The sequence below is a fragment of the Youhaiella tibetensis genome, assembly GCF_008000755.1.
Lineage (GTDB): Bacteria > Pseudomonadota > Alphaproteobacteria > Rhizobiales > Devosiaceae > Paradevosia > Paradevosia tibetensis.
On sequence record NZ_CP041690.1, the window covers coordinates 3,029,206 to 3,142,577 of the forward strand.

At 64.9% G+C, this 113,372-nt stretch carries 103 protein-coding genes, 1 tRNA gene, 1 other RNA gene and 2 pseudogenes (2 of these 107 only partly in view); 40 read left to right on the top strand and 67 right to left on the bottom strand.

Translation table 11 applies throughout. The annotated features are described in order from the left end of the window. Window positions 1-435, top strand: partial view of an ATP-dependent helicase gene (locus FNA67_RS14845; RefSeq protein ID WP_049705896.1) — the 3' portion only. It extends 1,899 nt beyond the left edge of the window; the window shows 435 of its 2,334 coding nt (coding positions 1,900-2,334); the start codon falls outside the window, past its left edge; the stop codon is at window positions 433-435. Between the two features lie 196 nt (window positions 436-631). Further along, entirely contained in the window at window positions 632-1,501 is an 870-nt protein-coding gene (locus tag FNA67_RS14850) for a 50S ribosomal protein L11 methyltransferase (protein ID WP_147656610.1), read from the top strand. Between the two features lie 122 nt (window positions 1,502-1,623). Here FNA67_RS14850 and FNA67_RS22405 read toward each other — a convergent pair whose 3' ends face one another. Beyond that, window positions 1,624-1,755, bottom strand: a complete 132-nt coding sequence (locus tag FNA67_RS22405) for a hypothetical protein (RefSeq protein WP_280176963.1) — start codon at window positions 1,753-1,755, stop codon at window positions 1,624-1,626. Between the two features lie 136 nt (window positions 1,756-1,891). On the opposite strand from FNA67_RS22405, the gene FNA67_RS14855 reads away from it, so the two are divergent. Continuing rightward, window positions 1,892-3,736 (top strand): aminopeptidase P family protein, encoded by a 1,845-nt coding sequence (locus FNA67_RS14855; RefSeq protein ID WP_147656612.1) that lies wholly within the window; start codon window positions 1,892-1,894, stop codon window positions 3,734-3,736. Between the two features lie 4 nt (window positions 3,737-3,740). Here the strand turns inward: FNA67_RS14855 and FNA67_RS14860 are convergent, their stop codons facing one another. The 22 genes from FNA67_RS14860 to rsmH all read right to left on the bottom strand — a co-directional run bounded on the left by FNA67_RS14860 (window position 3,741) and on the right by rsmH (window position 29,595). After that, window positions 3,741-4,199, bottom strand: a complete 459-nt coding sequence (locus tag FNA67_RS14860) for a DUF3828 domain-containing protein (RefSeq protein WP_244616697.1) — start codon at window positions 4,197-4,199, stop codon at window positions 3,741-3,743. Next, a complete protein-coding gene (locus FNA67_RS14865) occupies window positions 4,199-4,669 on the bottom strand; it encodes a YqhG/Tai3 family protein (protein WP_147656617.1) in 471 nt (156 codons plus the stop codon). Before FNA67_RS14865 ends, FNA67_RS14860 begins: the two co-directional genes overlap by 1 nt. A 12-nt stretch (window positions 4,670-4,681) precedes the next feature. Next, on the bottom strand, window positions 4,682-5,149 hold the full coding sequence (locus FNA67_RS14870) for a DUF3828 domain-containing protein (protein ID WP_147656619.1): 468 nt from the start codon (window positions 5,147-5,149) through the stop codon (window positions 4,682-4,684). A gap of 14 nt (window positions 5,150-5,163) precedes the next feature. Then, window positions 5,164-6,438, bottom strand: coding sequence for a hypothetical protein (locus FNA67_RS14875; protein WP_147656621.1), 1,275 nt, complete (start codon window positions 6,436-6,438; stop codon window positions 5,164-5,166). Window positions 6,439-6,460: 22 nt separating this feature from the next. Next, complete coding sequence (gene ligA / locus FNA67_RS14880; protein ID WP_244616358.1) at window positions 6,461-8,671, bottom strand: NAD-dependent DNA ligase LigA; 2,211 nt, start codon at window positions 8,669-8,671, stop codon at window positions 6,461-6,463. Next, the gene (gene recN, locus FNA67_RS14885; protein ID WP_147656623.1) at window positions 8,668-10,338 is read right to left on the bottom strand and encodes a DNA repair protein RecN; all 1,671 of its coding nucleotides are present in this window, start codon (window positions 10,336-10,338) and stop codon (window positions 8,668-8,670) included. Before recN ends, ligA begins: the two co-directional genes overlap by 4 nt. Window positions 10,339-10,654: 316 nt before the next feature. Further along, a complete protein-coding gene (locus FNA67_RS14890; protein ID WP_170267325.1) occupies window positions 10,655-11,497 on the bottom strand; it encodes an outer membrane protein assembly factor BamD in 843 nt (280 codons plus the stop codon). Window positions 11,498-11,585: 88 nt separating this feature from the next. Beyond that, on the bottom strand, window positions 11,586-12,542 hold the full coding sequence (gene lpxC / locus FNA67_RS14895) for a UDP-3-O-acyl-N-acetylglucosamine deacetylase (protein ID WP_053167945.1): 957 nt from the start codon (window positions 12,540-12,542) through the stop codon (window positions 11,586-11,588). A gap of 116 nt (window positions 12,543-12,658) precedes the next feature. Next, a complete protein-coding gene (ftsZ, locus tag FNA67_RS14900; RefSeq protein ID WP_147656625.1) occupies window positions 12,659-14,326 on the bottom strand; it encodes a cell division protein FtsZ in 1,668 nt (555 codons plus the stop codon). 313 nt (window positions 14,327-14,639) lie between these two features. Then, window positions 14,640-15,200: an NADPH-dependent FMN reductase gene (locus FNA67_RS14905; protein WP_049705903.1), complete on the bottom strand. Its 561-nt coding sequence runs from the start codon at window positions 15,198-15,200 to the stop codon at window positions 14,640-14,642. Between the two features lie 114 nt (window positions 15,201-15,314). Next, a complete protein-coding gene (ftsA, locus tag FNA67_RS14910; RefSeq protein WP_049705904.1) occupies window positions 15,315-16,628 on the bottom strand; it encodes a cell division protein FtsA in 1,314 nt (437 codons plus the stop codon). Window positions 16,629-16,633: 5 nt separating this feature from the next. After that, the gene (locus tag FNA67_RS14915) at window positions 16,634-17,581 is read right to left on the bottom strand and encodes a cell division protein FtsQ/DivIB (protein ID WP_147656627.1); all 948 of its coding nucleotides are present in this window, start codon (window positions 17,579-17,581) and stop codon (window positions 16,634-16,636) included. An 11-nt stretch (window positions 17,582-17,592) separates the two neighbouring features. Next, complete coding sequence (locus FNA67_RS14920; RefSeq protein WP_147656629.1) at window positions 17,593-18,513, bottom strand: D-alanine--D-alanine ligase; 921 nt, start codon at window positions 18,511-18,513, stop codon at window positions 17,593-17,595. Between the two features lie 172 nt (window positions 18,514-18,685). Continuing rightward, window positions 18,686-20,107, bottom strand: coding sequence for a UDP-N-acetylmuramate--L-alanine ligase (murC, locus tag FNA67_RS14925; protein WP_049705907.1), 1,422 nt, complete (start codon window positions 20,105-20,107; stop codon window positions 18,686-18,688). Window positions 20,108-20,119: 12 nt separating this feature from the next. Further along, a complete protein-coding gene (gene murG / locus FNA67_RS14930) occupies window positions 20,120-21,214 on the bottom strand; it encodes an undecaprenyldiphospho-muramoylpentapeptide beta-N-acetylglucosaminyltransferase (protein ID WP_049705908.1) in 1,095 nt (364 codons plus the stop codon). After that, the gene (locus tag FNA67_RS14935) at window positions 21,211-22,371 is read right to left on the bottom strand and encodes an FtsW/RodA/SpoVE family cell cycle protein (protein ID WP_049708059.1); all 1,161 of its coding nucleotides are present in this window, start codon (window positions 22,369-22,371) and stop codon (window positions 21,211-21,213) included. Before FNA67_RS14935 ends, murG begins: the two co-directional genes overlap by 4 nt. 153 nt (window positions 22,372-22,524) lie before the next feature. After that, complete coding sequence (gene mraY / locus FNA67_RS14940; protein WP_049705909.1) at window positions 22,525-23,610, bottom strand: phospho-N-acetylmuramoyl-pentapeptide-transferase; 1,086 nt, start codon at window positions 23,608-23,610, stop codon at window positions 22,525-22,527. Window positions 23,611-23,635: 25 nt separating this feature from the next. Next, window positions 23,636-25,033 (bottom strand): UDP-N-acetylmuramoyl-tripeptide--D-alanyl-D-alanine ligase, encoded by a 1,398-nt coding sequence (locus FNA67_RS14945; RefSeq protein ID WP_147656631.1) that lies wholly within the window; start codon window positions 25,031-25,033, stop codon window positions 23,636-23,638. Further along, on the bottom strand, window positions 25,033-26,472 hold the full coding sequence (locus FNA67_RS14950) for a UDP-N-acetylmuramoyl-L-alanyl-D-glutamate--2,6-diaminopimelate ligase (RefSeq protein WP_147656633.1): 1,440 nt from the start codon (window positions 26,470-26,472) through the stop codon (window positions 25,033-25,035). The genes FNA67_RS14945 and FNA67_RS14950 overlap by 1 nt, the downstream gene beginning before the upstream one ends. A gap of 47 nt (window positions 26,473-26,519) precedes the next feature. After that, window positions 26,520-28,232 (bottom strand): peptidoglycan D,D-transpeptidase FtsI family protein, encoded by a 1,713-nt coding sequence (locus tag FNA67_RS14955; RefSeq protein WP_147656635.1) that lies wholly within the window; start codon window positions 28,230-28,232, stop codon window positions 26,520-26,522. Next, complete coding sequence (gene ftsL / locus FNA67_RS14960) at window positions 28,232-28,609, bottom strand: cell division protein FtsL (RefSeq protein WP_049705913.1); 378 nt, start codon at window positions 28,607-28,609, stop codon at window positions 28,232-28,234. Before ftsL ends, FNA67_RS14955 begins: the two co-directional genes overlap by 1 nt. After that, the gene (rsmH, locus tag FNA67_RS14965; protein WP_147656637.1) at window positions 28,606-29,595 is read right to left on the bottom strand and encodes a 16S rRNA (cytosine(1402)-N(4))-methyltransferase RsmH; all 990 of its coding nucleotides are present in this window, start codon (window positions 29,593-29,595) and stop codon (window positions 28,606-28,608) included. The genes ftsL and rsmH overlap by 4 nt, the downstream gene beginning before the upstream one ends. Window positions 29,596-29,755: 160 nt before the next feature. Here rsmH and FNA67_RS14970 point away from each other — a divergent pair, with 160 nt between their 5' ends. Both FNA67_RS14970 and FNA67_RS14975 read left to right on the top strand, forming a co-directional pair. Beyond that, window positions 29,756-30,136: a BrnT family toxin gene (locus FNA67_RS14970; protein WP_244616359.1), complete on the top strand. Its 381-nt coding sequence runs from the start codon at window positions 29,756-29,758 to the stop codon at window positions 30,134-30,136. Next, window positions 30,096-30,368 (top strand): CopG family antitoxin, encoded by a 273-nt coding sequence (locus tag FNA67_RS14975; RefSeq protein WP_147656639.1) that lies wholly within the window; start codon window positions 30,096-30,098, stop codon window positions 30,366-30,368. Before FNA67_RS14970 ends, FNA67_RS14975 begins: the two co-directional genes overlap by 41 nt. Here FNA67_RS14975 and rnpB read toward each other — a convergent pair. The 4 genes from rnpB to FNA67_RS14995 form a co-directional block, all read right to left on the bottom strand. Beyond that, window positions 30,357-30,733: RNase P RNA component class A (gene rnpB, locus FNA67_RS14980), an RNA gene on the bottom strand. The genes FNA67_RS14975 and rnpB overlap by 12 nt on opposite strands. 32 nt (window positions 30,734-30,765) lie before the next feature. After that, entirely contained in the window at window positions 30,766-31,473 is a 708-nt protein-coding gene (locus FNA67_RS14985) for a J domain-containing protein (RefSeq protein ID WP_082202173.1), read from the bottom strand. A 104-nt stretch (window positions 31,474-31,577) separates the two neighbouring features. Then, window positions 31,578-32,480, bottom strand: a complete 903-nt coding sequence (locus FNA67_RS14990) for a hypothetical protein (protein WP_147656641.1) — start codon at window positions 32,478-32,480, stop codon at window positions 31,578-31,580. A gap of 169 nt (window positions 32,481-32,649) precedes the next feature. Next, complete coding sequence (locus tag FNA67_RS14995) at window positions 32,650-33,921, bottom strand: O-acetylhomoserine aminocarboxypropyltransferase/cysteine synthase family protein (RefSeq protein WP_147656643.1); 1,272 nt, start codon at window positions 33,919-33,921, stop codon at window positions 32,650-32,652. A gap of 441 nt (window positions 33,922-34,362) precedes the next feature. On the opposite strand from FNA67_RS14995, the gene FNA67_RS15000 reads away from it, so the two are divergent. Together FNA67_RS15000 and FNA67_RS15005 are read left to right on the top strand one after the other, a co-directional pair. Further along, a complete protein-coding gene (locus FNA67_RS15000; protein ID WP_049705919.1) occupies window positions 34,363-34,569 on the top strand; it encodes a hypothetical protein in 207 nt (68 codons plus the stop codon). Next, the gene (locus FNA67_RS15005; RefSeq protein ID WP_147656645.1) at window positions 34,566-34,856 is read left to right on the top strand and encodes a hypothetical protein; all 291 of its coding nucleotides are present in this window, start codon (window positions 34,566-34,568) and stop codon (window positions 34,854-34,856) included. Before FNA67_RS15000 ends, FNA67_RS15005 begins: the two co-directional genes overlap by 4 nt. A gap of 231 nt (window positions 34,857-35,087) precedes the next feature. Here the strand turns inward: FNA67_RS15005 and metF are convergent, their stop codons facing one another. From metF to FNA67_RS15030, 5 genes are all read right to left on the bottom strand, one after another. After that, window positions 35,088-35,990, bottom strand: a complete 903-nt coding sequence (gene metF / locus FNA67_RS15010) for a methylenetetrahydrofolate reductase [NAD(P)H] (RefSeq protein WP_147656647.1) — start codon at window positions 35,988-35,990, stop codon at window positions 35,088-35,090. Next, complete coding sequence (locus FNA67_RS15015) at window positions 35,987-36,952, bottom strand: ArsR/SmtB family transcription factor (RefSeq protein ID WP_147656649.1); 966 nt, start codon at window positions 36,950-36,952, stop codon at window positions 35,987-35,989. The genes metF and FNA67_RS15015 overlap by 4 nt, the downstream gene beginning before the upstream one ends. 120 nt (window positions 36,953-37,072) lie before the next feature. Continuing rightward, the gene (gene phoA / locus FNA67_RS15020; RefSeq protein ID WP_210246388.1) at window positions 37,073-38,509 is read right to left on the bottom strand and encodes an alkaline phosphatase; all 1,437 of its coding nucleotides are present in this window, start codon (window positions 38,507-38,509) and stop codon (window positions 37,073-37,075) included. A 151-nt stretch (window positions 38,510-38,660) separates the two neighbouring features. Next, window positions 38,661-39,782 carry a DUF2336 domain-containing protein gene (locus FNA67_RS15025; protein ID WP_049705923.1) on the bottom strand — a complete coding sequence of 374 codons (1,122 nt, stop codon included), beginning with the start codon at window positions 39,780-39,782 and terminating at the stop codon, window positions 38,661-38,663. Window positions 39,783-40,077: 295 nt separating this feature from the next. Further along, the gene (locus FNA67_RS15030) at window positions 40,078-41,574 is read right to left on the bottom strand and encodes a catalase (RefSeq protein ID WP_049705924.1); all 1,497 of its coding nucleotides are present in this window, start codon (window positions 41,572-41,574) and stop codon (window positions 40,078-40,080) included. A 104-nt stretch (window positions 41,575-41,678) separates the two neighbouring features. Here FNA67_RS15030 and FNA67_RS15035 point away from each other — a divergent pair, with 104 nt between their 5' ends. Beyond that, window positions 41,679-42,704, top strand: a complete 1,026-nt coding sequence (locus FNA67_RS15035) for a hydrogen peroxide-inducible genes activator (protein ID WP_082202174.1) — start codon at window positions 41,679-41,681, stop codon at window positions 42,702-42,704. A 45-nt stretch (window positions 42,705-42,749) separates the two neighbouring features. On the opposite strand, the pseudogene rarD reads toward FNA67_RS15035, so the two are convergent. Continuing rightward, window positions 42,750-43,514, bottom strand: a pseudogene (gene rarD / locus FNA67_RS22330) (EamA family transporter RarD); the annotation flags it as partial. Window positions 43,515-43,668: 154 nt separating this feature from the next. Between rarD and FNA67_RS15045 the strand changes: the two are divergent. Beyond that, window positions 43,669-44,118: a host attachment protein gene (locus tag FNA67_RS15045; protein WP_049705927.1), complete on the top strand. Its 450-nt coding sequence runs from the start codon at window positions 43,669-43,671 to the stop codon at window positions 44,116-44,118. Window positions 44,119-44,142: 24 nt separating this feature from the next. Here FNA67_RS15045 and FNA67_RS15050 read toward each other — a convergent pair whose 3' ends face one another. The 3 genes from FNA67_RS15050 to ettA all read right to left on the bottom strand — a co-directional run bounded on the left by FNA67_RS15050 (window position 44,143) and on the right by ettA (window position 47,551). After that, window positions 44,143-45,003: an alpha/beta fold hydrolase gene (locus FNA67_RS15050; protein WP_049705928.1), complete on the bottom strand. Its 861-nt coding sequence runs from the start codon at window positions 45,001-45,003 to the stop codon at window positions 44,143-44,145. A 72-nt stretch (window positions 45,004-45,075) separates the two neighbouring features. Further along, on the bottom strand, window positions 45,076-45,840 hold the full coding sequence (gene tam / locus FNA67_RS15055) for a trans-aconitate 2-methyltransferase (protein WP_147656653.1): 765 nt from the start codon (window positions 45,838-45,840) through the stop codon (window positions 45,076-45,078). Window positions 45,841-45,895: 55 nt separating this feature from the next. Further along, window positions 45,896-47,551 carry an energy-dependent translational throttle protein EttA gene (gene ettA / locus FNA67_RS15060; RefSeq protein WP_049705930.1) on the bottom strand — a complete coding sequence of 552 codons (1,656 nt, stop codon included), beginning with the start codon at window positions 47,549-47,551 and terminating at the stop codon, window positions 45,896-45,898. A gap of 184 nt (window positions 47,552-47,735) precedes the next feature. Here ettA and FNA67_RS15065 point away from each other — a divergent pair, with 184 nt between their 5' ends. Continuing rightward, window positions 47,736-48,557, top strand: a complete 822-nt coding sequence (locus FNA67_RS15065) for a sugar phosphate isomerase/epimerase family protein (protein ID WP_147656655.1) — start codon at window positions 47,736-47,738, stop codon at window positions 48,555-48,557. Window positions 48,558-48,658: 101 nt separating this feature from the next. Here the strand turns inward: FNA67_RS15065 and FNA67_RS15070 are convergent, their stop codons facing one another. Next, a complete protein-coding gene (locus FNA67_RS15070) occupies window positions 48,659-49,342 on the bottom strand; it encodes a DUF2461 domain-containing protein (RefSeq protein ID WP_170267326.1) in 684 nt (227 codons plus the stop codon). Between the two features lie 33 nt (window positions 49,343-49,375). After that, window positions 49,376-50,140, bottom strand: a complete 765-nt coding sequence (locus FNA67_RS15075) for an SDR family NAD(P)-dependent oxidoreductase (protein WP_147656659.1) — start codon at window positions 50,138-50,140, stop codon at window positions 49,376-49,378. A gap of 94 nt (window positions 50,141-50,234) precedes the next feature. Between FNA67_RS15075 and FNA67_RS15080 the strand changes: the two genes are divergently transcribed. Together FNA67_RS15080 and FNA67_RS15085 are read left to right on the top strand one after the other, a co-directional pair. Further along, the gene (locus FNA67_RS15080; RefSeq protein WP_147656661.1) at window positions 50,235-50,576 is read left to right on the top strand and encodes a hypothetical protein; all 342 of its coding nucleotides are present in this window, start codon (window positions 50,235-50,237) and stop codon (window positions 50,574-50,576) included. Window positions 50,577-50,582: 6 nt separating this feature from the next. Next, window positions 50,583-51,230, top strand: coding sequence for an ankyrin repeat domain-containing protein (locus tag FNA67_RS15085; RefSeq protein WP_147656663.1), 648 nt, complete (start codon window positions 50,583-50,585; stop codon window positions 51,228-51,230). On the opposite strand, the gene FNA67_RS15090 is transcribed toward FNA67_RS15085, so the two are convergent. Beyond that, on the bottom strand, window positions 51,227-51,685 hold the full coding sequence (locus FNA67_RS15090; protein WP_049705935.1) for an Lrp/AsnC family transcriptional regulator: 459 nt from the start codon (window positions 51,683-51,685) through the stop codon (window positions 51,227-51,229). The genes FNA67_RS15085 and FNA67_RS15090 overlap by 4 nt on opposite strands. Before the next feature lie 137 nt (window positions 51,686-51,822). Here FNA67_RS15090 and ald point away from each other — a divergent pair, with 137 nt between their 5' ends. After that, on the top strand, window positions 51,823-52,941 hold the full coding sequence (ald, locus tag FNA67_RS15095; RefSeq protein WP_147656665.1) for an alanine dehydrogenase: 1,119 nt from the start codon (window positions 51,823-51,825) through the stop codon (window positions 52,939-52,941). A gap of 583 nt (window positions 52,942-53,524) precedes the next feature. On the opposite strand, the gene FNA67_RS21970 is transcribed toward ald, so the two are convergent. Next, window positions 53,525-54,325, bottom strand: coding sequence for a hypothetical protein (locus tag FNA67_RS21970; RefSeq protein WP_170267327.1), 801 nt, complete (start codon window positions 54,323-54,325; stop codon window positions 53,525-53,527). A gap of 327 nt (window positions 54,326-54,652) precedes the next feature. Beyond that, window positions 54,653-55,768, bottom strand: a complete 1,116-nt coding sequence (locus FNA67_RS15110) for a hypothetical protein (RefSeq protein ID WP_147656669.1) — start codon at window positions 55,766-55,768, stop codon at window positions 54,653-54,655. Between the two features lie 274 nt (window positions 55,769-56,042). Here FNA67_RS15110 and FNA67_RS15115 point away from each other — a divergent pair, with 274 nt between their 5' ends. Beyond that, window positions 56,043-56,666: a helix-turn-helix domain-containing protein gene (locus FNA67_RS15115; RefSeq protein WP_170267328.1), complete on the top strand. Its 624-nt coding sequence runs from the start codon at window positions 56,043-56,045 to the stop codon at window positions 56,664-56,666. Here FNA67_RS15115 and FNA67_RS15120 read toward each other — a convergent pair. Both FNA67_RS15120 and FNA67_RS15125 read right to left on the bottom strand, forming a co-directional pair. Continuing rightward, window positions 56,599-57,045 (bottom strand): hypothetical protein, encoded by a 447-nt coding sequence (locus FNA67_RS15120; RefSeq protein ID WP_145976766.1) that lies wholly within the window; start codon window positions 57,043-57,045, stop codon window positions 56,599-56,601. The genes FNA67_RS15115 and FNA67_RS15120 overlap by 68 nt on opposite strands. A 289-nt stretch (window positions 57,046-57,334) precedes the next feature. Beyond that, entirely contained in the window at window positions 57,335-57,634 is a 300-nt protein-coding gene (locus FNA67_RS15125) for a hypothetical protein (RefSeq protein WP_147656671.1), read from the bottom strand. A gap of 167 nt (window positions 57,635-57,801) precedes the next feature. On the opposite strand from FNA67_RS15125, the gene FNA67_RS15130 reads away from it, so the two are divergent. From FNA67_RS15130 to ureG, 10 genes and pseudogenes are all read left to right on the top strand, one after another. After that, a complete protein-coding gene (locus FNA67_RS15130; RefSeq protein WP_147656673.1) occupies window positions 57,802-58,221 on the top strand; it encodes an META domain-containing protein in 420 nt (139 codons plus the stop codon). A 354-nt stretch (window positions 58,222-58,575) separates the two neighbouring features. Continuing rightward, on the top strand, window positions 58,576-59,892 hold the full coding sequence (gene urtA / locus FNA67_RS15135; protein WP_147656675.1) for an urea ABC transporter substrate-binding protein: 1,317 nt from the start codon (window positions 58,576-58,578) through the stop codon (window positions 59,890-59,892). Between the two features lie 64 nt (window positions 59,893-59,956). Beyond that, window positions 59,957-61,558, top strand: a complete 1,602-nt coding sequence (gene urtB / locus FNA67_RS15140) for an urea ABC transporter permease subunit UrtB (RefSeq protein ID WP_412761876.1) — start codon at window positions 59,957-59,959, stop codon at window positions 61,556-61,558. 145 nt (window positions 61,559-61,703) lie between these two features. Further along, on the top strand, window positions 61,704-62,852 hold the full coding sequence (gene urtC / locus FNA67_RS15145) for an urea ABC transporter permease subunit UrtC (RefSeq protein WP_147656679.1): 1,149 nt from the start codon (window positions 61,704-61,706) through the stop codon (window positions 62,850-62,852). Between the two features lie 3 nt (window positions 62,853-62,855). Further along, on the top strand, window positions 62,856-63,605 hold the full coding sequence (gene urtD / locus FNA67_RS15150; protein WP_147656681.1) for an urea ABC transporter ATP-binding protein UrtD: 750 nt from the start codon (window positions 62,856-62,858) through the stop codon (window positions 63,603-63,605). A gap of 250 nt (window positions 63,606-63,855) precedes the next feature. Beyond that, the gene (urtE, locus tag FNA67_RS15155; RefSeq protein WP_147656684.1) at window positions 63,856-64,557 is read left to right on the top strand and encodes an urea ABC transporter ATP-binding subunit UrtE; all 702 of its coding nucleotides are present in this window, start codon (window positions 63,856-63,858) and stop codon (window positions 64,555-64,557) included. A gap of 35 nt (window positions 64,558-64,592) precedes the next feature. After that, on the top strand, window positions 64,593-65,390 hold the full coding sequence (locus tag FNA67_RS15160) for an urease accessory protein UreD (protein ID WP_147656686.1): 798 nt from the start codon (window positions 64,593-64,595) through the stop codon (window positions 65,388-65,390). A gap of 8 nt (window positions 65,391-65,398) precedes the next feature. Continuing rightward, a complete protein-coding gene (locus FNA67_RS15165) occupies window positions 65,399-65,701 on the top strand; it encodes an urease subunit gamma (RefSeq protein ID WP_049705949.1) in 303 nt (100 codons plus the stop codon). A gap of 11 nt (window positions 65,702-65,712) precedes the next feature. Further along, window positions 65,713-66,003 (top strand): annotated as a pseudogene (locus FNA67_RS22335) (urease subunit beta); the annotation flags it as partial. A 170-nt stretch (window positions 66,004-66,173) separates the two neighbouring features. Then, the gene (ureG, locus tag FNA67_RS15175) at window positions 66,174-66,806 is read left to right on the top strand and encodes an urease accessory protein UreG (RefSeq protein ID WP_147656690.1); all 633 of its coding nucleotides are present in this window, start codon (window positions 66,174-66,176) and stop codon (window positions 66,804-66,806) included. A gap of 59 nt (window positions 66,807-66,865) precedes the next feature. Here the strand turns inward: ureG and FNA67_RS15180 are convergent, their stop codons facing one another. The 11 genes from FNA67_RS15180 to FNA67_RS15230 all read right to left on the bottom strand — a co-directional run bounded on the left by FNA67_RS15180 (window position 66,866) and on the right by FNA67_RS15230 (window position 83,124). Continuing rightward, window positions 66,866-67,267 (bottom strand): hypothetical protein, encoded by a 402-nt coding sequence (locus FNA67_RS15180; RefSeq protein ID WP_147656692.1) that lies wholly within the window; start codon window positions 67,265-67,267, stop codon window positions 66,866-66,868. Window positions 67,268-67,364: 97 nt separating this feature from the next. After that, window positions 67,365-67,610, bottom strand: coding sequence for an EF-hand domain-containing protein (locus FNA67_RS15185; RefSeq protein WP_147656694.1), 246 nt, complete (start codon window positions 67,608-67,610; stop codon window positions 67,365-67,367). 344 nt (window positions 67,611-67,954) lie between these two features. Further along, window positions 67,955-68,695 carry a metallophosphoesterase gene (locus FNA67_RS15190; RefSeq protein WP_147656696.1) on the bottom strand — a complete coding sequence of 247 codons (741 nt, stop codon included), beginning with the start codon at window positions 68,693-68,695 and terminating at the stop codon, window positions 67,955-67,957. Window positions 68,696-68,731: 36 nt separating this feature from the next. Continuing rightward, window positions 68,732-70,753: a glycogen debranching protein GlgX gene (glgX, locus tag FNA67_RS15195; RefSeq protein ID WP_147656705.1), complete on the bottom strand. Its 2,022-nt coding sequence runs from the start codon at window positions 70,751-70,753 to the stop codon at window positions 68,732-68,734. A 22-nt stretch (window positions 70,754-70,775) separates the two neighbouring features. Continuing rightward, a complete protein-coding gene (locus tag FNA67_RS15200; RefSeq protein WP_147656707.1) occupies window positions 70,776-72,407 on the bottom strand; it encodes an alpha-D-glucose phosphate-specific phosphoglucomutase in 1,632 nt (543 codons plus the stop codon). Further along, complete coding sequence (gene glgA / locus FNA67_RS15205; RefSeq protein ID WP_174851705.1) at window positions 72,388-73,848, bottom strand: glycogen synthase GlgA; 1,461 nt, start codon at window positions 73,846-73,848, stop codon at window positions 72,388-72,390. The genes FNA67_RS15200 and glgA overlap by 20 nt, the downstream gene beginning before the upstream one ends. After that, entirely contained in the window at window positions 73,848-75,119 is a 1,272-nt protein-coding gene (gene glgC, locus FNA67_RS15210; RefSeq protein WP_049705963.1) for a glucose-1-phosphate adenylyltransferase, read from the bottom strand. Before glgC ends, glgA begins: the two co-directional genes overlap by 1 nt. A 25-nt stretch (window positions 75,120-75,144) precedes the next feature. Next, the gene (gene glgB / locus FNA67_RS15215) at window positions 75,145-77,340 is read right to left on the bottom strand and encodes a 1,4-alpha-glucan branching protein GlgB (protein WP_049705964.1); all 2,196 of its coding nucleotides are present in this window, start codon (window positions 77,338-77,340) and stop codon (window positions 75,145-75,147) included. A 3-nt stretch (window positions 77,341-77,343) separates the two neighbouring features. Further along, the gene (locus FNA67_RS15220) at window positions 77,344-79,830 is read right to left on the bottom strand and encodes a glycogen/starch/alpha-glucan phosphorylase (RefSeq protein ID WP_049705965.1); all 2,487 of its coding nucleotides are present in this window, start codon (window positions 79,828-79,830) and stop codon (window positions 77,344-77,346) included. A gap of 113 nt (window positions 79,831-79,943) precedes the next feature. Then, window positions 79,944-81,788, bottom strand: a complete 1,845-nt coding sequence (locus FNA67_RS15225; protein WP_244616360.1) for a monovalent cation:proton antiporter-2 (CPA2) family protein — start codon at window positions 81,786-81,788, stop codon at window positions 79,944-79,946. Window positions 81,789-81,855: 67 nt separating this feature from the next. Beyond that, entirely contained in the window at window positions 81,856-83,124 is a 1,269-nt protein-coding gene (locus FNA67_RS15230) for an AI-2E family transporter (RefSeq protein WP_170267329.1), read from the bottom strand. 149 nt (window positions 83,125-83,273) lie between these two features. Between FNA67_RS15230 and FNA67_RS15235 the strand changes: the two genes are divergently transcribed. Together FNA67_RS15235 and FNA67_RS15240 are read left to right on the top strand one after the other, a co-directional pair. Continuing rightward, window positions 83,274-84,215 carry a nucleoside hydrolase gene (locus FNA67_RS15235; RefSeq protein ID WP_147656713.1) on the top strand — a complete coding sequence of 314 codons (942 nt, stop codon included), beginning with the start codon at window positions 83,274-83,276 and terminating at the stop codon, window positions 84,213-84,215. Between the two features lie 106 nt (window positions 84,216-84,321). Further along, on the top strand, window positions 84,322-84,936 hold the full coding sequence (locus tag FNA67_RS15240; RefSeq protein WP_147656714.1) for a LysE family translocator: 615 nt from the start codon (window positions 84,322-84,324) through the stop codon (window positions 84,934-84,936). Here the strand turns inward: FNA67_RS15240 and FNA67_RS15245 are convergent. After that, a complete protein-coding gene (locus FNA67_RS15245) occupies window positions 84,933-86,330 on the bottom strand; it encodes a phosphomannomutase (RefSeq protein ID WP_147656715.1) in 1,398 nt (465 codons plus the stop codon). The two genes, FNA67_RS15240 and FNA67_RS15245, sit on opposite strands and share 4 nt — an antisense overlap. Window positions 86,331-86,411: 81 nt before the next feature. Between FNA67_RS15245 and FNA67_RS15250 the strand changes: the two genes are divergently transcribed. From FNA67_RS15250 to FNA67_RS15260, 3 genes are all read left to right on the top strand, one after another. After that, window positions 86,412-86,975, top strand: a complete 564-nt coding sequence (locus FNA67_RS15250) for a DNA-3-methyladenine glycosylase (protein ID WP_174851680.1) — start codon at window positions 86,412-86,414, stop codon at window positions 86,973-86,975. A 74-nt stretch (window positions 86,976-87,049) separates the two neighbouring features. Then, window positions 87,050-88,171, top strand: a complete 1,122-nt coding sequence (locus FNA67_RS15255) for a glycosyltransferase (RefSeq protein WP_147656716.1) — start codon at window positions 87,050-87,052, stop codon at window positions 88,169-88,171. Window positions 88,172-88,250: 79 nt separating this feature from the next. After that, on the top strand, window positions 88,251-89,252 hold the full coding sequence (locus tag FNA67_RS15260; protein ID WP_244616361.1) for a glycosyltransferase family 2 protein: 1,002 nt from the start codon (window positions 88,251-88,253) through the stop codon (window positions 89,250-89,252). Here the strand turns inward: FNA67_RS15260 and FNA67_RS15265 are convergent. Next, window positions 89,195-89,911 (bottom strand): endonuclease/exonuclease/phosphatase family protein, encoded by a 717-nt coding sequence (locus FNA67_RS15265; RefSeq protein ID WP_147656718.1) that lies wholly within the window; start codon window positions 89,909-89,911, stop codon window positions 89,195-89,197. The two genes, FNA67_RS15260 and FNA67_RS15265, sit on opposite strands and share 58 nt — an antisense overlap. A 158-nt stretch (window positions 89,912-90,069) precedes the next feature. Here FNA67_RS15265 and FNA67_RS15270 point away from each other — a divergent pair. Together FNA67_RS15270 and FNA67_RS15275 are read left to right on the top strand one after the other, a co-directional pair. Next, a tRNA-Ile gene (locus FNA67_RS15270) sits at window positions 90,070-90,145 on the top strand. A gap of 92 nt (window positions 90,146-90,237) precedes the next feature. Continuing rightward, window positions 90,238-92,232 (top strand): acyltransferase family protein, encoded by a 1,995-nt coding sequence (locus FNA67_RS15275; RefSeq protein WP_147656719.1) that lies wholly within the window; start codon window positions 90,238-90,240, stop codon window positions 92,230-92,232. A 129-nt stretch (window positions 92,233-92,361) separates the two neighbouring features. Here the strand turns inward: FNA67_RS15275 and FNA67_RS15280 are convergent, their stop codons facing one another. Beyond that, window positions 92,362-93,321, bottom strand: a complete 960-nt coding sequence (locus FNA67_RS15280) for an acetylxylan esterase (protein WP_147656721.1) — start codon at window positions 93,319-93,321, stop codon at window positions 92,362-92,364. A gap of 284 nt (window positions 93,322-93,605) precedes the next feature. Between FNA67_RS15280 and FNA67_RS15285 the strand changes: the two genes are divergently transcribed. The 3 genes from FNA67_RS15285 (at window position 93,606) to FNA67_RS15295 (ending at window position 96,931) form a co-directional block, all read left to right on the top strand. Then, window positions 93,606-95,327, top strand: coding sequence for an ABC transporter ATP-binding protein (locus FNA67_RS15285; protein WP_147656723.1), 1,722 nt, complete (start codon window positions 93,606-93,608; stop codon window positions 95,325-95,327). A gap of 121 nt (window positions 95,328-95,448) precedes the next feature. Next, the gene (locus FNA67_RS15290; RefSeq protein WP_147656725.1) at window positions 95,449-96,606 is read left to right on the top strand and encodes a GGDEF domain-containing protein; all 1,158 of its coding nucleotides are present in this window, start codon (window positions 95,449-95,451) and stop codon (window positions 96,604-96,606) included. A 79-nt stretch (window positions 96,607-96,685) separates the two neighbouring features. Beyond that, window positions 96,686-96,931, top strand: coding sequence for a hypothetical protein (locus tag FNA67_RS15295; protein ID WP_147656726.1), 246 nt, complete (start codon window positions 96,686-96,688; stop codon window positions 96,929-96,931). 77 nt (window positions 96,932-97,008) lie between these two features. On the opposite strand, the gene FNA67_RS15300 is transcribed toward FNA67_RS15295, so the two are convergent. After that, window positions 97,009-97,815 (bottom strand): DUF4386 domain-containing protein, encoded by an 807-nt coding sequence (locus FNA67_RS15300; RefSeq protein ID WP_147656728.1) that lies wholly within the window; start codon window positions 97,813-97,815, stop codon window positions 97,009-97,011. A gap of 114 nt (window positions 97,816-97,929) precedes the next feature. Beyond that, a complete protein-coding gene (locus tag FNA67_RS15305; protein ID WP_147656730.1) occupies window positions 97,930-98,835 on the bottom strand; it encodes a LysR family transcriptional regulator in 906 nt (301 codons plus the stop codon). 112 nt (window positions 98,836-98,947) lie between these two features. On the opposite strand from FNA67_RS15305, the gene FNA67_RS15310 reads away from it, so the two are divergent. Both FNA67_RS15310 and FNA67_RS15315 read left to right on the top strand, forming a co-directional pair. Next, a complete protein-coding gene (locus FNA67_RS15310) occupies window positions 98,948-99,187 on the top strand; it encodes a DUF2798 domain-containing protein (RefSeq protein ID WP_147656732.1) in 240 nt (79 codons plus the stop codon). 4 nt (window positions 99,188-99,191) lie between these two features. Continuing rightward, window positions 99,192-100,607: an MFS transporter gene (locus FNA67_RS15315; RefSeq protein ID WP_147656734.1), complete on the top strand. Its 1,416-nt coding sequence runs from the start codon at window positions 99,192-99,194 to the stop codon at window positions 100,605-100,607. 20 nt (window positions 100,608-100,627) lie between these two features. Here the strand turns inward: FNA67_RS15315 and FNA67_RS15320 are convergent, their stop codons facing one another. After that, window positions 100,628-101,653 (bottom strand): LacI family DNA-binding transcriptional regulator, encoded by a 1,026-nt coding sequence (locus FNA67_RS15320; protein ID WP_244616362.1) that lies wholly within the window; start codon window positions 101,651-101,653, stop codon window positions 100,628-100,630. A gap of 193 nt (window positions 101,654-101,846) precedes the next feature. On the opposite strand from FNA67_RS15320, the gene FNA67_RS15325 reads away from it, so the two are divergent. Genes FNA67_RS15325 through FNA67_RS15335 form a run of 3 tightly spaced genes read left to right on the top strand, consistent with a single transcriptional unit; the run spans window position 101,847 to window position 105,383 of the window. Next, window positions 101,847-103,373, top strand: coding sequence for a sugar ABC transporter ATP-binding protein (locus FNA67_RS15325; protein ID WP_147656738.1), 1,527 nt, complete (start codon window positions 101,847-101,849; stop codon window positions 103,371-103,373). Beyond that, window positions 103,370-104,374, top strand: coding sequence for an ABC transporter permease (locus tag FNA67_RS15330; RefSeq protein WP_049705982.1), 1,005 nt, complete (start codon window positions 103,370-103,372; stop codon window positions 104,372-104,374). Before FNA67_RS15325 ends, FNA67_RS15330 begins: the two co-directional genes overlap by 4 nt. A 49-nt stretch (window positions 104,375-104,423) precedes the next feature. Then, entirely contained in the window at window positions 104,424-105,383 is a 960-nt protein-coding gene (locus tag FNA67_RS15335) for a substrate-binding domain-containing protein (RefSeq protein WP_053167948.1), read from the top strand. 72 nt (window positions 105,384-105,455) lie between these two features. Here the strand turns inward: FNA67_RS15335 and FNA67_RS15340 are convergent, their stop codons facing one another. From FNA67_RS15340 to FNA67_RS15355, 4 genes are all read right to left on the bottom strand, one after another. After that, window positions 105,456-105,866 carry an SRPBCC family protein gene (locus tag FNA67_RS15340; RefSeq protein ID WP_049705983.1) on the bottom strand — a complete coding sequence of 137 codons (411 nt, stop codon included), beginning with the start codon at window positions 105,864-105,866 and terminating at the stop codon, window positions 105,456-105,458. A 40-nt stretch (window positions 105,867-105,906) separates the two neighbouring features. Continuing rightward, complete coding sequence (locus FNA67_RS15345; RefSeq protein ID WP_147656740.1) at window positions 105,907-106,332, bottom strand: DUF1801 domain-containing protein; 426 nt, start codon at window positions 106,330-106,332, stop codon at window positions 105,907-105,909. A gap of 77 nt (window positions 106,333-106,409) precedes the next feature. Then, window positions 106,410-106,631, bottom strand: a complete 222-nt coding sequence (locus FNA67_RS15350; protein ID WP_049705985.1) for a hypothetical protein — start codon at window positions 106,629-106,631, stop codon at window positions 106,410-106,412. Window positions 106,632-106,665: 34 nt separating this feature from the next. Continuing rightward, the gene (locus FNA67_RS15355) at window positions 106,666-106,986 is read right to left on the bottom strand and encodes an ArsR/SmtB family transcription factor (RefSeq protein ID WP_147658213.1); all 321 of its coding nucleotides are present in this window, start codon (window positions 106,984-106,986) and stop codon (window positions 106,666-106,668) included. Between the two features lie 201 nt (window positions 106,987-107,187). Here FNA67_RS15355 and FNA67_RS15360 point away from each other — a divergent pair, with 201 nt between their 5' ends. Then, window positions 107,188-109,452, top strand: a complete 2,265-nt coding sequence (locus FNA67_RS15360) for an ATP-binding cassette domain-containing protein (protein WP_147656742.1) — start codon at window positions 107,188-107,190, stop codon at window positions 109,450-109,452. Here FNA67_RS15360 and FNA67_RS15365 read toward each other — a convergent pair. From FNA67_RS15365 to FNA67_RS15375, 3 genes are all read right to left on the bottom strand, one after another. Beyond that, window positions 109,449-111,281 carry an SLC13 family permease gene (locus tag FNA67_RS15365; RefSeq protein ID WP_147656744.1) on the bottom strand — a complete coding sequence of 611 codons (1,833 nt, stop codon included), beginning with the start codon at window positions 111,279-111,281 and terminating at the stop codon, window positions 109,449-109,451. The two genes, FNA67_RS15360 and FNA67_RS15365, sit on opposite strands and share 4 nt — an antisense overlap. Before the next feature lie 70 nt (window positions 111,282-111,351). Further along, window positions 111,352-112,554, bottom strand: coding sequence for a M20/M25/M40 family metallo-hydrolase (locus FNA67_RS15370; protein ID WP_371874348.1), 1,203 nt, complete (start codon window positions 112,552-112,554; stop codon window positions 111,352-111,354). Window positions 112,555-112,596: 42 nt separating this feature from the next. Continuing rightward, window positions 112,597-113,372, bottom strand: the 3' portion of a protein-coding gene (locus FNA67_RS15375; protein WP_147656748.1) for an AbgT family transporter. It continues 775 nt past the right edge of the window; 776 of the gene's 1,551 nt are visible here — the last part of the coding sequence; the start codon falls outside the window, past its right edge — the gene reads right to left on this strand; the stop codon is at window positions 112,597-112,599.

A 113,372-nucleotide genomic window follows, 5' to 3' on the forward strand; every position in this document is an offset into this window, starting at 1 on the left:
AGCCTGGCCCAGAACCGCCGCATCCACGGTCTCTGGCAATCGGCCATCCCCTCGCGCTTCCTCGATGAACTCCCCGCCGAGGTGGTGGAGGTCAAGGACACCGGCTCTTCCTATGGCGGCTACGGCTATGGCGGGCGCACCGCCAACCGCTTCCAGTCGGTCGACCCCTTCGAGAGCGTCTACGAAACCCCAGGCTGGCAGCGTGCCCGCGCCCAGCAGGCCCAGCGCAAGGGTTCGGGCCCGCTCACCATCGAAGGCGAGCTGGTTGCACGCTCCGTCGATCTCGGCCCCGGCTCGGGCTACAAGGTCGGCGACCGCGTGTTCCACAATAAGTTCGGCTACGGCGAAATCGCCGCGCTCGAGGGTAACAAGCTCACCATCGATTTCCAGACCGGCCGCAAGAAGGTGCTGGATAGCTTCATCCGCAAGGCCTGAAGCCCAGAGCCTGCGGCTCCCCACTCTCAATCCCTCCCCACAAGGGGGGAAGCGTTGGGGCACTCTCGAGCCAGCAGGTCTCCCTCCCCCTTGTGGGGAGGGAACAAGGGTGGGGGTCCCGGCACCACCCCGCTCCGATTGACTCTCCCGGCCTGAGGCTGCATGAACGGCGCTTCCCATAGCACCGAGCTTTCACATGACCGTCGACCAGGTATCCGTCGCCCTCACCAAGGATCAGGCCTATGCGCTGGTCGATGCCGTCATGGAGCGTGACGACCTGGCGCTGACCGCCTCCGCCCATGAAGACGCCGAGACCGGCGAGTGGGTGTTCGAGGCCACGGTCGAGAGCCCGGCCAATCTCGAAGCCTTCAACGAACTCGCCCGCCAAACGCTGGGTGGCGATGTCGCCTTCGCCATCGAGGCCATAGACCCCGAGATCAACTGGGTCGCCAAGTCGCTCGAAGGCCTGCAGCCGGTTTCGGCCGGCGGCTTTTACATCTACGGCAGTCACGAGACCGCCCCGGTTCCCGAGGGTCTGATCGGCCTCAAGATCGAGGCGGCCCAGGCCTTCGGCACCGGCCACCACGAGACCACCACCGGGTGCCTCGAAGCCATCGAGCGCGTGCTTGAACGTGCCACCCCGGCCAATGTCATCGACATCGGCACCGGCACGGGCGTTCTCGCCATCGCCATCGCCAGGAAGACCGGCCTCAAGGTCCTCGCGACCGATATCGACCCCATCGCCGTCACCACCACGGTCGAGAATGCGCGAGACAATGACGTGGGCGAACTGATCGAGGGCGTCGTCGCCGAAGGCCTGGAGAGCGACGTCATCACCGGCAAGGCGCCCTACGACCTCATCCTCGCCAATATCCTGGCCGGCCCGCTCATGGGCCTGGCGCCGGGCATGTCGCGGATCGCCCAGTCGGGCGCATCGATCATTCTTTCGGGGATTCTGGAAACCCAGGCCCAGGCCGTGATCGCCGCCTATGCCGAAAACGGCATGCCCCTGCTCCAGCGCCTGCAGCGCAAGGAGTGGACGACGCTCATCCTTCACAAGCTCTGAGCGCGGCGCCCTGTCGCGGGGCAGTCAAACCGAAGCCTGAAAAAGCAAATCCCCGGAGGGCAGGTCCGGGGATCGTTTAGTATCGGGCTGCATGGGACCCGACTGGAGGTAAACTCTGGAGCTTACGGGCGCTTCGCGAAGGACCCGATCAGCTGATGCTGCATGCGATAGCTGACCTGGCGCTTCGACTCACGCGAGCGCGCGTCGATAATGCCGTCCAGCGCTTTGCGAAAGTCGTTCTTGGTCTCGGTCATTTTTTTCTGTTTCATCCAAATTCACCGGCACCCCTGTGCCGACGCCGTTCAAATAACCATTGCAATCGCTTTCGGTTAGGGCCCATTTCGAAAGTCAGCCATGACTAAAACGCAGACCGGCACAAAGAGGCATGCAATGACGCCCAAGGACCCGTCCCCTTCCTTCCCGCCCGCGCTCTTCCAGAGCTTTGAGGAACGGTCCGATCCGCGCAATGTCGCACCGCGCCTCAAGGCCCTGCGGGCGCAGATGGCAGAAGCCGGACTCGACGGTTTCCTTATCCCGCGCGCCGATGCCCATCGCGGCGAATCCGTGCCGCCGGGCGAGGCGCGCCTGGCCTATGTGACCGGCTTCACCGGCTCGGCCGGCATCGCGCTCGTTGGCCCGCGCAAGGCCGCGCTCTTCATTGATAGCCGCTATACGCTTCAGGCCCCTGCCCAGACCGACACCACCAAGGTCACCGTCATCGAAGCCCTGCAATCGGGCATCGCCGCCCATATCCCAGCTTTCGTGCCCAAGGGCGGCCGCATCGGCTACGATCCGTGGCTCCATACGCCGGGCGAAATCAAGGACCTTGCCGAAAAGCTCGCCGGCACCGCGAGCCTGGTCGCCACCGGCAATCTCGTCGATCGCATCTGGGCCGACCGCCCCGCCGCGCCCGTCACCCCGATCGAGTTCCTCGGGCACAACCGCGCCGGCAAGAAGGCCGAAGACAAGCTGGCCGAGCTTCAGGCGACCCTCGCCGCCGAAAAGGCGGACGCCACCGTGCTCACCCTGCCCGAATCGATCTGCTGGCTCTTCAACATCCGCGGCCGCGACGTACCCAACACCCCCTTCGTGCTCGGCTTCGCCATCGTGCCGCGCAAGGGCAAGCCCACGCTCTATTTCGACAAGGCGCGCATCACGCCCGAACTGCGGGCCCAGTTCGCCGACATTGCCACGCTCGCCGACACTGCGGGCCTCCAGGCCGCGCTGCGCAAGCTCGGCGCCGTCGGCAAGCATGTCTGGGTCGATCCCGCCTCCGCGCCCGTTGCCGTGCTCAACGCCATCAAGAGCGGCAGCGACGACGCCCGGGTCATCGAGAAGCGCGACCCCGTGCTGTTGCCCAAGTCCCGCAAGAACGATGCAGAACTGGCCGGAATGCGCGAGGCGCACCGCCTTGATGGCGTGGCGCTGGCAAAGTTCCTGGCCTGGTTCGACGCCGAGGCGCCCAAGGGCAAGCTCGACGAGATCGGCATCGTCACCGCCCTGGAGGCCTTCCGCCGCGAGGAACCGACCTGCGTGGATGCGAGCTTCGACACCATCTCGGGCGCCGGCCCCAATGGCGCCATCGTCCACTACCGCGTGACCGAAAAGACCAACCGGCCACTCCATCCGGGCGAACTGATGCTGGTGGATTCGGGCGCCCAATACCTCTCGGGCACCACCGACATCACCCGGACCATGTCCACCGGCAAGCCCTCCGCCGAAGAGAAGGATCGCTTCACCCGCGTCCTCAAGGGCATGATTGCCATTTCGATGGCGCGCTTTCCGCGCGGCACGTCGGGCGCCCAGATCGACGTGCTCGCCCGCCAGTTCCTCTGGCAGGCCGGCCTGACCTATACCCACGGCACCGGCCACGGCGTGGGCGCCTACCTGGGCGTGCACGAAGGCCCGATCGGCATCTCCCCGCGCTACACCCTGCCGCTCGAAGTCGGCCAGGTAATCTCGAACGAGCCGGGCTACTACAAGGACGGCGGCTTCGGCATCCGTATCGAAAACCTCGTGCATGTGGTGGAAAGCCCTGTCGGGGAGGGCAAGTATCTGGAGTTCGAAACCCTGACGCTGGCGCCGATCGACCTGCGCCTGGTCGAAAAGAAACTGCTCACCGACGACGAGCGGGATTGGCTCAACGCCTACCACAAGCGCGTCTGGAAGGAGATCGGCCCCGAGCTCAAGGGCGAGGCCAAGGCCTGGCTCAAGGAAGCCACGGCGGAACTTTGAGGCGCTAGTTCAGCATCGGGTCGGACGCCAGCAGCTCGCTCAGGCGCCCGCCGTCCGGCCAGGCGATGTCGTCGATCTTCCAGCCGCCGTCTTCCTCGACCATCGAGAAGACGCTGGTGTAGTCGTTCCCGACATTCTGGAAGTGCACGGCAACCGTGGTCACCCCGTTCTCGACCACCGGATCGGCGATCTCGACCTTGCCCAGCTCTACCTCCTGGCCCAGCACGAACGGATCGAAATCGAGGGCGCTCATGGCGTCCTCGCTCTCGCTGGCCCGCTGCCTGTCGGCCGCGAACAATTGCTGCAGGCTCAGGGAATAGATGTCCTGTTCTTCCTCGGATTCGCCTTTGGCATACTGCCCGTAGATATGCTCGAGCAGCGCCTTGGGAGTCCCATAGCTGGCCGCAAGGGCCGGCGCCGCCAGCGCCATCAGCAGGGCCAGACTAGCCGCAATCAATCGCATCAATTGCCGTTCGCCTCCGTCAAAATCTCGCGCAGGCCCCAGGGATAGTCGCCGCGCGCCTCGATATCGTCCACGCGCCAGCCGTCGCTTTCCTCGACCAGCGTATAGGAGAGCACGGTCTCGCGCTGGGCATCCGCATTGACGAACGTCACCGGGATCACCACGACGCCACCCTTGGACTTGGCCTTGCCGAAGTGCACGTCATGGGGCTGCGGGTCCTGGCTGTCCGAAAACGGGTCGAAGTCGAGATTGCCGATCTCGCCCGGCGGCGTGCGCGCCTCCTCCGCCCTGACGAGCTCCATGAGCCCGGTCGAGAACACGTCCTCGCGCTTCGGCCAGCTATCGGGCCCATAGGCCTCGTAGATGTGGCGCAGCGCCGCCTCGGGCGTCTTGAAGCCACCTGCGTGGGCAACGCCCGCGCCCGCCACGACCATCAGGACTGCCAGCAGCCCGCCCCACAATCCGCGCAAGTCCGTCTCCCACTATTGCGCCACCGTCGGAACCTCGCCGAGGATTTCCGTCAGCGTCCACTGCACCTCGCCCTCGATGGACTGCACGTTGTCGACCTTCCAGCCGTCCGGCTCCTTGACCATCGAGATGACGACGGTGTTCTTTTCACCGAAATTGGCGAAGCGCACCGTTGAAGTGGCCAGGGTCCCCGAAATCTCCGGCTCACCGATCACGAGATCGGCCAGGTCGTAATCCTGCGCGTTGATGAACGGATCGAAGTCGAGCGCCCCAACCTCGCCTTCGGGCGTACGCTCGCGGTCGGCAGCGAACAGACGCTTGAGATGGGCCGAATAGATCTCCTCGCTGTCCTCGGGAAAGCTGTTGGTCGAATAGGATTCGTAGATCGAATCCAGCAGCGCCTTGGGGCTGTCATAGGTTGCGGCCAGGGCCGGGGCGGCCATCGCCAGGATGAAGCCGAGGGCGGCGAGAACGAGACGCATTGCAGAACTGTCCGTCAGTTGAAGAAGAAGGCGTAGCCGATAAGGTTTTCGCCGAAGACGCGATTGGCCTCGGCGAAATCGGCCGCACTCGCCACCGGACCATCCTTGAGGAACGGAATAGCGCCATATCCGGTCAGGATCATGACGAGGTCGGTGCGGGTGGCGGTCTCGAAATAGGCCTTGAGGTCAAAGCCCTGCCGGAACCGCCAATGCGGCACGAGCAGCTTGCCATCGAGGATCGCGTCGGCCGTGTCGAGCGTCTTGAGCCAGGCGTCCACCATCTCCTGGCTTACCTCGCTGCCGGGCAGCGTCGCGGTCTGGCGCGGCGAAGGGATGAACTCGTGGTCGTCGTCGGTCTCGGCAAGGATCGCCGCCCAATTCGCCCGCGAGAAGGCGGTGATCGCCTTGAGCCGCTCAAGCACGCGCTTGAGCCGATCGGGTTCGATCACCGGCCAGTCCAACGTGTGGATGGCCGCGATGGCATCGGCGGCCGCCGCGTCCGTCCGCGGCTCCATGAAGATCGAACCGCCCTCCGAATAGTCCTGCATCGGCAACCCGGCCCGCGGAAACAGGCGATGGAAAGCGACGTTGACGAGGTCCGAGAAGTCGTGGGCGAGAAGAAAATCGCCATGGCTCGCCAGCACCTGGCTGTACCCGGCCATCCAGAGCGCGTCGGCCCGGTCGAAGCCGAGCGTGGTATCGGGCGCCTCGGGCGCCTGGGCCGGGTTCTTGTCGCTCCCCGCCGGCTGCGTGGCCGGCTCGGGCGTCAGCGGAATGCCCAGCTGCCGCTCGACGATGGAACGCATACTCTCGGCATCGGACGCCTGCCCGTCTCCGTCGACATCGAACCGGATCCGGAGCGGATCGATCAGCACGACATAGTCGCCGCTCTCGCCCGCCGCAGCCAGCGAAGTCTTGGCCGCGTCCATGTCGTCGACCAGTTGCGCCAGGATGCCCCTCACCTTGGCATAGTCGAGCTTTTCCGGGCTCGGATTGGGCGGAATGGGCACCGTCACCAGCGGCCCGAGCATCCCGGCGTCCGGCCCGACAAGACCGTGGCGGTAGAGCGCCTGGACGAGATGCTCGACCCCGCTCGCCAGTTCCAGCATGCCAAGTCCGAACCGGGCTTCCTGGTCGCCGCCCTCCGCCATCGGCGTCAGCTGCTCGATGCCCTGGGCGAAGGTGCCCGCGTAGAGATTGTCGCGCAGCGCATCCCCCGCCTCTCCGGCGTGGACGGGCAATGTGAGGAACGCGGCAAGGCCGGCTCCCAGGAGCGTCGTTCGCAACATCGGCACTCTCCTTGCGATGCGCCTATTTGGCGATGAGATCGAACCAACCGTCTTCGTCGACAACCCGAATACCCAGTTCCTCGGCCTTCTTGAGCTTGGAGCCCGCGCCGGGCCCGGCCACGAGGATATCGGTGGCCGAGGACACCGAACCGGCAACCTTGGCGCCGTGCCGCTCGGCCATGGCCTTGGCCTCGCTGCGCGACATCTTCTCGAGCGTGCCGGTGAACACCACCGTCTTGCCGGCCACCTGGCTTTCGGCCGAAACGGTGACGACATAAGGCTGTGGCCGCACCTCTTCGAGCAGCCGGTCGATGACCTCGTCATTCTGCTCGTTGCCGAAAAAGCTGATGAGTGCCCCGATGACTGTATCGCCGATCCCGTCGATCGACGGGAACACCGCATGCGGATCATCCGCATGCGCGGCGGTTTCCTTGCCGATGCGGATCACCTCCTCGATGGTCGAGAAGGTGCGCGCCAGGATTGCCGCCGTCGTACTGCCGATGTGGCGGATACCCAGCGCGAAGATGAACCGGTCGAGCTCGGGCTCGCGCCGCGCGTCGATCGCCGCGAAGAGCTTCTCGAGCCCCTCGTAGTTGCGATCCTCGACACTGCGCACGTTCTTGCGCACCTTGCCCGTTGCCGCCTCGCGCTGGCGCGCCTGCTCCTCGCGCCGCTCGGCCAGCGCCTTCTGCACTTCGGCGCGGCGTTCTCTGAGCGTGAAGATGTCGGCGGCCGTCTTGACCAGCCCGGCATGGAAGAAGAGGTCGATGTTCTCGGCCCCCAGCCCCTCGATATCCATCGCGCCGCGCGACACGAAATGGCGCAGCTTCTCGATGGCCTGGGCCGGGCAGATCAGCTCGCCCGTGCAGCGCCGGCGCGAATCTTCCTTGCCCGTCTTCTCGTTGACCTCGCGCACCGCCGGCGAGCCGCAGACCGGGCAGGTATGCGGGAACTCGTAGGGTACCGCGTCGGCCGGGCGCTTCTCGATCACCACCTTGACGATCTGCGGGATGACGTCGCCGGCCCGCTGGATCACCACCGTATCGCCGATGCGAATGTCGATGCCGTCGCGAATGGGCGCCCCGGCGCTGTCGAAACCCTTGATATAGTCCTCGTTGTGGAGCGTGACGTTCTCGACCACCACCCCACCCACCGTTACCGGTTCGAGCCGCGCCACCGGCGCCAGCGTGCCGGTGCGCCCGACCTGGATGTCGATGCGCTTGACCACGGTCGTCGCCTGCTCGGCCGGGAACTTGTGGGCGATGGCCCAGCGCGGCTCGCCCGTCACGTATCCCCAGCGCTCGCGCAGATCGAGCCGGTCGAGCTTATAGACCACCCCGTCGATGTCGTAGCCGAGCGAGGAGCGCTGCGCCTCGATCACCCGGTACTGGCGCAGCATCTCCTCCTCGGAGGCCGTCCGCTCGGTCAGCTCGTTAACCTTGAATCCCCAGCTCTTGATGGCCTGGATCATGCCCCATTGCGTATCCGCCGGCATGCTCGAGGCCTCGCCCCACGCATAGGCGAAGAAGCGCAGGTTGCGCTGCGCCGTGATGGCGGGGTCCTTCTGGCGCAGCGAGCCGGCTGCCGTGTTGCGCGGGTTGACGTAATCCTGCCCGCCCTCGGCCGCCGAACGCGCCTTGAGCGCCTCGAAATCGGCATAGGTCATGTAGACCTCGCCGCGCACTTCGATGACCTGCGGCCAGTCGCTGCCCTCGAGCTTTTCGGGAATGTCGGCGATAGTCCTGAGGTTGGCGGTGATATCCTCGCCCACCGTGCCGTCGCCGCGCGTCGCGCCCTTGACGAAGACGCCGTTCTCATAGCGCAGCGAAGCGGAAAGCCCGTCGATCTTGGGTTCGGTGACGAATTCGAGCACCAGGTCCTTGTCCCGCTCGAAGAACCGATGGCCACGTTCGATGAAGTCGATGACGTCCTGATCCGTGTAGGCCTTGGCGAGGCTGAGCATGGGCACGGCGTGGCGCACCTTGGCGAAGCCTTCCGCCGCCGGCGCACCCACCTTGCCGGTGAGGCTGTCCGGGCGGCGCAACTGCGGAAACGCCGTCTCGATCTCGCCGTAGCGGACCTTCATCGCATCGTATTCGGCGTCCGTGATCTCGGGCGCGTCGTTCTGGTGATAGGCGATATCGGCGCGCAGAATCGCTTCGTGGAGCTTGTCGAGCTCCTGCTTGGCCGCCGCTTCGGAAAGGTTCTCGACCTCGTCCTCGAACTCGATCACGATACCTCCGAAATCAACTTGGACGCGGCTGCGCGCGCCTCCTCGGTCACCGTGGCGCCGGCAAGCATGCGGGCCACCTCTTCGCGCCGGTTTTCCCCGTCCAGCCCGCGCACATGGGTGCGCACGAACGCGCCCTCATCGACGGCCTGCTTCTCGATCAGCAGATGGCTCTGCGCCCGGGCCGCCACCTGGGGCGCATGGGTCACCGCAAGCACCTGCACCTTGCCTGCCAGCCTTGCCAGCCGGCGCCCGATGGCATCGGCCACGGCGCCGCCCACGCCCGTGTCGATCTCGTCAAAGATGAGCACCGGCGCCGAACCACGATCGGCCAGCACCACCTTGAGCGCCAGCAGGAACCGTGAGAGCTCGCCGCCCGACGCCACCTTGAGCAGCGGTCCCGAGGCGGTGCCCGGATTGGTCTGCACATGGAACGCGATCTGGTCGAAACCGGAGGCTGCAACGCGTGCCTCGTCCACCGCGTGATCGACGATGAAGCGGGCATTGCCGAGCTTGAGATCGGGCAGCTCCGCCTCGACCGCCTTGCTCAGCGCCGCGGCAGCCTTGGCGCGCTGCGCACTCAGCTTGGCAGCGACGGCCTTGTAAGCCGTGCGCGCCGCCGCAGCAGCCTCTTCCAGCCGGGCCAGAGATGCCTCTCCGTTCTCGAGCATTTCGAGGTCGCCCCGGTATTTGGCCAGCACCGCCGGCAACTCGTCGGGCGCCACGCCGTGCTTGCGGGCCGCCCCGCGCAGAGCGAACAGCCGTTCCTCGACCTTTTCGAGTTCCTGCGGATCGAAGGCCATTTCGCGCTTGATGGTCTCGAGCGCGTCCGAGGTGCGATCGAGCGCCACCAGCGAGGCGTCGAGCGCCTCGACCAGCGGCTGGAACAGCGTATTGCCCGTATCGGCCTTGCGCATCAGCCGCCGCATGAGCGAGGCGAGCGCCGGGCCCGGCGCGGCTGTGCCATTGATGATCTCGTCGGCGTCGCGCACTTCCTCGGCCGCGCGCTCGAGCTGCATAAGCCGCTGCCGCCTCTCGGCCAGCGATTCTTCCTCGCCGGTCTCGGCGGCCAGCGCCGACAGCTCTTCGACGACGTGGCGGGCATATTCCTCGCGCGCCGCCGCCTCCGCGACCATGGCGCGCTGCTCGGCAACGGCGCTATCGGCCGCCGCCAGGGCCTCATGGGCCGAGCGCACCGCCGCCACCTGCCCCTCCCCGCCGCCAAAGGCGTCGAGCAGGTCGCGGTGGGTGTTGACGTCCACCAGAGCGCGGTCGTCGTGCTGCCCGTGGATCTCGACCACCAGCGCCCCGATCCGCTGCAGGAGCGCTGCCGAGACCGGCTGGTCGTTGATGAAGGCGCGCGTGCGGCCATCGGCATACTGCACGCGCCGCAGAATCATCTCGTCGTCATCGGCGATCTCGTTCTCGCGCAATGCCTGGCGCGCCGGGTGATCGTGCGGAAGCTGGAGCACCGCCACCACCTGCCCGCTCTCGGTGCCCTTGCGCACCAGCGAGGCGTCCCCGCGCCCGCCCAGCGCCAGGGTCAGCGCATCGAGCAGGATGGACTTGCCCGCACCCGTCTCGCCCGTCAGTACGGTCAGACCGGTATCCAGGCCGAGATCGAGCTGGTCGATCAGGACGATATTGCGAACGGACAACGCAGTGAGCATGGCGGCACACTAGCCGGAAAGCGTGTGCCGAAAAAGCGGGAGGTGAAGGGAATTCAGAAGCGATATTTGCAGGAAGGGAGTGGTGGTGCCGCACTCCATCAGCCATCGGCGCTTGCCTTACCCCCTTCCCTCAATCCCCCCACAAGGGGGAGGGAAGCGTTGGGGCACGATCAAGCCGGCACGTCTCCCTCCGCCTTGTGGGGAGGGAACAAGGGCGGGGGTGAGCAACCCGCACAAAACGCTCGGGAATACCCCCCAAAAGCAAAGCGCCCGACCAATGGCCGGGCGCTTCCAAACTCAAATCCTTGAACGAGCCTTAGCTCTTCTTCTGCGTGTCGGCGATCCAGTTGCCCGCCACCATCTGGGGCTGCAGGCCCTGCTTGCCGAGCAGGTCGTAGGCGCGCTTGTACCATTCGCTGGCCGGGTAGTTGTGGCCGAGCACTTCTGCGGCGGTCTGCGCTTCGCCGATGAGGCCGAGCGACAGGTACCCTTCGGTCAGGCGATAGAGCGCTTCCTCGATGTGGGTGGAGGTCTGGTACTTCTCGACCACCACGCGGAAGCGGTTGATGCCGGCCAGGTACTGGCCATTGCCGAGGTAGTAGCGGCCGACCGACATTTCCTTGCCGGCGAGTTGGTCCACCGCGATCTTGATCTTGTCCTGGGCGTCCTTGGCGTACTCGGACTTGGGATAGTTCGAGATCAGGAGGCCATAGGTGTCGATCGCGTCCTGCGAGAGCTGCTGGTCGCGCGTGATGTCCTTGATCTGGGCGAAGGCAGCGGTGCCCTTGAGCCAGAGGACGTAGGGAACTTCCTTGGACGAGGGATAGAGCGCCAGGTACCGGTCAGCGGCAAGCGTGGCTTCCTCGAACTTGCCGATGCGGTAGTTCGCATAGACCTGCATCAGCTTGGACTTCTCGGTATAGTCCGAATACGGATGCTGACGGTCGAGCTTTTCGAGCGTCTTGATGGCGGTCTGGTACCGCTGCGCATCCATGTCGTTGAGCGCCGCCTGGTAGAGAGACTGCGGCGGAACGATCGTCTCTTCCTTGATCTTGGGCGGCGAGAAGAGATTGCACGCGGCCAGCGTCACAACGAGTAGGCCAACCGTGGCCACCCGCAGGGCCCGATTGGTAAATCCCGCAAGAGCATTAGTAGTCACGAGCAATACCGTCCCTTTTCAAGCCGCGCCCAGGCGCAGCGGCCTAAGGAGCAATTCGTTCAAAACTGTGGCGAATTCGGTCGTGGTGTCAGCCGACGGACCGGAGATATGGGTTGACGACGGCGCCCTCGGGCATGTCGTCCAACGCATCGAACGCCAGTGGAAGATCCTCGGCGGACACTATCTCATAGTTGGCTTCACTCGCAAAGAGCGAGGAAAGCACAAGTGCATTAAGGGCATGGCCGCCTTTGTAGGAGCGGAAACGGCCGTAGATGGCCAGCCCGCCGAGGGCCAGGTCGCCGATGGCATCGAGCAGCTTGTGGCGCACGAATTCGTCCTCGTAGCGCAGGCCACCCGGGTTGAGGATGCGGTCTTCGTGGACGGTGATGGAATTATCCAGGCTCGAACCGAGCGCATAGCCGGCCTGCCGCAGGATCTTTGCATCGCGCACGAAACCGAACGTGCGGGCGCGGGCGACATCCTCGACATAGCGCCGCGGCGTCCAGTCGAAGATCATGCGCTGGCGGCCGATGACCTTGGAATCGAAATCGATCTCGAGATCGAGCGCACGCCCGTTATAGGGCTCGAGCGCCGCATAGGCGTCGTTGTTGCGCACGGTAACGGCGCGCATGATCTTGATGTATTTGCGCGGCGCCGCCTGCACCTGCAGGCCCGCCTTGAGAATAGCTTCCACGAACGGAAACGCGCTGCCGTCGATGATCGGGCATTCGGCGGCGCTCAGGGTCAGCAGGGCATTGTCGATCCCCAGGCCCGAAAGCGCGGACACCACGTGTTCGATGGTCGAGACGCGCACGCTGTCGCCCAGGTCGAGCTCGGTGCAAAGCGTCGTGCGCGCCACGCGCGAAAAGTGGATCTGGACCGGACCGGCGCGACGCCCGTCCTCGAATTGCCGCGCGATCAGGTAGCCGCTATCCGCTGGTGCCGGTTCGATGGTGAGGGTAACAGGGAGCGCGCTATGGACGCCGAACCCGCTGAACTCGACCGGCCCGGCCAGGGTGCGCTGACGCGCCGACAATTTCTTCATACTCGAGGACTCCAGTACCTCAGCGGACCCCTGCGTCCGATCCGCTGTGTTTACTCGCAAAAAACCCGGTGCGGAAGCCGCGCCGGGTTCAGTTATGCACCGCTCGATATGCGCTTCTAACCGTGTTTGCGCAAGAAGGCGGGAATCTCGAGATGGTCTTTTGCCGGCTGAGGTTGTGCCGGGCGACCATAAGCATCGGTGTTGCCGCGCGCGCCCTGAGTCGAAGCGGAAACCCTTGATCCGCCTGCTTCTATGGCGCTGCGAGCCGCCGCGTCGTCGGTGTCTCGCTGCATCTGGGCCTCATCCTCGGGCTCCGTGCGGGGGCGCGACGAAAGGCCCACATTGGAGGCGAGGCGCTTGAGCAGGGCACGGGCCGGATTGGCCTCGGGCTCATGACGTTCTTGGGCGTCAAGTGACCTTCGTGCAACAGCGGGAAGCTCCTCGGTCCGGGGCATGCGGCGCGCTTCGGGGCGTGCGGCATTGGACGGCACGTAGACGGAGGGAATCGGCTGCTCCTGAACGCGGGCCGGCTCGTCCATCGAATCGTGGGTCACCGCTGCGGACGGGATGTAGGGCTCGACCATGATGCCGTCGTCTTCGGCGTCCTGGGCGAACGCCTGCTCGTAGGACGGCTCCTGGGTGACGATCGCTTCGGCGATGGCGTGCTCGACCTGCTCTTCGATCTGCTGCTCGACCATGCGCGGGGCCGGCGCGGGCGCGGCCTGCTGGGCGGGGGGAGCCTCGTAGGGCACATGCGGGCGCTTGACCGCGATGGCGCGGGCGGCGTTCGGCTTCACCGGCTCCATGGCCTGGACCATGGTGGCATCGGTGCCGGTCGCAACGACCGACACGCGGATGGTGCCATCCAGCGTCGGGTCGAACATGGCGCCCAGGATGATGTTGGCGTCCGCGTCCACTTCCTCGCGGATGCGGCTGGCAGCCTCGTCCACTTCGTAAAGGGTGAGGTCCGGACCGCCGGCGATCGAGATGAGGAGCCCGCGGGCGCCGTGCATCGAGACATCGTCCAGCAGCGGATTGGCGATGGCGGCCTCGGCGGCGTGACGAGCGCGATCCTCGCCCGAAGCCTCGCCGGTGCCCATCATGGCCTTGCCCATGCCGCGCATGACGGCGCGCACGTCGGCGAAGTCGAGGTTGATGAGCCCTTCCTTGACCATGAGGTCGGTGATGCAGGCCACGCCCGAATAGAGCACCTGGTCAGCCATCGCGAAGGCGTCAGCGAAAGTGGTCTTCTCGTTGGCGACGCGGAAGAGGTTCTGGTTCGGGATGACGATCAGGGTATCGACGTGCCGGTGCAGCTCATCGATGCCGTCCTCGGCCAGGCGCGCACGGCGGTTGCCTTCGAAGGCGAAGGGTTTGGTGACGACGCCAACGGTGAGGATGCCCTGCTCGCGGGCAGCGCGCGCCACGACCGGCGCGGCGCCGGTGCCCGTACCACCGCCCATGCCGGCAGTGATGAACACCATGTGCGAACCCGAAAGGTGATCGTTGATCTCGTCGTAGCTCTCTTCGGCCGCCGCACGACCGACTTCGGGATGCGAACCGGCACCCAGGCCTTCGGTGACGCCAACCCCGAGCTGGATGATTCGGCTGGCCTTGGACAGCGCAAGGGCCTGCGCATCCGTGTTGGCCACTACGAAATCAACTCCGTCCAGGCCGGAATTAATCATATTGTTAACGGCGTTACCGCCGGCGCCGCCGCAACCGAACACAGTGATGCGGGGCTTAAGTTCCTGAATATCCGGGATTGTGAGGTTGATTGGCATGCTTGGCCCCATAGTGGCGTTTGACCAAGATTTACGCGCCAATTCGTTAACCACACCCTAACAAGACCACCGAATTCGTTAACGGCGCCGCAATTTGCGAGTGGGAAACGGCCGGAAATTAAGCGCGCCTTAACCATGCCGAGGCGGCCAGGTGAGTCCGAATGGTGCTGGGTCTCACCCCCTAGCCCCCTTCCCCGGACGAAGAGGCGATGCCCATTGCACCACAGTCGAGACAGCCGTGCCTCCCCGGCTCTGCGACCGGGGAGAACGTGGGCGTTGGCGTATTGGGGCCGTGAGACAACCCCCTACGCATTTACCGCAGCGTCTTGAGCGCTCCGGTCCACTTCTTGAGCTCGGCGAGCATCGTGCCGGCAGCGGTTTCCATGATCGGCGTCGGGTTCAGCTTGCCTTCCGCATCGATGAGAGAGGTGAACATCGGGACGGTCACCGCCTCGGGGATCGGCATCATCTTGAGGGTGGTGTTGAACTGCTTGAGCATCTGCACCGAGCGCATGCCGCCCGAAATGCCGCCATAGGAAAGGAAGCCGACGGGCTTGTAGGCCCACTCGGCCGCCAGGTAGTCCAGCGCATTGATGATCGAGGGCGGCGCGCCGTAGTTGTATTCGGGCGTCACGATGACGAAGGCATCTGCCGCGGCCACCGTCTTGCTCCACGCCTTGGTATGCTCGCCGGCATAATTGCCCAGGCGCGGGTGCTGCGGCTCGTCGAACATGGGCAGGTCGATCTCGCCCAGGTCGGCGACCGAGACGTTCCAGTCCGGATCGGCCTCGGCCACGCTCTGCAGCCAGGGGGCGAAAACATGGCCCTTGCGGGTCGGACGGGTCGAGACGGTGATGATAAGCAGGTTATGCAAGGCTGGGCACTCCGGGTAGTTAGCCGGTAACTGCGCCCCATGCGCGCGAGGGTAAACGCGACCAAACGTCACGACTGGCGATGCGCATGCAGCCGGCCCCGGAGAACTGCGGGGCTAGAAACTCGTCCGCAGCCAGTTCCCGACGCGCGCAAAATAGCCGTCCGTGCCGGTAAGGCGATGGCCCCCGCGTGGCTCGACATATTCCTGCTTGCACACCTGCGGATAGATCAAGAGGCCACCCACGGTGGCGAAGGCCGCGCCCTTGGCGATCTCGGGGAGACCGGCGATGCCCATGGGGCGCCCGTTGCGGACGTTGCGCGCCAGCACGCGCCGCGCCACTTCGGGCAGGCCCGTCAATTCCGAACCGCCGCCCGTCAGCACGAACCGGCGCCCGCACATGTCCATCATCCCGGTCGCCTGCATGCGGTCGCGGATGGCGGTGAGGATTTCCTCGATGCGCGGACGCATGATGCGGGTCAGCACCGAACGGGCCACCTGCCCCGGCGCCTCGTCGTGGGTCGCACCCACCGGCTGGATCGGGATCATGTCGCGCTCATCCGCCTGCCCCGGCAGCACCGAGCCATGGAAGCACTTGAGACGCTCCGCATCGGCCACCGAAACGGAGAGCTGGCGCGCCAGGTCGAGCGTCAGGTGATGGCCGCCGATGGCGATGGCATCGGTATAGACCACGTGCCCTTCTGAGAACACGGAGACGGTCGTCGTGGCGCCGCCGAAGTCGATGCAGGCCACGCCCAGATGCGCCTCGTCGTCGACGAGCGTCGCCAGGCCCGAGGCATAGGGTGTCGCCATCAGCGCCTCGATTTCGAGGTGGCAGCGATTGAGCACCAGCTCGATATTGCGCATGGCCAGCGTCTCGGCGCTGATCACCGCGACGTCGATCGAGAGCTTTTCGCCCACCATGCCCTTGGGGTCGCGAATGCCCTTCTGGCCGTCGAGCGTGTAGCCGATTGGGAGCGCATGGACGATCGAGCGCTCCGGACGCACCGAGCGGTCGTTGACAGCGCGCAGCACGCGCTGCAGGTCGCTCCGCTCCACTTCCTGCCCGCCCAGCGACACCGTCGCCGAGAAGGTCTCCGAACCCAGCCGTCCTGCCGTGACGTTGACGATGACGGATTCAACCGTCAGTCCCGCCGCGCGTTCGGCCATGCCCACCACCGAGCGCACCGCCTGCTCGGCCTTGTCCAGATCGGTCACCACCCCGCTCTTGACGCCCGATGAAGGGCCGTACCCGAAGCCGATGACCTCGGCCACGTGCGTGCGCCCCTTGAGCGCCTTGCCCTCAGGGCGAGGCGTCAGTCTCGCGATCACGCAGCAGATCTTGGTGGAGCCGATATCGAGCACCGCCACGAGCGAGGTACGCCCGGGCTGCAAAGGCTTGAGCCGCGCGGTCATGGAGTCGGTGATCATGGCGGTTAGTTCCCCGAGGCTTTCTCGGCTGGCGTTTCGTAGGAGGAGTCGACGACGATATTGGCTTTGGGTTTGGCCTTGGCGGCGGCCTTGGCCGCGTCGGCAATCTGCTTCTGGGCGTCCGCCGAAGGCGTCACCGCCACCATGTTGGGCACGCGCAGGTCGATCAGCGTCACGTCGCGATCGAGCAGCGCATAGTCGCGCTGGTAACTGTTGAGCCGGTCGATGGCCTGGGCCACGCCCTGCTCGGGCAATTGCACGCGCAGGCCGGTATCGTAGATGAGGTCCCAGCGCCGGTCCCCGATGCGCGAGAGCGCCGCCAGGTGCGCCTTGAGCGCATCGTACCGGTCGATCGAGCGGATCATCACCAGCGCGTCGTTGGCCGCCCCGTCCCCGATCACCAGCGGCAGGTCGCCATAGGCGCCCTTGTCTTCCCCGATCTGCTTGCCGGCCCCGTCGATGACGAACGTCACCCCATCCACGCGCCAGCGCGCGATGGGCACGCGCTCGACCACGGACACGACCACGCGCCCCGGGTAGATCTTGCGTACCGTCGCGCTTTCTATCGATGGCAGTTCCTCGATGCGGGTCCGCGCCGCCTCGGCGTCGAAATTGAGCGTTGAAACCTTGGGCTGGAGCGCCAGGGCCTGGACGATGTCGCTTTCCTGCGTCAGCGCCTGCCCCGTGATCTCGATCGCCTGGACGCCGAAGCCGGCCTCGGCGAACTCACCCTGCACCATTCCCGAAAGCGTATCGAACCCGGTGCCGATGGCGTCGCGCGCCTCGTAGATGCCGACGGCGGCCAGCAGCACGACCACTGCCCCGATCGAGCGCACGACGCGCCGCCGATGCAGCACCCAGGCGTGGCTGGCGCGCACCATGAGGCGCCCTCGCGGGCGGCGGATCGGGACAGGAAGCCGGCGCGGATCGACCACCACTGCATTGGCGGTCATCACACTTGGCTTTACCTGTTGCAACTCGCGTCCTCCACCATCCAGGTGACCAGGTCCTCAAATGAGTGACCGGCGGCGGCCGCCTGTTCGGGGACGAGTGAGGTCTGCGTCATGCCGGGTTGGGTGTTGATTTCCAGGCAGACGAGCTCACCGTCTTCGCCTGCCTTGTCGTTGTAGCGGAAGTCTGTCCGCGTCACGCCCCGGCAGCCGAGCGCGGCATGGGCCTTGAGCGCCATCTTCTGCACTTTGTCGTAAATATTCGGTGAAACCTGCGCCGGAACGATGTGGGTAGACCCGCCCTTGGCGTATTTCGCCTCGTAATTGTAGAAAGCCAGGTCCGTGACGATCTCGGTAACACCCAGCGCCACGTCCCCCATCACCGCGCAGGTAAGCTCGCGACCCGGGATATAGCGCTCGACCATCACCTCCTCGCCCGAGTTCCAGTCCTCGCGCAGCAGTTCCTGGGGCGGATGGCTCTGGTTTTCCTTGACGATGAAGACGCCGAACGAGGACCCGTCGGCAATCGGCTTGACCACATAGGGCGGCATCATCGCATGGGCGCGGGCGACGTCGGCGCGGTTCATGATCACATGGTCGGTTACCGGAATGCCGGCGGCTTTGAACATGATCTTGGACTGGTGCTTGTCCATCGCGAGCGCCGAGGCCAGCACGCCCGAATGCGTATAGGGCAACTGGATGAGCTCGAGGAACCCCTGGATCATCCCGCTCTCGCCGAACGTGCCGTGCAGCGCATTGAAGGCGACATCGGGCTTGAGCTTTTCGAGCACGTGGGCGATGTCACGATCCACATCGACTTCCGTGACCCGATACCCGGCCCGCCGCAACGCCCCGGCGCATTCTGCCCCGGTGCTGAGGGAAACCGGCCGCTCGTTGGACCATCCGCCCATCAGGACGGCGACGTGTTTGGTCATGGAAACCTCAGTTAACGCAGAAAAGACAAATCAGTGCAGCATGCGCGGCTTACCCCCACCCTCAATCTCTCCCCACAAGGGGGAGGGAAGCGATGAGGCTCGATCGCGCCGGCAGGTCTCCCTCCCCCTTGTGGGGGAGGGAACAAGGGTGGGGGCAGCCCCACCCGGTACCTCACCCCTCGACCTCGCCACCCACGATCTTGGCCACTTCGCCCGGCAGCGCCGCGGCCCATTGGGTGATGTTGCCCGCGCCCAGCAGCACGACATAGTCGCCCTTGGCCGCGCGCTCTGCGACGATGGCGGCGAGCTTTTCCGGCCCGTCGATAACGCGCGCGTCGCGATGCCCGCGATTGGTGATGCGGGTCACCAGTTCCTCGTTGGTCACCCCGGCGATCGGCTGCTCGCCCGCCGCATAGACCGGCGCCACCAGCACCGTGTCCGCGTCGTTGAAGCAGGCCGAGAAGTCGTCGAATAGGTCATGGAGGCGGCTGTAGCGGTGCGGCTGCACCACCGCGATGACATCGCGCCTCGTCGATTGCCGCGCTGCCTTGAGCACCGAGGAGATTTCCACCGGATGGTGCCCGTAATCGTCGATGAAGGTGATGCCGTTGACCACGCCGGTCTTGGTGAAGCGGCGCTTGACGCCCGAGAAGCTCTTGAGCCCCTTGCGGATGGCTTCGGCCGGAATGTGCAACTGGTCGGCCACCGCGATGGCCGCCGTGGCGTTGAGCGCGTTGTGCTCGCCCGGCATCGGCAGTTGCAGCCCGTCGATGCGCAACTGCGTCATGCGCACGCGGTCACGGATTTCCACCGAGAAGTGGCTGACCCCGTCGATGACCTCGAGATCCACCAGCCGCACGTCGGCCTGCGGGTTGCGCCCGTAGGTGATGACGCGCCGGTCGCGGATTTCCCCGACCAGCGCCTGCACTTCCGGGTGATCCAGGCACATCACGGCGAAGCCGTAGAACGGCACGTTCTCCACGAAGTTGAGGAAGGCCTGCTTGACCGCCGCGAAGTCCTTGTAATGGTCCAGGTGCTCCGGATCCATGTTGGTGACGATGGCCACGTCGGCCGGCAGCTTAACGAAGGTGCCGTCGCTCTCGTCGGCTTCCACCACCATCCACTCGCCCCCGCCCAGGCGCGCATTGGTGCCATAGGCGTTGATGATGCCGCCATTGATGACGGTGGGATCGAAATTGGCGGCATCGAGCAACGTGGCGACCATCGTCGTGGTCGTGGTCTTGCCGTGCGTGCCGCCGATGGCGATGGCGTTCTTGAAACGCATGATCTCGGCCAGCATCTCGGCGCGCCGCACGATTGGCAGCGAGCGCGCGCGGGCGGCGACGAGTTCGGGATTGTCCTTCTTGATGGCCGAGGAGACCACCACCACCGAAGCGTCCTTGAGGTTGTCCGCGCTCTGGCCGATCTCGATGACGATGCCCATGTCGCGCAGCCGCTGCACATTGGCATTGGCCGCCGCGTCCGAGCCGCGCACGGTGTAGCCCTGGTTGTGCAGAATCTCGGCGATCCCGCTCATGCCGATACCGCCGATACCGACGAAATGGACCGGGCCGATATTGCGCGGCATCTTCATATGGGCGTTCTCCTAAGACTTCTTGCCGGCAAGGCGCTCGGCCAGCGAGGCAAGGCGCTCGACGGCGGCCGGTTGCCCAAGGGATTTGGCGGCAGCGGCAGCTTGCGCCAGCGACTGCGGCTCACTCAAAAGTGAGGTCAGGCGAGTGCCAAGCGAAAGCGGCGAAAGCGTGGCCTGTTCGGCAATCCAGCCGCCCCCGGCCTTGTCCATGAAGAGCGCATTGTTCTTCTGGTCGGCATCGATGGCGCCCGGCAGCGGGATCAGGATGGCCGGACGCCCGACGACGCACAGCTCGGCGATGGTGGATGCCCCCGAGCGCGAAATCACCAGATGGCTCTTGGCCATGCGCTCGGGCAGGTCGCTGAAGAAGGCGGCCAGTTCGACATTGACCTTGGCCTGCCGGTAGGCCTCCGCCACCCGGTCGAGGTCTTCTGCCCGGCACTGCTGGGCGACCACGAGGCGCTGGCGCAGCTCGACAGGGAGCGTGGCGATTGCCGCCGGCACGAGGTCCGCAAAGGCGCGCGCGCCCTGGCTCCCGCCGAACACCAGCAGCCGCAGCGGCTCCTTGTCGCCGAAATCGGGATAGGGCGTGCCGGCCACTGCCCGCACCACGTCGCGGACCGGATTGCCCGTCACCACCTTCTCGGTCGAGGTTTCGTCGGCGAATTTGGTCTCGGGAAAGCTCAGCGCCACCACTCGGGCGAAGCGCGCCAGGGCCCGATTGGCGCGGCCCATCACCGCGTTCTGCTCGTGCAGCACGCCCGGAATGCGCGAAAGACTTGCGGCAAGGAAGGGCGGGAACACCGGATAGCCGCCAAAGCCGATGACCGCATCGGGCTTGACCCGCCCGAGCTTGCCCAGCGCCACCCCCGTCCCCCACAGGATCTTGAACGCGGCGGTGACGAACTTGACCGGGTTACGGATCGAGGGCGTGGCCGAGGGCACGATGTGAACCTCGCGCGCCGGAAAATCGGCGCCGTACGAGGTCACCCGGTGGTCGGTCATCAGGTGGATGGTGTGGCCGCGCCGGAGCAGCTCCTGCGCCAACGCCATGGCCGGGAAGAGATGCCCCCCGGTGCCGCCTGCCATAAGGACGAAGAGGCTCATTCGGCGGGCGCCAATGCGCTGCGATAGGCCGGCAGGCCGGTGGCCATGCGTTCTTCGGGCTTCTCACGGGTCAGGGCCAGCATCAGCCCCATGCCGAAGGCGATCGCGATCATCGAGGTGCCACCATAGGAGACGAAAGGCAGCGTCATACCCTTGGGCGGGATCAGATTCAAATTCACCGAGAGGTTGATGGCCGATTGCAGCCCGAACTGGATGGCCAGGGTCGAGGCGGCGAGCCGCGCGAACAGGCTCTGCTGGCGCTGCGCCCCCATGAGGGCGCGCACCACGATGAAGGCGATCAGGCACACGAGCAGCAGGCAGAACAGAATGCCGAACTCGCCCGCCGCCGCCGAGAACACATAGTCGGCATGGGCGTCCGGAATGACCTTCTTGGCCATGGACTCGCCCGGGCCGCGCCCGAACCATCCGCCTTCGAGCAGAGAGCTGAGCGCCTTGTCGACCTGGTAGGTATTGCCGCCCCCTTCCGGGTTGAGGAAGGTGTCGATGCGCCGCGACACGTGCGGAAAGAGCATATAGGCGCCGAACACCCCGGCCACGCCCGCGCCCATCAGCCCGAAGATCAGCCACCACGAGATGCCCGACAGGAACAGCAGCGCCGCCCAGGTGGCGAGCATCAGTGCGGTCTGGCCGACGTCCGGCTGCAGCAGCAGCCCGCCGATGATGATGGCGGCGATGCCCGTCGCAAGAATGCGCCCCGGCACGTGCTTGAGCTGCATGCTTTCGGAAAACAGCCACGCGCCGATGACCGCGAAGGCCGGCTTGACGAATTCAGACGGCTGGATCGATTGCCCGGCGAACGACATCCAGCGCCGCGCGCCCTTGACCTCCGTTCCGAAGCGAAGTGTCGCCCAGAGCAGGGCGATCGAGATCGCCAGCACCACCAGCGCATAGATGCGCGTCTGCCGGTGCCCGAGGAACGAGGTTCCCACCAGCACGCCCAGCGCCGGCACGCAGAACAGCGCGTGGCGGATGATGAAGTGCCAGGGGCTCAGCCCCAGCCGCTCGGCCACCGGCGGGCTTGCCGCGAAGCTTAGCACGATACCCGCGATCATCAGGAGGATGAGGGCGGCCAGCAACTCACGATCGATCGTCCACCACCATTCGGCGAGTGGCGTCTTCCTGGCACGCGAAAACAGCATTGGATGAGCCGGAGAAGTCCGGTCCCTACTCGGTACAAACTGAATCGAAATGTAGCAGTGTGTTGGTTACCGATTTCCAACCAGAATTGCAGTTTGCGATTCCGGATTTGCATCCCGCCCTCGTGGAGCGGGATGCCGCCGAGGCATGGCCTAGCGCAGCTTGAGCGAGCTCAGGCCGATCAGGGCCAGGACGAACGAGATGATCCAGAAGCGGATCACCACCTGGCTTTCGGTCCAGCCCATGTGCTCGAAGTGATGGTGGATTGGCGCCATCTTGAAGACGCGCTTTCCCGTGAGGCGGAACGAGGCCACCTGCACGATCACCGAGACTGTTTCGAGCACGAAGAGCCCGCCCACGATCGCCAGCACGATCTCGTGTTTGGTCGCCACCGCGATCGAGCCGAGGGCGCCGCCCAGGGCCAGCGAGCCGGTGTCGCCCATGAAGATCTGGGCCGGGGGCGCGTTGAACCAGAGGAAGCCCAGCCCCGCCCCGATCAGCGCGCCGCACACCACCGAGAGCTCGCCCGTGCCCGGCACGTAGTTGATGAAAAGGTAGTCGGCGAAATTCTGGTTACCCACGAGGTAGGCGATGAGCCCGAAGCAGCCCGCCGCGATCATCACCGGAACGATGGCTAGGCCGTCCAGGCCGTCGGTGAGGTTCACCGAGTTGCCCGCCGCCACCACGACGAATGCGCCGAACAGCACGAAGCCCCAGCCCAGGTTGACCGCCAGGCCCTTCACGAACGGGAACATCAGCGAAGTCGAGATGGAGGGATCGCCCAGCACCGAGATCGCGTAGCACGCGATAACCCCGATCAGCGCCTCGATCAGCAGGCGCTGGCGTCCGCCAAAGCCCTTGTGCGACATGCGCTTGACCTTGAGGTAATCGTCATAGAGCCCGATGGCGCCGAACCCGATGGTGACGAACAGCACCACCCACACATAGCCGTTGGCCAGGTTCGACCACAGGAGCGTCGCGATAACCGCGCCCGAAAGGATCATCAGCCCGCCCATGGTGGGCGTGCCCTTCTTGGTCACCAGATGGGAAGCCGGGCCATCCTCGCGGATCGGCTGGCCCCTGCCCTGGCGGATGCGCAGTGCCGAAATCATGCCGGGGCCGAACAGGAACACGAAGAACAGCGCCGTCACCATGGCGCCGGCGGTCCTGAAGGTGATGTAGCGGAAGACGTTGAAGGCGGTGAGGTGCTCACCCAACTGCCCCAGGAAATACAGCATGCCTCGAAACCTCGTTCCGGCTCTCTTACGCGAAGCGTTCGCGAATCTGCTTGACCAGCCCGGAAAGCCGCACGCCGTTCGATCCTTTGACCATAACTGCGTCGCCATAGGCAAGGCCGGCGAGAACGCTCTGCGCTATCTCATCGGTGGTGAATTTGTGGTCCGTAACCGCCTGCGGACCCAGGGCATCGGCGAGTGCCGCCATGCTGGAGCCGACCAGATATACGGCATCGGCCCCGCTCGCAAGCACCGCATCCTTGAGTGCGGCATGAAGCGCAGGGCCCTTTTCGCCCAGCTCGAGCATATCGCCCAGAACCAGCACCTTGCGCCCGCCCGGCGCGGCCGACTGGCCGGCGAAAACATCCATTGCCGCGGCCATCGAGGCGCTGTTGGCGTTGTAGCTTTCATCGATCAGCAGCAGCGGCTTGGCCGGCGGTCCGAGCCGGCTTGTCTCGCCCCTGCCCTCGGGTGCCCCGAACTGGGCGAGCGCCGAAACCGCCGCATCGCGATTGACGCCGAATTCCTCCGCCACGACCAGCGCCGCCACGGCATTGGCCACCATATGCCGCCCCTGCGCCTTGATCGAAAGCGGGATCGTGGCGCCCCCATGGCGCACCACGGCATGCATGTGCCCGTCGGCGGCCTCGGCCCGCTCGATGCGCCAGTCTGCGCCCTCGGCAAAGCCATAGGTCACCACCTTCCCCGCGCCCGATGCCCTGGCCATTTCGACCAGCAGGCCCGCATGGTCGTGGTCGGCATTGATCACCGCTACCCCGCCCGGCTCGAGCCCTTCGAAGATCTCGGCCTTGGCACGCGCGATGCCTTCGATGGAGTCGAAGAATTCCAGGTGCGCCGCGGCAACCGTCGTCACCACCGCCACATGCGGGCGCACCAGCCGCGTCAGGGGGGAAATCTCCCCGGCATGGTTCATGCCCAGCTCGAAGACGCCGAACTGCGCCTCTCGCGGCATGCGCGCCAGCATCAGCGGCACGCCCCAATGGTTATTGAAGCTCTTGATGGAAAAATGCGTCGGCGCCGCGGCGCCCAGGACGGTGCGAATGGCTTCCTTGGTCGTGGTCTTGCCGGCACTGCCCGTCACCGCCACGATGCGCGCGTTGCTGCGCGCCCGCGCTGCCCGGGCGAGGTTGCGCAGGCCCTCCAGCGCATCGGGCACCACGACCAGCGCGCCCTCGAGCGCTCCGGCCTTGTCCGCGCTCACCAGCGCAGCCCTGGCTCCGTTGGCCAGCGCGGTGCCCACGAAATCGTGCCCGTCGAACCGGTCGCCCTTGATCGCCACGAACAGCGCATCCGGGCCGATCTCACGCGAATCGATGGAAATGGAGGAAACGCCGTCCGCGGTCAGCCCCTCTGCGCGCCCCTCGGTGGCGGCCAGGATTTCGCCAACCGTGAACAGACTTGCCATTACAATCCCTTGAGTGCCGAGAGCACGACCTGATGGTCGGAGAAGTGGTGCTTGAGCGTACCGATGATCTGGTAGTCCTCGTGCCCCTTGCCCGCGATCAATACCACATCGTTGGGCTTAATCGTGGCGACGGCGGCGCGAATGGCCTCGGCGCGATCCCCGATCTCCTCGGCATTGCCCACCGCTTCCAGGATCTGCGCGCGGATGGAGGCCGCATTTTCGGTGCGCGGGTTGTCGTCCGTCACGATCACGCGGTCGGCCAGGTCCTTGGCAATCGCGCCCATCTGCGGGCGCTTCGCCTTGTCGCGATCCCCACCAGCGCCGAACACGACGATCAGCTTGCCCTTGGCATAGGGCCGCAGCGATTCCAGCGCGTTCTTGAGGGCGTCGGGGGTATGGGCATAGTCCACGAACACCGCCCCGCCATTGTGCTCGGCCACCAGCTCCAGGCGCCCCTTGGCGCCCTTGAGCTTGTTGAGCGCGGGGATGCTCTTTTCCTTGACCGCGCCAGTCGCCATCGCCATGCCCAGCGCCACCGCCACGTTGCTCACCTGGAAGGCGCCGGTCAGCGGCAGCAGGAATTCCACCGGTTCGCCCACCAGGCGCCCCGTGACCAGTTGGCCGAAACCCTTGTTCTGGATCTTGCTGATCTCGAAGAACGCCCCTTCCGTGCCCACCGTCAGCAGCGTCGCGCCGCGATCGAGCGAGGCGAAGAGGAACGGCATGTGTTCGGGATCATCGGTGTTGATGACGGACGAGCCGCCCTCGATCAGCAGCTCCTTGAACAGGCGCAGCTTGGCCTCGCGGTAGCCTTCCATGCCATGGTGGTATTCGAGGTGGTCGTCGGTCAGGTTCGTGAACCCGACCGCCTGGAAACGGATGCCGTCGACGCGCCGCTGGTCGAGGCCCTGGCTCGACGCCTCGAGCGCGACATGGTCGACGCCCTTGCTCTTGAGCGCGGCGAGGCTGCGATGGAGGCTCAGCGCATCCGGCGTCGTCAACTGCCCCGCCTCCAGCCCGCTGGCGGTTTCGATGCCCAGTGTCCCGACGCTCGCGGCGGCAAAGCCGTTCGCCGCCCAGATCTGGCGTACGAACGAGGCCACGGAGGTCTTGCCATTCGTGCCCGTCACCGCCACCGCAACTTCGGGCTGCGGCGCCAGCGTCCGCGCGGCCGCGCGCGCATAGGCGGCGCGCACGTCGTCGACCACCAGCACTGGAATACCCGGATCGGCGGGAGGCTCGCGGTCGGTCACCATGGCCACTGCGCCGCGCTTTGCGGCCTGCTCGACGAACTTGTCCCCGTGTACGGTCTGCCCCGGCAGCGCGAAGAACACCTCGCCCTTCTGGATGGCGCGGCTATCGGCGTTGACGCCCTTGATTATGCCCGGCAAGCCTTCTGGCACGACCGCGACGGCATCTTTGAGCAATTCTAAGAGCATTGTGGGCAAATCCTTGGGCCTTCTGGCAGGGGATCGATGGCGCAATCCTAGCGCATTGAGTTGGGAACGAGCCGGTCGTCAATAGAATTATCGAAGTTCGGCGCAATTCCGAGCATGGGCGCAATTCGCGCCACGATACGGCCGGTCGCCTCGCCGGCGTTCCAGCCGGCGGTGTCGCCCGACTGGGCATTTTCACGCTTGGGCTCGTCCACCAGCACGATCATCGCATACTCGGGCGCATCGAGCGGGAACACCGAGGCGAAGACGTTGAGGTTGAGACCGTTGGTCACATAGCGCCCGTTGACGACTTTTTCGGCCGTGCCGGTCTTGCCGCCGACCCGATACCCGTCCGAAAGCTTGTTCATGCGCGTGCCCGAGCCCTCGAGCGCGTTGAGCCGCATCAGCGAGCGGATTTCTGCGCTGGTCTGGGGCGAAACCACGCGCCGGTAGAGCGCCTGCGCCTCCTCGGGCGTGCGCCGATAGAAGGTCGGGGTGATGTAGTTGCCGCCATTGGCCAGCGCCGCATAGGCGGCCAGCATATGCATGGGCGTGATCGAGAGGCCGTGGCCGAACGAGGCCGTGGCCGCCACGATCTCCGAGAAGGTCTTGGGCACGTTCGTGGTCGTACGCTCGGGCAGCTCGGTCACCAGCGGATCATCGAATCCCAGACGCGTCAGGAAGGCCCGGTAGTTGTCCTTGCCCATCGCCTGCATCATCTTGATCGTGCCGATGTTGGACGAGTACTTGTAGATCTCGGGCACCGACAGGATCCGGTGCTTGCCGTGGAAGTCGTCGATCGTGAACCGTCCGAAGCGCACGCCGAACCGCGCATCGAAGCTGTCCCCGATCCGCACCGACCCGCTGTCGAGTGCGGCCGCGAACGCGATGGTCTTGAAGGTCGAACCCAGCTCGAACTTGCCCGAGGTGATGCGGTTCATGCGCCCCTCGACCAGCGCCGTGCTCGGATCGTTCGGGTCGAAATCGGGCAGCGACACCATGGCGATGACCTCGCCGGTATGGATGTCCATGATGGCGCCCGCCGCCGCCACCGCCTGGTAGCGGACCAGCGCATCGGCAAGCTGATCGTGCATGGCGTGCTGTACGCGCAGGTCGATCGAAAGGTTCACCGGCGCCAGCGCCTGCCCGCGGGCAAGCCCGATGGACTGGAGCAGCGCCACGTCCTCCTTGTCCATGGAGCGCTCGATGCCGGCGATGCCCTGGTTGTCGATGTTGACCGCGCCCAGGATATGGGAAGCTTCGCTGCCGCCCGGATAGAAGCGCTTGCTCTCGGTGAGGAAATCGAGGCCCGGAATGCCCAGGCGCATGATCTTTTCCTCGATGGCCGGGGTAAGCTCGCGCTTGATCCACACGAAGCCCTTGTCGCCTTCGAGCCGGTTGCGCAGCCAGTTGCGGTCGAGATCCGGCAGCACCGTGCGGATCTTTTCGACCGCCTCGTCCACGTCGATGATCCGGCGCGGTTCGGCAAAGAGCGAGGGTACGCGGATATCGACGGCCATCTCCATCCCGTTCCGGTCGAGGATCGGCGGACGGGTAGCCGAGATGAGGTCGCGGGTCTGCCCTTCGATGGTGGTGTCGGTATCGACATATCCCAGTTGCACCAGTCGCCCGCACACGACCAGGAACACGGCGACCAGCACCGCGATGACCCAGCGGATGCGCGCCTTGGTCAGGTTGCTGCGCGCCTTGCGTGCCCCGATCAGGGCAATGGTTTCGTTGGCGTCGGCGGAAATGATGGCCATTACTGCAAACCCTGTAGCGGCGCGTCGGCAGGATCGTTGCCGGATTCCAGGGACTCGAAGAGGGCCGTCATGGCGTCGTTGTCCGGCGCCTCCGGCCGCATGGGGATGATGTCGAAGCTCGATATCTGCGCCTGCTTGAGCGGCTGCAGCCCGAGCTGGTCGACGTGGCGCGTCACGATCGGGCCCACATGGGCGGGCTGGTTGAGATAGGCCCAGTCCGCCTTGAGCAGCGACAGGTCCGCCTCCTGGCGCGAGATGGTGTGTTCGATCGCCGCCTTGGCGCTCGCCGTCTCTTCCACCGAATACTTGAGCGCATAGACGCCCACGAGCGCGGCAATGCTGGTCAGCGTGAAGACGATGTTGAGGGTCCGGATCATGCCGCTCCCCTCACGGTCGGCACAGCCAGTCCGTCGAAGCTCACCGCGCGCGCCGGCGCTTCCGAGCGGATGGCCGAACGCAGCACCGACGAGCGCGCCCGCGGGTTGCGCGCCAGTTCGTCCTCGCCGGGCTTGACCGCCTTGGCAACCTTGATCCAGCGCCGCTCGGGCGCCGCTGTCATCGGCATGTGCCGCGATTGCGCCGGGCCGCCCTTTTCAGGATCGAAGAAGCGCTTGACGATCCGGTCCTCGAGCGAATGGAACGTCACCACCGCCAGCCGTCCCCCTTCGGGGAGCAGGCGTTCGGCAGCGAAAAGTCCTTCCACGAGCTGGTCGAACTCGGCGTTGACCGCGATCCGCAGTGCCTGGAAGCTGCGGGTGGCCGGATGCGCGTCGCCGGGCTTGCGCCCGATGGCCTTCTCGATCAGCCGCGCAAGCTGGGTGGTGGTGGTGATGGGCTCGTTGGCGCGGGCCGCCACGATGAAATGGGCGATCCGCCGCGACTTGCGCTCTTCGCCATAGGCATAGAGGAGGTTCGCGAGCTCGGTTTCGTCGAGCGTATTGACCAGGTCCGCCGCGCTCTCGCCCGATTGCGCCATGCGCATGTCGAGCGGACCTTCGCGCATGAACGAAAAGCCGCGCTCGGCCTCGTCGAGCTGCATCGAGGATACCCCGATATCGAGGACGACGCCCTCGACCGGCCGGCCGCCGACCGCCTCGTCGAGGCGCGAAAACGTCCCCGGGACGAATTCGAAACTGTCGGGAAACTGGCTGCGCAGCCGCTCCACATGCGGGGCCACGTTGGGGTCGCGATCGATGGCGATGACCTGCGCCCCCGCTTCGAGCAGCGCGCGCGAATACCCACCGGCGCCGAAGGTGCCGTCCACGATGCGCGCGCCCTTGAGCGGCTGGAGTGCCGAAAGCACCTCCGCCAGCAAGACCGGCACATGCGGCTCCTGATTGTCGGGCGCGATACGCTGGCCCATCGACGACGCAACTCCATGCCCGGCTCCGCCCGCCGGTGCGCTAACTACCCGCATTCGCGGTTGATCCTCGCAATTTGCGACACAGCGTTTAAGATTCTGTTTCCCATGGACCCGCCACCGCGAAAATAGCCGGCGCGATGGGATTTGTGACGATAGCCGCGTGAGCGACCGAGATGAGAAACTCGGCCTCTCAGGCTTGGCATTTGTCATGACAAACGTATATACTGCACCAACAGACGTCGAACTTGATTGGGACGAAGGCAACCTGGACAAGTGCCAGAAGCACGGCGTGTCCACTGCGGAAATCGAAGGCTTGCTGACGTCGGGCCTCTTGATGCGGCTTCCCGATCCGTTTCCGGACGAACCGCGCATGCGCGGCATCGGCAAGGCGCCTTCGGGCCGCTACGTGTTCATCGTCTATACGATCCGGGAGAGCGGCACCGGTCTGCGCCTGCGACCGATCAGCGCGCGCTACATGCATGACAAGGAGATCCGGCACTATGAGCAACAGCAAGCCGCCCGTCCCGACGTTCAGGACTGACAAGGAAGCCGAGGATTTCGTCGAAAACGCCGACCTCACCCAGTTCGACCTGAGCGGAGGCGAGCCGGTTCGATACGAGTTCAAGGCCAAGGACGCAAACATCAGCATGCGCGTTCCGCAACAGCTGCTTGAGGCCGTAAAGGCCCGCGCCCGGCAGGAGCATATGCCGTACCAGCGCTACATCCGCCAGGTTCTCGAGAAGGCCGTCGCGCCAAGGAAGAATGCCAGTTGACCTATAAGCCGGGTTCTGTAGGGCGGGGTTGCCCCCGCGTGGCGGCCATTCCTCTGGGAGGTGCGTTGCCGCACCCCTCTAGCAACCAACCCGGATGACAGGCCACGAAACCGGCTGGAGCCGAAGCTCCATGTCATCCCTATTTGGTCTTGCTCCCGGTGGGGTTTACCATGCCGTCCCCCTTGCGGGGTCCGCGGTGCGCTCTTACCGCACCCTTTCACCTTTTCCCCGGCCGGAGCCGGGGTAGTTTGCTTTCTGTGGCACTTTCCCTGGGGTCGCCCCCGCCGGACGTTATCCGGCACCGTGTTTCGATGGAGCCCGGACTTTCCTCTCCGCAAGCGCGAAGCGGCCACCCGGTCAACTGGCAAGCGGATGTAGGGGCGCGACGCCCCGTGCGTCAAGCAGCCTGCTTGGTGATCTGTGCGTAAGCCTGGTTGATTGCGGCCATGCGCTTGGTGGCCACCCCGATCATTTCCTCGGGCACGCCCTTGGCGATCAGCCGGTCCGGGTGATGCTCGGCCACCAGCTGCCGGTAGACCTTGCGCACCTCTTCCTTGCTGGCGCCCTGGGCCAGGCCCAGCACCATATAGGGGTCCGTGCCCTCGTCGAACAGCAGCACATGCTGGGCCGCGAGTTGCTCGAAGCGCGCATCGTCGAACCCGAAAAGATCGCTCACGGACTTGAGGTAATCCAGCTCGGCCTCATGGATGAGCCCGTCGGCCGAGGCGATGACGAAAAGGCCATCCAGCACATGCTCGAGCGTCTCGGGCTGGTCGCGGAAGAACCGCCCGATCTTGCGGGCATAGGCTTCGTAGCCGGCCACGTCCTGCTTGGCCATGTCGAAGAGCTTTTCGACCTGATGCTCCTGGCCGGCCGGCACCTCGACGGTCTTGTAGAAGGCGCGAATCTCTGACGCCGTCACCACCCCGTCCGAAACCGCCATCTTGGCGGAGAGCGCGATGAGCGCGAGCGTGAACGCGGCGTCGCGCCCGCCGGGCAGCCAGTTATCGGGATCGAGCGCGTTGGCAAGCGTTCCCGCAACGCCCGTGCGCTGCGAGAAAGAACCGACCGCCGTTGATATGCGCTGCCAGATTGACACGACCATCTCCAAAGCGCGCGGAGCATAGCCACACGGCTGGAAATGAAAAGCTTCCTGGCACATGCAATTTTGCATGGCAGTCTCCCGGCCGGCATCACGCCGGCATTGGGCTAGTTCCAGATGAAGAACGAGCCGTTCTCTACCGGCCCGAGATATTGCGGGGCGGCATCGTATTCAATGAAATCGCCATCCGCCTGCGGGTCGTACTGCGGAAGTCGCTGCGGCTGCTGGGCGATGCGGCGGCCCTGGGCGCGCTTGGCAAGGAAGTCCGAGAGCGGGCCGGATTCCCAATCCTGCAGATCGCGGGCCGTCACCCGGTCGGAATTGTCAAAGCTCGCCACGGTGGTGGGGTCCACCGCCGCCGGCGCCGGACGCTTCACCGCTACCGACTTGGGCCGCATCGAAGCGGGCATCGGCACCGGGGCCACCAGTTCGGTGGGCTGGATCGAGGCGACATTGGTCACGGTCTCAACCGGGGCAACCGCCGCGGGGTTCGACTTGGCGGCGTCCGCCCCGAGCGTGCCGACCGGGTCCTTGCCGCCCGTGACGCCCCACTTGGATTCGCCCCAGGTAACGGGCTTGTCCGATGCCGTCGAGGCAACCTGGGTGGGCGCAGCGGGCTGCTGCACGACGTCCGGCTTGGCCGGGGCCTGGGCCAAGGTGTCGTCGCCCCCGGTAATGTAGGATGGCAACTTCTTGCCGGCCGAGACGAACCGGTCCACCGGATCGTTCGCGTTGGCGGCCACATCGGTCTTGACCGGCGCGGCGACGGGCGGCTGCGGCTTGACCGCGGCGACTGCCTGGTCGCGGCCCGCCGGGCGCGGCGCGGGCACGGGCGCGACGAGCGCCACCTGGCCGGCAGCCGCCTTGGGCGCCTTGCTCACGGGCTCGTCGATCACCATTGCCTGGCTGGAGGAAAACTGCGAGGCCACCATGTCCGCGGAAGGCACCGCAATCACCAGGGCCAACCCAGCCCAGGCCAGCCCCCAGGTCACGCGCGAATTCAGCTTCATGGTCTCGTCCTCGTTCTCCTCCCCTCACCCGCAGGGGAGCCGACTTTGATGGCCATTTTGTGTTGCCATCGACGGCCAGACTGGCTCAGTCCACATGAACGGCACCTGAACGAACCTGAACGGCTCGAGGGAGCGCAGCATGGCCGCGCTCCGCTCTATGCGCCTTTCGTCAGGCCTTCGCCAGTGCCTGGTCGATATCGGCGATGATGTCGTCGATATGCTCGATGCCTACCGAGATGCGCACCAGGTCTTCCGAGACGCCGGCACGGGCCAGTTCTTCCGGATTGAGCTGGCGGTGCGTGGTCGTGGCCGGATGGCAGGCCAGCGACTTGGCGTCCCCGATATTGACCAGCCGCAGGATCATCTGCAGCCCGTCGATGAAGCGCCCGCCCGCCTCGCGCCCGCCCTCGATGCCGAAGCTGATGATGCCGGACGCATGGCCCTTGGTGATCTTCCTGGCCGTGGCGTTGTACTTGCTGGAGGGCAGCGCCGCGTAGTTGACCCACTTGACCTTGGGATGCGCCTCGAGGTGCTTGGCGACCGCCAGCGCATTCTCGCAATGGCGCTCCATGCGCAGGCCGAGCGTTTCCAGCCCCATCAGGAACAGGAACGAACTGTGCGGGGAGAGCGCCGCGCCGGTATTGCGCAGCGGCACCACGCGGCAGCGGCCGATATAGGCGGCCGGCCCGAGCGCCTCGGTATAGACGACGCCGTGATAGGAGGGGTCGGGTTCGTTGAGGAGCGGGAAGCGCTCTTTGTTCTTCACCCAGTCGAACTTGCCGGAATCGATGATGATGCCGCCGATCGAATTGCCGTGCCCGCCGATATACTTGGTGAGCGCGTGCACGACGATGTCGGCGCCGAAATCGAACGGCCGGCAGAGATAGGGCGTGGCCACCGTGTTGTCCACGATCAGCGGCACGCCGTGCTTGTGGGCGATCTCGGCGAGACGCGCGATATCGACCACGTTACCCGCCGGGTTGCCGATGGATTCGCAGAACACCGCCTTTGTGCGTCCGTCGATGAGCTTTTCGATGCCCTCGAAATCGTCGGCCGCCGCCATGCGCACCTCGAGCCCCTGGCGCGGGAACGTGTGCATGAACAGGTTATACGTGCCGCCATAGAGCTGGCTGATCGAGACGATGTTGTCGCCCACCCCGGCAATGGCCTGGATGGAATAGGTGATGGCGGCCATGCCCGAGGCGACCGCCAGTCCGCCGATGCCGCCTTCCATTTCGGCGACGCGCTGCTCGAGCACCGCAGTGGTCGGGTTCATGATGCGGGTATAGATGTTGCCTGCGACCTTGAGGTCGAAGAGGTCGGCGCCGTGCTGGGTGTCATCGAACGTGTAGGACGTCGTCTGGTAGATCGGCACGGCGGCCGAATGCGTTGTCGGATCAGGCGTATAGCCGTGATGGAGCGCGAGGGTTTCGAGTTTCAACGGGTGTTCCTCTTGTCTTGTTTCTTGACCGCTGGAGGGCCTTGCGGAATTGAGATTGCTAGGGTGCCCGACACCGTGCCGACCGCGCAAGCCGGCGCGTGGCCAATTCCTCCTCTTCCCACGGCCTTGACGGAAACAACTTATTGTCCAATCATATGGCCATGAGAACGAAGCGCTCCCAGATTAGCCGCTAGCCTGGTTCGATTACCTGCCCATCGGGCAAGAATCGGGCCAGGACAAACTCATTTCCTATCATCATGACGCCTTGCGCTCAATTTGAGCCACGGCTCGACCTGTCTCAACGCGACCGAAGAAATTCCGGTGCGCGAAAGGAATTACTATGGCCAGGAACAACCGCGAAAAGAAAAAACCGAAGCAGGAAAAGAAGAAGGTCGCCGCCGCGACCTCCATCGCCGAACTCGCCAGCCAGAAGAGGAAGTGATGACCTTCAAGTATCGCCTGGCCGTGCCCATCGTGGGCCCGCACAAGATCAAGCGCTTCCGCTCCTGGATCGGCGACGCCCTGCCCGATCTCGACTACAACCTGCCCCTGCAGACGCCCATCGCCACCAGTTCGATGACGGTGCGGCTGCGCTCGATGTCGGATCGCCAGCGCCTGGAGGCGGCCCTGCCCCCGCTCGTGCCGTGACCGCCCGCAAGCTCGACGCCTTCGAGCGCACCGCCCTCGGGCGGCTGGCGCAGGTCGAGAGCCTCGACCCGGGCGCCGGAACCGTCCTCGGTTTCGGCCGCCCGGCCCTCGAGCGCCTCTGCGCCCTGGGCCTGGCGGCGCGTGTCGCTGACGAACCGGGCAGCTACGCCATCACCAGCGACGGCTACCGCTGCATCTTCGGCATGACCCAGGCAGAGTACGAAGCCCTGCCCCTCCACCACCGCCCCCCGCCGCTCCGCCTCTGGCAGTGGCCCCCGGGAGCGTGAACGAACCCTCTCCCCGCGCGGGAGAGGGAACCGGTCTCATGCCTGCCGGCATCGCATTTGAAGCGGCCACCCCCACCCTTGTTCCCTCCCCACAAGGGCGAGGGAGACCTGCCGGCTCGATCTCAATTCTTATGGCTCGGCCGCACCCCAACGCCTCCCTCCCCCTTGTGGGGAGGGATTGAGGGTGGGGGTGAGCCACAGCATCCGTCCGCGCTGCCCCCAGCGTTACCCCTACCCCGGCCGGCGCCCGAGCAACCGGGCCAGCGCCAGCACGAAATTGGAGCGGTTGAGGGTGAAGAAGTGGAACTCGGTCACGCCCTCGTCGAGCAGTTCGATCACCTGCTCGGCCGCCACGGCCGAGGCCATCAGCGCGTGGGTTTCAGGATCGTCTTCCAGCCCCTCGAAGCGCTTGGCCACCCAATCGGGCATTGAGGCGCCGCAGCGGGCGGCGAAGCCCGAAATCTGCTTGAACGAGTGGATCGGCTGGATGCCCGGCACGATCGGCGCCGTAATCCCGGCCGCCCGCACACGCTCGACATAGCGCAGGTAATCGGTGTTATCGAAGAACATCTGGGTAATGGCGCGGGAGGCGCCGGCATCCAGCTTGCGCTTGAGATTGTCGATATCGGTCTGCCAGTCCGGGCTCTGCGGGTGCTTTTCGGGATAGGCGGCGACGGAAATGTCGAAGTCGCCGATCCTGCGGATGCCCTCCACCAGCTCGGCCGCGCTGCGATAGCCTTCCGGATGCGCAACGAACGGCGCACCCACGCCCTCCGGCGGGTCGCCGCGCAGGGCGACGATGCGCGAAATGCCGGCGTCCTTGTAGCCCTGGACCACCGCATCGACTTCCGCGCGCGAGGCGCCGACACAGGTCAGGTGCGCCGCCGCGTCCACGCCCGTTCGCGACTTGACCTCGGACACCATGCGCAGCGTGCGCTCGCGCGTGCCGCCACCGGCGCCATAGGTCACCGACACGAAGCGCGGCCCGAGCGGGGCAAGCTTGTCGATCGAATCCCAGAACTTTTCTTCCATCACGTCGTTCTTGGGAGGGAAGAATTCGAAGGAAACCTGCAGCTTGGACTCGATGTCCGAAAGGTGCCGGCTGGGCCGGGCCTGTTGGGCGTGGATGTTCATGCTGTCTCCGTCTGGTGTTCGACCGTCAGCCGCCACAGGCAAACCGTCAGTCCTTCTTCGTCTGTCTGGTTGGGGAAGGTCTTGAGGGCATCGACCTTCATTCCGATGCCGCGCGCCCACCCGGCCATCTGCGCTTCGGAAAGGCCGAGGCGCCGATGGGCGTGGTGCGTGCGCAGGAATTCGAGTTCATGGGGCGCGAAATCCACGATCAGCAACTCGCCGCCCGGCTTGAGCGCCGAGCGCGCCGAGGCCAGCATCCGGCCCGGATCGTCGAAATAATGCAGCACCTGATGGATGATGATGATGTCGGCCTGCCCGATCGCCGGATCGAGATTGGCGATATCGCCCAGCCGCACCTGCGCATGGTTGATGCCGGCGGCCACGAGCTTGGCGCGCGCGATGGCGATCATCTCGCGGCTCGAATCCACCCCGATGCCGCGCCGGTAGTGCCCGGCCAGCAATTCGAGCATGCGCCCGGTGCCCGTGCCCAGATCGACCAGCAGGTCCACCCTGCGGCTGCCGAGTGCCAGGAGAATTGCCGATTCAACAGCCGATTCCGGCACGTGCAGGTTCCGCTGCGCGTCCCAGCTGTCGGCGATCTTGGCGAAGTAGGAAGCGGCCTGCTCCTGCTGGGCCTGGCGCACCCAGTCGAGCCGCGCCCGGTCGCGGACGCGATCGGGGTCCGCTTCGTCGAAATGCGCCACCAGCCAGCGCGCCAGTTCCGCCGCCGCGCCCTCGTCGGCCAGCGCGTAATAGGCCCAGGCACCCTCGGCGTTGCGCGCCACCAGGCCCGCATCGGCCAGCAGCTTGAGATGGCGGGACACCCGCGGTTGGCTCTGCCCCAGGATTTCGGTAAGGTCCTTGACCGAAAGCTCGCCTTCGGCCAGCAGGGCCAGCAGCCGCAACCGGGTTACCTCCCCGGCGGCCTTGAGCACTCCGACCAATGAATCCAGTTCCGACAATCCGCACCTCGCGCGTCATATAAAGATATCTTTATATGTTTCAAGCGAGCCGGTCTAGGGACTTCGACGGGATTGCCCGACGCGATGGGGCAGGCTTGCGCCCGCCCCACCTGCGATTACTCAGTTCGTGCCGAGCTTGAGCGCATCGCGGATCGTGTAGAACATGTCCGTCTGGTCGGTCAGCCCGGCGAAGTTGGCGGCATGGGGCCCGAATGCGCCCACGCGCAGCTGCGCGCCGGTATGGCCCTGCGAGCTGCTTTCCGAGTTCCCGTAGCTGATCGTCATCACCGCGCCGTCCTTGGTGTTGAGCGCCTGGGTGAGCCCCGGGGCCTTGGTGCCGTTGCCCACGATCTGGCTGGAATGGGCATGGTCCGCAGTCACGATCACCAGCGTCTTGCCGTCGGCCCTGGCGAAATCGAGAGCCACCTGCACGGCCTCGTCGAGATCGACCGTTTCCCCGATCTGCCCGCAGGCATTGGCGGCGTGGTCCTGCTTGTCGATCGAAGCGCCTTCCACCTGCAGGAAGAAACCCTTCTCATTGCCCTTGAGCAGATCGATGGCCTTGGCGGTCATGTCCTTGAGCGTCGGAATGTCGGCCGTACGCTCGGCATTGACTTCGCAGGTCACCGCCGGCTGGTCGATATTGCCGTGATGGGTCGCCGCCGGGCCCATCCAGCGCACCGGCATGTTGCCCGGCGCGAAGAGGCCGAGCACCGGCGCCTCCTGGGAGACTGCCTTGACGCCGTTGAGTTCGTCGAGGTTGGAAACCACCACGAACCCGCGCTCCCTGGCCTGATCGAGCAGCGTCTTGCCCTTCCAGTCGCCGGCCGCCGCCACTTCCTCGAACGTCTTGGCGCCGCCGCCCAGCACCAGGTCGGCGCGGGTATTGAGCAATTGCTCGCTGATCGAACCGGCGCCGCCGTTCTCCAGCGCGTTGGCCGCACATTTCTCGGCCGTCGCCACCGGGCCATAGCAGCCCCGGTCGATCACATGGGCCAGCAACACCGCCGGGGTCGCGTCCTGCACCTCGGCGGTCGAGACGTCGCCTGTCGCCAGGCCCGCCGCCTTGGCCAGTTCGATGAGCGTGGGCACCGGCTGGCCCTTCACATCGACGCCGATCGCGCCGTTATAGGTCTTCACGCCGCTCGACCAGGCCGTGCCCGAAGCCGCGGAATCGGTCACGTAGTTCGGCTTGCCGCTCTCCTTGTCGAGCGCGTAGTGCGTGTACTGGCCGGTAATCGGCAGGGCATCGATGCCCTTGAAGAACCCGCCGGCTCCTTCCGCATAGTTGCGGGCGATGGTGATTTCGGAATCGCCCATCCCGTCCCCGATCAGCAGGATGACGTTGCGCACCTCCCCGTCCTGGATCGCGGCCTTGAGTTCGGCCGTGGCATCGCCCGCCAGGCGGCGGGCCCCGCCCGGCTGGGCCAGGTCGCCCTGGGCGGCGCGGACATAGTCCGCCGGCTTGGCGGCGTCCTCGGCGAACGCTGCGGGTGAAGCGGAAACGAACAGCGCAGCGGCTGCCACCGTGGTCATCAATGAACGGGGAGAGGTCATCACGATGCAAATCCTCGAGTGGGTGGTTGGACGAGGCGGCAGGACTGCCGCCCTGCGCCGATCCTTTGGCCTGCTCGTGAATGCTTGGTGACAACCTCGTGGACAGTGCGTGACTGTGGATTAGCGTCGTTGGCTAGCGGGGGCTAGCGCCTCAGGCGTAACCCATGACGTCGCCATAGGCCCCGCGCTTGCGGAAGGCGTGGGCGCGCCAGAGCTCGAAAATCCCGGCGGCTTCCTCGGCGCTCAGCGCTTCGAAGCGAGCCCGCACATTGACCTTGTCGGCCTCCGTGGGCAGGTCGCGCCAGGGCATGGTCGCCACCACCGCCTCGAAGAGATCCGGCGAGAGCCCGGCGGCACGCAGCGCCACCGTGATGGCCACGTAGTCCTGCATGGCCAGCCACTTGACCAGCACTTCCGGCCCCACGCGCAGCATCACCGTGAGCGCGGCGGCGCAATGGTGGCCGTAGCCGAAGCGGGCGAAGCGGATGAGCGCGCGCTCGTCCAGCTGCTTGCGGTCGGCCAGCGCCTTCACCTGGTTATAGGCAACCTTCCACTCCTGGCTGTTGAAGCCGGCGCGGTTGCGCATGCGGTTGTAGACGACCGAATTGATCTTGCCGGCCGTGACCGGATCGACCGAGGCCTGCCCGATCTCGTCGAGCACCTTGTTTGCGGCGTTGTCGATCTCGTTGCGCAGCGAACCCCAGTCGATGTCGGGGCGATTGCGCAGGTCGTCGGCGATATCGCCGTCCTTGGCCGCCAGCGCCACCAGGCGCTCGATGGCATACTGACCCAGCTCGGCCTTGGTGTTGCGCACCAGACGCGAGATCGAAACCTTGTCGCCATGCTCGGTGATGGCGTCGCTCACCCGCTCGGCAACCGCATGACGGCTGGCGACCGCCACGCGATGGTCCTCGCTCTGGTTGGCCACGATATCGATGAGGTCGTCATCCGAAAGCACGCTCGAGAACTCGAGCAGCGGCTTGGCCACCTCGATCACGTCATTGGCCAGCTTGACCACCACCGTGCCCGGCGCCCGGTCGAGCGGAGCCAGCAGCTTGGCCACGTGAGCCCGCGCTTCCACTTCCACCAGTTCGGCGAGTTGGCAGAGCACCTCGTCATACTGGATGACCTGTTCGTCGTCGCACCGGTCCGAAACGAAGGAGAAGAGCTGGGCCATGTTGCGGAACAACTGCTCCCGCTCCATGACGTTGGCGTCCCCGTTCAGCACGCGGAAGGTCGAGAATGCCTTCGTACCTTCTTCGATCTCTTGCATTTAGTCCCTCCGCGCGGGGTCGATCCGCCGATTTGGAAGACTTTGCCACCGCGCACTCGCAACCGGCTAAAGTGAGAAGGCGGAATTTGATTCAAATTTTAACGATTGGTTGTGTGGAAAACTGCCTCTCCGCGCCGCCTTGCCCCCGGTAGTCTGCGCCTCTCGGGCGCACACTTGTCCCCGCACCCCGAGCCATGCCCTCGCACCCCGCCGCCGATGCGGAGCAAACCGTTAACCAAAACGAAGAACCCGGCCACTAGGGCCGGGTCCTGGAGATTCGTACCGGTTGGTCGCCTTACTCGGCGGCGGCGGATTCACCGTCCGAAATCGCGTCTGCCGGCTTGCCGGTCTTGAGCGCCGCGCGGGCAGCGCGGATGCCGTCGCCATACTCCTTGGCGATGAGATCGAAATGGGCGAGCTGGCGGTCGATGATCTCGTCGGGAACCCCATCCATGGCCGCGGCCAGGTTCGAATAGAGCCGTGCCTTCTGGCCGGCGTCGAACAGGTTGTAGAGGTCCCGCGGCTGGCGATAGTCGTCGTTGCCGTCGCGGTGGTTATACCGGTCGGCATCGCCCGAGATCTTGAGCGGCGGCTCCTTGACCGACTTGTCCTCGACCGGACCGCCGAAGCTGTTGGGCTCGTAATAGGCGTCCGGGTTCGGATTGTTGGCGAAGAAGCGCATCGCCCCATCCTTGTGGTAGTGATGGACCGCAACCTTGGGCGCGTTGACCGGCAGCGCCTCGTAATGCGTGCCCAGGCGATAGCGGTGGGCGTCGGCATAAGAGAACACGCGCGCCTGCAGCATCTTGTCGGGCGAGTAACCGATGCCGGGCACCTTGTTGGACGGCGAGAACGCCGCCTGCTCGATCTCGGCGAAATAGTTGTCGGCGTTGCGGTTGAGCTCGACCACGCCCACCTCGATCACCGGGTAATCCGCATGCGGCCACACCTTGGTGAGGTCGAACGGGTTGTACCAATGCTTGTCGGCATCGGTTTCCGGCATGATCTGGACCTGCATGGTCCAGCGCGGGAACTCGCCGCGATCGATCGTGCCGAAGAGCTCTTCCTGGTAGGATTCGCGGCTCTCGCCGATGATCTTCTCGGCCTCGGCATTGGTGTAGTGCTTGTGGCCCTGCTGGGTCTTGAAGTGGAACTTCACCCAGAAGCGCTCGCCATCATCGTTCCAGAACGAATAGGTGTGCGAGCCGTACCCGTTCATATACATCGGCGCCACCGGCAGGCCGCGGTCCGAGAACAGCGTCGTGACCTGGTGCAGGCTTTCCGGCGACTGGCTCCAGAAATCCCACATCGCGGTCTTGGAGCGCAGGTTGGTCTTGGGATGGCGCTTCTGGGTGTGGATGAAGTCGGGGAACTTGAGCGGATCGCGCACGAAGAACACCGGGGTGTTGTTCCCCACCAGGTCCCAGTTGCCTTCCTCGGTATAGAACTTGATGGCGAAGCCGCGCACGTCGCGCTCGGCGTCGGCCGCACCCATCTCGCCGGCCACGGTCGAGAAGCGGATCAGCAGGTCCGTCTTCTTGCCCAGGCCCTGGAAGAGCTTGGCGCGGGTGTACTTGGAGATGTCGTTGGTGATGGTCAGGGTCCCGAAGGCGCCCCAACCCTTGGCGTGCACCACGCGCTCAGGAATGCGCTCGCGGTTCTGATGGGCCAGCTTCTCGAGGAGCTGATAGTCCTGCATCAATACCGGGCCGCGCGGACCAGCCGTCTCCGAATTCTGGTTGTCGGAAACCGGCGCGCCGGCACTCGTCGTCATGCGGGGACGATCGACCATGGCTGTAACTCTCTTGGGTAGATTCTCAACGGGGCGCATCTTACGCCGACGGGGCTAATTAGACAAATTGATAAGCCTATGGATCATGATAATATGAACTTATCATGAGCCTCACCCTCAAGCAGATGCGCTATGCTCTGGTCCTTGCCGAAACCGGCCATTTCGGGCGTGCCGCCGAACGCTGCCGCGTCACCCAGCCGGCGCTTTCCCAGCAGATCCAGCTCATCGAGGAGTTCTGCGGCGCCGCCCTTTTCGACCGCCAGGGCCGGACCGTGCGCCCTACCCCGCTCGGGGCCGAATTCGTCGAACGCGCCCGCAAGGTGCTCGAGGCCTCCGACGACCTGGTGTCCTTCGCCCAGGGCCATGCCGGCCAACCCTCCGGGCCGATTCGGTTCGGACTTATCCCCACCGTCGCGCCCTATCTGCTGCCCGACATATTCCCGGCCCTCCAGGCGCAGCTTCCGGACCTCATTTTCCGCGCCAGCGAAAGTCGCACCGAAACGCTGCTCAAGGCCCTGGCCGAAGGCCAGCTCGACCTGGCGCTCATCGCCAGCGAACCGCCGCCTGGCGGCCCGCGGCTGACCATCGCCCCGCTCTTCCCCGATCCCTTCGTGCTCGCCTCGGCGCGCAACGAAGCGCCCGAGGGCCCGGTGCCGCTCGCCAGCCTCCCGGCCGAGCGCATCCTGCTGCTCGATGAGGGCCACTGCCTGCGCGACCAGGCCATCGCCGCCTGTTCGCTCGAAGCCGATCCTTCCGCGCGCACGTTCGCGGCCACCTCGCTCTCGACCATCGTCGAGTTCGTGGCCAACGGCCAGGGCATCACGTTGTTGCCCGAAATCGCGCTGCGCAAGGAGGCCATTGACCCGCGCATCGCCATCCGCCCCCTCGCCTCCCCAGGCGCCGGCCGCCTGCTTTCCCTTGTCTGGCGCGAGGCGACCCCGTTCGCGGCGACCTTCGAGAAGATCGCCGCCATCATCCGCCAGGCTCACAAGGGATTGCCCTCAGGCGGGAACCGCCGGCCGGCGGCGCAGCCCATCGACGGTGAAGATCACCAGCGACACCCAGATCAGCGCGAAGCTGAGCAGGCCCACCGGGCTCAGGTGCTCGCCGAAGGCCAGGACGCCCAATAGGAACTGCAGCGACGGCGAGATGTACTGGAACATGCCGATCGTCGTCATCCGCAACTGCCGCACGGCGTAGGCGAAGAACAGCAGCGGAATGGCCGTGGCCGGCCCCGTGCTGATCACCAGCACCAGCAGGTAAGGATCGGCCAGCGCCCCGATCCCCTGCGCGTGCCAGCTATAGGCGATGAAGCCCAGAGCGAAGGGCGTGAGCAGCAGCGTTTCCACGAACAGCCCGATGGCGGAGGGCGCCGACACCGTCTTGCGGAAATAGCCATAGAACCCGAAGGTCAGCGCCAGCCCGAGCGAAACCAGCGGCAGCGTGCCCAGCGCCACCCCCTGGATGGCGATCGCAACCACCGCGATGACGATGGCCACCACCTGCCAGCGGTTCTGCTTTTCGCCCAGCAGCACGATGCCTATGGCGACGTTGACCAGCGGGTTGATGAAATAGCCCAGGCTCGCCTCGAGCACCCGCCCGCTCTGCACCGCCCAGACATAGAGCAGCCAGTTGCAGCCCAGCAGCAGTGCCGAGATGAACATGGTGCGCAGGCTGCGCGGATCGGCCAGCACAGCCCGCACTTCGGCGAAGCGGTTGCCCACGCCCAGCAGTACCGAAACGAAGATCAGTGACCAGACCGTCCGATGCGCCACAACCAGCACCGGATCGACGGGCGAAAGCTGGTGGAACAGCAGCGGCAGGACGCCCCACGAACCATAGGTTGCGATTGCCGCCATGACGCCGCCACGGGTATCGGCGATCGTCACAAGTCCCTTTGCCGGCGCCCGATCCGCGGTCGCGCCGTCTTGCGAAGCCATATTGTTCTTCCGACAAGTCTCTGTGACACTGTCTAGCAGCGGCCACCCCGGGCGGCCAATCAGAGTTTGTGATCAGGTGGACTGGAATCCGTGATGCATTCCAACCATTTCCAAGCCAGTGCGTTCCCTCATCTGCAACTAGAGGAGTAAGCCGATGAAACCGGTTGTGACCTGGATCGTGATCGCCGACGGAACACAGGCCCGCGTGTTCGAAAACTCGGGTCCCGGCAAGGGGCTCGTCGCCATGGACGGCCTGCGTCTCGAGGAGGAGGCGCTCAAGACCTCCGAGATCATGTCCGATCGCCAGGGCCGCAGCTTCTCCTCCGTGGGGCACGGCCGCAGCGCCATCGAACCGCGCACCGACCCGGTCGAGCACCGGGAAAGCGAGTTCGCCCGCAAGGTCGCCGCCATGCTCGAAGAGAAGCACGCCGAGCACGCCTTCAAGCGGCTGATCATCGCCGCCGCGCCGACCGCCCTGGGCGACCTGCGCAAGGCCCTCTCGCCGGCAACCCGCGCCGCCATCATGGCCGAGTTGCCCAAGGATCTGACCAACATTCCGCGCAACAAGCTCGACGAGCAATTCGCCGACGTGATCGCGCTCTAGCCCGATTGGTGCCGACGGAGAGGATCACTCCTCTTCGTCGTCCTCCTCCTCGTCGCCCACGTCGCTGTGCCCGGCCACGGCGTCCAGGAATTCCAGCAGCAGCGGATTGAAGAGCTCGGGCTTTTCCAGGCTCGGCAGGTGGGCGCTGTCCTCCAGCACCACCGCGAACGAGTTTTCCATTTCCTCCGAGAGGTCGCTGTGACGCTCGAGGATATGGGGAAAATCGAGTTCTCCCACGACGAGCAGCGTCGGGGCCTCGATGGCGCCGACCGCATCTTCGGCCGGATCGCGGTCCTCTTCCTGGGTGAGGCTGCCCTGCTTGCTCAGGGCCTTCCCGTTCATGTCCAGGAACAGCTCGCGCGCCGGGCCATCCACGCGCCCGTTGGGGCTGAGCGGCCCATCCAGCCAGAGATGGGCCATCATCTTGTTGACCGAGGCGGTGTTGCCCCTGTCCTCGGCGTAATGGAGCGCGTCGTAGATCATCTCCGCCTCTTCGGGCAGTTCCGCCTCGGCTGCGCCTGAAAGCCCGGTGCCAACCAGCACCAGCCCCACGGTGCGCTCGGGATTCTCGATGGCGAAATCGATGGCCAGCGCCCCACCCATCGAAGCGCCCACGAAGACGGCGGCGTGGATGCTCAACTGGTCGAGGATCGCCTCGAGGTCGTCGAGATGGTTGAACGGCACGTCGGGCGATGTGGTCTCGCCGAACCCGCGCCGGTCATAGGAAATGACGTGGAAGCCCGCATCGGCCAGCACTTCCATCTGCTCGGCCCACATGCGCTTGTCGGCCACGTCGGCATGCAGGAACACCACCGGCAGCCCGAAGCCGTCGGCCTCGCCGGAAAAAGTGGCCCCATCCAGACGAACCTCAAACGGAGTCGCCATCTTTCATCTCCAACACGCGGGAATCGTATTCGCGTTGCCTATCACGGCACCCGCCGGCCTGTCGCCCTCGGTTCAGCGCCGCGCCACGATGAAAAGGCGCGGGAACCGCAACAGCACCTTGCCGCCGGCCACCGGCGGATAGGCGTCGACGATCCTGGCCCGATAACGAGCTAGGAACTCGGCCCGTTCCTTCTCCTCCAGCGGATCGATGAACGGGCGCAGCCCCGTGCTCTTGACCCATTCGACCACCGCATCGGCATCGGCGAGCACGTGGTTGTAGATCGTATGCCAGATATCGAGCCGCTCGGCATAAGGTGCTAAGGCCTCGTAATAGGCCCGCACCGGCGGCAACGCCGCCCGCGCCGCGTCCTTGAGCCGCTCGGCCCACGGCCCTTCCGCCGCCACCTGGCGCATCGCGGCATGCGAGGGCTCGTTGATGTTGTCCGGCATCTGCACGGCCAGCGCCGCGCCCGGCTCGAGTGCCCCCAGCACCCGCGTCAGCGCCGCCATGTGCCCCGGCACCCATTGGTAGATCGCATTGGCGAACACCACACCGGTCCCCGCCTCGGGCACCCAGGTATTGGCGTCCGCCACGTCGAACCGCGCGCCCGGCACGCGCTCGCGCGCTTCGGCCAGCATATTGGGCGAGGTATCGAGCCCCACCACCTGCGCCCCGGGGAACCGCTCGACCAGCAACTCGGTCGAATTGCCCGGCCCACACCCCATGTCGACCACCACCTGCGGCGCCTCGACATCGACCTGCGCCAGCAGGTCGCGCGCCGGCCGCGTACGCTCATCCTCGAAGCGCCGGTAAAGCGAGGGGGACCAGTCTTTCATGGGGAACACTCCGTTGGAAACGAAGAGGCCGGACTTTCGCCCGGCCTCATGAAGATCAACGCGTCAGCGGCTTGTAGGTGACCCGCTTCGGGTTCACCGCGTCCGCCCCGAGACGCCGGATCTTGTCGGCCTCGTAGTCCTGGAAGTTGCCTTCGAACCACTCGACATGGCTATCGCCCTCGAAGGCGAGCATGTGGGTGGCCAGGCGGTCGAGGAACATACGATCGTGGCTGATGATGACGGCGCAACCGGCGAATTCTTCCAGCGCCTCTTCGAGCGCCGCCAGCGTTTCGGTGTCGAGATCGTTGGTCGGCTCGTCGAGGAGCAGGACGTTGGCGCCGGACTTGAGCATCTTGGCCAGGTGCACGCGGTTGCGCTGCCCGCCCGAGAGGTTGCCGACCTTCTGCTGCTGGTCGGTGCCCTTGAAGTTGAAGGCCGAGGTGTAGGCGCGGCTGTTCATCTCGCGCTTGCCCAGCAACAGCACTTCGTCGCCGCCGGAGATTTCTTCCCACACGGTCTTGTTCGGGTTGAGCGCGTCGCGGCTCTGGTCGACATAGCCCAGGTGCACGTTCTCGGCCACGGTGATCGTGCCCGAATCCGGGGTCTCCTGGCCGGTCAGCATGCGGAAGAGCGTGGTCTTGCCGGCGCCGTTCGGCCCGATGACGCCCACGATGCCGCCCGGCGGCAGCTTGAAGGTGAGGTTGTCGATGAGCAGGCGATCGCCGTAGGACTTGGAGAGCCCCTCGATATCGATGACGTTGTGGCCCAGCCGCTCGCCTGGCGGAATGATGATCTGGGCGGTCTGGGACTGGGTGCGCGCCTCGTTGATCTTGACCAGTTCGTCATAGGCCTTGATACGCGCCTTGGACTTGGACTGGCGCGCCTGCGGAGACTGGCCCAGCCATTCCTTTTCGCGCTCGAGCACTTTCGCGCGCGCGGCGTCTTCGCTCTTTTCCTGTGCGAAGCGCTTGGCCTTGGCTTCGAGGTAGGCCGAGTAGTTGCCCTCGTACGGCACGCCGCGACCACGGTCGAGCTCGAGGATCCAGCCGGTGACGTTGTCGAGGAAGTAGCGGTCGTGGGTGATGATCAGCACCGCGCCTTCGAATTCGCGCAGGTGCTTTTCCAGCCACGCGGTGGTCTCGGCGTCCAGGTGGTTGGTCGGTTCGTCCAGCAGCAGCAGGTCGGGTTTGGAGAGCAGCAGGGCGCAGAGCGCCACGCGGCGGCGCTCGCCGCCCGAGAGCTTGGTGACGTCGGCGTCGGCCGGCGGGCAGCCGAGCGCATCCATGGCCATCTGCACCTGGGATTCGAGGTCCCAGAGGTTCTCGGCGTCGATCTTGTCCTGGAGCTTGGTGGCTTCGTCGGCCGTCTCGTCCGAGTAGTTCATCATCAACTCGTTGTAACGGTCGAGGATGTCCTTCTTCTCTTTGACGCCGGTCATGACGTTGCCCATCACGTTCAGGTCCGGGTCGAGATCGGGCTCCTGGGCGAGGTAGCCGACCTTGGCGCCCTGCGCCACCCAGGCCTCACCCGTGAAATCGGTGTCGATGCCGGCCATGATCTTGAGCAGGGTCGACTTACCCGAACCGTTCGGACCCAGCACGCCGATCTTGGCATCGGGGTAAAACGAGAGATGGATGTTATCGAGAACCTTCTTGCCACCGGCGTAAGCCTTGGACATGCCGTGCATGTGGTAGATGAATTGGCGGGCCATAAAGCGCGTGCCTCTTGATAATCGCGACAAATCGGAAAGCTGGCGGCCTATGTAGGCCAAGCCGCCCTCCCCTTCAATCTCTGAAACGCCGCGCCCCCACCAGGCCCCTTGCCACGGGCGTTATTGCCCTGTCACATCCAGTTCCTATTGCTCGATCAGCTCATTGTTTTGGGACTTTTCCGAAGTGACACAGAACCTGCCCACCATCGGCGCCGCGCTCTACCTGCCCGACCTCGAACGCCATCGCGACTGGCTCATAGAGGGCCAGCGCGATCTGGAGATCCAGGATTTCATTTTCCCGGAAATCCTCGATGGCGACCTGGAGGGCTTCTGCAGGGACGCCCTGGCGCGCCTCGATGGCTACAAGGGCCGGCTCGGCATCCACGGGCCGTTCTACAACCTGCCGCTAAACGCCCGCGATCCGCTGATCCGCGACGTCGTCAAGCGCCGGCTCTGGCAGGGGCTCGACGCCTGCGAACTGCTCGGCGCCACCCATATGGTCGTCCACAGCCCCTATACGACCTGGGGCTACAACAACCTCGACAAGACCGCGACCGGCCGCGAGGAACTGCTCGAACACTGCCACCTCACCATGGCCGACGCCGTGCGCCGCGCCGAGAATATCGGCTGCACGCTGGTGATCGAGAATATCGAGGACAAGGATCCCTCCGCCCGCGTGCTGCTGGCGCAGTCCTTCGAATCGTCCGCCGTCGGCGTTTCGATCGACGCTGGCCACGCCTACTACGCCCATGGCAGCACCGGCGCCCCGCCGGTCGACTACTACGTCTCGGCCGCCGGGCGCCACCTCGCCCATGTCCACATCCAGGATGCCGACGGCTATGCCGATCGCCACTGGCCGCCGGGCGCCGGCACCCTCAACTGGCGCGCCTTCTTCGCCGCACTCGCGCGCTCGGAAGCCGATCCGCGCCTGGTGCTCGAACTGGACGATAACGACCGCATCCTGGAAGGCGCCGCCTGGCTGATCGCCGAAGGGTTGGCGCGCTAGTATCGCGGAGCTTCGTGGCGCGAAAACCCGGGGCTATGGCACCTCTCCACCTGGGTGGAACCATCGTGGACCCTGGCTCTGCGGCGGCGGCGTCGCGCCCCTCAGACCACCTCGTCGAGCAGCCATTTGGTCACCGGCCAGGTAGCCCGGTAGTGCTGCATGCAGATGTCGACGAGATCGGCGCTTCGTGCTGCCTCCACGGGCAACTCGATCATGGTCGTGAGGCCTTCATAGAGCAGATATTCGCGCCGGTCGGGATCGGAGTCGAACCCGCGCGGCATGAGCTTGCGCGTTTTCTCCCCGATCTCGTAAGGCCCCGCCTCCCTGACGCCCTCCACCGCCGCCACCAGCGCCTTGCCTGATCGCGGATGGATGACCGACTGGCGATAGGCGTCCAGTTCCTCCTTGTTGAACCGGTACATGCCGCCGCCCACATAGAGCCGGTCCGCCGTCAGCGAGAACCAGAAGCCGGGGCAATCCCAGCTTCGCTTTTCCCCGTGCCAGAACCACAGGTCGAGATGGTTCTTGTAGGGGCGCTTGTCCTTGGAGAAGCGGACATCGCGATAGATGCGCGAGAGCGACCCGTTGGTCTTGGGCGCGAACTGCACGGCCGGCGAAATTTCGCGCAGGCGCGGACCGAGCGCGGCTACCGCCGCGGCCCCGGCATCGACGAACCCGGTCTGATAGAGCGCCCGGTTCGCCTCGAACCAAGTCTTGTCGTTGTGCTCGGCAATGCCCCTGAGAAACTGGAACGTTTCGGGCGGAAACCCTTCGAATGCGCTCACGCTGGCCTCGCTCTCGGAATCGGCGGGCGCAATCTAGCGCGCGGTATAGCCGCCATCCACAACCAGCACCTCGCCGGTCACATAACTCGCCGCCGGCGAGCACAGGAACAGCGCCGCCGTCGCCACCTCCTCGGCCGAGCCCGGCCGGCCCATCGGGGTCATCTGCATCCAGGTCGGCGCCCAATCGGGGTTGGCCAGACCGCCATTGGTCATGTCGGTGGTGATATAGCCGGGCGCGATGGCGTTGACGCGGATGTTGTCCGGGGCGAGATCGCTGGCGAGGCTGCGCGTCATCATGTGAACGGCGCCCTTGGAGGTGTTGTAGGCCACCTGCTGCTGGGGAATGTTCGAGACGAGGCCCGAGATCGAGCCGATATTGAGGATGACTCCGCCGCCCTGCCCGCGCATAAGCGGTATCGCCGCCCGGCAGGCCTTGAACATCGAATCCACGTTGATGGTCATCACCGCATCGTAGTCGGTGTCGGCGAAGGTTTCGGTCGCCCCGTGCCGTGAGATGCCGGCATTGTTGACCAGGATGTCGATGCGCCCAGCAACCGCCGCCGCCTTTTCGACCAGCCGCGCCGCGTCGGCGGAATTGCCCAGATCGGCCTGGATGTAGTGGACCTCGTAGCCTTTTGCCTCGAGCCCGTAGACCGCATCGGGCCGGGGCGTCCTGGAACTCAGGATCAGGCGCGCACCCGCCTCGCCCAACGCGTGGGCGATGGCCAGCCCGATACCGCGCGAACCGCCGGTGACGAGAGCCACCTGGCCATCCAGTCGAAAACGCTCAAGGATCATCACGTCCTCCTCCTCGCTCGCGGTGGCCGCCCTCATGCCAAAGAGCAGGGCGGAGCCCGTCGACAGCCAATCGGCGGAATGCTAGCGTTCCCCGATGTCTAGCAGGATATTACTGGGTTTCACCCTCGCTGCCACCATCGCCTTGCCTGCCCTGGCGCAGGAACTGCCGCTGCAACTGCAGTGGCGGCGCACACCCGATGTGTCCATGCGCCAGCTCATCGACAAGGGTTTTGAGATCAAGAGCATCTCGAGCAATTCCGAGAGCGTGGCGGCTGCCCGCTACGACAGCACGACCTACGTGCTCCAGAAGGGCTCGGAAGTCTACCGGTGCCTCGAAGGTGGCGTGCTCGACGACCAGGGGACGCTCAAATCCCAGGTAGTCTACTGCTCGGTCCTGGTCGCGCCCTACGACGCCAACGCCAAGGCGGCGGGCTAGCCCGCGATGGACCTCTTCGAAAGCATCCGCCGGGGCGCCAACGAAGAAGTCGTTTCCGCTATCGCCGCCGACCCCGCAGCTGCCGCAACCCGCAACGCCGATGGCGCCTCCCTGCTCATGGTCGCGGCCTATTTCGGCAACTCGGAATTGGTAGCCGCGCTGCGGCGCACGCTGCCCCGGCTCGATCCCTATGAGGCCATCATCGTTGGCGACCTCGAAGGCGTGCGAGCCGCGATGGGTGAGGGCTGGGAACCCAACATCCGTTCGCCGGACGGGTTCACCCCGCTAGCGCTCGCGGTCTTCTTCCGACAGTCGGAAATCTTCGATTTGCTGCTTCCACTCACGCACGACGTCAACGACCAGGCCGCCAACGGCCAGCGCGTCGCCGCGCTCCACGCCGCCGCCGCGGTCAGCGACAGGGCCGCCATCGAACGCCTGCTGCGCAATGGCGCCGATCCTGACCTCGCCCAGGCCGACGGCTTCCGCCCGATCCACGTCACGGCCCAGCATGGCGATACCATCGCCACCGCCCTGCTTATATTGTTCGGCGCCGATGCCGCTGCGCCAACCAGTGATGGTCGCACGCCCGCTGACTTTGCCCGGGCCGGCGGCCACGAATGGCTGGCACGCCTCCTCGTGGAGCGCGCGGCCTAGATCGGCAAACCTGTCCGCGCCTTGACCGTCCGGATGCTCATGTTCGAGTGGATCCGCGCCACGCCCGGCAGACGCGCGCTCAGCCGGCGATGCACGCGCTCGAAATCGTCATGGTCGCGGCATACCACCCGCAGGATGTAGTCGGACTGGCCGGCCATAAGGTGGCATTCAAGCACTTCGGGGATGTCGCGCACGGCCGCCTCGAACGCATCGAGCGCCGCCTCGCTCTGGCTGATCAGCCCGACTTCGATGAAGAACTGCATCGAAAAACCCAGCGCTCCGGGATTGAGCAGGGCATGGTAGCCGGCAATGAGCCGCCTCTCCTCGAGCGCCCTCAGGCGGCGATGGCAAGCCGATGGCGAGAGCCCGACCGCATCCCCCAACTCCTGCACGCTCTTGCGGCTGTCATCCTGCAAAATCCGCAGCAGTTTGCGGTCGATCTCATCGAGCTGCAACTTTCTTGCGCCTCCCCGTCATTCCATCGAACGACGTTGCAAGAGTGCCGTTTGAGGCAAGTGCTTTGCAAGGAAATTCACTCCGTCCTTTGCTCAGATGCTCGTGACGGACAACAACCAACCAGGGGGATGGGAAAATGCTCGTTGGCGTTCCCAAGGAAATCAAGAACCATGAGTACAGGGTGGGCCTGACGCCCGAAAGCGTCGCGGAACTCACCCATCAGGGCCACAACGTGCTCGTCCAAACCCAGGCGGGCGCCGGCATCGGCGCTTCCGATGCCGACTACCAGGCCGCCGGCGCCACCATCGCCAAGGACGCCGCGGCCGTCTTTGGGACCGCCGAAATGGTGGTCAAGGTCAAGGAGCCGCAGGCCGCCGAGCGCGCCATGCTCCGCCCCGACCAGATCCTCTTCACCTACCTTCACCTCGCCCCTGACCCCGACCAGACCCGCGACCTCGTCAGGTCCGGCGCCATCGCCATCGCCTACGAGACCGTTACCGACGCGAGCGGGGGCCTGCCGCTGCTCAAGCCGATGAGCCAGGTGGCCGGACGCATGTCGATACAGGCAGGAGCGACCGCGCTCGAGAAAGCCCATGGCGGACGCGGGGTGCTGCTGGGCGGCGTCCCCGGCGTGCAGCCGGGCAAGGTCGTGATCTTGGGGGGCGGCGTCGTCGGCTTCCATGCCGCCGAAAATGCGGTGGGCCTGCAGGCCGATGTCACCATCCTCGACCGGAGTCCCCTCGCCCTCGAGCGACTCTCGAGCCATTTCGGCGTGCGCGCCCGCGTCCTCTATTCGCACAAGGCCGCCATCGCCGAAGCCGTGGCCGGAGCAGACCTCGTCATCGGGGCGGTGCTCGTGCCTGGCGCAGCGGCGCCAAAGCTCGTAACCCGCGACATGCTCAAGACCATGAAACAGGGCGCCGTGCTCGTCGACGTAGCGATCGACCAGGGCGGGTGCTTTGAGACCTCGCACGCCACCACCCATGCCGACCCCACCTACATCGTGGACGGCATCGTGCATTATTGCGTGGCCAACATGCCTGGCGCGGTGGCGCGTACGTCAACCTACGCACTCAATAATGCGACGTTGCCCCATGTGGTGCGCCTTGCCAATCTCGGCTGGCACGAAGCACTGGCCGGTGATTCTCATCTGCGCGCGGGCCTGAACGTCTGGCGCGGACATGTGACCTGCGCGCCGGTCGCCGAAGTGCAGCGATACGACCTCCTGACGCCCGAGGCGGCCCTCGCCGCCTGAACCAAGACTTCCTCCAAGCCCACTCAGACTTAGGCCCGGTGCGATCCATGGGATCGTACCGGGCCGTTTTCGCCGGAAGGGAAGACCGGCGTTCCGGGGCGTGGCAGGAGGAGGAAGACCACACCCCCGAGGGGTTGGTGTCGCCCGATGGGCCAGCACCCGAAATGGGGTGCCCGATGGGATGCCGCGCGCTGCTGTCATCGTCGCCAACTGGTCCTAAAGCGACCTTGTCGCGACTCAATAAAGACGACGACGACAGCAAAACGCCCGCCGCAACATCGGCTGTCATAGGCTGCTACTATGACAGAATTCCGAAACTCAAATAATATTGGTATGAGCCCTGTTCTTGGTGGGCTATTCCGGCTCCGATCCTGGAACCGTGCAGCATGATCTACTGCTAACACGACCCTAAGGCATAACGGGCTATGTCGTCAATTCTTATCCGTACGCTAACCACGTATAGATCACTGTCGAAAAGGCAGATTGTGGTGTGGTGATGAAGCAGATCCGCTTCTATTATCGCGCGCGCAAGAAGGGGCACAGAGTCTCCCCTGCGCCCCTCGAAAATCCTCAAATGGAATCGTCAGTAGACGTAGACGGTCACCGTCTTGCCGGCCTGATTGACGGCCAGCACGCGCCCCGCGCTCGACTTGGCGCGCATAAGCGACGTACTGATTAGCGGGTCGGTCAACACCGCCTGCTGCATGAGCCCGAACGTCCGGTTGGAGGCCGCCGCAGCCGCCAGGTTCGCCTTGGCCGCCGAGCACACCCGGATTGGCACGACCTGAACGTTGGTGGCACGTGACCAGCCGTTGATCATGCGGTTGGAATACTTGCTTGCTGCCACGAGCTGCAGCACCTGGTTGCCGGATGCTGCCGAGCAGCCGTTGCCGGACAGCATGAAGCTGCCGCTGGCGCCGCCACCACCGCCGCCGCCGGGAAACAGCACGCCGCCGCCGTTCCCACCGTTGCCGCCATTTCCGCCGTTGCCGCCGGGATTGCCCGGGTTGCCGGGGTTCCCCGGATTACCCGAACCACCGCCACCGCCGACGCCGACGCCGACGCCGACGCTGGCAAGGCCGCCGACATTGGCGTCCACGCTCAGCAGGCCGCTGCTGCCGCCGCTACTGACATTAGCGCTGGCAAGCGGACTGGAGCCGCCGCCGACCCCCACGCTCGCCACATTGTTCGGACTGGAGCTGCTGCCCCCCAGGCCCACATTGACCGCGCCATTGGTCTGGGCCTCACCGCTATTGAGAGTAACGAGTCCGCTGTCTCCATTGGTGCCGACAACGCCAAGCAGCGACGCCGCCGAAGCACCGGTTATGCACAGGGTCGTAGCAACAAGCAACGAACCTGCAAACTTAATCGCATTTCGTGTCATAATGCCTCTCCGTGTTACACATCTGCGCGACATTCGCAGACATGGACAGTAACGTAACAAAAATCCGGAAAGTTTCCACCTGGTGGCATTTTATGCGCACGATTGTGATTACTACTTTCGTTGCATTCTAAGAAAATGATTTACATTGAAATGTCTGACAACGTCGTCATCACGACTCTTCAGATACAACAAGGACGCGAGACCGAAGTCCCGCGTCCCCGTCGGGAGGCATCGCCAAGGGAGCGTCAGCCCTCAACGCACCAGCCGATCATTTTGACCGTCTGAGGCCTCGGTTGAGGAACGAGACGCACCCGGAAAGGTTGCCGATCAGATCGATCCGGTGACGCCCAGGACGAATTCGTCCTTCCGGTAGCGCTCGGTAAAATCCTCATGCAGGGTCCGGCTGACCCGGACATTGTAGGAGAGCTGCCGGGAGAGCTCGTGCTCAAGTCCAAGCCGAAAAACGCTCTCCCCGGAGGTCACCGCGGAATCGAGCAACCCTACGCGGTCAGTGCGCTCGGCGCTGGCCGTCACCGACAGACCAGGCGCCAGCGCATAGGCCACCGCCAGCGCCAGCCGCCGATCGAAACTGCCTGCCGCATCCAGATTATCGACCAGCTCCACGTGCGTTCCGGCGGCCGCCTCGACCGAAAGGGTATCCGTGAGCGCGGCCGCGACGCGCAACTTGCCATAAGGGCGAACGAGCTGCTGCCCATCGGCCCATGCGAGCACGCCGCCGCCTTCTCCCGTCAGCGTAGCCCCACCGATCTTGATCTCTACCCCAAGACTGCCGCGCAGCTTGCTCCCTGGCAGGCGCCCCAGCTGCTGCTGGTCGCCCTGGCTGATCTCGACCGCCTCCCCCTCCAGCGCAGCCAGGCCGATGACCGGCCCGATCGACTGGCGCAGCCGCACTTCGAAGCCGTAACGCGTATCGTCCGCTTGCAACTTGAAGGGATCGAGCGGCAGCCCGGGAAAACTCGCCGCTCCGTAACGATGGCCGCCCACGCTGACCTTGCCGCTTAACTCGGCGCCCTGAAGAGTCAGGATCGCTTCGACCATCGCGTCGGCGCTGAGCGAAGGCGTCCGCGTGGCGATATAGAACCCCGCCAGATTCCAGTCATCGCCCGTATTGGCCGCCAGCATCGAGACCGAACCGCGTAGGACCAGTTCGGGCGACAGCTGCTGGCCGAGGGCAAAGCTGAGCCCCAGAGCCTGGTCGTTCTCGATCTCCTGCTCGCGAAAGCGCGTCTCCTCCACCCACAGGCTGCCGCGCAGCGCCGTAGCCCCAGCTTCGGAAGCGATCTCGAGCGTCTCCACGTGATGGATGAACAAATCGGGTTCGCCGATCCCGCTGTCGGTGCCGTTGCTGGTATAGCCAAATTCGACATTCGAGGTGGCCCTTGCACCCGACGCCAGCTCGGCGCCCTGCACTGGGAAATGCAATGATAGCAACACCAGGGCGATCAGGATCGATAGAATTACGTAAGGAACATCTTTCCACATTCTGTGGCTCTGCCCGCAACTTGCTCCACGCCGGCAGCATGGAGATTGGCCTTTAACGAACTAGTAGCCATAAACTACGTTTTTGTGCGTAGGGAGTTGGGCGGCCGATTAACACTAACCCAGTATAAACTTTCGGTAACCGTCTCTGTTAACTGTCATTTTCATGCAGGACCGCCTTACGCTCCCAGGCGAAATGCAAGCCAGGGAGACAGGCATGCAACAGCCGCACGAAGTCTGCGTGGCGCTGCGCTCGTACCGCATCAAAGCCAGGATCAAGCAGGAAGTCATCGCACGAGCCCTTGGCGTCGCCCAGAGCCAGATCTCGCGCTGGGAGAGCGGACGCGACATTCCGCGCCCACACAACATCGAGGCCATCCGCGCCCTGCTCTGGGGAAGCACTGCGACGCCGTTGCAGTCACTGGCCTTTTTCGTCCGCACCTCCGAACTGCCGCTGGTGCTTATAGACCACTCGCGCCAACTGATCGCGCGCGGCCTGCCATTCCAGCCGCCCGGAAATGACCTCGAGCGCTTTGGCTGGATTTTCGATGAATCCCGCAATCCCGAACTGGTGGAGGCTCACCGCCCCTATCACGAAGCCCTCGCCGACCCGCGCGGGATCGTGGGGCTGGAGCTGCGCGTCCCGTTCGAACATCAGGGTGAGCCTTGGGTGGGAGTTTCCCACAAGACCATCTACGCCGTCGAAGGACGGGGTATCTGCCTCGCCGATATCCGGTTCCTCCGACAGGATAGCGTCAGGCTTTCCCGGCCCGTCATGCGTCGGCTTCCCGCCAATCATCCTGCTGGCGCGCTTTCCGTTCCTGCGCGGCGCGATCATTGAGCCGGTTGCGCAGAATCTTCACCTCCCGCTGAAGCGCCTCGTTTTCCGCCCGCAATTGCCGCACCCGCGACTCGGCGGCATGGGCGTGATCGATGCCGATCTCATGGGCGCGCATCACCACCTGGTGCGCGGGCCTGGGGCCGGCGCCCGTCAGCACGTCCCACCAGGTCAGCCCCAGCCCGGTCACCAGGCGATGCGCCGCCAGGGCGGCCGCCGCCCGCTCCCCGGCATGATCCGAGCCGAACATTCCGGCAATTCTGTTGAGCTTGGTTAAAGTCACTGGCTTGAGCATCGGCCCCTCCCTTGCCGTCTCCGATATAGTGCCGTCTTCGCCCGCCGCCACTGCCACAACGCGCACAATAGCCTTGCGCCGGGCCATCTTGCTGACGCCCACGGATTTGATATGTTCAATGGGCGCAAGGTGATCCGCTCCCCCCATCATCCCAGACAGACGAAACCTCCCCGCTTCGCACGGCGGCAGAGAAGGCCGACCGCATGAAACGAGGAGGATCGAGGCGACAGGTACGCCTCAGGGCCGCAACCCGTGCTGGGGTAAGCCTGGGCTGGCGCGAGAGGGACGGGAGGAGATGTCCCTCAGGGTTCTCCCGCCGAGGAGAAAGGCACCCGCTGGGGGCAGCAGCGGGTACAGGCTGGAGGTCCGGCTGGGGTTACCAGGACTTCTTCTTCGGCTGGAGAAGGACGTTGAGCAAGCCATTCTGACCGGTGATGCCGATGCCGCTCAGCAGCGAATTGCCATTGGCATTGCCGTTCAGGATGCCGCTCAGGATCGAGCTGTTGTTGCCAACGGCCACAGTGTTGCCGTTGAGAACGCCGACGCCACCCAGGGACACCGAAATATTGGGCGAGAGGATCGGCTTGTTGTTGTAGTGCCCACGGCCGCCACCGGCGTATGCCTGAGACGAAAGCGCCATGAGCGCGGTGACCGAAAGAATGATTACTGTCTTCATTTTCACATCCAATCTCAACTAAGGGATCGGCCTCTGACGAAGACAAGACAGCACTGCCTAATTCTTGACGCAATCCTTGGCGCCGATTTTATGCATTTGATGCGCGTTATGCGCGAAACGGCCCGGATTTGCGGCTATGGTAACCATATCCTCGAGGGAGAATACTGATGAAGATCGCCACTATTTCTCTTTTGCTTCCCCTGCTGGCCGGCATTTCCTTGCCTGCACTTGCCGACGGCCCCGCAAACGATCCGCTGACCGGTACCAACTGGCATCTGGCCAGCCTTGGCGACGCGCCGGCCGCTGATGGCGTCAAGTCCACGATGACGATCGCCGAAGACGGCATGGTCTCGGGCAACGGCGGTTGCAACGGGTTTGGCGGCACGGTCACGGTAACGGGAGACGCGGTCGCGTTCTCCCAGATGCGCTCCACGATGATGGCCTGCGAGGAAAAAGCCATGCAGCAGGAGCACGCCCTGCACATGGCCCTCGAAGCGGCCAAGACCTACGCGATCGACGGCCAGACCCTGACGCTGCGCGACGGTTCCGGCACCCCGGTTGCCACCTTCAGCTCGGCAATGAACTGACCCCCGCCCAAGAAAAGAAGAAACCCCGCGTCCAGCGGACGCGGGGCCGAGATTGTGGTGCAAACAACCTCTGCCGGAGCGAACTCCGGTAAGCCGTTCTAGTGCATTTGCCCGCCGCGCTCCACGCCCCGGCGCTGCCTAAATGATCACCACAGGCAAGCAAAGGTCAAAAATTAAGCAAATGTTACCCTGGCTGCACATGGAACTGGCAGTCCATGAAAACGATTGCGCAACACGAAGCGGCCTCTTTTCGAAATAATCAAACGGATTCAAACCTCTAGACACGCTCGGCGCCAGTGGCACGGCCTTTGCAGTTTTACAACCGGTGCAAACAACAACTGTCCGGAGGTAAACATGACAGAGGTGAACCGCGTACTCGCGGCACTGGGAGTAGGCGCTGCCATAACCGTCGGGTCGCTCGCGGCCACGCCGGCCTGGGCGGCAGACGACACGATCAAGATCGGCGTGCTGCATTCGCTCTCGGGCACGATGGCGATTTCCGAAACCACCCTCAAGGATACCGTTCTGTTCCTCGTCGATGAGCAGAACAAGAAGGGCGGCCTGTTGGGCAAGAAGCTCGAAGCCGTCGTTGTCGACCCGGCCTCCGATTGGCCGCTCTTTGCAGAAAAGGCACGCGAACTGATCTCGGTGGACAAGGTCGCCGCCGTCTTCGGTTGCTGGACCTCCGTATCCCGCAAGTCCGTGCTCCCCGTCTTTAAGGAACTGAACTCGATCCTCTTCTACCCCGTGCAATACGAGGGCGAGGAATCCGAGCGCAACGTCTTCTACACCGGCGCCGCCCCCAACCAGCAGGCCATCCCCGCCGTCGACTACCTGATGAGCGAGGAAGGCGGTTCGGTGAAGCGCTGGGTGCTCGAAGGCACCGACTATGTCTACCCGCGCACCACCAACAAGATCCTCGAGCAGTACCTGCTCGACAAGGGTGTGGCCAAAGAAGACATCATGATCAACTACACCCCGTTCGGCTTCTCGGACTGGCAGACTGAAGTGGCGGCCATCAAGGCCTTCGGTTCGGCCGGCAAGAAGACCGCCGTGGTCTCCACCGTCAACGGCGACGCCAATGTCCCGTTCTACAAGGAACTCGCCAACCAGGGCATCTCGGCCGAAGACATCCCGGTCGTGGCCTTCTCGGTGGGTGAAGAAGAACTTGCCGGCCTCGACACCAAGCCGCTCGTGGGTCACCTGGCCGCCTGGAACTACTTCCAGTCGATCGACACGCCCGAAAACGACGAATTCGTGAAGGCGTGGAAGGCCTACACCGGCAACGAAAAGCGCACCACGAACGATCCGATGGAAGCCACCGTCATTGGCTTCAACCTCTGGGTCAAGGCCGTGGAAGCTGCCGGCACCACCGATACGGACGCCGTGCTCAAGGCCATCATCGGCCTCGAGACCCCGAACCTGACCGGCGGTACCGCCAAGATGCTCCCCAACCACCACATCACCAAGCCCGTCTTCGTCGGCGAAATCCAGGACGATGGCCAGCTCGACGTCGTGTGGCAGTCCGATGCGGAAGTCCCGGGCGACGCCTGGTCCGACTATCTGCCTGAAGACAAGGGCATCGAAGCCGACTGGACCGATCCAATCAACTGCGGCCACTACGACACCGCCACCAAGACCTGCGGCGGCGCACCGGCCACCAGCGGCTGATCCTTCTTCCTCAGCAAGTGAAAGCGAAGGCGGGAAACTGCCTTCGCCCCCCTCATCCGCCGAGATGCCAATGACCGCTCCGAGACTTCTGCAATTGCTGGCACTGCTCCTGGGACTGCTCATCGCAGCACCCGCCCAGGCCCAGACCCCCGACTTGCCGACACTCGTCAACGCCCTGAGCCAAGGCAGCTTCGCCGACAAGGGAGACGCCGTTGCCGCCCTCGCCGCCACGGGCGACGAGCATGTGGCCACCATCCTGGGCGCCCTCGGCGAAGGTAATCTCTACGCCCGGAAATCCGACGGGCGCGTCCTGCTCAAGTCCGGCGACACCTATCTCGATCCGCTCACCAACGAGCCGGTCGAAGTCACCGACACCGAAAAGGTCCGTGTCAACAACAGCCTGCGCGGCAAGATCCGCACCGCCATCGGGCAGCTGACGCTCCTGAGCGCCGATCGCGCCACGCGCCTGTCGGCCGCCCAGAGCGTCCTCAAGAACGGCGACCCCGAGACCCTCGAGCTCCTCACCGCAGCGCTCGAAAAGGAAACCGATCCGCAGATCAAGGCGACCATGGAAGCCGCCCGGGCCGTCATCACGCTTAAGAGCGATGCGAGCCTTGAGGACAAGCAGGCCGCCGTCGCCACCATCGCCGCGCGCAACGATCGCGATGCCCAGGCCATGCTCCAGGCCGCGCTCGGCAGCGCGCCCGACGAGCTCAAACCCGCCATCGAGAGCGGTATCGACACCATCTCGCGCAACCTGGCCGTGTGGGATGTGGCGCAGAACGTCTGGTACGGCGTCTCGCTCAGCTCCGTCCTTCTGCTCGCCGCCATTGGCCTGGCCATCACCTTCGGGGTCATGGGCGTCATCAACATGGCGCATGGCGAGATGGTCATGCTGGGGGCCTACACCACCTTCGTGGTCCAGGAAGTCATCCGTCAGAACTTCCCCGGCCTGTTCGATTACTCCCTGGGCATCGCCCTGCCCCTGGCCTTCCTCGTGACGGCGCTGGTCGGCATCGCCATCGAGCGCGGCATCATCCGCTGGCTCTACGGCCGGCCGCTGGAAACCCTGCTCGCCACCTGGGGCGTCTCGCTTATCCTGCAGCAGGCCGTACGCACCATCTTCGGGCCGACCAACCGCCAGGTCGGCAATCCGAGCTGGATGCAGGGAGCGTTCGACCTGGGCGGCCTCTCGATCACCTGGAACCGCTTCTGGATCGTGATCTTCGCCATCGCCGTCTTCTTCGCACTTCTCGCCATCCTCAACCGCACCGCGCTGGGCCTGCAAATGCGCGCCGTTACCCAGAACCGCCGCATGGCATCGGCCATGGGCATCCGCACTCCGTTCGTCGACGCCATGACCTTCGGCCTCGGCTCGGGCATTGCCGGCATGGCCGGGGTGGCGCTCAGCCAGATCGACAACGTCTCGCCAAACCTTGGCCAGGGCTACATCATCGACAGTTTCATGGTCGTGGTCTTTGGCGGCGTCGGCAATCTCTGGGGAACCCTGGTCGGCGCCCTGACCCTGGGCATCGCCAACAAGTTCCTCGAGCCCTATGCCGGCGCGGTTCTCGCCAAGATCCTGATCCTCGTCTTCATCATCCTCTTCATCCAGCGGCGCCCGCGCGGTCTCTTCGCGCTCAAGGGCCGGGCGGTGGAAGCATGACCTCCTACTACGTGATGACTTTTCTCAGTGCAGCGACCCCCGACGACGCCCAAAAGGGCGGTGGAGGCACGCGGCTCCGCGACAGGCTCAGCGCTCTCCTTTTCGCCTCCCCCGCCCGGGCAAGAGTACAAGCGGGAGCATCGGCATGATCACCCAGATGCTCTTCCGCGCCCTCGACCGAAAGGCCATCTGGCTGGTGGCGATCCTCATCGCCATCGCCATCCTCGTGCCGGCGAGCAACCTGCTGCTCCCCGTCGACAATCCGCTGCACGTGCCGACCTATGCGGTGACGCTCTTCGGCAAGTACCTGACCTACGCCATCCTGGCGCTCGCGCTCGACCTAGTCTGGGGCTATTGCGGCATCCTCTCGCTCGGCCACGGCGCCTTTTTCGCGCTCGGCGGCTACGCCATGGGCATGTATCTGATGCGCCAGATCGGCGCCCGCGGGGTCTACGCCAACCCGGTCCTGCCCGACTTCATGGTTTTCCTGAACTACAAGGAACTGCCCTGGTTCTGGCTCGGCTTCGACCAATGGTGGTTCGCCGCCATCATGATCGTGCTGGTTCCGGGTCTCCTGGCGTTCGTCTTCGGCTGGTTCGCGTTCCGTAGCCGCGTGACCGGTGTCTATCTCTCGATCATCACGCAGGCCCTGACCTACGCGCTGCTGCTGGCTTTCTTCCGCAACGACATGGGCTTTGGCGGCAATAACGGCCTCACCGATTTCAAGGACATCCTCGGCCAGCCCATCCAGGCCGCGACGACGCGCGGCGGCCTCTTCGCCGCCACCGCCATCACCCTGGCGCTCTCGGTGGTGGTCTGCACCACCATCGTCAATTCCAAGCTGGGCAAGGTCATGGTTGCGGTGCGCGACGCCGAGAGCCGCACGCGTTTCCTTGGCTACCGGGTCGAGAACGTCAAACTCTTCGCCTTCGTGGTCTCGGCTGTCATGGCTGGCATCGCCGGCGCGCTCTACGTTCCCCAGGTGGGCATCATCAATCCCGGTGAATTCGAGCCCTCGAACTCCATCGAAGTGGTGATCTGGACCGCCGTGGGCGGACGCGGCACCATCGTCGGGCCGATCATCGGGGCGGTGCTGGTCAATTTCGGCAAGACCGTCTTCACCGGCGCCCTCCCCGAATACTGGCTTTTCGCGCTCGGCGGCCTCTTCGTCTTCGTCACCCTCTTCCTGCCCAAGGGCATCGTCGGCACGCTGCGCGGCTGGTTGCCCCGCCGCAAGCCGGCAGCCCCGGCCAAGCAGGCCCCCGCTTCCCTCGAACCCAAGGCGGCGGAGTAGCCCATGCCCGACAAGACCGGCACCATGCTCTACCTCAACGGCGTCTCAGTCTCGTTCGACGGGTTCCGGGCGCTCAACAACCTCTCGATCATCGTCCATCCCGCCGAAATGCTGGCCATCATCGGCCCGAACGGGGCGGGCAAGACCACGATGATGGATATCATCACCGGCAAGACCCGCCCGGACGATGGCGAGGTCTATTTCGATGGCCGTACGGACCTGACGCGGCTCGACGAGGCCGACATCGCCAACCTGGGCATCGGCCGCAAGTTCCAGAAGCCCACCGTGTTCGAGAGCCAGACCGTCTGGGACAATATCGAACTCGCCCTCAAGAAGCCGCGCGGCGTCTTTCCGACCCTTGCTTACTGGGCCAGCAAGGCCGAAACTGACCGCATCACCGAAATCCTCGAAACCGTGCGCCTCAGCGCCCGCAAGGACGAACTGGCCGCCGATCTCAGCCACGGCCAGAAGCAGTGGCTTGAAGTCGGCATGCTGCTGGCGCAGGACCCAAAGCTGCTGCTGGTGGACGAGCCGGTTGCCGGCATGACCGACGCCGAGACGGTCGAAACCGCCAAGCTTCTCAAGGAAATCGCCACGACCCGCTCCGTGGTCGTGGTCGAGCACGACATGAGCTTCGTGCGCGATCTCGGCTCGCGCGTCACCTGCCTGGCCGAAGGCACGGTGCTCGCCGAAGGAAATCTCGATCAAGTCAGCGCCAATCCGCTGGTGATCGAACGGTATCTAGGACGATGACAGTGCGCAGGGGAAAATCTGTCGTCGTCCCCCTTCCCCTCGCGGGAAGGGCGCTTGGATGGGGCGTGGCCGCGCGGAGGGCGCGTGCCACCCCCATTCCGTTCCGTTTTTTGGGCACCCCCACCCTCGTTCCCTCCCCACAAGGGGGAGGGAGGCGCTTTGGCTCGATCTCGCCCTTAGGTTTCCTCCCCCCTGTGGGGAGGGCCAGGATGGGGATCGGCCGCGCGCACCGTGTCGGAGTACTGCCGTCATGACCTCCCTTTCCGTCCGCAACATCGACCTTTTCTACGGCGCCGCCCAGGCGCTCAAGAATGTCTCGATCGAGTGCCAGTCCAACCGCATCACCGCCGTCCTCGGTCGCAACGGGGTCGGCAAGTCCTCGACCCTGCGGGCGATCACCGGCATCAACCCCGTTGCACGGGGCGAGATCGTGCTTGGAGAAACCACGCTGGGACGCGCCGCGCCCTATCGGCGCGCCCGCATGGGCCTGGGCTACGTACCCCAGGGCCGCGAGATCTTCCCGCTCCTGACCGTGCGCGAAAACCTCGAGACCGGCTTTGCCGCCATCTCCAACCACGATCGCAACGTGCCGGACGCCGTCTACGAGCTTTTCCCGGTGCTCAAGTCCATGCTCAACCGGCGTGGCGGCGACCTTTCGGGCGGCCAGCAGCAGCAGCTCGCCATCGGCCGCGCCATGGTCACCCGCCCGAAAGTCCTCGTCCTCGACGAACCGACCGAGGGCATTCAGCCCTCCATCATTAAGGATATCGGCCGCGCCCTGCAATTCCTGCGCGACCACATGGGTATGACCATCCTGCTCGTCGAGCAGTATCTGGACTTCTGCCGGGAAATCGCCGACGACATCTACATCATGGACCGCGGCGAAATTCAGCATTCCGGGCCCGCCAGCGATCTCGACCTGCCCGAAGTGCGCCGGCATCTGATGGTGTAAGCGACGTGCTAGCCGAACCTCTTGCAGCGCCCGTCATGCAGCGCGCCCGCGGCATAGGGCGCCTGGCGACGACTGTGCGCGACGGCCGCACGGAACTGACGACCCTCTATCAGGAGGGTTGCGCCAAGATTCGCCTGCCGCACACGCACGACGACAGCCTCCAGGCCGTCGTCATCAACACTGCCGGTGGCCTGACGGGCGGCGACGACCTCTCCTGGTCAATGCACGCCGCACCCGGCGCGCAGCTCGTCCTGACCACCCAGGCCTGCGAACGCATCTACAAGTCCACCGGCGCCACCGCCAGGGTCGCCACGCACCTCAGGGTCGATGAGGGCGCTCACCTCGACTGGCTCCCTCAGGAGACCATTCTCTTTGAAGATTCAAAGCTCGCGCGCACGCTAGACGTCGACCTGGCGCCCGGCGCCAGCCTTTGCGCGGTCGAAGCGGTGCTGCTCGGGCGTGATGCCATGGGCGAAAGCGCCCGGCGCGCGCTGCTCGCCGACGATTGGCGCATCCGCCGCGACGGACGGCTCGTCCACGCCGAAGCCACAAGAATTTCAGGAGATCCGGAGCGCGAAAGGGAGGGCCTTGCGCTGCTCCGCGGTGCAAAGGCGTTCGCTACCGTGCTTTATGTCGGAGCGAACGCCGAAGCCCGCTTCAACCGCATCCGCGCCGAACTGCCCGATTGCCCCGAAATCGGGGCGAGCCTCATCGGAGAACGGCTCGTCGTACGCGCCATGGCGCATTCAGGCCTTGAATTGCGCCGGCTCATCGTCCCAATTATCGCCACGCTCTCCGGCGCGGGCGCCGTACCGCGCCTCTGGTCCCTTTAGGATTTGCCATGAACCTGACGCCCCGTGAAAAGGACAAACTGCTCATCGCCATGGCCGCGATCGTCGCTCGCAAGCGGCTGGAGCGCGGCGTCAAACTCAACCACCCCGAAGCTATCGCCCTGATCACCGATTTCGTGGTCGAAGGCGCGCGCGACGGGCGGCCCGTCGCCGAGCTCATGGAAGCGGGCGCCCACGTGATCACCCGTGACCAGGTGATGGAGGGCATTCCCGAGATGATCCACGACGTGCAGGTGGAAGCCACCTTCCCCGACGGCACCAAGCTCGTCACCGTCCACCAGCCGATCCGCTAGGAGCTTCCGAGATGATCCCAGGCCAAGTCATCACCCAGCCCGGCGAAATCGTGCTCAACGCCGAGGCGCCCCAGATCACGCTCGAAGTCGCCAATACCGGTGATCGCCCGATCCAGGTGGGTTCGCACTACCATTTCTATGAGACCAATGCCGGCCTGCGCTTCGAGCGGGAAAAGGCGCGAGGTATGCGCCTCGACATTCCTGCCGGCACCGCCGTGCGCTTCGAACCCGGCCAGGCGCGCGAAGTCCGCCTCGTGCCGCTATCGGGCGCGCGGACGGTCTATGGCGTCACCACGCTGATCGGCACCCTCATCGGCGTCGTGTTCCTGGCGCGCGGCATCGTCGGCTACCTGCCCTTCTGGCAGAAGCTCACGCCCGAGGAGCCCTTCCGCACCAACGATTTTCGGGTCTATTCTCCCCTGTGCCTGCTTATCGGCGCAGGCTTCCTCGCCCTGGTATTCATGAGGCTTACATGACCACGCAAAACGGCCCACTGCGCATCGGCATCGGCGGACCGGTCGGCTCCGGCAAGACCACCTTGTGCGAAATGCTGCTCAAGGCCATGCGCGATCGCTATTCCATGGCCGTGGTCACCAACGACATCTACACCAAGGAAGACGCGCTGATCCTGTCTCGCGTGCAGGCGATCTCGGAAGATCGCATCGTAGGCGTTGAAACCGGCGGGTGCCCGCACACCGCCATTCGCGAGGATGCCTCGCTCAACCTGGCGGCGATCGACGAACTCAACCGCAAGTTTCCGGACCTCGACATCATTCTCATAGAATCTGGCGGCGACAACCTGGCGGCTACCTTCTCCCCTGACCTCGCCGACATCACGCTCTATGTGATCTCGGTGGCCCAAGGCGAAAAGATTCCCCGCAAAGGGGGCCCCGCGATCTCGCGCTCGGACCTCCTGGTCGTCACCCACACGGACCTGGCACCCTATGTCGGGGCGAGCCTGGAGGTGATGGAAAGCGACACCCGCAAGGTGCGCGAGGGGCGTCCCTACGTCTTCACCGACCTCCTGCGACGGGAAAGCCTCGACGAGATCATCGCCTTCATCGAGCATGCCGGCGGGCTCGAACCCGCGCGCGCCGCCGAATAGGCATGACAAAAGCGCCGGATGCCTTGGGTATCCGGCGCCTCCCTCATCTCGGCTCGGGATCAGAAGACGGCCACTTCTCCGTTCGAGACGCCGACGACGCGCTCGAGGTTGACGTGGTTCTTCTTGGCCCAGGCCTTGAACTTGGCATCGTTGTTGAGCGCCGTGCGCAACTTGGCGATCTGGCCCTTGTTGGCGCTCTCATAAGCGGCGATCTTCTTGGCATCCTGAACGCCGTTGGCCTTGTGCAGGTCGATGATCTTGACCGCCTTGGCGGCATCGATCCCCGAGATATCGGCGGCGGACCACCGGGCGACCATGCCGCTCGGGTCGGTAACCGGGGCCATCTTGGCCATGGCGGCCGGCTTGGAGGGCGTCGTGGTAGCCGCGAAAGCGCCACCGGCCGGCAGTGCCACGACCGCGGCAAGGGCGAGGACCGAGGCGAACTTGTTGATCTTCATCATTTTGGAAACTCTGTGAGAGGGGAAGGAACAAGCTTCCGCACGCGGCGTCCGGCGCGGGGGGATACGCCGAACGCCGCTGCGCGGAGAACGCGCCGGGTCAGCCCAGGGTCTTCATCCAGGCGTCGAATTCGGTCTTGGAGAGGGTGCCGTCGCCATTCGTATCGGCCTTCTTGAACTGGTCGGGCGTCAGCGAGGGATAGGCGGCCTTGAGTTCGGCTTCGGTTACCTTGCCGGTCTTGGCGGTGTCGATCTTGGTGAAGTCGAGCGCCGGCGTGGCGGCAATTGCGGACACCGGGATCGCAGCGATGATGAGGGCCGCAGAGACCTTGAGAAGGGATTTCATTTTGAGCTCCGAAAGACGTTTCTTGAAAGGTTGGCCGTCGGCTTGTGCCTGGCGGTCGTCGGCGGAGCACCGTCGACGGGCCGCATGAAGCTCCTGCTCATGGGCGGAATTTCGGAAACATTTCGAAATGTTCGCGACACAATAGCGACGGTTTTGCGTCTTTTGGAACCTGTCCAAATGAGGCCGTTATTGCCCCAATCCACGGGGCCCCATTGTGGCATTTCCGTCGCAAAAAGCGGTTTTGCTTCACGGAGTTGTGAGGGAAGTGGGCTCCCCGCTCCGCTCCGCGCGGAGGCGCTGACGCTCTCTTGGCCGCAGCTGCGGCTCGGAAACAATTCAGCGAACTAGATCGCCAGCGAAACGACGTGGCTCACCAGCCCGTCTTCGTTGAAGGCATGGACCATGAGGCCGGGCGGATCGACCGTCGCGGGCTCGCCCCGGCCGTCGATCACCAGCGGATTAACCTGGGTCAGGGAGGGGCACATCAGGGCGGGGACCGCCCCGATCCTGCTGAACATGGGCCGGTGGCCATGACCGCAGACCACGGCCGCCACGGGATCGGTGGCCTCGGCCAGCACCCTGGCGAACCCATCCGCGTTACGGCACATGTGCTTGTCGAAGGCGCTCATGCCGGTCGGGAACGCGTTCTGGTGCATCATGATGAGGGTCGGCGCGGTATCGCCCGCCGTCAGTTGCTCTGCCAGCCAGTCGAGGTGCGGACCAGCGTCGCCGTGAATCGCCCCCGGCACCGTGACGTCGAGGCCGATCAGCCGGACGCCTTCCTCGAACTCGTGGGTGAAGTTCATCGGCCCCTCGTCGGGCCAGTAGTCATGCTCGGGGAACGCCTTGCGCATCGCCTCGCGGTCATCGGCATTGCCCGGCAGCATGTAGATGGGCACGCGAAGCCCGGCGAAGGCCGCCTTGACCAGCTCGTATCCGCGCTCATGCGGCTTGTTGGCAATGTCCCCGCTCAGCAGCAACGCGTCGGGCCTCAGGCCACCCACCCAGAGCATCGCCCGGTCGAGCATGACCAGCGAGGCCGCGCCTTGCGATGCATGGATGTCGCTGATCTGCGCAATCAACATGAGCGTCGTCCAAGCTGACGATACGCCCGAACCCTCTCACTCCTTGGGCGCAGTGTCTACGGGTTCTTCCTGGGGCCGCATCAGCACCACTACCGAACGCGGCGGCAAAGTGGTGCTACCCGGATCGAGCGGGACTTCGGCCTGATCGTCCGAAACCAGCCCGATCACCCACTCCCCCTCCGGGAGCTGCGCCTCCACGGCCTCCGCCTGCCGGTTGAACCACACGATGAGTTCGTCGCCCGAAATGTTGAGATGCATCCCGAGCACCGAGGCTCCCGCGGCATTCCAGTCGCCTTCGTTCATCTCTCGGCCTTCCGGATGCAGCCACACCACGTCGCGCACGCCATGGCGCTCCTGGCCGCTGAGGAAATGATCGTGTGTGAGGGCCGGATGCGCCTTCCTGAAATTGTGGAGCGCCGCCACATAGTCGACCAGCACCCCGTCGGCATGCTCGAAATCGAGCCAGGTGATCTCGTTGTCCTGCGCATAGGCATTGTTGTTGCCCTGCTGGGAACGGCCCAGTTCGTCGCCCTGCTGGAGCAGCATCGTGCCGCGCGACATGAAAAGCGTCGCCAGCAGTGCGCGCACGTCGCGCTTGCGCGCTGCAATCACCTCTTCGTCGTCCGTCGGGCCCTCCACGCCATTGTTCCAGGACGAGTTGTTGTTGTGCCCGTCCCGGTTGTCTTCCCCGTTCGCCTCGTTGTGCTTGTCCGAGTAGGAGACGAGGTCGGCCAGCGTGAAGCCGTCGTGCACGGCCAGGAAGTTGACGCCCGCCGAAGGCTTGCGGCCCGCGAAGTCGAAGATCTCGGCGGAGCCGGACACCTTGCCCGCCAGCGCCCCGATCTTGCCGTCGTCGCCACGCCAGAAACTGCGCACGTCGTCACGGTAGGTATCGTTCCACTCGCGGAATTCCTTGCCGAACTGCCCGAGCTGATAGCCACCCGGGCCCGGATCCCAGGGCTCGGCCACGAGGATGGCTTTGGAGAGCACCGGATCGGCCTTGATCATTTCGAGCATCGGCGCATTGGGGTTGAAACCCGGCTCGCGCCCGAGCACCGGCGCCAGATCGAACCGGAAGCCGGAGACGCCGCCCACCTCGATCCAGTAGCGCAGGCTTTCGATGACCAGGCGCTGAGTGGCCGGATGATCGCACCGCAACGTGTTGCCGGTGCCGGTATCGTTGACGAGGTGCTGCTGGCCGTCTGCTTCGACGAACCGGTAATAGCTGCGGGCATCCAGCCCCTTGAGGCTGAGCACCGGTCCCTGGTCGTCGCCCTCGCCGGTGTGGTTGTAGACCACGTCCAGGATCACCGAGATGCCGTTCTTCCGGTAAAGATCGGTCATGTTCCGCAATTCCTGGATGCCGCGCGGCGTCAGGCGCGGATCGGGAGCGAAATAGGCGACCGGATTATACCCCCAGGCGTTGGTGAGCCCCAGGATCGGCAGGTGGCCATCATCGATGAACGCCGCGATCGGCATCAGTTCGACCGTATCGACGCCCAGGTAGTGCAGGTGATCGATGATGTGGTGGGTCGTCAGCCCCGCCACGGTCCCGCGAAGCGCGCCCTGCACGCTCGGGTGGCGCATGGTGTAGCCGCGCACGTTGAGCTCATAGAAGAGGCTAGGATGCTTGCGCCGGGGCGAGGCAGGCTCGGCGATCTTGCCCGCCACGATCGCCTTGGGCACCAATGGCGCCGTATCGACCGCGTCCTCGCGAGGCAACCGCAGGCGCGGGCTGCGCACGAACGGACGATCGAGCCGCCTCGCATAAGGGTCCACCAGCAGCTTGTTGGGATCGAAGAAATAGGCCTGCGCCGGCTCGTAGGGGCCATCGGCCCGGAAACCGTACTTGGCGCCTGGGCCGATCCCGGCGATCAGGCCGAAATGGATATTGTCCTTGTGTCCGTCGAGTTCGAACCGCTCGATCTCCTTGTCCAGCTCGTCATAGAGCGAGACGTAGAGGGCCGAGGCCGTCTCCGAATAGACAGCGAAATTGACGCCCTCGGCGGTGACGGTCGCTCCGAGCTGCTCGGAGCTGCCGCCATTGGGTACCAGCATGGGCTTCACGTCAGTCAAAACCTCAGGTGATGACGTCCGGCGCCTGCCGGCCCGTGCGTTCCTTGATTCCTGCGAGCTGCTCGGAGAGAGCGATGAGAGGTTCGAGAGCGGCTTGGGTATCGAGCTCGTGCTGTCCATCGGCCGGTTCATATCGTTCGACATAGAGCCGCAACGTTGCCCCGACCGTTCCGGTTCCACTCAGCCGCAGCACGATGCGCGAGCCGTCCTCCAAGCCGACACGGATGCCCTGGCGCGCACTCACCGAACCATCGATCGGGTCGGTATAGGAGAAGTCGTCGGCATAAGAAACCTTGAGGTTGCCGAATGACTTTCCCGCCAGATCCGGCAACTGTGCGCGCAGGTCATCGACGAGCTTGTTGGCGATGGCGCTGTCGACCTCCTCGTAGTCGTGGCGCGTATAGTAGTTGCGCCCATAGGTCGCCCAGTGCTCGCGCACGATCTGGTCCACGCTCTGCTTGCGCGCCGCGATGATGTTGAGCCACAGCAGCACCGCCCACAGCCCATCCTTCTCGCGCACGTGGTTGGAGCCCGTTCCCGCGCTCTCCTCGCCGCAGATCGTCACGCGACCGGCATCGAGCAGGTTGCCGAAAAACTTCCAGCCCGTCGGCGTCTCGTGCATCTCGATGCCGAGTTTCTCGGCAACGCGATCAGCTGCCGCGCTCGTCGGCATCGACCGCGCGATGCCGGCGATGCCCGCCGCATAGCCAGGAGCCAGCGGCGCGTTGGCCGCCAGGATCGCCAGCGAATCCGAAGGCGTCACGAACCGGTTCTTGCCGATGATGAGATTGCGGTCTCCGTCCCCGTCCGAGGCCGCGCCGAAATCGGGGCCGTCCGGCGACATCAGCAGGTCATAGAGATCCTTGGCATAGACCAGGTTCGGGTCCGGATGCCCGCCACCGAAATCGGGCGACGGCACGCCGTTGATCACCGTACCCGCCGGTGCCCCCAGCATCCCCTCGATAATCCTGTGGGCATAGGGGCCGGTGACTGCGTGCATGGCATCGAACCGCATGCGGAACCCGCTCTTGAAGAGCGTCGAGATGGCATCAAAATCGAAGAGCGTTTCCATCAGCGCCGCGTAGTCGGTGACCGGATCGACCACCTCAACCGCCATCTCGCCCGAGGACTGCGTGCCGATGCGGCTCAGGTCGACATCCGGCACGTCCGCAATGCGGTAGGCGCCGATGACCTTGGAGCGTTCGAACACCGCCTCGGTGATCGCCTCGGGTGCCGGGCCGCCATTGGAAATATTGTATTTGATGCCGAAGTCGCCATCCGGTCCGCCCGGATTGTGGCTGGCCGAAAGCACGAGCCCCCCGAAGGCCTTGTTGTGTCGGATCATGTGGGAAGCCGCCGGGGTGGAGAGCAGGCCTCCCTGCCCGACCAGCACCTTGCCGAACCCGTTCGCCGCCGCGATCTTGATCGCCTTCTGGATGGCGACGTCGTTGTAGAAGCGCCCATCCCCGCCGATCACCAGCGTCTTGCCCTGGCGATCCTCGAGCACATCGAAGATCGACTGGATGTAGTTCTCGACATAGTTGGCCTGCTGCCACACGGTCACCCGCTTGCGCAGGCCCGAGGTGCCCGGCTTCTGGTCCGAATAGGGCTTGGTCTCAATCGTCCTGATTGTCATCGCGTCTCACCCCGATCAGATCAGCATAAAGGTCGGCATAGCGCTCCGCGCTCGCTGCCCAGGAAACGTCCGATTTCATTCCCCGGCGCTGAATCTTGCGCCAGGTCTTCTCATCGGCAAACGTCATGGTCGCCTTGCGGATGGCTTCGTAGAGCGCGTGCGCGTTGTCCGCATCGTGCTTGAAGCCCGTAGCGACCCCCGCCAGCAGCGCGGCAGGATTGGCATCGATCACCGTATCGGCCAGCCCGCCGATCCGGCTCACCACCGGCACGCAGCCATAACGCAGGCCGTAAAGCTGCGTCAGCCCGCATGGCTCGAACCGTGAGGGAATGAGAATGGCGTCGGCCCCGGCCTGCATGAGGTGCGAAAGCGGCTCGTCATAACCCGTGATGAGCCCAACCTTGCCGGGATGACGCGCCGTCGCGTGGCGGAACCCGTCTTCCAGATGCGGTTCACCCGAGCCGAGCACGCAAAGCCGCCCACCCAGGGCCACGAGTCCATCCACCACCTGGATGAGCAGGTCCATGCCCTTCTGTCCGGTGAGGCGGCTGATGACGCAGAACAGCGGACCATCCTCGCCGTCGAGACCAAAACGCTCGATGAGCGCCTGCTTGTTGACGCGCCGCTGGTGCACAGTCGCGGCAGTGTAGTTCTGGCTCAACGCCGGATCCGTCGCCGGATCCCAGACATCGGTATCGATGCCGTTGAGAATGCCATAGACCGAATCCGCCCGGCCGTTGAGCAGCCCTTCCAGCCCCATGCCGAAGGCAGGGGTGCGGATTTCGTCAGCGTAGTTGGGGCTTACCGTGGTCACCGCATCGGCGCATTCGAGCCCCGATTTGAGAAAGCTCACCCCGCCGTAATACTCCACCCCGCTTACGCCATAGGCATGAGCGGGCAGCCGCAACTGCGGGAAGATGTCGGGCCCGAACGAGCCCTTGAAGGCGATATTGTGGACCGTCATCACCGTCTTGATCCGGTCCGAGGGGCCGAACTTGACATAAGCCGGAGCCAGCCCCGCCTGCCAGTCGTGGCAATGCAGCACCTGCGGGCGGTAGCCTTCGACGAGGCCCAGGGCCAATTCGCTCGCAATCCAGCTCAGTCCTGCGAAACGTTTCCAGTTGTCCGGCCAGTCCCAGCCATCCGGCCCCATATAGGGGTTCCCCGGACGATCGTAGAGATGGGCCGCCTCGATCGCGATGACGTCGAGACCGCCCGCGCGGCCCGCGAGCAACCGGGCCGGTCCACCCCAGAGGTCATCGACCGCCGCGACCTGCCGCCCGCTGGTGAGTTTTTCGAGCACCGACGGGTATCCGGGCACCAGTGTCCGCATGGTGACGCCGCGCGGCGCCAGGGCCGCGGGCAAGGCGCCAGCGACGTCTGCCAACCCACCCGTCTTGATCAGCGGATAGGCCTCCGAGGCAACCGATAGGACTTCGATCATCGTCCCGCCAGGTACTTGTCGATCATGGGCTGGGTGATCAGCGTAACCCCCTCTTCGGTGCGCCTGAACCAGCGCGCATCGAATTCGGGATCCTCGCCCACCACCAATCCGTCCGGTATCTGCACGCCACGGTCGATCACCACCTTGCGCAACCGGGCGCCGCGCCCGATCTGGCAATAGGGCAGCACCACCGCCTCGTTGAGCTCGGAATAGGAGTGCACGCGCGCACCTGTCGACAGCAGCGTGCGATGCAGCATGCCACCCGAGACGATGCAGTCGCCCGAAACCAGCGAGGACACCGCCGAGCCGCGCCGCCCGTCCACGTCGTGGACGAACTTGGCCGGCGGAGTGATCTCCGCATAGGTCCAGATCGGCCAGTCCCGGTCGTAAAGATCGAGCTGGGGCACGACGTCCGTCAGGTCGATATTGGCCTTCCAGTATGCGTCCACCGTCCCCACGTCGCGCCAATAGGCCACATCCTCCTTGGAGGAGCGCACGCAGGAGCGCGTGAACCGGTGGGCCCAGGCCGTGCCGTTCTTGACGATGTAGGGAATGATGTCCTTGCCAAAGTCGCGGCTCGAGCCCTCGGTGGCAGCGTCACGGCGCAATTGCTCCATCAGGAACCGCGTCTCGAAGACATAGATGCCCATCGAGGCCAGCGCCGTATCGGGCTTGTCCGGAATACCTGGCGGGTCCTTCGGCTTTTCGACGAAATTGATCACCCGGTCGCGCCCGTCCACGGCCATCACGCCAAAGCCCGTGGCTTCCATGCGCGGCACTTCCAGGCACCCGATGGTCACGTCCGCGCCCGTATCCACGTGCTGGCGGAGCATGATTTCATAGTCCATCTTGTAGATATGGTCGCCCGCCAGCACCACGATGTAGCGCGCGCCATAATCCTCGATGATGTCCATGTTCTGATAGACCGCATCGGCCGTGCCCGCATACCACATGTCTTCCGACACGCGCTGGCTCGCGGGCAGCACGTCGAAGCTCTCGTTACGCTCGGGCCGCAGGAAGTTCCAGCCGCGTGAGAGATGCCGGATCAGGCTATGCGCCTGGTACTGCGTGGCCACCGATATGCGGCGGATACCCGAGTTGAGGGCATTGGAGAGCGCGAAGTCGATGATGCGCGACTTGCCCCCGAAATACACGGCCGGCTTGGCGCGCCGGTCCGTCAGTTCCATCAGCCGGGTGCCGCGTCCCCCGGCCAGTACATAGGCCATTGCCTCGCGCGCCAGAGGCGATGGAGTCCGATAGTCTGCCATATCTCAAGCCCTCCCGACGCCCGGATTACTCCGGGTCGTATTTCAAGATCAGTGTTGCCAGGGGCGGAAGGTAGAGCGTGGCCGTCGCCGGCCATCCTTCGCCCGCATTCTCACGCGCAATGACCGCACCCTGGTTGCCCTTGTTGGACCCGCCATACCAGCCGGCATCGGTGTTGACCCGTTCGACCCACCGTCCGGCCTGCGGCATGGGCAGGCTATAATTGTCACGTGGCACTGGCGTGAAGTTCGAGATCACCACCACCGGATCGGACCCCGGCGCCCGCCTGACCCAGGCGAATACCGAGTTATGGTGATCGTTTCCGATGATCCACTCGAACCCTTCCGGCTCGCAATCGCGCGCGTGCAGGGCCGGCAGTTCGCGATAGGCGGCGTTGAGGTCCCCTACCAGGCGCCGAACCCCCTCGTGCATGCCCGCATCGAGCAGCCACCAGTCGAGCGCCTTGCCTTCGTCCCACTCGTCGCGCTGGGCGAATTCCTGGCCCATGAACAGCAGCTTCTTGCCCGGGTGTCCCCACATGTAGGCGTAATAGGCCCGCAGGTTGGCGAACTGCTGCCAGTCGTCGCCCGGCATCTTGTTGATGAGCGAGCCCTTCCCGTGCACCACCTCGTCATGGCTGAGCGGCAGTACGAAGTTCTCCGAGAACGCGTAGATCAGCCCGAACGTCATGTCGTTGTGGTGATACTTGCGATAGATCGCCTCGCGGCTCATGTAACGCAGGGTGTCGTTCATGAACCCCATGTTCCACTTGAACCCGAAGCCGAGCCCGCCCGTGTGCACCGGCTGGCTGACCCCTGGCCACGCCGTGGATTCCTCCGCGATCATGAACGTGCCCGGATGGAGCCGGTAGGCCTCCTTGTTCACCCGCTTGATGAACTCGATGGCCTCCAGGTTCTCGTTGCCACCATGCTTGTTTGGCACCCACTCGCCCGCATTGCGCGAGTAATCGAGATAGAGCATGGAAGCCACTGCATCCACGCGCAGCCCGTCGATGTGGAAATATTCGAGCCAGTAGAGCGCATTGTTGACCAGGAAGCTCACCACTTCCTTGCGCCCGAAATTGTAGATCGCCGTGTTCCAGTCCGGGTGGTAGCCCTTGCGCGGATCGAGATGCTCGTAAAGCGCCGTGCCATCGAACCGCGCCAACCCATGCTCGTCGGTCGGGAAGTGTGCGGGCACCCAGTCCAGGATCACGCCTAGCCCCGCCTCATGGGCGGCATTGACCAGCCGTGCGAACCCCGCCGGGTCGCCGAAACGCGAAGTCGGCGCATAGAGCCCCGTCGGTTGATAGCCCCAGGACGGATCGAACGGATGCTCGCTGATGGGCAGCATCTCGATATGGGTGTAACCCAGGTCCGCGACATAAGGCACCAACTGCTCGGCGAGCTGGTCGTAGGTCAGGAACCCACCGTCCGGCCGGCGGCGCCACGAGCCCAGATGCACCTCGTAGATGGACATCGGCTCGCGCCGCCAGTCCTTCTTGCGGCGCTCTTCCATGTAGTCGCCGTCGGACCAGACGAAGGGCGTCGGGTCGGGCACCACAGAGGCCGTCTTGGGCCGCAATTCCGATTGTCGGGCGAACGGATCGGCCTTGAGCGGCACCAGTTCCCCGTCCTTGCCGACGATCTCGTATTTGTAGAGCGTGCCCGTCCCCAGCACCGGGATGAACACTTCCCAGATGCCTGTATCGAACCGGCAGCGCATTGGGTTGCGGCGGCCGTCCCAGTCGTTGAACGGCCCCACCACGCTCACGCGCCGGGCGTTCGGAGCCCACACCGCGAAATGCGTGCCGTGGATGCCCTCGAATTCCATCTCGTGCGCGCCGAGCTTGTCGAAGAGCCGCAGGTGGCTGCCCTCGCCGATGTAGTAGTCGTCCATCGGACCGAGTACGGGGCCGAAGCTGTAGGGATCGTAGACGTCCCACTCCCCGCCGGTATTGGCAGCGCGGTAGCGGATGGGGCTGCGCTTGTCGACGTCGACCTTGCCCTCGAAGAACCCGGCCGGATGGCGCGGTGCCAGCACTCCGAGGTCGCGCCCGTCGAGCGTGAACGCTGAGACCGTCTCGGCATGGGGAATGAAGGCGCGCAGCACCCAGTCCTGCCCGATCTGCTGGAGTCCTAGTACTCCAAACGGATCACTATGGGTGCCATTGACGACCGCTTCGACGTCCTTCGGGTCCGCCTGCCAACTCGCCTTTGCCACGCGTTACTCGCCCCCACTTACCGGCACGCTCCAGATGTCCTCGGCATATTGCCGAATGGTCCGGTCCGACGAACTCCATCCCATATTGGCGGTGTTTCGTATCGCCATGGAATACCATTTGTTTGGGTTATTCCAGAGGTTATCGATCTTGCGCTGCGTGGCGGCATAGGCATCGAAGTCCCGCGCCACGAAGAACCAGTCGTGATCGTAGAGCCCGCCGATGAGATCGCGATAACGGTTGCGGTCGTCCGGCGAGAAGAGCCCCGAGGAGATCGATTCCAGCGCCTCCTTGAGGCGCGGTGAATTGTCGATCGAGGCGCGCGGCACTTCGCTGCGCGCGCGCTTCTCGGCCACCTGTTCTGCGGTCAGTCCGAAGATGAAGATATTCTCGTCCCCCACATTGTCGCGCATCTCGATATTGGCGCCGTCGAGCGTCCCGACGGTCAAGGCGCCGTTGAGCCCGAACTTCATGTTGCCGGTCCCCGACGCCTCCATGCCGGCAGTCGAAATCTGCTCTGACAGGTCCGCCGCCGGAATGATCGTCTCGGCCAACGACACATTGTAGTTGGGCAGGAACACCACCTTGAGCAGGCCCCGCACGGACGGATCGTTGTTGATGACCTTGGATACGTCGTTGATAAGCTTGATGATCAGCTTGGCGTTCCAGTAGCCCGGCGCCGCCTTGCCTGCGAATACCTTTACGCGCGGGACCCAGTTTCGTTCCGGATGGGCGCGAATTTCGTCGTAAAGCGCCACCGCCTCGATGATGTTGAGCAGCTGCCGCTTGTATTCGTGGATGCGCTTGATCTGCACGTCGAACAGCGCATCGGGCGACACCACGATGTTCATGCGCTCACGGATGAGATCGGCCAGCGCCGCCTTGTTGGCACGCTTGATGGCCGCGAACTGCTGCTGGAAGTTCGGATCCTCCGCATGCGCCTCGAGCGCCTTGAGCAGCATTACATCGTCCTGGAAATCCGGGCCGATCCTGTCGGTGATGAGCCGGGTGAGGCCGGGATTGCACTCGAGCAGCCAGCGGCGCGGCGTGATCCCGTTGGTCTTGTTGTTGATCCGGTCCGGGTAGAGCCGGTGGAGGTCCTTGAAGACCGTCTTCTTCATGAGCTCGGTGTGGAGCGCGGAGACGCCGTTGATGGAATGAGAGCCCACGAAGGCCAGCTGCCCCATGCGCACCCGCCGCCCGCCATTCTCGTCGATCAGGGAAATGGCGGCGACCTGCGTGTCGTTGAACCCGGCGCGCGTGCGCGCGTCGGCCAGCACTTCGGCATTGATCGAGTAGATGATCTGCATGTGCCGCGGCAGCAGCCGCTCGAGCAACGCCACCGGCCAGGTCTCGAGCGCCTCGGGCAGCAGCGTGTGGTTGGTGTAGCCGAAGACGCCCCTGCAGATGGTCCATGCCGCCGCGAACTTCATTCCGTGCAGGTCCATCAGGATGCGCATCAGTTCTGCCACCGAGATGGCCGGGTGCGTATCGTTGAGCTGCACTGCGACCTTGTCGGGGAGCGAACCCAGGTCTCCGTATTGCTGCAGATGCCGGCGTACGATGTCCTGCAGCGAAGCCGAGGAGAAGAAGAATTCCTGGCGCAGGCGCAGCTCCTGCCCTGCCGGGGTTGCGTCGGCGGGATAGAGCACGCGCGTGATCGCCTCGGCCTTGGCGCTTTCCTCGAGCGCGCCGATATGGTCGCCCGAATTGAACCGGTCGAGCAGGATCGGGTCGATCGGCTGCGAGCTCCACAGGCGCAGCGTATTCACCCGCGCCCCGCGCCAGCCCACCATCGGAGTATCGAAGGCCACCGCCAGCACGTGGTCGGACGGGCGCCATTCCTGCCGCACCGTGCCGTCGGGCTCGGTGATCGGTTCGACATGCCCGCCGAACCCGATTTCGTACGAGCTCTCGCGTCGCTCGAATTCCCAGGGATTGCCGTGCGCCAGCCATTCTTCGGGCAGTTCGACCTGCCAGCCCTCGCTCATTTCCTGGCGGAAGAGGCCGTGCACGTATCGGATACCGTACCCGTAGGCCGGGATCTTGAGCGTCGCCATCGATTCCATGAAGCACGCCGCCAGCCGACCGAGGCCGCCATTGCCCAGCGCCGCATCCGGCTCCAGGTTCACCAGCATCCCCACGTCGACATCGAGCGATTTGAGCGCGTCCTGCACCTGCTCCATGATGCCGATATTGCTCATGGCATCGCGCATCAGGCGCCCGATCAGGAACTCGAGGCTGAGGTAATAGACCCGCTTCTTGCCCGTGCGCCAGGTATCGCGCGAGGACTCCATCCACTGGTCCATGATCCGGTCACGGACCGTCAGGACCGTGGCCGTCAGCCAGTCGTGCGGGCGCGCAACTGCTGGATCCTTGCCGACCGAATAGGTCAGCCTTTCCAGGATTTCCTGGCGAAGCGTCTCAACCGAAGAAGTGCGCGGTTCGGGACGAGGGGCATTGGAGTCGATGACGAGTGGCTGTTCGGCCATTCCTCTTATCCATGTTCATAGCGATGTTCCCCTCTATGCACACTCTGGCATGCAATCGATGCAGATGAAAAGCCCGGAAATCGGTCGAGCCTCCTACCCCTTCGCGCCCCGCGCTAAACCTGCTCGCGATCTCCCGTTTCCGCCTCGTCCGGACCGGTGGTCGAAACGCCGCCTTCGCGGGCCTGCTCTTCGGCATTGCTGATCAGCAGGTCACGGCCGGCGGTGATGCCGCCGCCCATCTGCTGGAGCTCGAAGCGCTTGGCATCGCGGCCGCGCACGCCGGCGATCACCTCGGCGGCCTCATCGGCAGTGGCCCCCAGCGCCTGGGCGACGCGTGAACCGAACGTCAGGGCGGATTCGAAGGTCTCGCGGATCTGGTACTCGACGCCCGTATTGAGCAGTTCGATAGCATGCCCGCGATCGAAGGCGCGCGCGTAGACCCGCGCCAGCGGGAACTCGTCGCGCAGCAGTTCGGCAATGCGCGTGGCCGATTCCTTCTTGTCCACGCAGATCATGATCACGTCGGCCGTGCCGGCTCCCGCGGCCCTCAGGATATCGAGGCGCGTGCCGTCGCCGTAATAGACCTTGAACCGCAACTGCGAGGCGGCCCGGATCATGTCGGTGTCGTTGTCGATGATCGAGACCCGGTGCTTGAGCACCAGCAGCGGCTGCGTGGCGATCTGCCCGAAGCGCCCGAAGCCGATCACCAGTACCTGGCCGTGCAGGCCATCGGGGATCTGCTCCACTCCCTCCATAGACTGCTGCCGCTTGGGCATGAGATAGCGCAGCGCGATGAGCGAGAAGGGTGTGAGCACCATCGAGAGGATCACGGTGGCGGTGAAAATATTGTTGGTCGGCCCCGAAATCAGGCCCGCCGATGCCGCCGTGGTATAGAGCACGAACGCGAACTCACCGCCCTGCGCCATCATTACGGAGCGTTCGAGGGCCTCCGCATGGCCGCTCTTGGTGATGCGGGCCACCAGGTAGATGACCGCTCCCTTCACCAGCATGAACGCCACCACGCTCAGCGCAATGATCTGCCAGTTCGAGATCACCACCGAAACATCGAGCGCCATGCCGACGGCGAGGAAAAAGAGGCCTAGCAGCAGCCCGCGGAAAGGCTCGACATCCGCCTCGAGCTGGTGCTTGAAGCTCGAGGTCGAAAGCAGCACGCCGGCCAGGAACGCGCCCATGGCCATCGAAAGCCCGCCCATTTCCATGACCACCGCCGCGCCGAGGACGACGAGAAGCGCGGCGCCGGTCATCACCTCGCGCGCCTTGGCATCGGCCAGGAACTTGAACACCGGGTTGAGGATCCATCGTCCCACGGCAACCAGTCCGATCACGGTGCCCAGCGCCACTCCGATGCCGATGAAGCGCGACATGAAATCTCCGCCCTCCCCCGTAGGAGCGATGATGGCGACGATGGCAAGCAGCGGCACGATGGCGAGATCTTCGAGCAATAGGATCGAAACGATCTTCTGGCCCGGCTCGGTCGCCAGTTCGCCCCGCTCCTCGAGCACCTGCATGACGATCGCCGTCGATGTCAGAACGAAACCCATGCCGAAGACGAAAGCCACAGCCGGCCCGAAGCCGAGCAATATCCCGACCACGGTCAGGATCGCTCCGCACGCGAGAACCTGCAGCACTCCGAGCCCGAAGATCTGCTTGCGCAGTGCCCAGAGCCTTTGCGGCTCCATTTCGAGCCCGATGATGAACAGGAACAGCACTACGCCTAGTTCGGCTGCGTGCAGGATCGCCTGCGGGTCGCTGACGATCTTGAGGCCGAACGGCCCAACCACCAGGCCCGCCGCCAGGTAACCCAGGACCGAGCCCAGGCCCAGTCGCCTGAATACCGGCACAGCGATGACGCCCGCCGCGAGCAGGATCACGACCTGTACCAGATCGATGCCGCCATGCGCCGCCAGTTCGGCAGCGTGTTCAGTTGCGCTTTCCATTGAGAATCCGGGCTGTGTGCTATCGAGGGGAAACGATAGTCGTGATCCGCGGGCAGCCCGTCAAGCGTCACCCTGCCGCGGGCGCCGCGCTGCTGCCACCCTTGCTCCTGCGGCGCGTGGGTTTTTCTGGCGCCGGCTCGGCCGGCGGCGCCTCTTCGGGAAGCTTGGCTTCCTCGGCGCGCCGCTCCGACTCTTCCTCCTCGCGCCGCTTGGCGGCGATTTCCTCGGCGGCCTCGCGCACGACGCGCGCCCGCACCCGCGCCGGTATCGGCGCTTCCTCGTCTACGCCCCTGGGCAAGACGTGCTCGAGGAACGACGTCAGCATCAGGAGCGAGGGTACGGCGACAAGCCCGCCAACGGGACCCCATACCCAGATCCAGAAGCCGATCGAGAGAAAGACGAGGAAAGGATTGAGCGTCAGCGTCCGCCCCAGAATTTGCGGGGTGATCACCTGCCCTTCCGAAAAACTGATGACGAGGTAGAGCCCCACCGGCAGCAGCACATGCACCAGGTCCTGCTGGGTGCCCAGCGCCACCACGAACAGCACCGTCACCATCACTGCCTGGGCCACATAGGGAATGTAGTTGACCAGCGCCGCGAGCGCTCCCCACAGTACCGGCGAAGGCATGCCCGCCGCCCACATGGCCAGCGTCACCGCCACGCCCACGCAGAAGTTGATCACGGTCACCGAAAGCAGGAACCGCGAGACCTTGGTCTCGACATCCCGGAAGACATGCGCCGTCCGCCAGCGCATGCGGCGTGTCACGCATACCGAGAGCGCTGCCGCCCGAATCTGGTGACGTGTGGCGAGGAAGAAATAGAGGCTCACGAGGAACACCAGGATCTGCGCAAAGAGCGCGGGCGCCTGGAGGGCGATATCGGTAACCGGGTTGCCGCTGTCGACCGTCACCGACATCGTGGCCCCGCCCCCGACGATCTCGCGCACCTGGTTCTGAAGCGTCGCTATTGCCGAGAGCGGTTCGCGCAGCGCCATCGCCTCTCCGCGCAGCTTCTCCCAGATTGCCGGAATGCGCGCGACCCACTCGGAAAGCGGCACCGCAAAGAGCGTCATGCCCATGGCGAGCAGCACGATGAAGAGAATGACGACCATCCCCGCCGAAAGGCCCGGCGGCACGCCGACGCGCTCGAAGCGGTCGGCCAACGGGCCGAACATCAGCCCGATGGTGACGGCGATGAACACCGGCGCCAGCAGCACCTGTGCGGCATCGATCGCAACGAACGCCACCACGCACGCGATCAGCACGATGCCGAAGCGCGCAGCGTTATTGAGTATGCGTTCGAACTGCGAATTTTGCGGGCTGGTCCCCAGCGGCAATCGTTGCCCCAAACCGGTGTTCGCCAAAGCCGTGATCCTCCAAACCGTGACAACGGACAGCGCGTCCCTTCGTTCCAGCGCCCCAATCGACGGCGGTGCAAAGCCTCAGTATTGTCCGGGCCGGAATCGAAACGCTGCAAGGCAAAGCAATGAAAAAGAAGATCATCATCGACACCGATCCGGGCCAGGACGATGCGGTAGCCATCCTGCTGGCGCTGGCCTCCCCGGAGGAACTGGAGGTTCTCGGTGTCGTGGCCGTCGCCGGCAATGTCGGCCTTGCCAACAATTCGAGGAATGCCCTCAAGGTTGTCGAGCTTTCCGGCCGCACCGACATTCCGGTCTATGCCGGCTGTGCCCGCCCGCTGCGCCGTCCGCTCGTTACCGCCGAGCATGTCCATGGCGACACCGGCCTCAATGGCCCCGACCTGCCCGAGCCCGCGATCGCGCTCCAGGACCAGCACGGGGTGGATTTTATCATCGAAACACTCCTCGCCCATGAGCCGGGCACGGTCACCCTGTGCACCCTCGGGCCACTGACCAACATCGCCATGGCCCTCAACAAGGCGCCCCAGATCGCCTCGCGCATTGCCGAGATCGTCATGATGGGCGGCGCCTATTTCGAGGTCGGCAACATCACTCCGGCGGCCGAGTTCAATATCTATGTCGATCCCGAGGCCGCCGACGTCGTGATGCGCTGCGGCGCGCCCATCACCATCCTGCCGCTCGACGTCACCCACCAGGTCCAGTCCACCCGCCCGCGCATCGATGCGCTGCGGGCCCTGGGCAATCGCTCCGGCGCCGCGGTAGCGGATATGCTCACCTTTTCGGAGAGCTTCGATCTCGAGAAATACGGCTGGGAAGGCGCCCCGCTGCACGATCCGTGCGTTACCGCCTACCTGCTCAAGCCCGAACTCTTCGAGGGGCGCCTCTGCAACGTCACCATCGAGACGGCAAGCGAGCTGACGGTCGGCATGACGGTCGCCGACTACTGGCACGTCACAGACCGGCCGCGGAACGCCACTTTCATGCGCAATGGCGACGCCGAAGGCTTCTACGCCCTGCTGACCGAACGCCTCGCGCGCCTCCCCTGATCCACGCGCAAAATCCCGGCCTCCCTACCCCGCGGGAGGCCGGAATAGCCCTCTCGCCACCTCCGGCGAAATCCCCTATGTTCGCTCGCCTTCCGGAGCGCCCCACATGGACTTGTTCACCCTTCTCGCCTTCACCGCCGCCTATGCCGTTGCCGTGCTCGTACCAGGGCCGGGCGTTGCCGCCGTCGTGGCGAGAGCCCTGGGCGGCGGCTTCCGCGCGGCGTTCCCCATGGTGCTCGGCATTCTGGCCGGCGATCTCGTCTACCTGGTGTTCGCGGTCTTCGGCCTCGCCACGATCGCGCACTATTTCAACGCGGTCTTCGAGATCGTGCGCATCGCCGGCGCGCTCTACCTGCTCTACATCGCCTGGACGTTCTGGAACGCCAAGCCCGGCTCCGAGCAGATCGGGCCCCGCGCCGAGGAACACTGGGGCCGCACGTTCCTCTCCGGATTCTCGCTGACCCTAGGCAACCCCAAGACCATTGTCTTCTACCTCGCCCTGCTACCGACGGTCGTTCCGCTCGACCGCATGACCCCGCTGGCCTTCGCCGAGATCACGGCCATCGTCATCGTGGTTCTGCTGATCATCGGTTGCGGCTATGCCTTCCTGGCGGCCCGCGCCCGCGAGCTCTTCACCAGTTCCAAGGCCATCCGGCGCCTCAACAAGACGGCCGGCGTCATGATGGCGACCGCGGCCGGCCTCGTCGCCTTCCGGGCCTAGCGCACAACGCGCTCGGCCGCCGCAAGACCCCAGGCGAGCAGTTCGGCCGCGCGCTCGACCGATGCGGCTTCGGTGTAGCATCGTAGTTCGGGAGCATTGCCCGATGGCCGGTAGTGGACGACATCGCCGCCCTCGAGGGTGAAGCGCAGGCCGTCGACACTCGAAACGCCATCGACCCGCCCGAGTTCGGCGAAATAACCGGCCGCATCCGCGCCCAGGCGCTCCATGAGCAGCGCCGACCGCTCCGCCGGCACCTGTTCGAGCCGGTCGCTGCGCCCATGGCGCGGCGGCAATTGCGCCACGAGTTCGGAGAGCGACTTGCCTTCGGCGCGCATCGTTCCGAGCACCGCCAGGATCGGCAGCATGGCATCGCGCGTCGGCAACGCCGGCAGGCCGCGCGCGGTAGAACCGAGCAATACCCCGCCATTGGCCTCGAAGCCCACCACCACCGCGCCCTCCGCCGCCTCCTTCATGGCGGCGATCACGAACGGCGAGCCGACACGCGTCCGCACCACGTTTTCGAAATAGCCGGAAGCCTCGATGGCCGAGTTCGAGGTCACCGGCGTCACGACGACATCCGCCCCCAGGAATTTGGCTGTCAGCAGACCCACGAGGTCGCCGCCGACGAAATTGCCGCATTGATCGACCAGCAGCGGCCGGTCGGCGTCGCCATCGGTCGAAACGATCGCGTCGAGCACGAGGTCCGCCGTCCACACGCCGGCCCGGCGCGAATATTCCGGGCTCACGGCCTCGGTGTCGACAGGCACGAACACGTCGGACCGTCCGAGCTCCACCACATCCGCCCCGAAGGCGTGCAGCACCCGCACCAGAAGATCGCGGGCTACGGAAGAATGCTGGAACACGCCGATCCGCAGACCACGCAGCGCCCCGTTCGGCAGGAAGCTGCCATAGCGCCGCTCGTAGCGCGCCAGGGCCGAACTCTCGCCCGACCCGAGCGGGCGCACGTCGATCTCGCCACCGTCGACATGCGCCAGCGCCGCGATGATCCCCGCTTCGTCGGCCTTCTCGATCTCGCCGCTCGCCACATAGAACTTGAGCCCGTTCCGGTCCGCCGGAATATGGCTGCCCGTCACCATCACCGCCGGGGCGCCGAGCCGCTGGCTCTCCAGCGCCAGCGCCGGCGTCGGCAGTTCCCCGCAATCGACGGGCGTCAGGCCCGCATGCCGCGCCGCCGCAACCACGGCTCCGGCGATAGCCGGGCTCGAATCGCGCAGGTCGCGTCCCACGAGCAACGTGTCCCCCTCGGCCAGCGCGCCCTTGCCCTTTAGATAATCGACGAACGCCAGGGTGTACCGGACGCTCGCCGGCCCCACGAGATCCGTGACCAGCCCGCGCAGACCGCTCGTACCGAACTTGAGACTGTTGTCAGCCATGCAGCCAAAACCCTCGTTGCGCGCGAGCAGTGCCACGGCCATAACCTCCAAGGCAAGTCCGGGACCGATCGGGGAGTCGCTTTGGATAACCAGACCCTTCTGCAATTCTTCGACCGTGAAGCCGCGCTGGTCGCCCCTGACCTCTTGGGCGCTACCCTGCTCGTCGATGGCGTCGGCGGCCTCATCGTCGAGACCGAAGCCTATCACCCCGAGGACCCCGCCTCCCATTCCTACGGTGGCCCGACCCCGCGCAACGCCGCCATGTTCGGCCCGCCGGCGCGGGTCTATGTCTACCGCTCCTACGGCATTCACTGGTGCCTCAATTTCGTCTGCAGCCACGCCAGCGCCGTGCTGATCCGTGCCATCGAGCCGACGGCCGGCATCGCCATCATGCGCGAGCGCCGCGGCGTCGGGGATATCCGCCAGCTCTGCTCGGGGCCGGGCAAGCTCTGCGAGGCCATGGGCGTCACCCGCGATCTCGATGGGCATGGGCTCGCCGCGCCCCCGTTCACCTTCGCCCCCGGAACGGGCGCCGCCCGGATCGCCATCGGCCCGCGCATCGGCATCACCAAGGCAGTCGAAAAGCCCTGGCGCTTCGGCGTCGCCGGCTCGCCCTTTCTCAGCCGAAAGTTCGCCCGGGTTTGAAACGGCATAGTCCGTTTTATCGACTGATCGCCTCTCCCCGCTTGCCGAATACTGTGGCATCAAAGGAGCGCGAGATGGACTTACTCAACCGCCTGTTCGTGGCCGGTAGTGGCGGACGGGTGAAGACTTCCACCACGGCGGCCGCGCCCGTGGGCAAAGCCAGCGTGGTCATTCCGTGCTACAACTACGCGCGCTACCTCGAGGCCAGCGTCGGCAGCATCCGCGGCAACGGCGACCTGGCGGTCGAAATCATCATCGTGGACGACTGCTCGACCGACGACAGTCTCGCCGTCGCCAACCGTCTGGCCGCCGCCGACAGCCGCATCCGCGTCGTCCCCAACGAGAAGAACCTCGGCCACATCGCCACCTACAACAAGGGCCTGGCACTCGCGACGGGCGACTACGTCATCCTGCTCTCGGCCGATGATCTTCTGGCCGAAGGCGCCTTGGCGCGCGCCGCCCGGCTGCTCGCCGCCGAGCCCTCGGTCGGCCTCGTCTATGGCCGCACCATCGATTTTCGCGGCAACCCGCCGCCGGTTTCGACCTCCGACCGTCCCGACTGGTACGTATGGAACGGGCACGATTGGCTCACCGCCCGCTGCAAGGCCGGCTACAACGTGGTGCCCACGCCCAGCGTCGTGATGCGCACCAGCGTGCTCCGCCGCATCGGCGGCTACCGCCCCGAGCTCCCCCATGCCGGCGATTTCGAGATGTGGCTGCGCACCGCCGCCGTCAGCGACATTGCCTTCGTCGCCGAGGTCCAGGCCTATTACCGCCTGCACGACATCAACATGCACAAGCGTGATTTCGATTCCGGCACCTCGCGCGGCGAACTGATCGATCTCGGCCAGCGCTGGGATTCGTTCCGGCTCATGTTCGACGCCATGGCCCCCGACTTGCCCGATGCTCCGCAACTGCGCGAGCTCGCGGCCCGCTCCATGGCCGCCGGCGTTCTCAGCCGCATGAGCCACGCCTATGCGCGCCGCACGCCGAACTTCCCTTTTTCCGAGTTCGAGGCCTTCGCGGCGGCAATCTACCCAAACTACAAGTCGCTGCCCGAAGCCCGCACCCTAGCCCGCCGCCGGCTCGTCCTCAAGGCCGCCTTCCTCTTCCAGCCCTTCTGGTTCCTGGTGGCCGTGGTGCGCCGGATCCGCTGGGAGTTCCTGCGCTACCGGCGGCTCGAGGTCGGCATCTAGGCCCAATGGGCTACCCTGCGCACTGGCCGGGGCCGGTATGCTCATCCGGTCGGCATTGACACCTCGAGGATCCCGCCCAGTGCATAGCCCGTTCGTAAGGCCCGCCTCACCCGGCCTGGTTTCGGTGATCCTGCCGACCTACAACCGTCTTGCCTCGCTTCCCGATGCCATCGCCAGCGTGCTTCGCCAGTCTTACGGCAAGCTCGAGCTGATCGTGGTCGATGACGGCTCGTCCCAGGATATTGCCGGGCTCGTGGCGGCCATCGGCGATGACCGCATCCGCTACGTCCGCCGCGCCCAGAACGGGGGCGCCGCCGCCGCTCGCAACACCGGCCTCTTGCTCGCCCGCGGCGAATTCATCGCCTTCCAGGACAGCGACGATCTCTGGCTCCCCGGCAAGCTCGCCCGGCAGGTTGCCCTCTTCGAGCGCCTGCCGCCGACGATCGGTGCCGTCACCGCACCCAAGATCCTTTATGGCCGCGACGCCGCATTCAACTTCGGGCCGGGAAAGGTTGCCATGGCCCCCGATCCGGCGGGACGCCTGCGCGAAGGCCAGGACGCCCTTCGCCATCTGCTCTCGCAGAACCGCATCAGCCTGCAGAACACGCTGTTTCGGCGCGCCCTCTGCCCGGCTCATCCCTGGTTCGATTCCCTCGCCCCCGCCAACGAGGACTGGGAGTTCGCCATTCGCCTCGCCCGCCAGACCGGCATCTATGAAGACATCGAACCGGTCGCTCTCGGCTTCATGTCGCCCGATAGCATCTCGCGCAATACCCGCAAGGAGTGCCGCGGCCTGCTGCGAATACTGCACAAGAACCGAGACGTGCTCGCCGCCGATCCCGCCCTGCGCGCCGGCCTTTTGATTCATCTCGCCCGGCAGATGCGGGCCCTTGGCCGCCGGCGCACCGCCAACCGCCTGTTACTGGAAAGTGTGAGAATTCATCCGCCCGCCGCCGTCGAACTCTCGGCCGCCCTTGGCCGGACTGTCCTGCGTCGCCTGCGCAAGAAGCCCGCCTCAAAGCCTCACTCGGCCGCTTCGGCCTCTACGCTGCGCGACAGCGTCGCCCATACCGGCAAGTGATCTGAAGCCGACTTGGCCTTGAGCGAGCCGTGCACGCCGCTCTCCACGATCGACAGGCCCTGACTGGTGATGATCCGGTCGAATCCGAAGACGGGCCGCACCGAAGGAAAACTGGGGCCGGGCTGCCCCACGAAATGGTCTGCCGCGAAGTGCTTGAGGCACCCGCCATTGACGCTCCACTCGTTGAGGTCACCCATCATCACGGTCGGCAGAGCCTCTTCCAGGCCCTCTAGCGCGTCGAGCACCGCTTGCGCCTGTCGCTTGCGCCAGAGCCCGACGAGCCCCAGATGCATGCCGACCACCCGCAGGCGGTCGTCGCCGACCTTGAGATCGGCAAGCACCGCGCCGCGCGGCTCGAGCGCCGGCAGCGTGATCGCGCGCTGCGCCAGCACTTCGACGTTCTTGCGCACCAGGATGACATTGCCATGCCAGCCAAGGCTCCCCGGCCGCACGCCGAATCGTACCGCCCGGTAGTCGGTTTCCTTCTCCAGCATCTCTGCGCTGAGCGATGAAACGCGCGCGCCAAAACGCCGGTCGACCTCCTGGAGCGCCACGACATCGGCATCGAGTTCGCCCAGCACCGAAACGATGCGCTCGGGCCTCCGCTTGAAATCTGTCCCGATGGACTTCTGGATATTGTAGGACGCCACCGAGATCATGACCGGGCCGTGTCTCCTTTGGGAGCAAAAGAAGCGGCAAACGCCGCTCCAAATCAAAGATGGTGACCCACTGTGCCCAGACAAGACCGCCCGCGCAACTGCATCGCCATCACAACCCGTTTGACACACGCTCATCGCCTGCTATGAGGCGTGCGGAAGGGCCCATAGCTCAATGGTTAGAGCCGACCGCTCATAACGGTCTGGTTCCAGGTTCGAGTCCTGGTGGGCCCACCAATTTCCCCTTGGCCCTCATTGTCCTCCTGTTGCTGTTGGGAAGTCCTCGTCGCTAGCTTGCTGCAACCGAGAATCACTGGCATTCAAACCGGATGGGCATTTCAACGATCTACCGGCGCGACATCGATGGACTTCGTGCCGTAGCGGTGTTGGGTGTCGTTGCCTACCATTTCGGTGCGTCTTGGCTTCCCGGTGGCTTCACGGGCGTCGACGTTTTCTTCGTGATCAGCGGCTTCGTAATCACCGCCAAGTTACGCAGAGAAATAGCATGCGGCGAGTTCTCGATCTTCGGGTTCTATGAAGGGCGCGTTCGGCGCATCCTGCCAGCACTTCTGACCATGCTGGGCGTATCTCTGGTCCTAGGGTGGTTTCTGCTTATGCCGGGAGACTACCAGGACCTCGGCGCCAGTGCGGCCTACTCGGCCTTTGGGCTAGGTAACCTCTTCTTTTACGGGAACACTGGCTATTTCGATCAGGCCGCCGACCTGCAACCTTTGCTGCACACATGGTCGCTCGGGGTGGAGGAGCAGTTCTACTTCGTTTGGCCCCTTCTCTTGTTGGCCGGCATCACTTTCGTCAGGTCACATAGGAGGCTTATCGCCATCCTTTCCGTTGGGCTCGTTGCAGCGTTTGCCTACGCAGTGCGGAAGGTCGGAAGCGATCCGACAGCGGCGTTCTACCTTCCGGCCCCGCGGGCCTGGGAGTTGGGCCTTGGGGCGATCATCGCCTTTGCCCCCCCTTTGAGAAATCGGGCACTAGCTGAAACTGGGAATGTGATCGGCATCTTCCTGATCGCAACGAGCTTCATTGCAATCAATTCGGAGATGCCTTTCCCGGGAGCGACGGCATTGCCGGCGTGTGTGGGCGCCGCCCTGCTCGTTTGGCCAAAGGCAACTTGCTACACCGCCAAAATACTTGGAATGCGACTTGCGGTAGCGATCGGCCTGATTTCGTATTCGCTGTATCTGTGGCATTGGCCGGTTCTCGTGTTTTACCGCCATTACAAAGGCGGTGCATTCCCCTCCGGGTTTGAGATCGTCGCTCTCGCGGCCACCACTTTTTCCCTTGCGTACCTTTCCTGGCGATTCATCGAGAAACCATTCCGCCACAAAGGATCGAGTTCTCGCACTGCGGTAGCCGTTGCGCTGGCGACTGCAGCCCTCGTCGCGGTTCCGTCATTGGTGGTCGCACAGCAGTCTGGTTTCGAAACGCGGGTCCCACCTGAGACCATGGGCCTATCGAGCCTCAAAGCAATGTGGGAGTGGGACTGCAAGACACAATATTTCCCGCCACTTGGTGGAGACTATTGCGTATTTGGCGCAACCGTCGAGGAGGCGAAATCCTTCGGCATCGTGTGGGGGGACAGCCATGCGGAACATGCTGCCGCGCTCATTGAAGGAGTGGCCCAGGATAATGGCATTGCCTTTGCGCTACTAAATAACTGCCCGGCCGCGTTGGGGGCAAGTGTGAGGCGAGTGAGAGCAGATGTCCCAAACTATGAAAGCTTGTGTGCGGATCGAAGGGCCGCGGCGCTTAGGGGGCTTTCCGACCCACGATTGCGATACATGGTCCTCGCCGGGTCTTGGAACCCCTTCTCTCGCTTTGTGTCGTCCGAAACCTTTCCACAAAAGGGCCGAGAACTCGTCGTCGCTGGCCTGGATGAATTGCTCGGGACTGTGAAGAGACGTGACGTTAGCTTCATCTTGTTGGATCAAGTTCCTACCTTCGATAGGGATCCTGTCGCCTGTCACATCGCGGAGGTCTCTGGATTGATCCGTTCAAGATGCACGGATCTGGGATATCGCGGCTACAATGCGTCGGCCATTGTGCAGCCTAAAAGGTTTCCGGGCTTCGATGCACTTGCGCGTCGATATCCGTTTCTGACGGTCGTCCACCCCAGGGACGCACTTTGCAGCGATGAACTGCAAACCTGCGAAACCGAGATCGATGGGGAATTGATCTTCCGCGACGGAAACCATTTGCGTCGTAATCTTAGCCCAAAGGCCCGCAAGGACCTCGCAGAACATATCGGGCTTGCCGACGCCATCCGCTCAACCGTCAGCCTCGCAGGTGGCAGTAAGCTCTAGGCGAACGAGTTTACGCATGTGTACGATGCCGTGCCACTCCAAGCATTAGTGCAGCGGTCCGAACCAATTAGGACTTCTGTATTACCGGGCTAGCGGCCCCACCACTCCCCCGATAACCCCATCGCCGGCCTATCCCAGCCGCGCGAGCCACTCGATCTGCCGGCATTCGTGAAGGGTGCCGCCGCCTTCGTGGTTGTTGAAGGTGTAGGTCTCGATTGCCTTGGGTCCCGCATAGGCGTTGAACGCACCGTAGACCGTCGAGGGCGGGCATACGTCGTCCATCATGGCCGCGGAGAAGAGGGCACTCGCCTTGGCCCGCCGGGCGAAGTTCACCCCGTCGAAATAGCTCAGCGTCCGGTAGGCGGCTTCGACCTTGTCCCGGTGCACCATGAGAAACCGCACGATCTCGCCATAGGGGTCGCGCGCCGTCAGGCCGATGGCGCGTGGGAAGTCGCAGAGGAACGGCACGTCGGCCATGAGGCCGCGCACCCGCGCGTCCAGCCCCGCAACCGCGATGGAAATCCCCCCGCCCTGGCTGCCGCCGGCAACGACGATCCTCTCCGGATCGATTTCGGGTCGGCTTCGGGCGGCCTCGACCGCGCGCACGCCGTCGACGAAGACGCGGCGGTAATAATAGTCCCTCGGGTCCTGGATGCCGCGGGTCATGTAGCCGGGATGAGCCGGACCCGACCCCACCGGATCGGGCGTGTCCGAGACGGCCCAACTGCTGCCCTGCCCGCGCGTATCCATCACCAGCACCGCGCGCCCGGTCGCGGGCCAGAGCAGATGCTGCTGGGGCTGGTCGCGCCCGCCGCCATAGCCGATGAACTTGACCACGCAATCGGCGACCGGACGCCCGGCGGGCTTGATATACCAGCCCCTGACGCGATGCCCGCCGAACCCGGAAAACGAGACGTCACAGACGTCAAAGAGCGTCAGGCCCGCGTCGCGAGGCACGAACACCGCATCGAGCGGCGTCTTGCGCGCCTCCGCGAGCGTCTCGTCCCAGAAGGCGTCAAAGTCGTCAGGGGTCGTCGCCTGCGACCGGTAACCGGGCAGGTCGGATGCGGGAAGGTCGAAAAAGGGCACGGCCGGACAACGCGTTAGGTTTGAGATGCCAGACGACAGCACGACCTCCGCCCGCAATCAAGACGCTAGTTCGCCCGCCCCGGTTCCTGACCGCCCCCGGAGCGCCCCCCGCCCTCGCGCACGCCCTTCCGGGCCCTCCCCCGAGACACGCCTTGGCGCGCGAAAGAAAAGTTGAACTATTGCCACATGTTTACTTGCCTCATGCCTGCCAAGGGGGCATGACGGCATCATGTTGGGGTCGCCCGCGGCCCGTCCGGATTTTTTTGGTTTCGCACGAGGCTGGATTGCTGCGCCGGTTCTTTTCCTATTACGCCCCCTACAAGGGACTGTTCTTTCTCGACTTCGGCTGCGCGGTGCTCGCCGGGATCCTCGAGCTCGGTTTCCCGCTCGCCGTAAAACTCTTCGTCGATACGCTTCTCCCCAGCCAGAACTGGGGACTCATCGCGGGCGTCGCCGCGCTGCTCCTGGGCGTCTACATCCTCAATACGGTGCTCACCGCGGTCGTCAACTACTGGGGCCACGCCCTCGGGATCTCGATCGAGACCGACATGCGGCGCCAGGCCTTCGAGCACATCCAGAAGCTCTCGTTCCGCTATTTCGACAACCACAAGACGGGACACCTGATCACCCACGTCACCAAGGATCTCGAAGAGGTCGGCGAAGTGGCCCACCACGGCCCCGAGGACGTCTTCATCGCCATCATGACCTTCATCGGCGCCTTCGTGCTCATGTTCACGGTGCACTGGCAACTGGCGCTGCTGACCACCGTGATCGTGCCGTTCATGACCTGGCTCGTCAGCCGCTACGGAGCGCGCATGACGCAGAACTGGCGCAGCCTTTTCCGCCAGGTGGGCGATTTCAACACACGCGTCCAGGAAAGCGTCGGCGGCATCCGCGTCGTCAAGGCTTTCGGCAACGAGGAGCACGAACGCGCGCTCTTTGCCCGCAACAACGAAAGCTACCGCGCGACCAAGCTCTCGGCCTACGCCTACATGACCGCCAGCATCTCGCTCTCCTATTTCAGCACGCGCTTCGTGCAGCTCGTCGTCATGATCGCCGGCACCTGGTTCGTGGTGCGGGGCGAGTTGAGCTATGGCGGCTTCGTCGGCTTCCTGCTGCTGGTCAACGTCTTCTTCCGCCCGATCGACAAGATCACCTCGGTGCTCGAAAGCTATCCCAAGGGCATTGCCGGCTTCCGCCGCTTCACCGAGCTCATCGACACCGAGCCCGATATCGAGGATCGCCCCGCCGCAAAGGCCGTCACCGGCCTTCGGGGCAATATCGTCTACAAGGACGTCGATTTTTCCTATGGCAGCGAGGACAGGATCCTGCGCGGGCTCAATCTCACGGTGAATGCCGGCGAGACCATCGCCCTCGTCGGGCCCTCCGGAGCCGGCAAGACCACCATCTGCTCGCTGCTGCCGCGCTTCTATGAGGTGACCGGCGGCTCGATCAGCATCGACGGCATCGATATCCGCGACATGACCCAGGCGTCGCTGCGCAGCCAGATCGGCATCGTGCAGCAGGATGTCTTCCTCTTCGGCACCACGCTGCGCGAGAACGTGGCCTACGGCAAGCTCGGGGCGAGCGAGGAGGAAATCTGGGCCGCCCTGCGCCTTGCCTCGCTCGACGATTTCGTCCGTTCCCTGCCCGATGGCCTCGACACCCTGGCTGGCGAGCGCGGCGTCAAGCTCTCGGGCGGCCAGAAACAGCGTCTCGCTATCGCCCGGATCTTCCTCAAGAACCCGCCGATCCTGATCCTCGATGAGGCCACCTCCGCCCTCGACACGGCGACCGAACAGGCCATCCAGGCCGCCCTCACCGAGCTGTCGCGCGGCCGCACCACCCTCGTTGTCGCCCACCGCCTCGCCACCATCCGCAACGCCGACCGCATCGTGGTGGTCAATCGTGATGGCATCGTCGAAGAAGGTTCGCACGCCCAGTTGCTCGACCGCGACGGCGCTTATGCCCGTCTTTACAAGGCCCAGTTCGGCGAGGTGGCATAACGCGCCACCTCCCCAAACGAGGCGACCGTGCAAAAGCTGAAAAAGCTTCTCTGCAAAGTAGGGTTTTGATCACCGACTGGCGTTATCAGGCAGCGGCCCCTCCTGACTCTAGGACCCCTCCGTGTTTGTCGACCAGACTTCCCTGCTTCTCGCGCTCGGCCTTGCGGCGTTCGCCATCTCGGCGACGCTGCTCATCACCTGGCTCGCGGCACGCACGGAAAAGTTCATTCTCGTCTGGGCCGTCGGATCGTGCGTTCTCGCAACCGCCTTCGCCGGTTTCTCGATCAACGCGGTGAGCAACCACTATGCGTTGCTGTGGATTTCCAACCTCCTGCTCTCGGGCAGCTTCGTCATTCTCTTCAGCGCGGCGTGCCTGTTTACCGGTCAGGACCTGCCGCGCACCCGCATCGCCGTCATTTCCGCGCTTTGCGCCGCGGTCATCAGCATGCCCTTCGTGCTTGGCTTCGATGCGTTGGGGGCCATCATGGGCAACCTGGTCAATGCGCTGCTGCTGGGCGGCACGGCTTGGACCTTCTGGCGCGGTCGCGCCGAAGCGCCGCTCTGGGTCGGCGGCATCGCCGTGCTCTATAGCCTTACGGCCATTTCGTTCATCCCCTGCGCCATCATGATCTTCCTCAAGGATCCGCTGATCCTCGATGCACCGCCTAGCGGCTGGGCCGAAGACCTCAATTCCATCGCCGGCCTCGTCGGCCTGACCGGTATCGGCGCGCTTTCCCTGGCCCTCAACCAGGCGCGCATCGCCCGGCGCCACCATGAGGAAGCCAACACCGATCCCCTCACCGGCCTGATGAACCGCCGCGCCATCTTCGATCGCTTCGGCGCCTCCCAGATGGACGAGAACACCGCCGCCCTGCTCTTTGACCTCGACCATTTCAAATCGATCAACGACCGGTACGGCCATGCCGCCGGCGACGAGGTGTTGCGCCGCTTCGCCCAGGTCGTCAGCCAGAACATGCCGCTCGGTTCGTCCGCCGCGCGCATCGGCGGCGAGGAATTCCTGCTGGTCGTCACCGATACCGACGACGCCGAGGCGCTGCTGATCGCCGAGGCCATCCGCTCGACCTTCGCCTGCGAAATTCTCCAGGGCGCCGGTGGCGGCTTCCGTGCCACCGTGAGCGTCGGGGTCTCGACCGGCATGGGCAGCCAGGACACGTTCGACCACGTCCTGCGGCGTGCCGACGACGCGCTCTACGGCGCAAAGAACAGCGGCCGGAATCGCGCCGCTTCCACGGCGCAGGGCGAAGGCGGGCCGCGCTAGCCTGGCCCCCGCTCCGAACCCACTGCCGCCACAAACGCCACTAGACTGGGCGCTTCCCTCAAGTCGGCGAGCGACACCAATGACCGAGCCCCAGCCAGCCCCACGCCCGGACCTTTTCACCAACAAGGATGCCGACGCCTGGGCCGAACAGTTTCACCTGCTGTTCTATGTTCTCGACATGTCGCCCATGCAGATCGCTCAGATCGATTACGGCCTGGCCCCCGATGATCCCGAGGCAGGTCTGGTGTTTCCCTGGGCTCATGAGATCGCGCGCCACTTTCCGCGCGTAGACGTCCGCGCCATGATCGAGGCGGCAACGAAATAAAGAAGGGGAGGGCTGGGACCCTCCCCTTCCAGTCGTGCGGTCGGCACGATCCCGCTACGACGAGACGCGACAACCCCTCACGACGTCCGGGCATCCATCGCTTCGAGCGCCGGGGCATTGAACCCCCGCACCAGCAGCCAGATACCAAGGAACAATTCCCAGAAGAACTCGGGCACGGTGGCGATCATCTGCGGGGTGGACCCCGCTTCGATGGTGCCGAACAGCACCGCCACGCCGGCCACCAGCAGCGCCGGCCCGCCGACGAGGCCGAGTACGGAAAGCGAGCGCGGCACGAGGCGCGTCTTCCACATCATGTAGCCAAGGATGAGGCCGTTCCCCACGCCCACCACGATGCCCGGGCCGAGGCGGAACGTCCAGTTATGCAGGGCCACGAGCGCCTGCCCTGCCGCCATCATCACGCCTTCCTCGGCAATGCCCGGCTGAAACCGCAGCGTATTGAGCGCCAGCAGCGCAACGATGCCGAAGGCGATGAAGCCGTTCTCGGTGAGCCGCGCCGCCACATAGCTCAGGCTCAGCGCCGGAAACTGGCGCTTGAGCACCGGATAGAGCGCCAGGGCCGTCGCAAGGTTGGCGAAAATGAGGATCAGCTCGAGCAGCGCTCCCCACGAAACGCCCGGGTCGAAGGTACCGCCGAGGACGAAGGCTGGGTCCGAAAGCGCCGGAGCGTAAAAGCTCACCACGGGCGGGATCGAGCTGGCAAAAGTGACGAGGAACATCAGGCCCGTGATCCTCGCCAGGCGCTGCGACTGTTTCCGATCATCGGGCGCGGCGGCAGGAGCCCGGGCCGGTGCCGCTTCCGGTGCGGCTGACATGCTTGCGGAAAAAGGGGTGACGGCCGGGGCCGACGTAGCGATCGTAGTCATCTAGTGCCTCCCTGGGATGGCGGTGAAACTTGAACACCACCTTCCTAGGCCGGCCCCGCTACTGGCGGAACGCGCATCGTTTGCACTGCATTCGTGCATCAAACGCCATGTTCCCTACTCCGCCTCCCTGCGTCGCGCGCACACGCTGCGGACCGTGGAACGAAGCCATCTGTGCGCGAGGTCCCCATCCATGCGCGGATGCCAGAGCATGGATAGGGTGAACCGTGCGATCTCCACCGGCAGCGCAAAGCTTGCCATGCCATGCCGCAGCCCCTCGGTATGGCGCTCGGGCACCGTGGCGACCAGTTCGGTGCTGCGCGCCAGGGCGATCGCGGTGGCAAAGCCATTGACGATCGTGACCACGCGCCGTTCGTGCCCGGTTGGGCGTAGCGCCTCGTCGACCTCGGCACTGTGGAGGCCCCGCCGCAGCACCTTCACATGGCCCGCGGCCGCGTAGCGCTCCGGCGTCATTGCGCCCTCCAGTAGCGGATGCCCATCGCGCACCACCCCCACCCAGCGATCCTCGAAGAGCGGCAGCGCCCTCAGTTCGGGAGCGGTTGCGAGATCGACCACGCCCGTTTCGATATCGACCTCTCCCTCCCGCAGCGGCGCGCCCTCCTTGTCCGGCTTGGCGAGGAATTGCAGTACCACTCCCGGCGCCTCCCCGGCCACGTGAGCAATCAGGCGCGGCCCGAAGGTTTCCACGAACCCTTCGCTGGTCCGCAGAGTAAACTGGCGCTCGAGGCTCGCCAGGTCGAGCTTCTCTGCCGGACGCAGGATGGCGTTGGCGCCGTCGACCACGTCCCCGACGAGGCCGCGCAACTCGAGGGCGCGAGGCGTCGGCACCAGTCCGCGCCCTGCGCGCACCAGCAGTGGATCGCCCGTGACCTCGCGCAACCGCGCCAGCGCCCGGCTCATCGCTGATGGGCTCAGGCGCAATCGCCGCGCCGCGCCGGCCACGCTTCCCTCCGAAAGCAGGACATCGAGCGTCACGAGGAGATTGAAGTCGGGCATCGGCACTCTCCCGGGTCATACATGGCGTTTGATGCACGAATATGCTGCGACCGATGCGCGTTCCGCAAGAGTGAGTGAGGGCGTACCTCTCCGGCATCCCTTGAACAGGAGTTGTGGAATGCCACCTCGTTTTGCGCCCGTCCTTTTCGGCTTCATCCTCTCGGCTCTCATGTCCGGCATCGTCTCGGCCGTCGCCGTCCTCCGCAATCTCGGACTGGTCGATGGTCTGCCCGGCATATGGATCAATGCCTGGCTGCCCTCGTGGGCCATCGCCTTCCCCACCGTGCTGGTGGTCGCGCCGATCGCGCGCCGCCTGGTGGGCCGCCTCGTCAAGGCTCCGGCCTCTCCCGCGCGGTGATCCCATGCAAGAGGCACCTAAACCCCGCTACGCCTTGCGCCTCGCCGCCCTTTCATTCGGCATGCTGCTCCCCTCCCTAGGAACCAGCATCGCCAATGTCGCGCTCCCGAGCCTCAAGCTCGCCTTCGGCGCCGGCAGCCAGGAGGTGCAATGGGTCGTCATCGCCTACCTGATGTCCATCACCGCTCTCCTGGTGACGGCCGGACGGCTGGGCGATCTCTTCGGCAAGCGCCGCCTGCTTCTGGCAGGCATGGGGCTTTTCGCACTCGCCGCGCTCCTCGCCGCCCTGGCCCCCGCCCTCTGGATCGTCATCCTGGCCCGCGGGCTACAGGGCATCGGCGCGGCGGCCATGATGTCGCTGACCGTAGCGGCGGTCGGCGACATGGTCCCCAAAGACCGGGCCGGCAGCGCCATCGGCCTCCTCGGCACCGTCTCCGCGGTCGGCACCGCCATCGGTCCCTCGCTGGGCGGCGTGCTGATCGCGTTCTTCGGCTGGCACGCCGTTTTCGCGCTCATGGCACTGGCCGGTGCGGCAGCGCTCGCCTTCGCCTGGCCATTGCTGCCGCGCGATACGCCTACCCGCACCCGGCCGGTTTCATTCGACATCCCCGGCACGATCGTGCTGACTCTTGCGATCGCCGCATTCGCCCTTGCGACAACGTTGGCGCCGATGGGCCTGCTCAACGCTGCGCTCCTGGGGCTGTTCATGATCGCGCTGGCGACGTTCATCTTCATCGAAAAGCGCAGCCAGGCGCCTCTGCTGCAATTGCGGCTTCTCAAGAGCCACGGCCTGAGCGCCGGCCTCGTTTCGCTTGGTCTCGTCTCGGCCATCCTGATGACCACGCTGGTGGTCGGGCCGCTCTACCTTTCGACCGTCCTCGGGCTTGGACCGGCAACCACGGGCCTGGTCATGTCCATCGGCCCGGTCGTCGCCGCGCTGGTCGGCTACCCCGCCGGCTTGCTCGTCGACCGCTTCGGCCACGCCGCCGCATCGAGCGTAGGCCTTGCCGGCGTCCTTGCGGGAACGCTGCTGATGTCGTTTCTTCCGCCGATCCTCGGTGTCCCCGGTTACGCGGGAAGCCTCGTCGTCATAACGGCCGCCTACGCCGTCTTCCTCGCCGCCAACAATACCGGCATCATGACCGGCGCCGGCAAGGAGCAACGCGGCGTGGTGTCGGCCTTGCTATCCCTTGCCCGCAACCTGGGGTTGATCGCCGGAGCCTCGGCAATGGGCTCGGTCTTCGCGCTCGGCTCGGCCGGCCTTGCACCCCTCCACCTCGCTCAGGGCGGCGAGACGGGCCTGCGCATAACGTTCCTCCTGGCCGCTATCCTCGCGTCCATCGCACTGGTCACGACCCTGTGGAGTCGCTGGAGCGCCGGCCGGCCCCCCGAGGTCGGTCGCCAGGCCGGCGTTCCCTGAAGCTTGCCCGGCTGCTGCGGCTACTTGCTGCCCAGCCGGGCCACCGAGTTGCGCAGGATGAGTTCGCTCCGCAGCAACACCTTGCGCTGCTCGACCTGACGTCCCTCGACCACAGCCAGCAGCAGATGCATGGCGGTCTCCCCGATCTTGGAGCGCGGCTGCTTCATCGTCGTCAGGGCGGGCGTCACGAAGCTGGCGAACGAGATGTCGTCGAACCCCATGATCGAGAACGCGCGCGGCAGGTCATAGCCGCGGGCGTTGAGCGCGATGATCACGCCCAGCGCCGTGGCATCGTTCACGCACAGGAACGCCGTCGGCAGCACGTCGCGCACGAACATGTGCTCGGCGGCCTGCCGGCCGCTCTCGGTCGTCCCATCGCCATCCAGGATCAGCATCGGATCGATCTCGATGCCGAAATTGCTCAGCGCCTTTCGATAGCCGCCCTCGCGCAGCCCGTTGACCATCTTGCTGGTCGAATGCCCGATAAAGGCGATGCGTCGGTGCCCCTGCGAGATGAGGTGCTCGGCAGCGATCCGCGCACCCTCGAAATTGTCGACGCCCACGAACGGCACCTTGTCGCCCGGCACCGGCTCGTTCACCGCGACCATGGCAGGCGGCCGGCTGGCCGGATCGTCGAGACTGAGTCCGAAAGGCAGGTGGCCGGTGAGCAGGATCAGCCCGTCGGCCTGGTTGGAACTGATGAAGCGCAGATAGTCGGCCTCGCGGGTCGGATCGTTCTGCGTATTGCCGATCAGCACCCCGTAGCCGCGCTTGCTGGCCTCCGTTTCCAGCCCCACCAGGATGTTGGAAAAGTTCGGGTCGCCCACGTCCGGCGCCAGGATCAGGATCATCTTGCTGCGCCGCATGCGCAGGGATCGAGCCATGGCGTTGGTGGTGTAGCCGGTGCGCGCGATGGCTTCGTTGACGCGCCGCCGCGTCTCGTCCGCAACCTTGCCGGGTTCGTTGACGGCCCGGCTTACCGTGGCGATGGAAACGCCCGCGATCGCCGCAACGTCCTCGATTGTAGCCAGTTTCTGTTGCTGCACTTGGCGCTCCGCCAGCGGCGAATCTGGCTCGGTTTCTTCGCGTTTCGCTTCATCGCGGCATAAAGCGCAATGCGCTGAAAATACAGAGTCAATAGCCCTATGTAAACCTTTACATAGCCCATGAAAACCTTTACATTGCCAAGAATGACGAAGAATGCAGGCAATGCATCGCGTCAGAGGGAGGGTGGGCTGTATGCCGACGAGCACTGGCGCGAATGCGCCTCCAATTCTGGCTGCCCAGCGGATTTCCAAGTCCTTTGGTGAAGTTCCGGTGCTGTTCAGCATCGACTTCGACGTCCGCCCCGGCGAGGTCCACGCCATCATCGGCGAGAACGGCGCGGGCAAATCCACCCTGATGAAGATTCTCTCGGGTTTCGAGCAGCCGACCTCGGGCACCATCGTGTTCGACGGCAGGCCGACGACGCTTCCGCCCAATGGTGAAGCCGAGGGCATGGGCATCGTCCTCATCCACCAGGAATTCAACCTGGCCGAACACCTGACGGTCGCCGAATCCATCTTCCTTGGCCGCGAGCTCAAGCACTTCGGCTTCCTCGATGTCAGGCGCATGCGCGAGCAGACCCAGTCCCTGCTCGATACCCTGCACGTACCGGTCGATCCATCCGCCCGCATTTCGACCCTCACCGTGGCCGAAAAGCAGATGATCGAGATCGCCAAGGCGATCAGCCGCGACGCGCGCGTCCTGATCATGGATGAACCCACCGCAGTCCTCTCGGTGGCCGAAACCCGCACGCTCTTCGAACAGATCAACCGCCTCACCGCCCGCGGGGTCGCCATCGTCTTCATCTCGCACAAGCTCGACGAGGTGATGCAACTCTCCGACCGCGTGACGATCCTGCGCGACGGCCAGTTGATCGCCACACTGGACAGCAAGGCCCTCACCCCGGATTCGGCTGCCCAGATGATGGTCGGTCGTGAACTCTCCAACCTCTACCCGCCCAAGCACGAGCCCGATGTCGATGCGCCCCTGGTCCTCTCGGTCAGGGGGCTGCGCTCGAACGGCGTCCATGACGTCTCGTTCGGCCTGCGCCGCGGCGAGATCCTGGGCTTTGCCGGCCTCATCGGCTCCGGCCGCACCGCGGTGGCCGAAACCATCGTCGGCCTTATCCACCGCGATGCTGGGGAGCTCGACTTCAACGGCCGTCCCGTGCACTTCGCCAATGTCGCCCAGTCGCTGGCCGCCGGCATCGTCTACATGACCAAGGATCGCAAGGGCAAAGGGCTGATGGTCAACATGGGCCTGCGGCCCAACCTCACCCTCCCCACCCTCGATCGTCACCTCAAGGGCATCTTCATCGACACGGCCAGCGAAACCAGGGCGCTCGAACGCGCCGTGCGCCGCTTCGATATCCGCGCCCGCGACGAGTCGGTGCGTGCCGGCCAGCTGTCGGGCGGCAACCAGCAGAAGCTGATGCTGGGCAAGACCATGGAGAGCGAGCCCGAGGTCATCATCATGGATGAGCCGACGCGCGGCATCGACGTGGGCACCAAGCAGCAGATTTATCACATCGTCGCCGCGCTCGCCGCCGAGGGCAAGTCGATCATCCTGATCTCCTCCGAACTCCAGGAGGTCATTGGCCTGAGCCACCGCGTGATGGTCATGCGCAACGGCCGGATCGTGGGCGAGCTTGAAGGAACCGAAATCAGTGAAGAACAGATCGTGCGCCACCAGATGGGCATCGAAGGGAAGACTGCCGCATGACTAGTGTCGCCAGAGACCGCGAACCCGCCGTCAAGACGAGACGCCTCAGGATGAGCGTGTTCGGGCCGTTGCTCGCCCTGCTCCTGCTCCTGATCCTGGGGTCGCTCCTCAACGGGAATTTTCTCACCTTCGCCAACATGGCCAACATCGTGGCCCGCGCTTCGTTCATCGGCATCATCGCCATCGGCGCCACCTTCGTCATCACTTCGGGCGGCCTCGACCTTTCGGTCGGCTCCATGGCCGCCTTCATCGCCGGGATGATGATCATCATCATCAACAGCGCCGTTCCCTCCATGGGCACGGGCTGGTCCGTCATCATCCTGGGCATCGCCGCCGGCCTCGCCATCGGCGCGGCGGCCGGCGCTGCCAATGGCCTGCTGGTGACCGCGGGGAGGATCGAGCCTTTCATCGTCACGCTCGGCTCGCTCGGCATTTTCCGCGCCCTCATCACGTTCCTGGCGAACGGCGGCACGCTCAACCTCAACTTCCAGGCCGCCGAAACCTATTCGCCGCTCTATTCGGGCAGTATCCTCGGCATTCCCGTGCCGATCATCGTCTTTGCCGCGGTGGCCATCGTCGCCGAAGTGGTGATGCGGCGCACCACGTTCGGGCGGCACCTGTCGGCCATCGGCTCGAACGAACAGGTGGCACGCTACTCGGCCATCAAGGTCGACCGCGTGCGCCTGATGACCTACGTGCTCCAGGGCTTCCTCGTCGGCATGGCGGCCGCGCTCTATGTCCCGAAATTCGGTTCGGCCAACAGTTCCACCGCCGTGCTCTGGGAATTGCAGGCGATCGCGGCCGTGATCATCGGCGGCACCATGCTGCGCGGCGGGTTCGGCCGTGTCTGGGGCACGGTCGTCGGCGTGATCATCCTCGAGCTGATCGGCAACATCCTCAACCTGCAGAGCTTCATCAGCCCCTACCTCAACCAGGCTTTCCAGGGCGCCATCATCATCGTTGCGGTGCTGCTGCAACGCCAGCGCCGCACGACCAACTGACCACAGTTTCAACGATGCCCGCCAATGGGCAAATGGGAGGACGACGACTATGAACTTGCTGAAAACCACAGCCCTTACGGCCATCGTGGCCGGCACCTTCGCCCTGGCGGGCACTGCCCTGGCCCAGGACAAGAGCTACGTCATCGGCGTGTCGGTGCCCACGGCCGACCACGGCTGGACCGGCGGCGTCGATTTCTTTGCCCAGCAGGCGGTCGATCGCCTGAGCAAGGCCTATCCGAACCTGTCGTTCGTTCTGGCGACCGCGCCGGATTCGACCAAGCAGGCCGCCGACCTCGAAGACATGGTGACCACCCGCAATATCGATGGCCTGGTCATCCTGCCCGGCGATCCGGACGCCATGACCGCCTCGATCAAGAAGGTCAAGGATGCCGGCAAGTGGGTCACGGTGGTCGACCGCGCCCTCAGCCAGCCCGGCATCGAGGATCTTTACGTCGCCGGCGACAATCCGGGCCTGGGCACCACCACCGCCAACTACTTCAAGTCGGCCCTGCCCAATGGCGGCAATATCGTCGTCCTGCGCGGCGCGCCGATCCCGATCGATGCCCAGCGCGTGGATGCCTTCATGGCCGGCATCGAAGGCACCAACATCAAGGTTCTCGATAGCCAGTTCGCCAACTGGAACCGCGATGATGGCTACAAGATCATGCAGGACTTCCTGACCAAGTACCCCAAGATCGACGCCGTCTGGGCGCAGGACGACGACACCTTGGTCGGCGTGCTCAAGGCTCTCAAGGAAGCCGGTCGCGAGAACGAGATGTGGGCTGTCGGCGGCGCCGGCATGAACCAGATCGTCAAGATGGTTGCAGCCGGCTCGACCCAGGTTCCGGTCGACGTCTCCTACAACCCCAACATGGTGGCCACCGCCATCGACCTGACCGCGCTGCACTTCGCCGCCAACGCCCAGGTCGACGGCAAGATGATCATCAATTCGACCCTGATCACCAAGGACAACGCCGCCCAGTTCGACTATCCGAACACCCCGTTCTGATCTGTCGAAAGCCGCAAGAACACGAAGGCCGCCCGAGCGATCGGGCGGCCTTTCTCGTTTATCGGACCACGCTCACTCGGTATGCGCGAGCACGTCTTCCAGCTTGGTGAGGAACGCGTTCCAGCCGGCGCGGGCACCGTGATAGGCCTGGTTCTGGTCGGCGCGGAAGCCGGACTGTTCCATGCGCAGGCTCGTGCCGGTTGCGGTGGGTGTCAGCGTCCAGGTGACGACGCTTTCCAGGCCATATGCCTCCCAGGTGTAGGAGAGCGTCCTGTTCGCCTCGACCTCGAGAACCTTGCAATCCACCGCGCCCCAATCGGCACGGAAGCTGAAGCTGTGATCCACCTGCGGCTTGAAATCGCTTTTCATCAACCACTCCTCGATCAGATGCGGCTGCGTCAGCGCCCGCCAGATTTTCTCCGGGGGAAACGCGACCTCGCGCTCGATGACCACCGAACGGGTTTCGGCTGCTGCTTCGTTCATGAACTAATCCTTCTTGCGAGTGTCGTATCCGGCCCCCGGGCTATCGCTGGGACTTGGCCACGGTCTTCGGTTTTTTCACCGCGTTGGTTGTGGCCGCCGCCACGATGAGGGCGCTGAGCGCCGCCTCGTTGATCTCTGCGCCCTCGGAAAAATCGATGGCGCGGCGGACGTTGCCTTCCAGGCTCGAATTGAAAAGCCCCTCGGGGTCCTCGAGCGACGCCCCCTTGGGAAAGGTCAGCTTGACCGCCTTCTTGTAGGTCTCGCCCGTGCAGATGATGCCGTCATGGGACCAGACCGGGGTGTCCCACTTCCATTCCTCGATCGCCTCGGGGTCCGCCTTGAGGATCAAGGCCCGCAGTCGGGCCAGCATGTCGCCGCGCCAGTCGGCCAGATGCTCGATCTTGGCATCGATCAGCCGGCTCGCCTCGCTTTGCCCAGCCGGGCCCTCGGTCGTGGAAGTCGTCATCGCCTTGTTGCCTTTCGTTGTCCGCGCCGTTGCCAGTATAAGCGCGGCCTTCCGGTTTGGTTCGCTCTTGGCCAGGCCTATTGCACGGCCCGCCGGGCGCTGCGCCAACGGTTGGCGTAAGGCAGCACGAACATGTAGATGCCGGTAAACAGCAGCAGTGCCAGCGGGATCAGCGTCGAGAACCCGATCCAGAGCGCAATGTCTCCACGCCCCAGTACGGCGAAGTTGGCGATCACCGCCAGAACGAAGATCACCGACAGCCACCGGTGAATCTGCCGGATCCATTTGCTTGCATTCATCGCTTTGTGCCTCCTTGCGCGTTGCGTTTCGGACTCACTGGTCCATTCTTTTGAGTAGGTCTTCGAGGTCGTCGAACCGGCTCTGCCAAAACCCCGCCATCTGGCTCGTCCAGTCGATCAGCGGTGACAGTGCGCCCAGTTGGGCGCTGTAATGGGTCTGGCGCCCCTGGTGACGGTCCCGCACCAGCCCCGCCTGCTTGAGCACCACCAGGTGCTTGGAAACCGTCGGCTGGGAAACGCCGGCCCATTCGGTCAGCGCCCCCACCGTCTGCTCCCCATCCTGGCAGAGCCGTTCGAAAAGGGCCCGCCTGGTCGGGTCCGCCAGCGATTTGAAAAGCAGGTCGTGGTTGCCTATGGTCACGGATCGATACCCCGTTGGCTATGGATTAATTAATAGCCATTCAGCTATGCAAGTCAACCCCGGCGGCAATTGCAGAAATTCGTTTTCAGAAAATCGATCCTTGAAATCGCATGCCTCGCTGGCTATGCATCACCTCTGCCGATTTCCAGGCCGCGCCCATCCGACCCCACGCACAAACCGAGGTAAGGACCGGACATGCCCCTCCCCGACTATGGTTCGATCGTCATTCGCGGCGCCCGCGAGAACAACCTCAGGAACGTCTCGCTCGACATTCCCAAGCGCCGCATCACCGTCTTCACCGGCGTTTCCGGCTCGGGCAAGTCGTCCCTGGTTTTCGGCACCATCGCCGCCGAGAGCCAGCGCCTGATCAACGAGACCTACCCGGCCTTCGTGCAGCAATTCATGCCCAGCTATGGCCAGCCCGATGCCGATCTGCTCGAGAACATCTCGGCCGCCATCATCGTCGACCAGCAGCGCCTGGGCGGCAATTCCCGCTCGACCGTCGCCACCGTCACCGACACCGCCCAGATGCTGCGCGTCCTCTTCTCGCGCCTTGCCGAGCCGCGCCTGCCCGCCCCCGGCTACTATTCCTCCAACGATCCGCGCGGCATGTGTCCGGAATGCGAGGGCATCGGCCAGGTGGCGGCCATGGATATGTCGGCGGTCGTCGATGAAAGCCGCTCGCTCAGCCAGGGCGCCCTGCTCTGCAAGGGCTTCGAGGTCGATGGCTGGTGGTCCGCCACCTACTTCCAGTCCGGCATGTTCGATCTGGACAAGCCCATCAAGGACTACACGCCCGAGGAACGCGCCAACCTTTTCGATCTCGATGACGGCCGCAAGGTCAAGGTCAACAAGATCAACCTCACCTACGAAGGGGTCATCCCCAAGCTCAAGCGCTCGCTCGGTTCCAAGGACCCCGAGACGCTCCAGCCCCATGTCCGCGCCGAGTATGACCGGGTCTTCACCAGGAAGACCTGCCCCTCCTGCTCGGGCGCCCGCCTCAAGCCCGAAGTGCTGGCCAGCCGTATCGCCGGGTTCAACATCGCCCAGCTCTCGGCAATGCAGGTCAGCGATCTCGCCGCCCAGGTCCGCGCCATCGAGGCGCCGCAGGTAGGCCCGATCCTCTCCGCCCTCGCCGCCCGGCTGGACAATCTCGTCACCATCGGCCTCGGCTACCTCAGCCTCGAACGTGAAAGCTCCTCGCTCTCGGGCGGAGAGAGCCAGCGCGTCAAGATGGTCCGCCATCTCGGCTCCTCCCTCACCGACATCACCTACGTTTTCGATGAACCCTCGGTGGGTCTGCATCCACATGATGTCGGCCGCCTCGCCGGCCTGATGGAGCAGTTGCGCGACAAGGGCAACACCGTCCTCATCGTCGAACACAAGCCCGACATGATCGCCATTGCCGATCACGTGGTGGACATGGGCCCCCTCGCCGGATCGCGCGGAGGCGAAGTCGTCTACCAGGGCGACTACGCCGGCCTGCTCGCCTCCGGCACGCTCACCGGCAACCACATGCAGGCGCACCAGCCCATCAAGGACAAGGTGCGTTCGCCGAAAGGCGAGCCGCTGCGCATCGCCAATGCCAGCCTCAACAATCTCAAGAACGTCTCGGTCGCCATTCCGCGCAACGTCCTCACCGTCGTTTCAGGCGTGGCCGGCTCGGGCAAATCGAGCCTCATCCAGGGTTGCCTGCCCGTGGCCTATCCGGAAACCGTCATCATCGACCAGAACCTGGCGCGCGGCTCGCGCCGCTCCAACACCGCCACCTATACGGGCATCCTCGACAATGTCCGCAAGGCCTTCGCCAAGGCCAACGATGTCAATGCGGCGCTGTTCTCGGCCAATTCCAAGGGCGCCTGCCCCGACTGCAACGGCCTGGGCGTCATCTACACCGATCTTGCCCACCTCGATCCCATGATCACCGTCTGCGAGACCTGCCACGGCAAGCGCTTCCAGCCCGAAGTGCTAGAGCATCGCCTGCGCGGCCGCTCCATCGCCGAGGTCTACGAGATGAATGTCTCGGATGCCGCCGCCTTCTTCACCGAACCCGCCATCGCCAGGACGCTCAAGGGCCTCGAGGACGTTGGGCTTGGCTATCTCACCCTCGGCCAGCCCCTCTCGACGCTTTCCGGCGGCGAGCGCCAGCGCCTCAAGCTTGCAGCCGAACTGGGCAAGAAGGGCAATATCTACGTGCTCGACGAACCGACGACCGGCCTTCACATGAACGATGTCGACACCCTCATTTCCCTGTTCGACCGCCTCGTGGACGCCGGCTCCACCGTCATCGTCATCGAGCACAACCGGGATGTCATCGCGCGGGCCGATTGGGTCATCGACCTCGGTCCCGGCGCCGGGCACGATGGCGGCACGGTCCAGTTCGAGGGCGTTCCCGCCGACCTGGTCACGACCGCCAATTCGCTCACAGGGCAATACCTGGCCCGCATCCAGCAGGGCTAGAAGCGCCAGATCAGCGGCACGTAGAACACCGAGATCACGAAGAACCAGATCATCAGCGGCAGGCCGAGTTTCCAGTAGTCGTTGAAGGCGTAGCCGCCCGGCCCCATGACCATGAGGTTGGTCGGCGTCGCGATTGGCGTGAGGAACGCCGCCGCCGCCGCCACGCCCGTGCTCATCAGCACCGGGCGCGGCGAAATGCCCATCGATGTCGCAGCCGCCACCCCGATCGGGATGATGATCAGCGCCGTCGCCGTGTTGCTGATCAGTTGCCCCATGATGGCGGTCAGCAGGAAAAGCCCCGCCAGCAGCGCCAGCGGCCCGGCGTCGCCCACCAGCTTGACCAGTTCGTTTGCCAGAAGGGCCGCAGCTCCGGTCTCGATCATCGCCGTCGAGAGCGGCATCATCGCGCCGACCAGGATCACTGTCGTCCAGTTGATTGCGCGGTAGGACTGCTCGACCGACATGATCCCCGTCAGCACGATAGCGCCAGCGGCCAGGAGCCCCGCCACGGCCGGCGGCACGAGCCCCGTCGCCAGCAGGATCACCATCGCCACCAGGATCACCACCGCCTGGCGCGCGCCCGGTCCCATCGGCAGAGCCTGTCGCCGCACCAGTTCGGGCGAGCTCACCACCAGCACGTCCGGGTCCGTCAGGTGGTCGTCCAGGGCCTTCCATGTGCCCTGCAGCAGCAGCGTGTCCCCCGCCTGCAGCGCCACGCCGCCGGCCTCTCCGCTCGCCTCGCCTGCCGCCACCTCATTGCCCGACCGCTGTACGGCGAGAATGATCAGGTCCCCGCTTTCGGTCACCATGCCGGGGAAGACCGTGTAGCCGATCAGCCCCGAGCGCGGCGGAATGACCACTTCGGCCAGCCCAGAGCGGCTGTTGAACAGCGTTTCGGCGCCGCTGGTCTCGTTCGCCTCGCTGCGGAACGCCAGGTGCATTTCGCTGGCGAACACTGCCACCGACTCGGCCTCGCCGCGCACGATCAGATGGTCGCCTTCGGCCACCGGGCGGCGCAACGGGCGAGCCGTCTCGCCCTCCTGGGCCGCCGCCAGTTGCACGCCCGACCACGGCTTCATGTCGATGGCGCTGTAGTTGTTCCCGATCAGCGGCGAGGAGCCGCGCACCCGCACCTGATAGACCCCGTCGGCCAGTCCATATTGCTCCACCAGCGTCTTGGCGTGGCTGGAAAAGTCGGCCGGCATCGTCGCCCCGTTGCGCTCGGGCAGCAGGCGTTTGCCGAAAAGGATGATGATGGCAATGGTGCCGATCAGCAGCGGCACGCCTACCAGCGTGAATTCGAAGAACCCGAACCCGCCGACCCCGGCGTCCGCACTGGCTTCCGACACCAGCACGTTCACCGGCGAGCCGGTCAGCGCCAGCTTGGAGCCGGCATGGGCCGCAAACACCATCGGCATGAGCAGTTGCGAGGAATGCCGCTTGAGCCGCACCGCGATCACCACCACCACCGGCAGCAGGGCGGCGACTGCGCCGTTGACGCTGATCAGCGCCGTCAGCAGCGCCACCAGCAGCATCATGAGGATGAGCAGTCGCGTTCGGCTCTCCTCCCCCGCGCCACGGATCAGCAGTTGACCGGCCCAGGCCGTCACGCCTGTCACTTCCAGCCCCGCGCTCACCACGAAGAGCGAGGCGATGAAGATCACGGCCGGATCGCCGAACCCCACCAACGCCTGTTCGATGCTCAATATGCCGCTGGCCCAGAGCGCCAGCGTCACCAGCAGCGACACCACCACCACGGGCAACTTGTTGGAGACGAAGAGGACGACGGCAATGGCGACGATGATGCCGATAAGGGTTATCTGACTCAAATCGATCCGTTCCTCTTCCGCGGCCCTGGCTGCGCCATCGGACCTCGCCAACGTTCTCGGGTGGGCGCGCTCAGTCCTCGAGCGTCGCCATCAGGATGGCCAGCCGGCAGCCCTTTTCGTATTCGTCCAGGTTCACATATTCCTTGATCGTATGGATCTCGGCCTGGCCCGCCCCGATGGTGACCGTCGGGATGCCGTGCTTGTCGAGCCAGTTCGCATCCAGCCCGCCATTGGAGAACTGGTAGTGCGGCGTGATGCCCAGGATCTCGAGCGCCCGCGTGGCGCGCTCCACTACCGGGCTTTCCCGGCTCAGCTCGAACGGCGGATAGGAGGTCACGCGGCTGAAGGCGACCTTGGCCGTTTCCCCCTCGGCATCGGTCACCGCCGCCTGCGCTTTGTCGAAAGCCTGCCGGAAGCCGTCGGCGATGCTTACCGCGAAAGCCGCCTTGGGGCTGCGGGCCTCGCCCTTGAGGAAGGCGTAGTCGGTCACGACATTGGTCGCGTCGCCCGCCGGCTTGCCGTCCCGGCCACCGAAGATGCCGATATTGCTGGTGCCTCGGCCCTCGGGCTTTTCCACCTTGCCGAACCAGCCGGCATTGCGCGCCTCGACCAGGCCCAGCGCGCCGACCATCGTCGCCGATATGCCCTTGTCCGGCGCCACGCCCGCGTGGGACGCCTTGCCGGTGATCTCCACTTCCCAGTTCTCCTGCCCCACCGCGCCCACGATGAGGTCCGAGGCGAGTTGCCCGTCGATATTGACGCACATCGCCGCCCCGCCCAGTTCGGCCGGATCGAGTTCGCGCGCCCCGTGCAAGCCGCTCTCCTCGCGTACCGTGAAGAGCAGCGTGATGGGCGGGTGCGGCAGGTTGTTCTTGATGAGCGTTTCGGCCACCACCACCAGCGCGGCCACGCCCGTGCGGGCATCGCCGCCCAGCGCCGTGGTTCCGTCCGAGACGATCCGCCGGCCTTCGAACCGTGGCTTGGCCCCGGCGCAAAGCGGCACGGTGTCGAGATGGGTGGAGAACAACAGCCGCGGCCCCGGCCGCGTGCCGGGCATCTCGACAATGAGATTGCCCGTCTGGGTCGGCAGCGGAATGCGGCTATTGGCGTCGTCGAACCGTATGGCTGAGGCCGGTATTCCGGCCTTGATCAGCGCCTGGCGCACGGCTTCCGCAATGGCCGCCTCTTCCCCGGTTATCCCCTCCACCGAGAGGAAATCGAAAAGATGCTGTTCGGCAGCCTCCACATCGAGGGGGATTGACGCTTCGCTCATGATAGCCATCCGATCGGTTGAACAAATCCTTGCGCTTGCCGCTTACACGCCCCAGGGCAGCCCCAGCACTTTCCAGATCGAGAACAGCACGGTCCACAAAACGAAGATCCAGACCGTGTAGGGCAGCATCAGCGACACCACCGTGCCCACGCCCGCGTTCTTGTCGTATTTCTGCGCGAACCCGACCACGAGCGCGAAGTAGGCGTTGAGCGGGGTAATGGCGTTCATCGGCGAATCCCCCACGCGATAGCCGGCCAGCACCGCCTCGGGCTCGACGCCCAGCTTCATCAGCAGCGGCACGAAGATCGGCGCGAAGATCGCCCATTTGGCGATGGCGCCGGTCAGCAGCAGGTCGATGATGGCCACCACCACGATGAAGCCCACCAGCAGCGGCAGCGCCCCGATCTGGGCGGTCTGCAGCACGCTCGCCAGGCTCAGCGCCAGCACGGTGCCCATGTTGGTGAAGGTGAAATAGGCCACGAACTGGCTGAGCACGAAGAAGAGGAAGATGGTCGCGCCCAGCCCGGTGACGGCTTTCTCCATGGCCTTGATCACGTCCGAAAGCGTGCGCACCGTGCCCGCCCCGATGCCATAGGCCCAGCCGGTGACCAGGAACAGCAGCACGATGAGGGTGATGAGCCCGTTCATGAAGGGCGAGCTGCCGATGAGCTCTCCCGTCGCCGGATCGCGCAGCGGCGCCCCCGGCGGCAGCGTCAGCAGCGCGAACACCACCAGCAGTCCGATCAGCCCGAAGAGCGCGAAGCGCAGCCCGCGCGATTCCTCTGCGCTCAGCTTGGCCGCGGCCGGTTCCTCGTAGG

What these genes read in the sequence shown, in the direction of transcription:
- FNA67_RS14850 (WP_147656610.1), top strand. Translation starts at nt 632, where the DNA reads ATGACCGTCGACCAGGTATCCGTCGCCCTCACCAAGGATCAGGCCTAT.
- FNA67_RS22405 (WP_280176963.1), bottom strand. Translation starts at nt 1,755, where the DNA reads ATGACCGAGACCAAGAACGACTTTCGCAAAGCGCTGGACGGCATTATC.
- FNA67_RS14855 (WP_147656612.1), top strand. Translation starts at nt 1,892, where the DNA reads ATGACGCCCAAGGACCCGTCCCCTTCCTTCCCGCCCGCGCTCTTCCAG.
- FNA67_RS14860 (WP_244616697.1), bottom strand. Translation starts at nt 4,199, where the DNA reads ATGCGATTGATTGCGGCTAGTCTGGCCCTGCTGATGGCGCTGGCGGCG.
- FNA67_RS14870 (WP_147656619.1), bottom strand. Translation starts at nt 5,149, where the DNA reads ATGCGTCTCGTTCTCGCCGCCCTCGGCTTCATCCTGGCGATGGCCGCC.
- FNA67_RS14875 (WP_147656621.1), bottom strand. Translation starts at nt 6,438, where the DNA reads ATGTTGCGAACGACGCTCCTGGGAGCCGGCCTTGCCGCGTTCCTCACA.
- recN (WP_147656623.1), bottom strand. Translation starts at nt 10,338, where the DNA reads ATGCTCACTGCGTTGTCCGTTCGCAATATCGTCCTGATCGACCAGCTC.
- lpxC (WP_053167945.1), bottom strand. Translation starts at nt 12,542, where the DNA reads ATGAAGAAATTGTCGGCGCGTCAGCGCACCCTGGCCGGGCCGGTCGAG.
- ftsZ (WP_147656625.1), bottom strand. Translation starts at nt 14,326, where the DNA reads ATGCCAATCAACCTCACAATCCCGGATATTCAGGAACTTAAGCCCCGC.
- ftsA (WP_049705904.1), bottom strand. Translation starts at nt 16,628, where the DNA reads ATGATCACCGACTCCATGACCGCGCGGCTCAAGCCTTTGCAGCCCGGG.
- FNA67_RS14915 (WP_147656627.1), bottom strand. Translation starts at nt 17,581, where the DNA reads ATGACCGCCAATGCAGTGGTGGTCGATCCGCGCCGGCTTCCTGTCCCG.
- FNA67_RS14920 (WP_147656629.1), bottom strand. Translation starts at nt 18,513, where the DNA reads ATGACCAAACACGTCGCCGTCCTGATGGGCGGATGGTCCAACGAGCGG.
- murC (WP_049705907.1), bottom strand. Translation starts at nt 20,107, where the DNA reads ATGAAGATGCCGCGCAATATCGGCCCGGTCCATTTCGTCGGTATCGGC.
- murG (WP_049705908.1), bottom strand. Translation starts at nt 21,214, where the DNA reads ATGAGCCTCTTCGTCCTTATGGCAGGCGGCACCGGGGGGCATCTCTTC.
- mraY (WP_049705909.1), bottom strand. Translation starts at nt 23,610, where the DNA reads ATGCTGTATTTCCTGGGGCAGTTGGGTGAGCACCTCACCGCCTTCAAC.
- FNA67_RS14945 (WP_147656631.1), bottom strand. Translation starts at nt 25,033, where the DNA reads ATGGCAAGTCTGTTCACGGTTGGCGAAATCCTGGCCGCCACCGAGGGG.
- FNA67_RS14950 (WP_147656633.1), bottom strand. Translation starts at nt 26,472, where the DNA reads ATGCTCTTAGAATTGCTCAAAGATGCCGTCGCGGTCGTGCCAGAAGGC.
- FNA67_RS14955 (WP_147656635.1), bottom strand. Translation starts at nt 28,232, where the DNA reads ATGGCCATCATTTCCGCCGACGCCAACGAAACCATTGCCCTGATCGGG.
- ftsL (WP_049705913.1), bottom strand. Translation starts at nt 28,609, where the DNA reads ATGATCCGGACCCTCAACATCGTCTTCACGCTGACCAGCATTGCCGCG.
- rsmH (WP_147656637.1), bottom strand. Translation starts at nt 29,595, where the DNA reads ATGGGCCAGCGTATCGCGCCCGACAATCAGGAGCCGCATGTGCCGGTC.
- FNA67_RS14975 (WP_147656639.1), top strand. Translation starts at nt 30,096, where the DNA reads ATGAGCAACAGCAAGCCGCCCGTCCCGACGTTCAGGACTGACAAGGAA.
- FNA67_RS14985 (WP_082202173.1), bottom strand. Translation starts at nt 31,473, where the DNA reads ATGGTCGTGTCAATCTGGCAGCGCATATCAACGGCGGTCGGTTCTTTC.
- FNA67_RS14990 (WP_147656641.1), bottom strand. Translation starts at nt 32,480, where the DNA reads ATGAAGCTGAATTCGCGCGTGACCTGGGGGCTGGCCTGGGCTGGGTTG.
- FNA67_RS15000 (WP_049705919.1), top strand. Translation starts at nt 34,363, where the DNA reads ATGACCTTCAAGTATCGCCTGGCCGTGCCCATCGTGGGCCCGCACAAG.
- metF (WP_147656647.1), bottom strand. Translation starts at nt 35,990, where the DNA reads ATGAACATCCACGCCCAACAGGCCCGGCCCAGCCGGCACCTTTCGGAC.
- phoA (WP_210246388.1), bottom strand. Translation starts at nt 38,509, where the DNA reads ATGACCTCTCCCCGTTCATTGATGACCACGGTGGCAGCCGCTGCGCTG.
- FNA67_RS15025 (WP_049705923.1), bottom strand. Translation starts at nt 39,782, where the DNA reads ATGCAAGAGATCGAAGAAGGTACGAAGGCATTCTCGACCTTCCGCGTG.
- FNA67_RS15030 (WP_049705924.1), bottom strand. Translation starts at nt 41,574, where the DNA reads ATGGTCGATCGTCCCCGCATGACGACGAGTGCCGGCGCGCCGGTTTCC.
- FNA67_RS15035 (WP_082202174.1), top strand. Translation starts at nt 41,679, where the DNA reads ATGAGCCTCACCCTCAAGCAGATGCGCTATGCTCTGGTCCTTGCCGAA.
- FNA67_RS15045 (WP_049705927.1), top strand. Translation starts at nt 43,669, where the DNA reads ATGAAACCGGTTGTGACCTGGATCGTGATCGCCGACGGAACACAGGCC.
- FNA67_RS15050 (WP_049705928.1), bottom strand. Translation starts at nt 45,003, where the DNA reads ATGGCGACTCCGTTTGAGGTTCGTCTGGATGGGGCCACTTTTTCCGGC.
- tam (WP_147656653.1), bottom strand. Translation starts at nt 45,840, where the DNA reads ATGAAAGACTGGTCCCCCTCGCTTTACCGGCGCTTCGAGGATGAGCGT.
- ettA (WP_049705930.1), bottom strand. Translation starts at nt 47,551, where the DNA reads ATGGCCCGCCAATTCATCTACCACATGCACGGCATGTCCAAGGCTTAC.
- FNA67_RS15075 (WP_147656659.1), bottom strand. Translation starts at nt 50,140, where the DNA reads ATGATCCTTGAGCGTTTTCGACTGGATGGCCAGGTGGCTCTCGTCACC.
- FNA67_RS15080 (WP_147656661.1), top strand. Translation starts at nt 50,235, where the DNA reads ATGTCTAGCAGGATATTACTGGGTTTCACCCTCGCTGCCACCATCGCC.
- FNA67_RS15085 (WP_147656663.1), top strand. Translation starts at nt 50,583, where the DNA reads ATGGACCTCTTCGAAAGCATCCGCCGGGGCGCCAACGAAGAAGTCGTT.
- ald (WP_147656665.1), top strand. Translation starts at nt 51,823, where the DNA reads ATGCTCGTTGGCGTTCCCAAGGAAATCAAGAACCATGAGTACAGGGTG.
- FNA67_RS21970 (WP_170267327.1), bottom strand. Translation starts at nt 54,325, where the DNA reads ATGACACGAAATGCGATTAAGTTTGCAGGTTCGTTGCTTGTTGCTACG.
- FNA67_RS15115 (WP_170267328.1), top strand. Translation starts at nt 56,043, where the DNA reads ATGCAACAGCCGCACGAAGTCTGCGTGGCGCTGCGCTCGTACCGCATC.
- FNA67_RS15120 (WP_145976766.1), bottom strand. Translation starts at nt 57,045, where the DNA reads ATGGCCCGGCGCAAGGCTATTGTGCGCGTTGTGGCAGTGGCGGCGGGC.
- FNA67_RS15125 (WP_147656671.1), bottom strand. Translation starts at nt 57,634, where the DNA reads ATGAAGACAGTAATCATTCTTTCGGTCACCGCGCTCATGGCGCTTTCG.
- FNA67_RS15130 (WP_147656673.1), top strand. Translation starts at nt 57,802, where the DNA reads ATGAAGATCGCCACTATTTCTCTTTTGCTTCCCCTGCTGGCCGGCATT.
- urtA (WP_147656675.1), top strand. Translation starts at nt 58,576, where the DNA reads ATGACAGAGGTGAACCGCGTACTCGCGGCACTGGGAGTAGGCGCTGCC.
- urtB (WP_412761876.1), top strand. Translation starts at nt 59,957, where the DNA reads ATGCCAATGACCGCTCCGAGACTTCTGCAATTGCTGGCACTGCTCCTG.
- urtC (WP_147656679.1), top strand. Translation starts at nt 61,704, where the DNA reads ATGATCACCCAGATGCTCTTCCGCGCCCTCGACCGAAAGGCCATCTGG.
- urtD (WP_147656681.1), top strand. Translation starts at nt 62,856, where the DNA reads ATGCCCGACAAGACCGGCACCATGCTCTACCTCAACGGCGTCTCAGTC.
- urtE (WP_147656684.1), top strand. Translation starts at nt 63,856, where the DNA reads ATGACCTCCCTTTCCGTCCGCAACATCGACCTTTTCTACGGCGCCGCC.
- FNA67_RS15160 (WP_147656686.1), top strand. Translation starts at nt 64,593, where the DNA reads ATGCAGCGCGCCCGCGGCATAGGGCGCCTGGCGACGACTGTGCGCGAC.
- FNA67_RS15165 (WP_049705949.1), top strand. Translation starts at nt 65,399, where the DNA reads ATGAACCTGACGCCCCGTGAAAAGGACAAACTGCTCATCGCCATGGCC.
- ureG (WP_147656690.1), top strand. Translation starts at nt 66,174, where the DNA reads ATGACCACGCAAAACGGCCCACTGCGCATCGGCATCGGCGGACCGGTC.
- FNA67_RS15180 (WP_147656692.1), bottom strand. Translation starts at nt 67,267, where the DNA reads ATGATGAAGATCAACAAGTTCGCCTCGGTCCTCGCCCTTGCCGCGGTC.
- FNA67_RS15185 (WP_147656694.1), bottom strand. Translation starts at nt 67,610, where the DNA reads ATGAAATCCCTTCTCAAGGTCTCTGCGGCCCTCATCATCGCTGCGATC.
- FNA67_RS15190 (WP_147656696.1), bottom strand. Translation starts at nt 68,695, where the DNA reads ATGTTGATTGCGCAGATCAGCGACATCCATGCATCGCAAGGCGCGGCC.
- glgX (WP_147656705.1), bottom strand. Translation starts at nt 70,753, where the DNA reads ATGCTGGTACCCAATGGCGGCAGCTCCGAGCAGCTCGGAGCGACCGTC.
- FNA67_RS15200 (WP_147656707.1), bottom strand. Translation starts at nt 72,407, where the DNA reads ATGACAATCAGGACGATTGAGACCAAGCCCTATTCGGACCAGAAGCCG.
- glgC (WP_049705963.1), bottom strand. Translation starts at nt 75,119, where the DNA reads ATGGCAGACTATCGGACTCCATCGCCTCTGGCGCGCGAGGCAATGGCC.
- FNA67_RS15220 (WP_049705965.1), bottom strand. Translation starts at nt 79,830, where the DNA reads ATGGCCGAACAGCCACTCGTCATCGACTCCAATGCCCCTCGTCCCGAA.
- FNA67_RS15225 (WP_244616360.1), bottom strand. Translation starts at nt 81,788, where the DNA reads ATGGAAAGCGCAACTGAACACGCTGCCGAACTGGCGGCGCATGGCGGC.
- FNA67_RS15235 (WP_147656713.1), top strand. Translation starts at nt 83,274, where the DNA reads ATGAAAAAGAAGATCATCATCGACACCGATCCGGGCCAGGACGATGCG.
- FNA67_RS15240 (WP_147656714.1), top strand. Translation starts at nt 84,322, where the DNA reads ATGGACTTGTTCACCCTTCTCGCCTTCACCGCCGCCTATGCCGTTGCC.
- FNA67_RS15245 (WP_147656715.1), bottom strand. Translation starts at nt 86,330, where the DNA reads ATGGCTGACAACAGTCTCAAGTTCGGTACGAGCGGTCTGCGCGGGCTG.
- FNA67_RS15255 (WP_147656716.1), top strand. Translation starts at nt 87,050, where the DNA reads ATGGACTTACTCAACCGCCTGTTCGTGGCCGGTAGTGGCGGACGGGTG.
- FNA67_RS15265 (WP_147656718.1), bottom strand. Translation starts at nt 89,911, where the DNA reads ATGATCTCGGTGGCGTCCTACAATATCCAGAAGTCCATCGGGACAGAT.
- FNA67_RS15275 (WP_147656719.1), top strand. Translation starts at nt 90,238, where the DNA reads ATGGGCATTTCAACGATCTACCGGCGCGACATCGATGGACTTCGTGCC.
- FNA67_RS15295 (WP_147656726.1), top strand. Translation starts at nt 96,686, where the DNA reads ATGACCGAGCCCCAGCCAGCCCCACGCCCGGACCTTTTCACCAACAAG.
- FNA67_RS15300 (WP_147656728.1), bottom strand. Translation starts at nt 97,815, where the DNA reads ATGACTACGATCGCTACGTCGGCCCCGGCCGTCACCCCTTTTTCCGCA.
- FNA67_RS15310 (WP_147656732.1), top strand. Translation starts at nt 98,948, where the DNA reads ATGCCACCTCGTTTTGCGCCCGTCCTTTTCGGCTTCATCCTCTCGGCT.
- FNA67_RS15315 (WP_147656734.1), top strand. Translation starts at nt 99,192, where the DNA reads ATGCAAGAGGCACCTAAACCCCGCTACGCCTTGCGCCTCGCCGCCCTT.
- FNA67_RS15325 (WP_147656738.1), top strand. Translation starts at nt 101,847, where the DNA reads ATGCCGACGAGCACTGGCGCGAATGCGCCTCCAATTCTGGCTGCCCAG.
- FNA67_RS15330 (WP_049705982.1), top strand. Translation starts at nt 103,370, where the DNA reads ATGACTAGTGTCGCCAGAGACCGCGAACCCGCCGTCAAGACGAGACGC.
- FNA67_RS15335 (WP_053167948.1), top strand. Translation starts at nt 104,424, where the DNA reads ATGAACTTGCTGAAAACCACAGCCCTTACGGCCATCGTGGCCGGCACC.
- FNA67_RS15340 (WP_049705983.1), bottom strand. Translation starts at nt 105,866, where the DNA reads ATGAACGAAGCAGCAGCCGAAACCCGTTCGGTGGTCATCGAGCGCGAG.
- FNA67_RS15345 (WP_147656740.1), bottom strand. Translation starts at nt 106,332, where the DNA reads ATGACGACTTCCACGACCGAGGGCCCGGCTGGGCAAAGCGAGGCGAGC.
- FNA67_RS15350 (WP_049705985.1), bottom strand. Translation starts at nt 106,631, where the DNA reads ATGAATGCAAGCAAATGGATCCGGCAGATTCACCGGTGGCTGTCGGTG.
- FNA67_RS15360 (WP_147656742.1), top strand. Translation starts at nt 107,188, where the DNA reads ATGCCCCTCCCCGACTATGGTTCGATCGTCATTCGCGGCGCCCGCGAG.
- FNA67_RS15370 (WP_371874348.1), bottom strand. Translation starts at nt 112,554, where the DNA reads ATGAGCGAAGCGTCAATCCCCCTCGATGTGGAGGCTGCCGAACAGCAT.